Source organism: Streptomyces sp. NPDC046122, from assembly GCF_056429965.1.
The window spans coordinates 710,534-804,963 of sequence record NZ_JBWKLQ010000003.1 but is presented as its reverse complement, the minus strand read 5'-3'; the positions used below and the strand labels follow the sequence as shown (position 1 = coordinate 804,963).

The window sequence follows — 94,430 nt, the reverse complement described above, 5'->3', positions numbered from 1 at the left end:
TTCAGCCACTCCGTCATTCTGGCTGTCTGATGCCTCTCGACGCAGCAACGCAGCGATGCGTCATGAAGGGCGAACGTTGCCTGATGTGGCACTAGGGGGAGGGCCGCCAGGCGCGAAAAGACGGTCGGCATAAGGAACGGGCACGAAGTGGTTGCGGCGAAAGTAATCGATCTGGCCCTCGACGCCGCCCTTCTCATGGGCTCCCTCGGTGCCCGGGCGGCAGTAGAAGCTCTCCGACCAGCTGACCGCAGCAGACTGGCTCACCGCCGCCACCCTCACCGAGGCAACGGCCCCTGACCGGGACAACGCCGCGCCTTTAGAAGTCGTCTCAGTCGGATCGGGAGCCGTGGTCCCGGCAGCTTTCCGGCCCGGCTGCGCATCAGCGTCTGGTGGTGTGGTCCAGGATCGCGGCGACGAGCGGCGTGTGCACCTCACGTGGGAGTGCGTGCCCCATGCCGGGGATCTCGATGATGCGTGCGCCTTGAATCGCCTGGGCAAGGTGGTGGGGATGCGGCGGCGGGGAGACCGGTTCGGCGGGAGCAGAGGTGACGAGGGTGGGCACTGTGGTCTGAGCGAGTTGCTCGGTGCGATCCAGGTTGGACGCATCGGCGCGGGCATGCGCGGTGCTGGTGGCGTAGTGCCCGGTGTGCTCCATGACCTTTCGCTCCAGGGCGCGGGCGTATTCGGCGTCGAAGGGAAGCTGATTGCCACCCAGGATCCGCCAGTGCTCGACCCGCCGTTCCAACTCCGTTTCCAGGCCGAGGTCCGCCACGGGACGGGACCACATCTCAAGCAGGCGGGGTGCGACACCGGGGAGCTCCTCGGGCGGGAGCCGGGTTCCGTCCGGCTGGACGTACGGGACGGTGCTGAGCGCGCGGGTGCCGATCAGCGTCGCGCTGAGCAACCGGTCGGGATGGTCGGCGATGAGGAGTTGGGCGAGCATGCCGCCCAGTGACATGCCCACTATGTGGGCGCGTTCGACGTCGAGGCCGTCCAACACCGTGAGGGCGTCCTCCGCAAGTTGGTTGAGGGGATAGGGCCGCTGGTCGTACGCCCAAGTGGAGCGACCGGTGTCGCGGTGGTCGTAGCGGATCACGCGATGGCAGGAGGCGAGCATGTCCACCAGTTCGTCCGGCCAGCCCAGGCCGGGTGCTTGCGCTCCCATGATCAGCAGCAGCGGAGACGCGTCGGTGGCGCCCCGGTCCTCCGTCCAGAGGCGTACACCGGGTGCTGCGTCGATGAAGCGTTCCATGGTGCTCCTCCAGGGCGAGACTAAGATTAGACGAGACGTATCGTATCGCCTCTGAGGCGACACGGCTATCAGTGCGCGAAGCTAAGATCGCCCGCAAGTCAGGGGCGCGCATCGCGAGTTCTTGGGCAACGCCGTCGTTGTCCTCGGCGTGGGAATGATGGAAAACCTGATGCCGGACGGGTTATGGGAGTTGTTCACGACGGTGCCTCCACAGCCCCCGATCAGGCCGCAGGGCGGCGGTCGACGTCGGGCCGATGACCGTGCGGTTCTTGCCGCGATTATCTTCGTCGCCACTACTGGCTGCACTTGGCGCCAGCTTCCGCCGATCTTCGGCGCCTCGTGGCAGACGGTGCACCGCCGCTTCACTGACTGGACGGCAGCCCGAGTCTGGGCCAAACTCCACCGGGTCGCGCTTGACCGGCTCGGCTCTAACGGCGACCTGGACTGGTCGCGGTGTGCGATCGACTCCGTCAGCCTGCGTGCCCTAAAAGGGGGCCGTTGACGGGACCGAATCCGACCGATCGTGGCAAGAGCGGATCCAAGATCCACCTGGTCACGGATCACAACGGTCTGCCCCTGTCGGTTGGTATCTCCGCTGCGAATACTCACGACAGCCTGGGGCTGGTGCCCTTGGTGCGCGGGATCCCGCCGATCCGGTCCCGTCGCGGACCGAGGCGGCGCAGGCCCAGCAAGCTCCACGCGGACAAGGGTTACGACTACGACCACTTGCGACGATGGCTCCGCAGCCGACGTATCACGCCCCGCATCGCACGCAAGGGAATCGAATCCTCGGCACGCCTCGGCCGGCACCGCTGGGTGGTCGAACGCACGGTGGCATGGCTGAACGGCTTCCGCCGCCTGCATCGTCGCTACGAACAACGAGCCGACCACTTCCTCGGCTTCGTGCTCGTATAACGGTCTTCTACTGCGTGAACTGCAGCGCCGCACTTACCCCGGACGTGCGAGAGCTTCCGGGCGTTCCGGATGTCTCCGTTTACGACAGGGGCCGCCACGGCAAGACTTGGCTCGCACCGTCGACAGTCCCGCGAGGCAGCTGTGCCACCGATCCCCAACCCTGGGGCGCCTCCTTCGTGGTCGCTGGCACCCGGGACGTGACCATTCACGAGAATCGGGCTCTTCTCATGCCACCCGCCATGACCGGCATGGTGGCTGCCGGGCCCAGGAACTCCGTGATTGTGCATCCGGAGGACGTGCTGAGTCTGCAGCTGACCGGCTCCCCGGGCATCCACCACGGGTGCTGCGGACCGCTGGGAACTGGAGGCCGCAACATGGCGTGCGTGTGCGGCGCGCGCGTGGCCACTCTTGCCGCGGACTGCACGGGTCCGCACGAGTTGCGCCTCGATCCGCTTCGGACATACGCCTTCACGCCTGACACTTCAACGTAATCATGAATCAACCGGCGCCCACAGAGAGGTGTCCCTGGCGGACACCTTGACCCGTTAGCCGCATGAGGCGGCACTCTATGAGCACGCAGTGCGTGAAGGCGTGGTGCCCGGCTGAGGCGATGAGTGTGCACGTGTCCGCATCCCGGCCTCTCGCGCCCGTGAACGCGCGTGCTTGCCTATACCGGCGGCCGCGCCCGGCGCCGGGGGAAGTCGGTCAGGTGCTCGTGGTGAATTCTCTGGGTCAGGGGCGGCTCAGCCCCCACGTCTGCAAGGCATAAGGCCGCCCCTTCTCCTCCCCCGTGATCAGCGGCACGTCAAGCAGCCTGAAACCCGCCTTGGTGGCCACAGCGACACTGGCTGCATTCTCGGCCTCCAGCTCCAGGATCACCTGTTCCACGCCCAGCTGCTCGAAGGCGTACGCGACCATCACCCGCACCGCCCGCGCTGCCAGCCCCTGACCGCGGTGCGCCGGGCCGACCACGTACCCGAGCTCCGTGCCTTCGGGTGCACGCCGCAGCATTACCTCGCCGAGCGGTGCGCCGCCGTCGACGGTGATGGCGAGCAGGATGGTCGTGCCCTCCTCCCGCATCTGCCGGTCGCGGTCCAGCCGTGCACGGGCGGCGGCTTCGTCGAAGGGTGAGACGATCGGCGTCCAGTGCGCGATGTCGGGGTGGTCAAACAGCTTTGGCATTTCGGGCAGGTCCGCTTCCGTCCAGTCGCGGAGGACGAGCCCCTCCCCCGAAAGCTCAATCTGCTGGGGCAACGACGACGTCGTGCTACTCATGATGTGGACCTCCCTGGGCGGTTCAGAACGAGTCAGGATAACCAGGACCGGCGTAGGCCCACGGGTATCGTGCCGGGATTCATCGGACTCCGGCCGTGATGGTCTCCCCCCAGGGCGCGGCCGCCGGTTCGTTCGTTCAGCAACAGGCCGGCAGGTGAAGCGCTGTCAGCGCCCTTAGCTTCGGCAATAGGCGCCGTCCCAAGCCGCACCCGACCACGCAACAAGGCGTATCCGACGAGCAGCCCCGCCGCCCGTCGGTACTGCCCGGACTGTTCGCCGGCCAGCTTCCACAGAGCGGGCAGACCGCCCTTTCGGAGCCGCTCCGCCGTCTCCGTCTGGCAAGCCAGCTCGTAGTCGCCCAACCGTGTGAAGGAGCCGACGTGGACAGGGGTGGCTACGTCCCACTCCCCGAGCCGACCCGAGTCCGCGCCGTCCCGGACCGCTGTCATGTGCCACTGCTGTTCCCGCGCGGGCGGGGTGGACGGGCACCGTTGCAGGTCGTGATGGCCGATTCAGGGGGTGGTCGCGTTGCGCCACACCGTGAGATCCACACTGACGTACTGGCTCGGGGAGTCCGCGAAACCGTGCAGAGTGACCAGTCCGTAGTGGCCCGAGCCGGTTTTCACACAGATCCTGGCACCCTTGCCCAGCTTGTCCTTCGTGATGGACGTTGTGTACCGGGTGTTGGCGCGGCAGCCGGCCAGCGAGCCCGGCTCTCCGGGCCCTAGCAGCGCCATGGTGTTCTTCGTCTGGTTGGTGGCAAGCGCGTCGCCGTTGATCATGTCGCGGGCGTAGCCGAAATCCCCCTCGTAGAACACGTCCACGTCCTCCGGCTTCGGTGGCTCGTCGGCGAACATCACCGCGTAACCGATAGGGATGCTTAGGTTCTTGTACACGGCACCCTTCGGGGCCTGCGGAGCCTTGCTCTTTCCGCTGGTGTCGGGCGCGCCCGAAGTCGCGCCGCCGGACTGCGACGCGCTACTCCCCTTCCTGTCCTGGGCGTTTTTCGAGCCCTTGTCGGTCTCCTGTTGTCCCAGCAGGTAGGCACCGCCGCCGATCAGCGCGGCAACGGCCAGTCCTGCGGCGACCAGCCCAGCGCGATTGTGCTTGCGGGGCTGCCCGGGCGACGTCGCCCCCGACGAGGGTCCCATTGCGGCACCGGCAACTGTGTGGCCCGGGTAGCTGCCAGGAGACCCGGCCGTCGGCTGGACCGGGTGTCCGACGGTCGGGGAGTAGGCGGGATGGCCCGCCGCTGCAGAGCGAAGAGGCTGCGAAGGCGCGGCGTGCGGATGTACGGGCTGGGTGGGTGGATGAATCGGCGGCGTGTGCGGGGCCGACTGCGTCGCCAGGTACGCCGACGCTGAGCCGGGTGCCGCCTGCGTCGCCGGATGCGCCACTCCCGGCGGCGGAGTGGGCGCGGCTGCATGGGTGAGGTCAGCGGCATAGGAGGACGGCAACCAGCCGCCGGGACGGCGCAGCGCCGGGTCCTGGGACGCCCGGCCGCACATTTCGATGATCTGGGCGGTGGACGGCCGCAGCTCGGCATCCTTGTTGAGGCAGCCGGTGACGACTTCCCGTAGTTCGTCCGGCAGCCGTGACAGGTCCGGTTCCTCGTGGACGATCCGGTAGAGGACGCCGTGCGAGGCTCCGTCACCGAACGCGGCGGCGCCTGTCGAGGCGAACACCGCGATCTGGCCGAGAGCGAAGACGTCGGTTGCCTCCGTGCAGCTCGTCCCGGCCGCCTGTTCGGGCGACATGAACGAGGGGGTGCCGACGCTGACGCCGGTTCCAGTCAGTGCGGTGGTGTCGGCGGCACGCGCGATCCCGAAGTCGATCACGCGCGGTCCGTCCACCGCGAGGAGCACATTGGACGGCTTGAGGTCGCGGTGGACGATCCCCGCGTGGTGGATGACCTGCAGCGCTTCGGCGATCCCTGCCACGAGCAGCAGGACGGACGCCACCGGCATCGCCCCGTGCGCGGCAACTGCCGAGTGCAAGGACGGCCCTTGGACGTAAGCGGTGGCCAACCACGGTTGCGGGCCCTCGGTATCGCTGTCGATCACCGGCGCGGTGTAGATGCCCTGCACCCGCTGCGCGGCCCGCACCTCCTGCTGGAACCGGCGGCGGAACTCCGGATCCTCAGCGAACTCGGGGCGGATCACCTTGATTGCCACGGGTCGCCCACCAGGCGTGTACGAGAGGTAGACCTTGCCCATGCCACCGGCCCCGAGCCGGGCGCTGAGCAGGTATCCGCCCACCGTACGCGGGTCGTCGTCGGCCAGCGGCTGGAAGACTTCCGCATCCGTTCCCAAAGTGTTCGCTCCGCCGGCCGGCACCGGATCCTGCTGATGAGCCGTCATAATCGTCCCCCGAGTCTTCCCTTACGTACCGTTTACTGAGCCGAGACTACCGAAGCCCACAGTCCACGCGCCCCGTGCGGCAACAGCCGCGTCCGAGCCGCCGGGACCAGGAGAAGGGCACCCCGGACACCGCTCGTACAACGGTGCCCGGTCGTCGTCCACAGCGCTACGGCGCTCAGGACCAGATCGATCGCGCGAGCTGGTCCTCCAGCCCGGCTGGCCGCCTTGCCGGACACATCCAGGCGCAGACGCGGCCCTGGCCCTCGCCCTGTACGCAGCGGGTAACGCTGCTGGTGGGGTCCGCGAGCCGCGATCGTATCGAGTCATCTGAGTGAGGTTCGGAGACGATTCGTTCGCGGAAGTGCGGACAGAAACGATGTGCAAGAGCGCCATCAACCTGCCAACCTGCGGCCGCAGGCGCCCTTGTCCGGTAGGCACCGCGCCCGGGGAGGATCGGAGACACGACCAGTAGGTGCGACATCCCGTGGGTTCCAGTGGTTCCTGCCGGTGCCCTGAGCCCCTGGCCTGGTGCTCCGCACTCGTTCGCGTGATCGGCGGGTCAGTGACGTGGCTTCAAGGTTCGCGCAGCTTCGTCGTCCGGCCTGATCAGTCTGCAGTCCGGTCGAAGGCGAGGAGGCGCATGTTGTGCGCGCTGCGGTGGTGAGAACGGCACTTGAGTCTCCAGCCGCCGGAGGGTTCAGGATCCTACTCATGGACGACGAACACCCCGACGTGCTCACCATTGGCCGGCTCGCGCACCGCACCGGGCTTCCGGTGCGTACCCTGCGCTTCTGGTCGGACGAGGGCGCGGTGCCGCCTGTGGCCCGCTCCGCAGGCGGCTACCGGTTGTACGACGCCGACTCCGTGGCCCGCGTCGAACTGGTCCGCACCCTGCGGGAGCTGGGGCTCGGGCTCGACGAGGTGTGCCGCGTCCTGAGCGGGCGCACCACGGTAGCGGAGGCCGCCGACGCTCATGTGGCCGCGCTAGACGCGCAGATCCGCTCGCTCAAGGTGAGCCGGGCCGTCCTGTCCACCGTGGCGAAGCGGGGTTCGACCGTTGAGGAGACAGCACTGATGAACCGGTTGGCGCGGCTTTCCGCCGCCGAGCGCAAGCAGATCATCGACGAGTTCAAGGAGGAGGTGTTCGGCGGCCTCGACGACCCGCGCCTGCGCGACCGCATGCGCACCTACAGCATCGAATTGCCCGACGATCCCACACCTGAGCAGGTCGACGCCTGGATCGAACTGGCCGAATGGGTGCGGGACCCCGGTTTCCGCGCCCGGTTGCGCACATGGATGGAGCTCAACACGCCCGTACCGGGGCAGGGCCCTCCCCCCGGGGCGTCCATCTGGTGGGCCAGGCAGATCGTGCAGACCGTCGCGGAGGCCAGAAAGAGCGGGGTTGCTCCCGAAGGGCCGGCAGCGGCCGAGGTGTTGTCCGAGCTGTTCGGTGACTCTGATCGGGCCGCCGTGCTGCGCAGCCTGGAGGCTGGGATCAAGGCCGGAGCGGAGCACTACCGCAGGCTCCTCGCCCGTGTGCGCGGGCAGGATTCGTCACCCGACACAAGCGAGGAGCTGGAATGGCTGGCGAGGGCGCTGCGCGCCGCGGATCAGACCTGACGGTAGGCCTCGGCACGGGGCAGGGCGCCGACCTGGCGCTGCCGCTCGACCGGGGACGAGCCGATCGCCTACGGGGCCGCGGCGGTCCCACAACGGCGCCACCCGGCCGGGCACGGCGGCGTTGGTCCGGAGGCCGGTACCGGACCCGGCACGCGCCATCTCGACCCCGGACCCGTAGGCCGACACAACTGGCAGTTCGGCAGGCGGTCGTGATGGCCGAGGACATTCAAGGCGGCGTCACCGCCGAGACCCTTCGGATTCCGCAGCGTCCTCGTGTTCACCCGAACCCATGGATGCATCGGCCTGACGCACCCCGGTGGACCCGTGGGTTCGAACTGAAGGACCTCCGGTTGCCCCGAGATCTACGGGGAGGCAGCCTCGGTCTCCTGTCTCCGACCCACGGTGAAAGTAGTCAAGGCCCAGCACGCCTCTTGGCTTGCGGGCTGCCGGCAACGATCGACGTCCAGAGCCATCGCGTACCGGCGGCGGACGATCTACAGCCCCAACAGTGGCTGCTCGGTCCAGACGGTCTTCCCCTCGCGGCTGTAGCGTGTGCCCCAGCGCTCGGTCAGTTGGGCCACCAGGAGCAGGCCACGTCCCCCCTCGTCACTGGGGCGTGCCCGGCGCAGGTGCGGTGATGTGTGACTGGTGTCGGTGACCTCACAGATCAGAGATCGTTCACGGATGAGCCGCAGGGTCATGGGACCGCTGGCGTACCGATAGGCGTTGGTGACCAACTCGCTGGCGATGAGCTCGGTGGTGAAGGTGAGGTGATCCAAACCCCACTGCGTCAGCTGGGCAGTCGTCAGCGTCCTCGCCTGAGCCGCGGAGGTCGCGTCCAGCGGAAGTCGCCAGGAGGCGACGTTCTGCGGCGGGAGCACGCGAGTGCGGGCGACGAGGAGGGCGATGTCGTCGGCGGGGTGTGCGGGCACGAGGGAGTCGATCACCGCCTGACAGGTCTGTTCCAGGGGGTCAGCGGGGCGGCTGAGCTCCGCGAACAGCCGTGCCAGAGCCGTGTCGAGGTCGATGTGGCGTTCACTGATGAGTCCGTTGGTGTAGAGGGTGAGCAGGCTTCCCTCTGCCAGTTCGAACTCCTGGGCCTCAAACGGCAGGCCGCCCAGGCCGAGCGGTGGCCCAGCCGGCAGGTCGAGCAGGCTCACCTGTCCGTCGGGGGTGGTCACCGCCGGTGGCGGATGGCCGGCGCGGGCCGCGGAGCATAGCCGGGAGACCGGGTCGTAGAGGATGTACAGGCAGGTGGCGCCGATGACCTGCTCGCCCACAGGCCGTTCACCGACTGCTTCTTGTTCGGCGGACAGCAGGTCGACCAGGTCGTCCAGGCGGGAGAGAACCTCGTCCGGTTCCAGATCCAGGCTGGCAAGGGTGTGCACGGCAGTACGCAGCCGGCCCATGGTGGCTGCGGCGTGGAGGCCGTGACCGACCACGTCGCCGACGACGAGCGCGACCCTGGCCCCGGACAGGGGGATGACATCGAACCAGTCGCCGCCCAGCCCCGAGGCTGCTCTCGCGGGGAGGTAGCGGGGAGCCACTTCCACGGCCATTTGCTGGGGAACTGCCGTCGGTAGCAGGCTGCGTTGCAGGGTGAGCGCGGTCCGTTGCTGCTGCGTGTAGCGCCGGGCGTTGTCGATGCACACAGCGGCGCGCGAGGCGATTTCCCCGGCCAGTGTGAGGTCGTCTGCTTCGAACGGGTCGGGGCGCCGCGAGCGCCACAGGCTCACCGTGCCAAGCACCAGCCCCCGTGCTGCCAGCGGTACCACGATCAGAGAGTGGACACCCGGATCCGGAGCGTGCTCACCCTGGCGTGGTTCCCCGGAGAACCAGTCAGGCGGAAGAACCGATTCCAATACGGCCCGCCCATCGGCCAGGCACCTGGCTTGTGGGGTGCCTGATGCGAACTCGAAGGGCTCACCACCCGGCTGAAGCAGTTCGGGCTGCTGGGCCAGTACGCTGCTCACCGCCACCCGTACGACGGGCTCCCTCGAGCCCTGCGCCGGTTCCTCACCCCGCGTCACTGGTTGCGCCATGTCCACCGATACGTGGTCGGCAAGGTGAGGAACCATCACATCAGCGAGCTCCCAGGCCGTCTCTCCCAGGTCGAGTGTGGTTCCGATGCGGGTGCCGGCTTGGGCGATGAGCGCCAGCCGAAGCCGGGCTCGATGGCGTTCGGTGACATCCTCGACGGTCTCGGCCACTCCCAGGACCCGCCCCGCCGGGTCCTCCAACCGGAAGGCGGAGACGGACGCGGCCCGCTCTCGTGTCGGATGCCGCTCCAAGCGGGAGTACTGCTCGGTGTAGACCAGTGATTTCCCAGTCTGCATCACCTGGCGCACTCGGTCCACAGCCTTGCGCGCGTCCTCGGCGACCAGCAGCGCGCCGGTGGGCATTCCTGTGAACGACGCGGCCGGAACGCCGGTGAACCGTTCGATTGCCCGGTTGACCCGGAGGATCGTCATGTCGGGGCTGTGGACGACAAGGCCGATCGGGCACCGGTGGAACAGCCCGTCGAGAACCGCGCGGTCCCTCTGCCACTCGAGGATTTCCGCCGCCGGCGCCCCGAGGAGGAACCACTCGCGGATATCGTCTTCGCGTAGCAGCGCGCGTGCCCTGAACCCCATCTCCACGAGCCGTCCGCTGCGATGCCGCACCGCCAGTACGCCGAACCAGCCCCCGGCTCTTCTGCACGTCGCCGCGGCGTCCTTTGCGGCCGGCAGGCCGCGGGGATCGATCAGGACTTCGAGCGCCGGACGGCCGATCACCGCTGTCTCCGGGTAGCCGAGCACCTCCTGGGCCCGCTGGCTCCATCCGACCACGGCTCCTCGGTCGTCGAGCACCGCCGAGGCGGCCAGGTGCAGAGCAAACGGATCATCCCGGCTCTCGCTGAGCACCGTCAACCGCTGGTCCATCGCTGGACACCACCTCTACTCGGCTACTGATGTTCTCCACTGAATACGGGTGCGCGACCGGGACGGGCGCGGCTCAGCCCGGACCGGGCACTTCACCGCGCCACAAGGCTTCCGGTGCGAAAGACCAGGGTGATGCCATAGCGAGCCCATTGAACCCCGTCCGACCCACCAGCCTTCCGGTCACTGTGTCGCGGCGTGGTGGCCTTCACCCGCACGGTGGCACCGGGGCTCCGCCGTACCCCGCTGAGCATTCGAGTTGGCCAGCTGAGCGTTCGGGGTCAGGCCAGAGCACGCACGTCGCCCGAGTGCCTTGGGGGCCGTTTCGCCACCGCTTCGGGCTCATGTGATCCGTTTCCGTACCCCCCGGAAGGTCTGGGGCCGGTCACCGGGGCCACAGCAGCACGAGCCTTGACCCCGGACCCTGTACGACCGAGACACTTGACCTTGAGTCCAGTGAAACGGATGTCCCGCGGTCATGAAGCATTGTCCGCCGGAGTTCGAGGCGGACACGCTGGCGCTGTACGGGTCGCGGCCGTGAGCGCCGATCAACTCGGCAGCCAATGATCCGGGGATCACCCCAGAGGCGCTGAGGAACTGGGCCTGGCGGCCGGAGCGAGAAGGCCCGCGGGACGCCGGGCGGAGGGCGCCGAGCCCAGCTCCCACGCCGCTGAAGGCGGACGCCGCTCTACGCAAATGCCGCGAAGCGCAGAAGCGGCGGGCCACCGCACGGTTGATGCAACGGCCGCTCGACCTGCGCCTGCCGTCCGAGATCTCGGGCAGCCCCTTTTGTGCCCCGGACGCCTCGTCCTCGGCCGCAGGCCAGCAAATTGCAGGGCGGATGCTAGGGCATGGGCGGTCGGTTCCGACCAGATTCCCTATGCTCCCGTACCCCTGACGGCCAGTGGGTAGCGTCTGCGGTCACCCCTCGGCCGGGCGTGAATCCGGCCGGGGTCGTCGAGAACCAAGGAAGCGAGTAATTGATGCTGAGTGTGGAGACGTCTCTGAAGGAGGCGATGACCTCGATCGAGGGGAGCGTGGGGGCCGCACTGGTCGACTACACGAGTGGCATGGCCCTGGGCTCGCTGGGTGGGGGCGAGGGACTCGATCTGTCGGTGGCCGCGGCGGGGAACACCGATGTGATCCGGGCGAAGGTCCGCACCATGGAGATGCTGGGCCTCAAGGAGGAGATCGAGGATGTGCTGATCACCCTCGGCAGCCAGTACCACCTCATCCGGCTGATCACGGGCCGCGGGGGCAACGGCCTGTTCCTGTACATCGTCCTGGACAAGGGCCGGGCGAACCTGGCCATGGCCAGGCACCAGCTCAAGCGCATCGAAGCGGAACTGGAGCTGTAGCCCGCCTGTTTCCCGGCTCACGCATGCCCATGAGTTGAAAGAATCTTCAACTCGGCACATCTGAATATGGTCACCGAGGCGCAGGCCGGAGCCGGGAGACGGGAGGATGGCTGGTGCTGCACATCGAAGGTCCCGCAGGTCTGACCGGCGGGCCTTCGAACGGTCGAACCCGGTTGGGAGTGTTGTCGCATGCAGGTGCCGCTGTACCAGGTCAAGGCGGAGTTCTTCCGCATGCTCGGACATCCCGTCAGGATCCGCGTACTGGAACTGCTTCAGAACGGCCCCGTACCCGTGCGCGAACTCCTGAACGAGATCGAGATCGAACCGTCCAACCTCTCCCAGCAACTCGCCGTACTGCGCCGGTCCGGCATCGTTGTCTCCATCCGTGAAGGCTCCACCGTCAGCTACGCTCTGGCCGGCGGCGACGTTGCGGAACTCCTGCGTGCCGCACGGCGCATCCTCACCGAACTACTGGCCGGACAGAGCGAACTCCTCGCTGAGCTCCGGCACACCGACACCGCGGCGCAAGCCGGTCGGTCCACGATGTGACGGCCGGGCGGAGGCCGGGATCCGGTCGTCGCGCATGCGGCTCCGGCCCCGCCGGGATCCTGGTACTCCCCCGACGAACTGCCCACGGGAAGTGCCGGTGCGGCTGGCTGGCTGGCTACGGGAGCGACGCCTCACCCTGACCTCCCACGCCAGCCCCGAAATCGCCGTCGCCATCGCGAGTGTTACCGCCAAGCTGTACGCGACGATCCGGCGTGACCACCCGGCGGCTTACCGATGCGCAAGCTTGAGCGCACGCACGACCCGCGGGGCGTTTGAAAGAGAGAGACGTGGGGGCTCCGACCTCACCGGTTACCCCTGCTTCGGCAAGGTGAGGATTTCAGCTCCGTCGTCGGTGATAGCGATCGTGTGCTCACTGTGTGCTGTCCGGCAGCCTGTCGCACTTCGCAGCGTCCACCCGTCGGCATCAGTGACGAGTTGAGCGGTGTCCGCCATGACCCACGGCTCCAGTGCCAGCAGCAGCCCGGGTCGCAGTTTGTATCCACGGCCAGGCCGACCGGTGTTCGGAACGTGCGGGTCCTGGTGCATCGTTGATCCGATTCCGTGGCCTCCGAACTCGGTGTTGATCTGGTACCCCGCCTCGCTGAGGACTGTACCGATGGCATGGGAGATGTCACCGATGCGAACCCCGGGCCCGGCAGCGGCGATTCCTGCGGCCAGCGCGCGTTCGGTTGTGCTGATCATCGCGACGCTCTCCGGGGGCTTTGCGTCGCCCACGATGAAGCTGATGGCGGCGTCTGCAGCGACTCCGCCTTTGGAGATCGCGAGGTCGAGGGTCAGCAGATCGCCGTCAGCAAGCGTGTAGTCGTGTGGCCGTCCGTGAAGCACGGCGTCGTTGACTGCCGTGCAGATGTAGTGGCCGAACGGGCCGCGTCCGAAGGATGGCTCGTAGTCGACATAACAGGACGTTGCTCCAGCCTCGACGATCACGGCCTTGGTCCATCGATCGATGTCCAGAAGGTTCGTGCCGATCGCGCTGCGGCTCTTCAGCGCCTGCAGGATGCCAGCGACCAGGGCGCCTGTGCCTCTCGCTCGGTCCAGCAGGGTGGAGTTCAGGATCTCGATCATGTGCTGCCCTCATGACGTAGCCAATAATTATACCGGCCATACTGTACCGGTATTAGAATGGGAGCCATGGTCAGACTGCCGCTCACTCCCGCAGAGGTCGAACGCGGACAGCGCCTCGGCGCCCTGCTGCGACGGGCCAGAGGAGAGCGCTCGATGCTCGATACCGCGCTCGCCGCACGTGTCTCACCGGAAACCCTCCGGAAGATCGAGACGGGCCGCGTGGCCACCCCCGCCTTCCCCACCATCGCGGCGATCGCCGACGTCCTCGGCCTCTCCCTCGACGCGGTGTGGGCCGAGATCAGCCAGCCCGAGCGTGACATGGGACCGACCCACTCGTGTCACCGCACACAAGAGCAGTTGGCCTCGTGACTCCCAATCCCGCAGGGCGTCGCGGCCGCGGAGGGGGTACGCGAGCGGGGCGGCGTACCAGCGCGCTGCAGTCGTACCCGCGACCGTGTTGGGCACAGTCCGCATACGCCGAACTGGCCGTAAGCGTCCCCCACGAGTCACTGGCCGGCGCCTACGCGGAGGCGATGTACTTCTTCTGCGCAGCGGATCCGGCGGGGCGAGCACGACCGGTTCTGTGCGACTTCTCCAGAACACTTCGAAGACCCGCGGCACCGCCGAGAACAACGGCGTCTTCGGCTCCGCGGTCCGCATGGCCGACTTCAACCGCGACGGCAAGCGGATCTCGGTCTCCGCACCGCAAGAGAACTCCTACGACAACGAAGGCAGCGGAGCCATACGGCAGCTCCACGGCACCAGCAGCGGGCTCACCACCAGCGGCGCAAGGCACAGTGGCCCCATGAGTGAACGAGGGCTGGACCATGACGGGACGATCGCACGCGAAGGCGCACTGGACCGAGTGCCGTCAGCGTTCGTCCCCGTCGTCGATGCGGCCCGGGCACATATCGCCGCAACGTTCGGCAGAACGCGCCTGCACAGCGCCTACCTCTACGGCAGCGTCCCTCGCGGCACCGCCACTCCTGGAGTCTCCGACCTCGACCTCCAGCTCGCCCTCCACGACGAACCCACCGAAGCCGACCGCGCCGACGCCAAAGCGATCGAGGCCGTACTCGACCGCGCACACCCGCAGATCGACGGTGCCGGAATCCTGTTGACCAGCAAGAGGGTTCTGCTCAGCGATGTCGAACGTCACGACGGCGGATTCTTCATCGCCTGCCTCTGCACCCCGTTGCTGGGCCCTGACCTCGCAGAGGAACTGTCCCGTTACCGCCCCACAGCCCTACTCGCGCGGGAGACCAACGGTGACCTCGCCCGTGTGCTGCCACGCTGGCGTGCCAGGGCGGCCCAAGCCACAACGTACGCCGATCGCCAGGCCCTCAGCCGTTTCGTCGGCCGTCGCATCGTCCGCACAGGATTCACCCTGATCATGCCCCAATGGGGTGGCTGGACCAGCGACCTCGATCAGTCCGCCGAACTCTTCGGCCACTACTACCCCGAGCGTGTCAAGCAGATGCGTGACGCCGCGGCCGTTGGCCGTGCACCCTCAGCTGATCCGGCGGTGCTCAGCATGCTCATCAACGACCTCGGCCCTTGGCTCGCAGCCGAATACACAGCCGTCCACGGCGAGAAAGCCCCGCGCTCCTGACAGGGAGGGCCGGTGTGGCAGCGGATCGAACCGGCGACGGCCCCGGGCTCGGTTGCGTGGACCATGCCAGGGCGGTCGCCGTAGCGAGGGAGGCATCCGGGTCTTCCTGCGCGTCCGTATTCGCGGTGTCAGAGGCGGTAGGAGAGCGGATGCGGTCGGCCGCGTCGTACGCGTCCGTGCGAACAGCGGGGCCGGCGGTGACGATCGCGGCCCGGAGAGTGCGAGGCGTGCCTGGGTTCCCTGTGCTGGGACGCGACGGTGATACCCGCCGCTATGCGGGTTCGGACAGATTGAGTGTGCCGAGGAACGCCTGGACGGTCATCGCGATCATGCCGGCGAACAAGAACAACCCGCAGAAGGCGAGGAAAAGACCGAGACAGAGCTCCCCGCGCCGCACCAGCGGCGACCTCGGGAGGACCACGTTCCCCGGGTCGCGCGGGTCGTAGCTCACCTTGACGCCCACCCGGCCCGCCCAGGTGAACACGTTGCGGATCAGGCCCGCCGGGTCCGTGTACAGGTACATCCCGGGCTCGCTCGGGAACTCAGCGGCGAAGGTTGTGATGCCATGCCGCGTCAGGCGCCACTCGCGGTACCAACTGGACAGCGCTACGCCGCCCCCGACGAGGGACGCCGCCGCGATGCCGCCCATGGGCACGAAGAGGACCACTCCGACCGCCTCCCCGGCAACGGAGATGAGCGCACACAGGACCACGACCAGACCGAGGGCGGCGGCCGACCACAGCTTGACGAGCCGCACCTTCCTCTCCCGTCGGCTCCTCGGCCAGGTCCGCGCCTCGACGAGGGCGGACCCGTCGGCCGTCGTGTCCCGCCCGGCCGCCCCTGGCAGGGCTGCGTTCACGGCCGCGACGAACATGGCGGCCCCCGCCTCGCTCGCCCCGTCGATCCGGTGCGCCACCGGCTCCGTGCCGGCCGACGCCGTCAGGTCGATCACAACGGACCGCCCCTCGACACGAAGTCGCGCAACCGCCGCCAGCGGAATGCGCACCTCCTCGTGCGGGCGGTGCAGGAACAATGCATCGCCGTCGTACTGAAGGGAGGTCTTCTTGCGCCCCTGGACGACGGGTATGGACGGGGTGATCGACATGAGCGGGATCGTAGGGCCAAAGACCGTTCGCGTCACCCGTTCACGGCCGCGCCGAGCACCAGCGCCACTACGCCCGGCTTTCGTCGGCATCACGCAGCCCTCATCTGCCACCGCCGACTTGCACGTTGAGGCGCAGGTTGAATCGGTGATCGGGGTGACAACCTCGGACAGCGGCAGCCCATATCCGTGACGCTTGGAGATAGAACTGTCGCGCCCGCCAGGGCTACGCGCGGGCGTCGAGGCGGTGCTGCAGCGTGCCGTCCGGGCCAAAGACGTCCATCAGGTAGCCGCCTCCCAGCGACAGCCCTTCCTCGCGCTCCAGGTACCCCGTGATCGACCCCTTGAGGTTGTCGAAGATCTCAGCGTCTTCGTCGGGATTGCGCGTCCAAACGATCAGCAGGGGGACGCCCTCCGGACCGGAACTGCGCTGGATCCCGTACACGTCTTTCTCTCCGCCGGACTCACGGTAGCGCTCGGCCAACTGGACTGCCCCGTCCGGGGCGACGGTAGAAGTGGTCGTGGGACCAGGCGGCGCAGAGGAGCGAGCGCTGTCCGTGGTACACCCGGACAGGAGGGCGGCACATCCGACGCAGACCAGTACCGTCCAGCGGGCGATTGGATTCATCCCGCCATTATCACCGGTGCCTCAACGGCCGTTTGATTCCTCATGGGGTCCCGAAGCCGCCCGCCGGTCGAACGTCGGGCCACCAGTCCGTTCATAAACGGTCACCACCCCCAGCCCAAACAGGCATAGCGCACTGGCGCACCGACGACATTCCCCGGATGTGTGGAACGGATGAAGGCACGCCCCGAGCCTGCGCCCCGGTGCCGAAGCATCGTCCCGCGCCGACCACATTCCGCAGCCGGCGCGGGACACGAGCCCGCCCGCCCCCTCGTCCCTCGCTACGAACGCGCCTTGGGCAGCATGGGCTTGATCCGGAAGAGCTCGCCGCCGACCTGGCCGATGAGGCCGTGATCGTAGACCATCAGCTCCGGGGCGATCCCCGCCTCCACCTCACTCTTCGGCACCTGGACCTCGCCGCGCCAGCGCGTCGCGCCACTGTCCAGGTCGAGGCCCACCAGATGCCCGGACGGATCAAGGTAGTACGCCACCCGACTACCGAGATCCACCGCAGCGTCAGAGGGCAGTTCCCGCATCATGGGATCGCGCGAGTCCTTGCGGAGTTTCAGCCCGAGGTCGCGCGACCACAGCCGCTTGCCGTCGTCGGCCGAATACGCGACGGCGCTGCCGTTCCCGCCGGACGCCAGAATGATGCCGTCCGCGACCACGCCCATCGGCAGACTGTTGACGCGGTGCTGCGACACCTTGCCCGAGCTGACGTCGACGCGGATCAGGGTGGCGGGCCCGGGGTCACCCAAGAATTTCTGTCCGCCGGCCATGCCGCCCAGCAGCACCGCATCACCGTCCGTGCCGATGTAGGCCGTCGGGCCCTTGACGGTCGCGACCGTCCGCGGCGCGCCGGTCGCCGGGTCCAACCGGACGACGGTGCTGCGCTGCGGGGCCTTCTCGCTGTCCGGCGAGCACATCAGGTACGGGACGCCGCCGATCGCGGCCCGGTCGCAATCTGCCTGCTTCCACGAGTGCGTCCACAGCGTCCGGCCGGTCCTGTCGTCCAGCGCGGCCACGCTCTTGAAGGTCGGGGCGTTGGCGAGGATCCCTCCGTCGAACAGCACGGCAGAGGACCGTTGACGGCTGTCGTCCGCCAGCTCGTGCTTCCACAGCACCTTTCGGCTGCCGATGTCGAGGGCGACGAGGTCGGTGCCGGCCGCGGGCGCGCCCGGGGCGTGATCGGCGTAGGTATAGAGCACTCCGTCGCGGGCCCCGGGCAGCGATCCAGCCGGAGTCCTCCCGCTGTTGTCGTCCTTGGCCTTCTGTTGCCACGCAACCTTTCCGGTACGGGTGTCCAGGCCGATGGCGTCGTACTCCGCCCCTCGGCAGTAGACGGCACGAGGACCGGTGGTGCAGGCGTCCCAGGACTTGCCTGGCAGGGTGGTCTGCCACAGCAGGTTGCTCTGCTTGCTCACCCGCGAAGCGGGCTGTCGCGTCCCGTCGTCGCCACCCGCACCGGTGGCTAGCAGCGCACCGAAGGCGATACCCGTGAGGCCGAGAGCCGCGCCGGTGACGCGCATGCGGCTCCGCCGTCGGTGGCGGCGCACGATTCGGTCGGCGATGCCCCTGGGAGCGCTGGAGTTCTCGGGGGCCCATCCGTGCAGGACATCCCGGATCGCGCGGTCCAGCTGGTCGGCGTTCATGTGTGGGCCCCCTTCGGCACGTTGCTGTTCCGTACGGTGACTGCGGCTTGGGCCGGGGCGCCCAGCTCCGGCGCGACACTGCGCAACCGGGCCAGCGACCGATGGGTGGTGCTGCGCACCGTGCCCACAGAACATCCCAGGGCGCTCGCCACCTCCGTTTCGGACAGGTCTTCGAAATAACGCAGCACCAGCATCGTGCGCTGCCGCGGGGTCAGCCGGGCGAGCGCCTGACCCACCGTGATCCGCAGGTCGGCGGAGGCCGTGTCGTCAGCGACGCCGAGGTCCATCGGCAGCGTGGCGAACGTGGCCTCGCGGTGCGGGCGACGCAGCCGCCAGCGGCTGATCTGGTGCCGGTACATCACCTTGCGCACGTAACTCTCCGGGTCGTCGATGTGCCGCCAGCGGCCCAGCGCCTTCACCAGAGCGATCTGTACGAGATCCTCCGCCTCGTGCCGGTCGCCGCCGGTGAGCAAGTTCGCCAGGCGCAACAGGGCGCTCCACCGGACGTCGACGAAGTCCCGGAATCTTTCGTGATCCTGCGGGTCCATAGGCCCTCCCGTTCCTCAACACTCACAAGGACGCGCGGACCATACGCAACCTATGCCTGCCGATCCGAGTTGCTTCCACAGCACTTCGCTCGCAGGCTTCCCCCCGGCTTTAATCCCGCGGCGGCGACAAGCGACGGCAAGTCGGCAAAGCGGCCTGAGGCCTCGTGACACGGCGTGCAGACGGCGACGCTCGAAGCACGCCCTGAGGCAGCCACAACCCGACCAGCCGCCGTCGCGGCAATCGGCGGGGCCGCCCTTCCGGCGGCTGGACTATGTGGACCGACGGCCCCGAACAGCATGCGCCAACACAGCCCTCGAGTGCTTGACGGACGGTTTTCGCGGCAATGCTCCTGCGCTGAGCCCGACGGCGGCGGCTGCGCGGTGCGCGTCGTCAGTTTGCGGCACTCAAGGCGGACTGGAGCATCCCCCTGTCTCTCCGCCCAGAGCAACCCCACCATGAACCGCTGCCCACGCAGTCCTCCCCCGGCTCTCAGTCCGCCGTACCCGCGCACGCGGACCGGAAGCGCCGCCTCGCCCTGCGTGTGGGCACTGCCGCGCAGTGGCGAATCAGCGGGTTGTGGTGATGCCGTAGGAGGCCAGCTGTTCCGGCAGGGCGGTCAGCGCCGCCAGCTGTTCGAGGTGGTGCACGCCGGCCGGTAGGCCGTGTGTGAGGAGCGTGCGGACAACGTGGGCGGCCACCAGGCCCGTCGCGTGGCTCTGCCCCTTCCCCGTGAGCGTCAAGGTCGCGTGACGGTCGCCTCGGCGCGCGTCGGCCCGGACAGCGAAGCCGTCCGCACCGATGTGGACGCGGCTGAACGCGCCGGTGAGCAGCCTCTGCCGGCGTGCCCCGCCGGCGCCCCGCAGCAACCCGGCCCGGCGCAGTGCGAAGAGGGCCGCCGTCAGCGGACGGGAGTCCAGGCACAGCCGCGTGGTCACCTCTGGGACGCCGAGGGTACGCCGCAGGGTGTACTGATCGGAGAACGGGAACGCGTGGGCGGTCCGCACACCGAAGCCGGGCAGCGACAGCCGCCGCGCGGGGGCGGTGACGGGCTCGCTGACGCTGGCGACCGTCCACCGCACGGCGTCGGCGCCGTGCCGCTCTCCCGCGCCGAGCAGCACAGTCAGGTCGATCCGTTCGGCGCCGCCAACGGCGTCGTGGACACGTCGGGCGAGCAGGTTGGTCAGGCCGGGTGCGACGCCGACGCTGAGCACTGCCGCGGCCCCCGCCGTAGTCGCCGTCCCGTGCAGGGCCTCCACATCCTCAAGCATCCGGCGGGTCGCACCGACGTCCACGACGTGCAGGCCACGTTCGATACAAATCCGGGCGAGTCCCGCGTCCGGCGGCTCCACGCACAGCACCACGGCGCTCACATCACCCAGCTCGTCCAGCATCCGCCCAAAGCCGGCCGGGTCGCCGACGTCCACGCGCACTCCGCCGAGCCGACGAGCCTTCACCTCGTCGCGCCCCGCGGGGACGACGCGTCCGGGAAACCACTCAGCCAGCGTGCCGGTCACCACGGACCCCACGGCTCCGTAGCCGCCGACGACCAGGACCCGCCCCGCAGAACCCGACTTCACTGTAGTCATACTCCAGTGAAGTACACTGTAGTGCCACTACAGTCAAAGAGGAGGGGATGAATCCGCGTGACTGAGCCCATGACACGGGCGGAGAGGGCCCGGCAGACCCGACTGCGGATGATCGACGCGGCGGGGCGACTCTTCACGCAACGGGGCTGGGCAGGCACGACCATCGGCGAGATCGCCCGAACCGCCGAAGTCGGCGTCCAGACCGTGTACTTCACCTTCGGCAACAAGCGCGTCCTGCTCAAGGAAGTCCTGGACACCGCCGTCGCCGGTGACGCGGATCCCGTCGCCACCCTCGACCGCCCCTGGGCGCTCGAAGTCCTCGCCGAACCGGACCCGGTGACGCAGCTGCGCCTCCAGGCGGCCGGCGCCCGCCGCATCCTGGAGCGGGCCGCGCCGGTCCTGGAGGTCGTACGAGCGGCTGCCGCCTCCGAACCCGAGCTCGCCGACCTGTGGCAGGCCGGCCTCCGCCAGCGGCACACCGTGCAACTTCGCTTCGCTCACGCCCTGGAGGCCAAGTCCCCCGACGGCCTGCGGGAGGGCCACGACGCCGCGTCAGCCGCCGACATCGCCATGACGCTGCTCGGCCCCGAGACGTACACCTTGTTGGTGACCGAACGACACTGGACTGCGGAGCAATGGCAGCACTGGGCCGCGGAGTGCCTCGCCACCCAACTCCTGCCCTGAGACAAGCCGTGCGAATTCGGCCGCGGGTGCCCCTTGGCGACCTGCTTCCTGTTCTTGCCGCCATGCGCCTTCGGTCGTTGATGGGCTGACGGACTGGCCGGCGAAGGAACGCACGACGTGGCCGTCGCGGCCGCCGGCCAGGCAGGACCCGGGGCACCCGCGCAACGTGCCGGCCGATCAGCCCGTCTTGTGGATGACCACCTCCGGGTGCTCGGCGGACGGCCTGTCCAGCAGCTTGCGGTCCACGCCCTTCAGATGCAGGTCGAAGAACGCCGTCACGAACGCCCGCGTGATCTCCTGCGAGCGCTTGCCTGACAGGGGCTCCTCCGGTGACAGCAGGCCGAGTTGGTCCGCGAGAACCGGGGTGTCGGTGAAGGTGAAGTGTTCCGCGCCGGTGACGTTGATCCAGCGCTTCCAGCCGCCCAGGAGCGGCCAGTCGCGAACCCAGGAGCGGTCGTCGTCGCCGGTGCCGAGCATCATGAACGGGCGGCCGTCCAGGCCCTCCGCCGGTACCGGCTCCATGAACGAACCGTCCATGTTGGCTCCGGCGCGTACCCGGGCATCGCCCGCCATGGTCGTCGCGGCGGAGGCTCCGCCGATGGAGTGCCCGGCCATGCCGATCTTCGCGCGGTCGATCAGGCGGGCGTGCCGCCAAGCGGGGTGCTTGTCGGCAAGGAGCCGGTCGAGGAGGAAGGAGACGTCCTTGGCCCGGCCCTGGGGCACCACCCCGTACCCGCCCGGCTGGATCTTGTCGCAGGCGACGCAGTTCAGGAGACGCCCGCCGGGGAAGGCTGTGCCGACCGACTCGTAGGCGTGGTCGACAGCGGCGACGACGTACCCCTGGCTGGCCAGTTCCTCGGCGAGCAGGGTAAGCGTGGAGCGGTTCACGCTGAACCCGGGCGACAGCACCACGAGCGGGAACTTCCCGCGTACGGGCGCGGCGGCGGTACGAGCGTGGGTGCGGGTGCCGCTGAGCGTCTTGGCGGGCACCGCGTCGGTCAGTTCCCGGTCGTCGATGAAGGCCTGGGCCTCGCCCTTGGTCATGTAAGGGGCCGTCCGGCCGCCCCCAGGCCGTGCCGGGTAGTAGACCGACACCATCAGCTCACGCGCCCCGGTCTGCGGGACCCAGGGGTCGGGGCGGCTCTCGTCAACGAGGTGCAGGGTGTCCCGCCCGACCGCGAACGCGCCGGTAGGTGGCGGGAGTTCGAGACGTACGCGGGCGATCTCGGCGGACGGGGCCACCCGCGTGGCGGGAGCGGCGGAGGAGACGCCCGTGCCGAGTACGGCGAGGGACAGTCCGAGTAAAGCTGCGGCAGCACCGCGAGGCAGATGATTCATACCGGCGAGGCTAGGCAGCCCGGCCCGTCCCCGGCGTCACCCCACAGCCTGAGTGGGGTCCCCCGCCTGACGTACGACGATCTCCACCTGCCGACTGACCTGCCCCCTAGGACCTGTAGGGGAAAGTGCTGCCGGGACCCTGAGCTGTGTGCGAAGGCTGAGGGCGTCCGCAGGCACCAACGGAACGAGCATCGCCCGCCCATGGCTCTTCCATCAGATCTCCACGCAACACAGATCAAGATTGTCGCTTACCGAGATCCACTAGCGATGCACACCCCCTGGGGAGCTTGACCTCAATCGCGGTTGAGGTCCTACGGTCGACCCCATGACGACGACAACGACCACACCCACTCCCGTCAACCCCGCCAACCCCGCCGCCACCGACGCCGAACTCGCCTCACAGCCCATCGGCTACTGGAGCGGCGTCGTCCACAAGGCCGTTATCCAGCACATCCGCGACGCCATGGCCCGCGTGGACGTCACACAGCCCCAGTGGTGGACCCTCAACCGGGTTGACGTCGGCGACCACGTCACCCGGGATGTCGTCGTCACCGGGCTCGCCGACATCGCGGACACCCCGAACGACGCCTCCCGCGCCGTCGACCACCTGCTTCACCGGAGCTGGCTGCGAGTCGACGACAACGAGCGCCTGCACCTCACCGACGAGGGCCGCGCCGCCAAGGCCCGGATAAAGAAGCTCGTCACCGGCATCCGGGCGCAGATCCACGACGGCATCACCGACGACGAGTACGTCGCCGCACTGAAGGTGCTGCGCCGCATGGCCGACAACGTCGCCGCGCTCACGCCGGGTGACCAGGTCGCCACATAGACCGGCTCCATCTGATCCACATGGGTACAGGTCGGGTGCGGCACTCAACGGACAGGAAGGGTAGGCCCGTAGCGCTGCCTCAACACCGACCGCCCCTGGTACCCCCCCTGCCCCACCCGTGCTCGATCACTGACCGGCACAGACCAAGCCAGTGACCCGCCGAGTAGGCGATCCACGCAGGGGCTCCACGCGCGCAACGGCACCGCTAAGCCCGCCGAGAGATTGGCGCCGCTGGGAGGCCCGTCCATGAGCAGGTCACAGGGCTCCCACGGCGGCCAGTGTCCCCACCGGCAGGAGCAGCACCCATTGAGGCAGTCTCAGCCAGGGCCTGGACCAGTCGGCTGACAGTGATATCACCAGGAACGCCACTGCATACACCAGGAAGTGAGCGGCCAGCAGCCAGGCCACCAGGTCGCCGCCAGGCTGATGGTGCAGGGCCAGCCACACGAGGGCGATCGCGGCCAGGACCAGGTCGGCCGTGACCATGTGCCAGACGGCGTGCAGCACTCGGCGGGGCTCGTCCGGCAGGTTGCCGACCAGCAGCGGCCGGATCACGTCGCGGCCACCGGCAAGGACGTGGACCACCGCGACGCCGGCACTGGTGAGGCCGGCGGCGAGAAACCATCCGTTCATCGGACCTCGATCCCGCGGGTAATCAGGGTGGCAAGTCGCGTGGCGAGCTTCGGGGTGGCTGGTTCGGCCACCAGCCCCACGTGGAAGAAGACCGCTCCGGCAAGGGTGTCGAGCACCAGGTCGACCGGGACATCGGGGCCGGTCTCACCGCGTCGGGCGGCCCGCTCGAACACCACCACCAGCCCGGCCTTGGCCGGTGCCAGGAAGTCATCGCGGATACGACGTTGCAAGCCCGGACTGGCCGCGAAGTCTGCCAGCAGGCCGGGCAACGCCGCGGCGGCGGCCGGCGCGGTGAACTCCTGGAGCAGCGCTTCGACAAGGGCTGTGAGGTCGCCGCTCAGACTGCCGGTGTTCGGTATGGGAGCCGACTCGGCCTCGGTGAAGACCGCCTCGTACACCAACTCGGCTTTGCCGGACCACCGTCGGTAGACGGTGTCCTTGCCGGCACCGGCCCGAGCCGCCACCGCCCCGATCGAGGTTGCGGCGTAACCGACCTCGGTCAGCAGCTCGGTCGTGGCTGCCAGGATCGCCTGATGGGCGCGACTGTCTCTGGGACGCCCGCGAGGGGCGCTGGGAATCGTCACCCCATAACCATACGCGACGTCCCGTATGGAATAACCTGCGTCGCCGGTTCGGGTCCCGCATCAGCCCTTGCAGACGAGCGAGTCCGTTCTCGAGGTTGGGTTGATGCTGTCGCCGCCGAGCGGGAGGTTGCGTAGATTCGCCCGGTGGCCTACGACATCATGCTCGTGCGGGTGCAGCCGGGCCTGACGCTTCAGGAGGCGCTTGACCGCCTCAACGTCGGCTTTGATCCCGATGCCGACCTGCCGCTGCTCCGACGGACCGGCGCGCAGCCGGACGAGTGGGGCCGGATTCTGGGCCGTGTCTCACGGGACATCGGGTGCGTCGAGTCCGAGGAGTACCTGTACAGCCTCACCCTTGAGACGGTTGGTCCGCCGGGACGCGTGCAGCTCGACTACTGCGGGGACACAGCCCATATCGAGGTCGCCTACCGCCACTCGGGTCCGGCGGCGTTGGACGTGATGAAGGTGGCCTATCGCATCGCTCGCATCGTCGAGGACGAAAGCGGCCTGACCGGTCACGACTTCGAGGTGGGCCAGCCCACCCGGACCGGTGACCCTGTCAAAGCCGCTGTCCGGCTGAGCGGTGTCACCGACTGGGCACAACAGCACTTGAGCTAGAGAATCACAGGCGAGAGCAGAGGAAATGCCGGCGATGTGAAGACCGGCCAGACAGAGCTTGAAGGCCTCGCGGTTCAAAGCCTGGCGGCCTGCCACCCCGGCTGCCTCCTCGCCACCCGGTGGCCTCGCTGATCAGCCGCGACCGGCATCACCGCCCGCATGCCGCGCTTTCGCACGTGGTCGGGGATCGCGGCGCGGGATCCGGTCAGCGGGCGTCGCCTGTCGTCGACGACGTGATGATGTCCCCGTGCGCGAAGTCGCCCGGGGGGATGCCGGGGTGGTGGCTCTCGGGACGCGGATGCGGGGCAGTGGCGCCCAGGGCGAGCCGGGAGACGATGCGGTAGCGGTCGCCGCGGTAGACGGAGTGAACGTACTCGACGGGGTGGCCAGCGGTGTCGGTGGTCAGGCGCTCGATCAGCAGGGCGGGTGAGAGAACCGGAACGTCGAGCACGCCGGCTTCGGCTTCGTTGACGACGGTCGGCTCGATGGACTGCACCGCCTGGTCGACGTGGACCGAATGGTGCTCGCGCAGATGGTCGTACAGGTCTCCCGCCTCCAGTTCCTGCGGACTGAGGGAGGGGGCCAGATCTGCCGGGATGTGCAGGTGCTCTATGGCGATCGGCGTCCCGTCGACGAGCCGCAGCCGGGCGATGTAGACCACTTCGGCAGCCGGGGAGACGCGTAGTTTGCGGCCGATGCGTGCACCGGCGCGGATGGTGTCGAGTCGCAGCAGCCTGCTGGACCAGGTGCCCCCTGCCCGGGGCACGGCGAAGGCGGCGTCGTCGGAGACGAGTTCCTGGGTGATCTTGGCGGGTGCGACGAACATGCCGCGGCCGTGTTCACGTACGAGCTGCCCCGTGGCGACGAGTTCGTCGACGGCGGCACGCAGGGTGGGGCGGGAGACCCGCAGTTCGGCACTCAGCGTACGTTCCGAAGGGATGGCGTCGCCGGGTCGGCGTACCTCGATCAGGCCGAGGAGGAACTCCCGGACCCGCTCCCGCTTGAGTACGGCACCTGAGGAGCTGCTCTCCATGACTCTCCGACCTCTCCGACTCGCCACCTACAACTGGTTCGGTGGCAAAGGGAAGTTTAGGCGCTCCACGGTCCGCCGCCTACCGAAGAACCCTTATTTCCCGGGGGGTTGACGCCCACATTGGTCTATGCCACCTTCGAGCCACATCGTTGCCCAGTTGACCAACTGGTCAACTCTCTCTCGAGGTGAATCCAGTGAAGATCCGCTTCATCCCCACTGCCGCGGCGCTGACGGCCGCTTGTGCGCTCACCGCCTGCGGTACCTCGTCGTCCGGCTCCGAGCAGGCGGCCGGTCCCGGCACGCTCACCGTATGGATCATGAAGGACAGCGTCTCCGACGCCTACCTCCAGCGCTTCGAGAAGGACTTCGAGCGGCAGCACAAGGACACCGTCCTGGACATCCAGATACAGGAGTGGGACGGCATCGGCGAGAAGATCACCGCCGCGCTGGCGAGCAAGGACTCTCCCGACGTGATCGAGGTGGGGAACACCCAGGTCGCACAGTACGCACAGAGCGGCGGCGTCCTCGACCTGAGTGACAAGGTCGAGGAATTGCGGGGCGGTGACTGGCTTCCCGGCCTCGCCGAGCCCGGGAAGATCGACGGCAAGCAGTACGGCGTCCCCTGGTACGCGGCCAACCGCGTCGTGATCTACAACAAGGATCTCTTCGCGCAGGCCGGAGTCGCCTCCCCGCCCAAAACGCGTGACGAGTGGCTGCGGATCACCGGAAAGCTCAACCGGGGCAAGACGCAGGGCATCTACCTGCCCGGGCAGAACTGGTACACCCTCGCCGGCTTCATCTGGGAGGAGGGGGGAGAGCTCGCCGAGAAAAGCGGTGACCGGTGGAAGGGCGCGCTCGACAGCCCGGAAGCTCTCCGGGGCATGGACTTCTACCAGCGGCTGCAGGCGCTGGGCAAGGGCCCCAAGGACTCCGACGAAGCCAAGCCGCCGCAGGCGGACGTCTTCGCCAAGGGCGATGTCGCCCAGATCATCGCCGTTCCGGGGGGTGCCGAGATCGTGGAGCAGGCCAACCCGGCCCTCGCGGGAAAGCTCGGGTTCTTCCCGATCCCCGGCGACACGGCGGGCACACCGGGGGCGACCTTCACCGGCGGTTCGGATCTGATCATCCCCGCCGCCTCCGCCCACCAGGACGCGGCGTACCAAGTGGTCAAGTCGCTCGCCGGGGAGAAGTGGCAGAGGGATCTGGCCAAAACCATGAGCTACGTGCCCAACCGGACGGCACTGGCCGACGCACTGGAGGACAACGAGGGCACCGCCGCCATGGCCGCGGCGGCCGCGCGAGGACGTGCCACGCCCAATTCCCCGCAGTGGGCCGCTGTCGAGGCGACGAACCCGATCAAGGAGTACATGACCGCGGTGCTGACCGGAAGCGACCGGCAGAAGGCCGCGAAGGACGCCTCGGAGGCCATCAGCAAGACGCTCAACTCATGAGCGGGGCCCGGGCGGGGAAGAGAGCATGACGCGCCCCGCGGCCCGTACCGGCCCGGCGGCCGCCCCGGCCGCCCCGGCCGCCCCGGCCGCACGAGCAACGGCCTCCCTACCGGCCCCGGCACCGGCTTCCGCGTCGACCGGACGCCGCCGCGTCGTTCCCGGCGCCCTGTGGCCCTACCTGCTCATCACCCCCACTTTCGTCGGCATCGCCTTCCTCCTCGCCTACCCGCTCGCTCGCAGTGTGCTGATCTCCCTCCAGCACTACGGAATGGGCGAACTGATCCGGGGAGGCGCCGGTTTCGCCGGTCTTGAGAACTACCGCGAGATCCTGCGCGACGGCGAGTTCTGGCAGGTCGTCCGGCGCACGCTGTGGTGGACCGGGATCAACGTCGTACTCATCATGGCGATCGGCACAGGCATCGCGCTCATGCTCCAGCGGCTGCGCAAGCGGATGCGGACCCTGGTGCTGAGCGGACTGGTGCTCGCCTGGGCCAGTCCCGTCATCGCCACGACCACCGTCTTCCAGTGGCTCTTCTCCTCCCGTCTGGGAGTGGTCAACTGGCTGCTGGTGCGGCTGGGGTTCGACTCGTTCCAGGACTACTCCTGGCTGGCGCACGGGCCGGCGGCCTTCACCGTCCTGGTCCTGCTCGTCGTATGGCAGTCCGTGCCGTTCGTCGCCATTACCCTGCACTCCGCGCTGACCACCGTCCCCACCGAGCTCTTCGAATCCGCCCGCATCGACGGCGCCGGCAGCTGGCAGATCTTCCGCTCCATCACCCTGCCCGTCCTCAAACCCGTCTTCGGGCTGGTCCTGAGCCTCGAAGTCATCTGGGTCTTCCGGTGCTTCGCCCAGATCTGGGCGGTGACCCGGGGCGGGCCCGGCGGAGCGACCACCACCCTGCCGGTCTACTCCTACCAGGTGGCCCGGTCGCTCCACCGCTACGACCTCGGAGCCGCCGCGGCGACCCTCACCGTACTCATCCTGATCACCGTACTGATCGTCTACTTCCGTCAGATGTTCCGGCAGGAGGCCGAGCTGTGAGACCGCTGCCCGCATCGACGTCGGGCATGCTCCGGCGACTGCCCCTGAACGCGGGCGCGCTGGTCGTCCTCGTGCTCTGCGTCTTCCCCGTGTACTGGATGGTCCTCACGGCCTTCAAGCCCACCCCCGACATCCAGGCCGAGACACCCGTCTTCCTGCCCGCCTCGCTGACGCTGGAGCACTTCTCCGCGGCGATGAACGCCGACGGATTCTGGTCGTTCTGGCGCAACAGCCTCCTCGTCACAGCCGGCTGTGTGGTGCTGGCCCTGGCCGTCGCCCTCGGTTCGGCCTTCGCGGTGGCGCGACTGCGCTGGAAGGGCCGCCGCGGCTTCGTCCTGATGGTGTTCATCGCACAGGTCGCTCCCTGGGAGGCCCTGCTCATCCCCATGTACGTCATCGCACGCGACACCGACATGCTCGACCGGCTCGCCACCCTCACACTCGTGTACTTCATGATCACCCTGCCGTTCACCATCGTCACCCTGCGGAGCTTCCTCACCGCCATACCCAAGGAGCTGGAGGAGGCCGCCCAGGTCGACGGCTGCACCCGCGCCGCCGCGTTCCGCAGGGTCACCCTCCCGCTGCTCGCTCCCGGCCTGCTCGCCACCTCCCTCTTCGGCTTCATCACCGCCTGGAACGAGTTCGCCTTCGCCAACATGCTGATCATCAAGAACCAGGACGACCGCACCCTGCCGGTCTGGCTCTCCTCGTTCTCGAACGTCTTCGGAACCGACTGGGGCGCCACCATGGCCGCCTCCACGCTCTTCGCGCTGCCCGTCCTCGTCCTCTTCCTGGTGCTCCAGCGCCGGGTCGCCACCGGCCTGGCCGGCGGCGCGGTCAAGGGATAGGGGGCACCGTGTTCCCACCGTCCACGGACCCCGGGCTCGTACCGAGCCCCTCGAAACTCAGCCGGTCAACCGGCGCGTTCACCCTCGACGACACGACCGCGATCCGCGTCACCCCCGGGGCAGGGCCCGCCGCCGACCTGCTGCGTACTCTGCTGGCCCCGGCGACCGGTCTGCCGCTGCCCCTCGCCCCGGACGGCCGGATCGTCCTCATCCTCGACCCCGGCCTCGCCGGCCTCGGAGCGGAAGGCTACGGCCTGACCGTCAGCGGCGAAGCGGTACTGCTGCGCGCGGCGGGCGCCGCCGGGCTGCGCCACGGTGTCCAGACCCTTCGGCAGCTCCTGCCGGCCGCCTCCCTGGCGGCGGAGCCGGTACGCGGTGTGCGGTGGTCCGTCCCGGGCGTCGAGATCACGGACGTTCCCCGGTACGCCTGGCGCGGCGCGATGCTCGACGTGGCCCGCCACTTCCAGCCCGTCTCCTTCCTGCGGCGCTTCACCGACCTGCTGGCCCTGCACAAACTCAACGTCCTGCACCTGCACCTGACGGACGACCAGGGCTGGCGGATGCCCAGCGAGGCGTACCCCCGGCTCACGGAGGTCGCAGGGGTGCCGCACGGCGGCGCGTACAGCCGCGAGGAATTACGGGATCTGGTGGCGTACGCCGCCGAGCGCGGCGTCACCGTCGTACCGGAGATCGAGATGCCGGGCCATGCGCGTGCCGCCCTGGCCGCCTACCCGCGCCTCGGCAACTTCCCCGAGCGGCGGCTGGACGTATGGAAGAGCTGGGGCGTGTGCGACACCGTGCTCGGTGTCACCGACGAGGTCCTGGACTTCTGCCGCACCGTACTGGACGAGGTCATGGACCTGTTCCCTTCGCCCTACGTCCACGTGGGCGGCGACGAGTGCCCGACCGACGAGTGGCACCGCTCCCCCGCCGCCCTGCGGCGCGTGGCCGAGGAAGGACTGACCGGCCCCGAGGCGCTCCACGGCTGGTTCATGGAGCGCATCGGGAACTTCCTGACCGGGCGCGGGAGGCGGCCACTGGGGTGGACCGAGACCGGTCACGATCTGCCCGGTTCCTTCGCCGTCCTGGCCTGGCGCGACGAGGAGCACGGCCTGGCGGCGGCCTGCCGCGGTCAGCCCGTGATCATGGCGCCGCACCGCTCCACGTACCTCGACTACCCGCAGTCCACCCACCCCGACGAACCGCCCGGCCAGTCGGGCGACGCAGTCGACCTCCGGGCCGTGTACGCGACCGATCCCGCACCCGCCCACTGGGAGGCGGCGGCCGCCGCACGGGTGCTCGGCACCCAGGCCCAGCTGTGGACCGAGTACGTCCCCACCACCGCGCACGCCGAGTACCTCGTTTTCCCCCGGCTGTGCGCACTGGCCGACACCGCCTGGTCCGGCGGCCGCGACTGGCCCGGATTCCAGGCACGGCTGCACCACCACAGAACCCGGCTCGACGCTCTCGGAGTGCCGAGCCGCCCCTCCGCGATCCTTCATCCTGAAAGGACCACCAGGTGACCAGCATCAGCACGAGCAAGAGAGCCCGCACCACACGGATCCGCGCCGCCCTGGCCGCAGCCCTCGTGGCCGGCCTCGGCTGCGCCACCCTGACGGCGGCACCGGCTGTCGCCGCCGGCGAGTCACTGACGGTCCAGTACCGACAGAGCGCCTCCGGCAGCGACCAGGTCGAACCCTGGTTCAAGGCCGTCAACACCGGCAGCACCGCCGTCTCCCTCAGCCAGGTCAAGATCCGGTACTACTTCAAGGCCGACGCCGGCGCCTCGTACACCTTCGCCTGCTCCTGGGCCGTCAAGGGCTGCTCCAACATCACCGGCACTTTCGGCACCCTCACCCGGCCGACCGCCACCGCCGACCGCTACCTGGAGATCGGTTTCACCGGCGGCGCCGGCACTCTCGCACCCGGCGCGAACACCGGCGACATGCAGCTGCGCTTCCACCGCTCCAACTGGCAGCCGCTGAACCAGAACGACGACTACTCCTTCGGACCCGCCCAGACGGCGTACGGAAACTGGTCCAAGGTCACCGCCAGCGTCGGCGGTACGCCAGTGTGGGGCACGGCGCCCGAGGGCAACGACCCGGGGCCGGGTCCCGACCCGACCGATCCGCCGACCGGGGGCGCCACACTCTTCGACGACTTCAACTACACCTCGCACACCGATCCGGCGATCGGCGCCCACGGCTGGAGCGTACGCTCCAACGCGGGCGGGCCGGGGGTGCCCGGCGCGACGTGGGCGGCCCAGAACGTCACGTTCGCCAAGGAGGGGACCAACTCGATCATGAACCTCGAGACCTCGACCGCCGGCACACCGGAGTCCACGAAACACACCGAAGTCCTCACCAAGGCGACCAAGTTCAAGAACGGCACCTACGCGGCCCGCGTGCGGTTCTCCGACGCACCGAAGTCCGGCCCTGACGGCGACCGCGTCGTCCAGACGTTCTTCACCATCAACGATCTCAAGGCGCCGATGGCGGACGACTACGCGGAGTACGACTTCGAGTACCTGCCCAACGGCGGCTGGGGCGAGCCCGCCAACATCCTCTACACCACATCGTGGGAGACCTACCGGCCCGACCCGTGGGAGGCCGTGAACCAGCACTCGGAGTCCCGTACGAGCTACGCCGGCTGGCACGACCTCGTGGTCACCATCAACGACAGCAACATCACGTACTACGTCGACGGCCAGGAGTTCGGCCGTCATGACGCCCGCTACCTGCCGGAGCGGCCGATGTCCATCAACTTCAACCAGTGGCTGATCGACCTCGCGGGTCAGACCAGCACCACGCCGCGCGCCTACGACCAGAAAGTCGACTACGTGCTGCACGTCAAGGACCAGGTGCTGACTCCGGCCCAGGTCGCCACGAAGATCGCCGCCTACCGGGCCGCAGGCACGACCTTCGAGGACACGGTGCCCACCAGTCAGTGACCACCCGCGGCGGGCGGACGCCACCTGTGCGCCTGCCCGCCGACGCCGGGACGGCAGCCTGTGATCCCTGACCGAGCGGCCCGCCCGAGTCACAGGGCGACTGCCTGCCTCAGCGGAGTCACCTCACCCCCGGACCTCGAACCGGCTCGCTCAACGTGGAGGAGATCGCCTTCTGCGCACGCTCGGACCCCTGGCGTTCACAGGGGCCGAGCCCAGGCACTGACCCGGCTGCGCCAGCAGGCGGCTCGCCCCCTCCCGTATAAAGTCTCGGGATCATGACCGACCCGCTGCAGGACCCCCAGTTCTTCAAGGACCCGTACGCGACGTTCGCCCGTCTTCGCAGCGCAGCACCCGTGCACGAGGTTCCCACCGGCTCGCAGGGGCGCTCCAGCTACGTCGTCACCGGTTACGCCGCAGCACGGGAAGCGTTCGCCGACCCTCGGCTGTCAAAGGACACCGCGCGCTTTTTCGCCGGTCAGCCATCGCGTCGCAATCTCCACCCGGCGGTCGCTCAGAACATGCTGGCCACAGATCCTCCGCTGCACACACGGTTGCGCAGGGCCGCAGCGCCGGCCTTCACTTCCGGTCCCGTGGCACGTATGCGTCCGTACATCACCGAGGTGGTCGGCGCCCTTCTCGACACCTGGGCACCCGGCGAGCAGGTCGACATCGTGGCCGGCCTGGCCGTGCCGCTCCCCGTCACAGTGATCTGCCAGCTGCTGGGTGTTCCCGGAGACGACCGGACCATGGTGGCGCAATGGTCGAACGAACTCTTCGCGGCCGGCCAGTCCGAAGCGATCGATGCCGCTTCCCATGCCCTCGCCTGTTACATGGCCGACCTCGTCGAAGCGAAGCGAAGGGATCCGGACGACGGCCTCCTGCACAACCTTCTTGCACGGAGCGCTGCGGGGGAACTCACCGGCGACGAAGTAGTCTCGCTGGCTGTCCTGTTACTCGTAGCCGGCCACGAGACGACGACCAACTTCATCGGCAACGCGGTCCTGGCACTGGTGCAGCATCCTGACTCGCTCGCAAAACTGCGGGACGACCCCGGCCTCGTCCCCGCCGTCCTGGATGAACTTCTCCGCTTCGACCCGCCCATCGGCCTCGCCACCTTCCGCTACAGCACGGAAGCCCTGGTCATCGGAGGAACCGAGATCCCGGCGGGCGTCCCGGTCCTCATAGCGCCGGGAGCAGCCAACCGGGATCCAGCGCAGTTCCCTGTGCCCGACCAGCTCCATCTCACCCGGGACGCCAAGTCCCAGCTGGCCTTCGGGCACGGCATCCACCGGTGTCTGGGCGCCCCACTCGCCCGGGCGGAGGTCGAGATCGTGCTGACCGGACTTCTCACCCGATTCCCGGGAATCGAGCTCGCGGTCCCCAGTGAACATCTCGAGTGGCGTCACACTCGGCTGATGCGCGGTCTGAAGTCCCTTCCGGTGCTGCTGTAGCCGGATCTCGGTCGGAAGGCCTTTCTGCCAGGGGTGTGCCCTAACGTGCGGTGCCCCGCCCGACGGACGAGGATCAGAGGCCATACTCATCCTCCTCCCTTCCCCCGGACCGGCCATGACCTCCTCGCCCCGTCTCCCCTTCGACCTCTCCCTCGCCCTCGCCGGCGCAGACACCGACCCCTACTCGGCTCACTTCCACCTGTGGGTATACGAGGACGACCGACTCGCTCAGACCGCCGAGGGGCGGGTCAACTTTCGCAGCCCCGACCGGGGACGACTGGTGCTTCGCCCCGGCCCCCATGCGCGCGGACTTCTCCACCCCCATCAAGAGATCGTCGCAATCGGCGACTACCTGTACCGCCGTGACCTGTCCGAGGAAGGGGACGGCCCCTGGGAGAAGGAGAGGACCGAGCCCCAGGTACGCGACTACGCCTTCTACGCGGAACTGCTGCTGCGCCGAGGGCGAGCCGTGCAGCTCGCCGCAGACGGCCTCTGCGTACGCGTGAGTGGGACCCTCGACATTCCGGCCGTACGAGAGATCGATTCCGCCACGGTGGACATGCTGACATTCTTCGAGCTCGAGAATTTCGACTGCGCGATCACAGTGGACGCTAGCGGCCGCGTGTCCCGATTCGAGCAGACGCATCCGGCTGCCAGTCCCCTGCTGGCCGGCCGCAACATCGTGGAATTGAGTGCCTTCGGCCCGGCAGTGCCGGTCGTGGCGCCCATGCTTGGCGACGCCCCCGGCACCACCTGAGCACAAGGCGAACAGATATTCCGGGCCGATAACCGTCACAGGGACCCCACGTCGACAATCGCTGCGGCTTTCGTGCCGTTTGACTGCGTACCTGAGCCTGATCACCGCGATACAAGCACAAGCTGACCAGGCGGAGCCCCGGCCATCGAGCTGCTCGCCGACTGCGCGTGGCGAGCACAAAAGGCCGACTGCCGCCTCACGTCCAGTCATTGGAGTTCAGGTACTGCGCTGCGACGGGATTCGTCGGCGTCACTCGGGCGAGTGGCTGCCCAGCCAGGCGGACCACGTGACGCTGCCGCGGCGGCCGGTCGGGCAAGTGAGGTCGCGGGCCGCTTTTGCGGCCCGGGCGGGGAAGGGCAGCCGAACGACGCGGCGGTGGCGGCCGCGGGCCCCCTGCCATTGAGCGACGAGGTCGCCGAAGCTGAGGAGCTCGGGCCCCCCGAAGTCCTCGCACTGCCCGCCGTGGCCGCGGGCGACGCGCTCGGCCACGTAGGCGGCGAAGTCATGGGAATCCACCGGTTGGGTCTCGATGTCTGCGGGCATCGGCAGTACCGGCATCCGGGCGGCCTTGCCCAGCATGCGGTCGGTGAGCCAGTGAAACTGGGTGGCCCTCAGGACAGACCAGGGAACCTGCCCGCCGCGCACCATTTCCTCGGCGGCGTACTTGATCCGCAGATACGGCACGCGCGACCGGTCGGCCCCGACGAGGGACACGTAGGCGAAATGGCCGACTCCTGCCCTGGCGGCCTCGTCGAGCAGTCGGCGCGTGCCGTGGATGTCGACATCCCCCGGGCTGCGCCAGAAGTCGGTGGGCAGGACATAGCCACGTCGCGCGGCCGGCGACCAGGTCGCGGCGTGCACGACGGTACCGATCCCTGACATCGCCTCCGCGACGCCGGATCCGACGGCGAGGTCACCCCGTACCCGCTCCACGTCCGGATCCATGCCGCGGGAGCGGGCGAGCACCCGCACCCGGAAGGCGGGCTTCAGCAAGGCGACAAGGTCCCGGCCCAGATGACCGGTCCCGCCGGTAACCAGCACGGTGTCCATGAGCGGCCTCCGGTAAACGAGCGGGTCTGTGGTCCGACGGTCTCATCGAGCCGACGTCGCAGTACGCCCAAGTTGTCAGGATCTGCGTCCCGTGAATGCCCTTCTCCTTATTCCTGACCTCGAAGAAGACTGGTCCGTGCTGATCCCGCTCTCCTTCCAGCGCAGTGGGGACGGCCGGGAGTGCGCCGGGGCGGCTACCGCTCGATGGGTGAGCGCCGGGGCATGGCGACATGAGCGTCGCCGACGGGGTTAGTCATATATGTATGACAACGAACTCGTTGGACACGCAGGAAATGACGGTCGGAGTGCGCAGCTACGGCGATGCCGAAGAGGCGCACCGGCGCCTGGAGGCTGAGGCCGCCGGGCCCGCTCAGCAGACGCAGTACGCCCGCGGAGCGCTGGCGGGGTATCTGTGGGCGCTGGGCCGCGGTGAGCCGGCGCCGATCACCGCGCGGGCGACGGACGGTGCGCCGAGCCTTCAGGTGCTGACCGCAGAGGTGGACGCCGCGACGGTCCAGATGGAGGACTCGACCCAGCGCACCGTGCCCCGCGACTACATCCACGGGGTACGGGACACCCTGGCTTGGGTGTGCGGGCACCACGAAGACCGCCCCTGACCGACAGGTGCAGATGGGGTCGTCGCGGCGGAAGCTGCGGGTCCTCGGGTCACCTCGTAGGCATGTCGGCCCGGCCGGTCGAACTCGCGCGCGTACCGGGCCGGCCGGTCGAAGACGTTGGCCAAGAAGGTCATGCCGAGGGATGCCGGTCGGCCCAGCTCGTGGCGAGCCGCCACGGACCTCGGATCGCGCCTGTCCGTGAGGCGCGTGGAGGGGCCCTGGTGCCGTACCGGCACCAGGGCCCCGAAGGAACTGCTACACCATCTGTCGGCGCTCATGCTGCGCCGGCCTTCTTTTTCCGCGGGCCAGGCCTGAACGCTGCCGGGTGCGCGGGGATCGCGGATGCGTGACCGGAGACCACCTGCCTATCGATGTCCTGCGGTACCCGGACTCAGTCCTCGTCCGGGCGATCCTGATGGCGGTCAACTCCTCCGTTCTTCCCTCTGAACCAATTGCATACTGCTGGTACTTCCGCGACCTCTAACAGCGCCGCTCTTCGGCAGCCAGCCCCGTCGCCCGTCGTGCGTCTGCTCTGGCTTAGAACCCCACTGCCGAACTTCCCGGTACGCGCGCCCGCAGCGAGACGCCTTTACCGAGGAACTACTGAAACCACGCTGCTGGTACTGCTCACGGCGGCCCCTGATCACTGCGGGCCACCCGGTCCGGCCGTCAGCTCCGTCGCCATCCTGCAACCGCTCCGGCTTCGGAACTCCACCACCGCACCGCCCTGCGAACTGCGACTGAAGCGGTTACTACTGCCCGGCAGTTCATCTCTGCCGGGCCTTCTCGATCTTGGCTACGAGAGAAACCATAACCACAACACCACCCAATGTCTACTCCAGCCAACACAGATTTTCGCGTGTCTGGCAGCAAGGTAGTCATCTGGAAGCGGAGCCAGTACAGGGTCGCCCATGCAGGCCCAGCGCCGCGGGGCGGAGACGTCGCAACGGCGGGCTCCGGCCGGAACCGTACGCGACGGCGTGATCCCGCATTCCGACCTGGAGCTTCGCGGCCCTCTTGCAGGTAGCGCCCTCGATCCCTGCCTCGTCTGCTCCACCGTGGCGATGCCGGTCGCCTGTCCAGGTACTGGCCGACCTTCCGGTCCGCGCAGCCCGGTGGCAGGCGCAGCGCCGGGCCGACGTGCACGGTTACGGCGTACGGAAGGGAGCGCGAGCCCAGGCGGCGTGAGCGTGCGCGGCGTGGACCAGGCGGTCAGGGCGCCGGCGGCGAGGCGGGCCCGCTCATGGCGTGAGGCCCTCCGGTCGTTCCCGCGAGCGTCGCCACCTGGCATTCTGGTGAGCGTCCTGCCCGCCGACTCGAAAGGTTGCCCGTGGCGCAGCTTGTCCGGCGGCAGCAGGTCGACGCGTACGTGGGGCACTTCGGGTTCGGGTTGCAGGATTCCGACGATGCGGCCCTGCCGCTTCCGTTCCCCGACGACTTCCATCGCGGCGTTTTCGTCGGCACCCATGCGGGGCGTCTCGACATCACCAGTGGCGGCCACACCCACACCGCTACGGTGGACGTCGAGGTGTGGGACGCGGCTCCGCCGCCGCAGGACCCGGCCGACTGGGACGAACAGGCCGAGGCCGATTTCGAGTCGAGCAGTGGGCAGCTCGCGGTGTGGTCCATGCACACGGGCCGAGCGGACGACGTCATCAAGCTGGCGGAGTCCGGCGGCTCCTGGCGGGTCCGCGTCAGCTGCAGCGGCAGAGCCGAAGCAGCCGCCTTGTCGGAGGGCGAAGGCAGCGGCGTCGGGGTGGAGTGCTACCTCATGCAGTTCTGGCCAGCCGACACACAGGTGCCCGCGGGAGTCGGCGTATCGGAGGGCCGCCGCTTCCCTACAGCACAGGTCGAGGTTGAACTGGTGCAGCCACAGTCATTCCGAAGTGGTTGCGGTCACGTCGTACCAAGCCAGCGAGGCGATACGCCATCCTGACGGGGTCCGGAGGAACTGGGTGGTCTTGTGGCCGGCGCCCTCGAACCAATCCCCCTGGTGGATGCCGGACTTGCGGTACTCGCTGAACCGGTGCGCGATCGACCCGAAGATCTCGGTTCTTTCGGAGACCTCCCATTCGGAGAACTCCGTCAGCGTTCCGTCCGTGAGCATCTTCTGCCGGGGCTCGATGAACGCGTCGAGATCGTAGATCACGGGCTCGTCCCCGACGTTCGCGATGATCCTGCCCCGCGGGATGAACACATCGCGGATGACGTCGAGATCCGGCCGGTTGCCGCCGGTGTTGGTGAAGGCGCCGACGAACACGCTCATCAACCGATCGATCTCGGCCTTGGCGCAGGACCCGGATGATTCGAACGTCTCCCGGGAAGGCGGCCATTCCTCGGAAAGGACCGACCAGACTTCGCTGTCGTGGCGCACACCACGGTGTGGCGAACGCCGCCGCAGCACCCCTTCACGGGTCATGCCCAACCGGCGTGCGACATCGACGCTGCGGATGTTGCCGGCTGCGACCCACCACTCCACACGGCTCATCCCGCGGGTCCGGAAGGCCCAGTCGATCAGCACCCGGCACGCCCGGGTGACCAGGCCCCGCCCCTCCCCGGCCCGTTCCGTCCAGCATCCGATCTCGCACACCCCGGAGGCGCTGTCGAAGCGGGTGAACATGACCCCGCCGACCAGTGTGCCGTCCAGCCAGATGCCGTAGATCCGGCCGGTGTCCTGGGCCGTACGGTCGGCATAGCGCTGGAGGGTGGCAGCGGCCGAATCACGGTCGGTGCTGAATGACGCCCAGGGTATCCAGGGGTCCACGGTGTCGCGTGCGCGGTCGATGTGGGCGAGGAACTCCTCCGCGTGCCAGGGCTCAAGGGAGCGGAGTTGGGCTTGGTCGCCGAGCGGCACGGTGAACATGGGGGCCTCGCTCTCGGGATGCGTAACAAGCGTTCGGTACGTAAGCTAACAGCATGCCGCCCGCACCCGGAGACCGAGAAGCCCGTCGCAAGGACGTGTCTGAGGCGGTCTGGCGCATATTGGCCGAAAAGGGGTTCGGTGGCCTGACCCTGCGTGCGGTCGCCGCCGTCATGGACGTATCGACCGGGATGCTCATGCACTACTTCCCGACGAAACGGGCCCTGATCGATCACGCTCTGGACCTGCTGGAGCAGCGCACCGCCCAGAGGCCCCGCCGCACACGTCCCGCCCCGGGCCTGGCCACCGTGCGCGCCACACTTCTGGACATTCTGCCGCTGACCCCGGGCGACACCGCCCGCAACCGCATCTGGGTCAGCTCCTGGGACCTTTCCCTCGCCGACGACAAGCTGGCCGGCCAACAGGCCGACCGATACGCCCGGCTGCGCTCCGCCATCAGCCCTCACTTCGAGTCAGCGCGCGACCTCGGCCAGCTGCCCGCGGACGCCGACCCGGAACAACTGGCCGCCGCTGCCGTCGCCTTCACCCACGGCCTCGTCGTGCAGGCCCTCTTCGACTCCGGCCGATTCCCCGAGGACGTACAGATCACCATGCTCGACGACTTCCTCGCTTCGACCGCACTGCCACGTGTCGCCGACGACGGCAGCCGACCCGCGCCTATGCCTGCCAACGGCCCTGAGGAGCAGCCCCCTCCCCCGTAACGTGATCAAGCGAACGGAACCAATGCGGCTTGTGCTTGGCACGCCCCTGGTGAAGGTTCACGCGGGCAGGGGGCGTCAACCGGAGGTGTCAGCGTCCCAGAGCCGTACGGAGCGTGAATCCGTGGTCGCGCCGCAGCCGGTACAGCTCCCAACAGGACAGGGTCGTCACCGTGAGCGGGGCACCAAGGATGAAGACCGTTCGGACATCCGTCGGGACCTGGCCGTAGGCCCCGGTGATCACGTCCAGGAGCGCCATCTCCCACACCAGGACGCCGGCGAGGATCGGCGGCAGCACCTCGTGGATGTCGGCGGTGCGGAAGACGTGCACCAGCGACAGTCCGATGCCGTAGAGGGCGAAGCCGATCGACCACAAGCACAGCACGACGATGACGATCTTCCCGGGCAGTCCCACGGCGTCCCGCAGACCCGCCAGCTCCGGTGCCATGGCGAGGGCACCGGTACCCATGGACGCCATGATGGCCACCACGGAACCGAGCGGGCGCAGAGCCCGGCGCAGGTACAGCCGGCGCAGTCCGTTCCGCGCGGCTGCCACGAAGGCGCCGACCACCACGGGGAAGGTACAGACGAGTACCAGGACGCTGGACCAGCTCTGGTCGAGGCGTTCGCTGGCCACGCCCCGAACGCCGGCGGCGCTCGCGACGGCGTTGTAGGTGACCGTCAGGCCCACCCAGGCGACAAGTCCGAGCCCGGTCCGCCACAACTGGAGCTTACGAACCGCCCGGTCGTCGACGATCCCGGGGCGTGACGGGCGGAAGGTCCGCCGGGCGGCGTACAGGGGGTTGCAGAGGCCGCGCAGGATCTTCCGGGCCCGCGACGGTTCCGCGGGGGGCGGGACCGGCGGGTAAGGCGGCGCGTACGGGTGTCCCGGTGGCGGGCCGGGCTGGTAGTACGGGTATCCCTGCGGCGGGTGGGGCTGGTGGTACGGGTACCCCTGCGGGAAGACCGGTGGAGCAGAGGGGTGTCCCGGCGGCAGGTTCAAGGCGCCGCCGCCCGCCGGGGCACCGTACCCGCCGCCGCTGCCGTAACCGCTCATGCCACGCTCCCCCGATGTCCTGCACGGTCGCCCCCGGCATCCTAGGCCCGGTGTCCTGCCCACTGCGGGGCCGGTCCGGCCCGTGCGGAGCGGCGCGAGGGAGACCTCCTCGGCCGCTCCCGGTCCTCCTGGTCGAGTACGTCCATGCCGGCGGCGTCAGTTCGTGTTCGCCGGACACGATGTCCCTCTCGGTTCAAGAAGGACCCCGATGCACACGGAGAAGGCCAAGGTCGAAACAAGTGAGCTTTCTCCGCGCGCCGGTTGCACGCTCACCGGGTCAAGGCCGCCTGTAGGGGCGGCAGAGCAGGTCCTTGAGGTTGCCGTCGTCGAGACAGACGCGCACGAGCCCGGCCCCGCCGCGGACGTCTGCCGGAACGGTGAAAATGAAGGTCTCGGTCGTGCCGCACGCCGTATCGCCGGCTGCGGAGCCATTCGAGCCCAGCTTCACCGTGTCGGCGGCGTTGTAGGTGTACGCCCAGGTGCGCCGGCAGTATTCCGGGCCGGCCGCGCTCACCGACTTGTGCGTCCCCTGCACGACGACCGAACGGTTCTGCCAGGTCAACGTGCCCTTCGTCCATGTGTTCCCGACCGGGACGTAGAACTCGGTGACCGGGTAGGCAGCGGCCTGAGCGTGTGCGGCGGGAGCCCCCAGTAACGTGCCCGCGGTCAGCACGGTGGTACCGAGGGCAGCGGCGAGTCGAGTGCGCATGCGATCTCCAGAGGTGAGCCGGTTGTGGCTTCACATGCTGCGGGATCCGCGCACCCGCGGCCCAGCTGTTAAGTCACGGCTTAAAGGGGGGCCTTGGAGCCGTGCGCTCTCTCCTGCTGGTTGCCTGAGCCAGGACGGCCATTCGGGTGGGGATGTCCTCCTCACCGATGACCGCCACTGGCGGAAGTAGGCAGGGCCCGTTTCTCTCTCCGCAAATCCAGGCTGGAGTAGGTCTCCGCCGCGGCTCCGATGGTCGCGGCGACGCATGTCCGTGGGAGGTCTTCCGCCGGGAAGTGAATGCGTAGCACCGACTGGCTCCCCACCCTGCCACAGAGCGCCTCTGCGCACACCAAGCATGCGGACGGCGTAGGCAGCCCGCTCAGGCGAGTGGTCTCACCTGAGCGGGGGCCACGTCGGGACGACGCAGATCTGCTCTCCATGAACGTAGATGCAGACTGGGCGGGGCTCATGAGCCATGGACGTATCGTCCTGGCCGCCCGAAGACACGTAGATCTTCGCATCGATCTCGAGTCGGCCGCCGTCGCCTGCCGCCCTCTTCTCAGACGCGATCGTGAGGAGCCTTTCGATCAAGGTACGACCGAAGAAGTCCGGGGTCTGGATGTGGGCGAGACTCTCGCGCAGGGTCTGATCACGAGCCGCTCGGGTTTCCGTCATGGGAACAACCTCTCGATCGCGGCGCCCTTCCGCGGTTCACAACCCCGGTCGAGCGCAGAGGGGGATGCTGCAGGTGTGCTTCACGCACCCGGACGCGAGGACGTCACCAGCGGTGCCCGCGTCACGCTGCCCACTCTTGGGCACCTCCCAGCGCTCCGCCCCTCGAGTGCGCCGTTCGATGCACTGGCCGGCGGTGTCGCGATACACCCCCGGCGGTGGCTCGGCGCGACAAGTACCGCGCGAGGCGGAGATCCGCGCGACATGGCCGGGCTGTGAGAGTGCGCCGCGGCGCGGGCGGCTTCAGTTCGCCCGTGCCTCTTCCAGGTCCGGGCGCTCGAACTGGGTGCGGTGCAGTTCCTCGTAACGGCCTCCTGCCGCCAGCAGCTCGGTGTGCGTGCCGCGTTCGACGATCCGGCCGTCCTCGACGACCAGGATCAGGTCGGCCGCCCGTACGGTCGACAGGCGGTGGGCGATCACCACGGCGGTACGTCCCTCCAGCGCCTCGGCGAGGGCCTCCTGTACGGCCGCCTCCGACGTGGAGTCGAGGTGCGCGGTCGCCTCGTCGAGGACGACGACGCGCTGGCGTGCCAGCAGCAGGCGGGCGATGGTGAGCCGCTGCCGCTCGCCGCCGGAGAGCCGGTAGCCGCGTTCGCCCACGATCGTGTCCAGGCCGTCGGGCAGTGAGGCCACGAGACCGTCCAGGCGGGAGCGGCACAGGGCGTCCCGGATGTCGTCCTCTGTGGCGTCGGGCCGGGCGAGGAGCAGGTTGGCGCGTACGGACTCGTGGAAGAGGTGCCCGTCCTGGGTCACCATGCCGAGGGTCTGACGGATCGAGTCGGCGCTCAGGTCTCGTACGTCGACGCCGTTCAGCCGTACGGCCCCGGAGTCGGCGTCGTACAGTCGCGGCAGCAGCTGCGCGATCGTGGACTTGCCGGCGCCGGAGGAACCGACGAGGGCGACCATGTGGCCCGGTTCGGCGCGGAACGAGACGTCGTGCAGGACCTCGGTGCCGCCGCGCGAGTCGAGCGTCGCTACGTCCTCAAGGGAGGCGAGGGAGACCTTGTCCGCGGACGGGTAGCCGAAGGAGACCCGGTCGAACTCCACGGACACCGGCCCGTCCGGCACCGGCCGGGCGTCCGCCTTCTCGGCGATCAGCGGGCGCAGATCCAGGATTTCGAAGACGCGCTCGAAGCTCACCAGAGCGCTCATCACCTCGACCCGTGCGCCGGCGAGTGCGGTCAGCGGGGCGTAGAGCCGGGTGAGGAGCAAGGCGAGCGCGACAACGGCTCCGGGGTCGAGGCTGCCGCGCAGGGCGTAGAAGCCGCCGAGTCCGTAGACGAGGGCCAGCGCCAGCGCGGAGACCAGGGTGAGCGCGGTGATGAACGTGGACTGGGCCATGGCGGTACGGATGCCGATGTCGCGCACCCTGCGGGCGCGGGCGGCGAATTCGGCCGACTCGTCGGCCGGGCGGCCGAAGAGCTTGACGAGGGTCGCGCCGGGGGCCGAGAAGCGCTCGGTCATCTGGGTGCCCATGGCCGCGTTGTGGTGGGCGGCCTCGCGCTGGAGCGCCGCCATGCGCGTGCCCATCCGGCGGGCGGGCACGACGAACACCGGCAGCAGGACGAGGGCAAGCAGAGTGATCTGCCAGGAGATGCTGAGCATGACGGCGAGAGTCAGCAGCAGGGTGACGAGGTTGGAGACCACGCCGGAGAGGGTGTTGCTGAAGGCGCGCTGGGCGCCGATGACGTCGTTGTTGAGACGGCTGACGAGCGCACCGGTCCGAGTGCGGGTGAAGAAGGCGACCGGCATCCGCTGGACGTGATCGAAGACCGCCGTGCGGAGATCGAGAATCAGCCCCTCGCCAAGGGTGGCCGACAGCCGCCGGGTCAGCAGACCCAGCCCTGCCTCGGCGACGGCGATGACCGCGATGAGCAGCGCGAGCCGGGTGACCGTTTCCTCCTCTCGGCCCCGGACGATCGCGTCGACGACGCTTCCCGCGAGCACCGGCGTGGCGACCGCGAGGAGGGCGGTCACCACGCTGAGCAGCAGGAAGCGGTAAAGCTGCCGGTGATGCGGCCGGGCGAACCGGGCGATGCGGCGCAGGGTGGTCCGGGAGACGGGCCTGCGGTCCTGATTGGCGTTGATCGCGTTGTGCAGCGATGTCCAAGCGGTGACTTCCATGTCCATGGGCGTGACGCTAGGACGTCAAGCGGACTCGAGGTCAATCCCAATCCTCGTTCCTGACCGCATTTCCACAGCCAATTTTTGACACGCCGTCAGCTCAAATGTGCGCACGCGATGAGAACAACACGCGCCTCCTGCGTATCAAGAGGCGGACGCGTCCCCCGGGTGCCCACCGGCAACCGGCTCCATACCCCTACAGGAGGCGGCGAGTTGAGTCACAGGCGAATAACCAAGCGAAAGGCCGTGCTGGCGGGAGCGGGGGCGGTCGGCATTGCCGCGGCCGCCGTCCTGCTCCCGCAGGCCTACGCCGGGCAGGAAGGGGTCCGGTCCGACGCGTCGGCCCCCCGGCAGATGAGCGCGGCCGCCGCGGCGGAACTGCTCCAGCAGCTGGGCAAGCAGCTCGGAGAGTCGTACGGCGGCGCGTACTACGACGCCGGCAGGCAGCAGCTCGTCGTGAACGTCGTGGGCGACGACAACGAGATCGACGTGCAGGTCAAGAAGGCCGGCGCGGTACCGAGGAGCGTCGACAACAGCGCGAGCGAGCTGAACGCGGCCAAGAGCGCACTGGCTCGCAGGGCCACCGTCCCGGGCACCTCCTGGGCCATCGACCCGAGAAACAACCAGGTCCTCGTCACAGCCGACCGCACGGTCACCGGTGAGCGCTGGGACAAGCTCGAAGCGGCGGTGAAGAACCTCGGCCCGGGTATGGCCCGGATCCAGAAGTCCGGGGGCGAGTTCAGGACGTTCCTCGAAGGCGGCGACGCCATCTTCGGCGGCGGAGCGCGCTGCTCACTCGGCTTCAACGTGACCACGCAGGACGGCAGTCCCGGCTTCCTGACCGCCGGCCACTGCGGTGTGGCGGCCGAGCAGTGGTCGGAGGCAGCCGGCGGCGCGCCTATCGGCACCGTCCAGGAAGCGGTGTTCCCCGGCGCGGGCGACTTCGCGCTCGTGACGTACGACGACCCTGCCACCGTGGCCCCGAGCGAGGTCGACACAGGCGACGGCCAGAGGGTGGCGATCGCCCGGGCCGCCGACGCGGCGGTGGGCCAGAACGTCATACGGATGGGCAGTACGACCGGCCTCAGCGACGGCCAGGTCACCGGGCTCGACGCCACGGTGAACTACCCGGAGGGCACGGTGACGGGCCTCGTCCAGACCAACGTCTGCGCCGAGCCCGGCGACAGCGGAGGCGCGCTCTTCACGGCAGACGGCAGCGCGATCGGACTCACGTCGGGTGGCAGCGGAGACTGCACGGCGGGCGGCGAGACGTTCTTCCAGCCGGTCACCACGGCGCTCGAAGCGGTCGGCGCCCGGATCGGTGACGGCGCGGGCAACGGCGCCGGTGACGACAACGGTGCGGACGGGGCCCAGGAGAACGGCGGAGCCGGGGGCGACGCGGGTGCCGACGACGGCGCCGGTGCGGAGGACGGCGGCGGCGCGGACGACGGCGACGTACAGGCCAACACCGGTGCGGACGCCGGTGGGCAGGGCAACGGCGACGCGGAAGACGCCGGCGCCGGCGGCGAGGCCCCGCAAGGCGACGCGGTCGGCGACAACGACGGCGGCCTGCGCAACTGAGGCGATCCGCCTCCTCCACCGGGCAGCACGGCGCCGTCCGGTCGTGTCACGGTCCACCGTGCGCGGCGAGGACGGCGTCGGCCGAGGGTGGGGGCGATTGCCCGGTCGCGGGACGCGGACGTCCAGCCCGCGTCCGGGCGCGTTCCAGACCACCGACATCTGCGACCTGGCCCGCACGGCCGCCGGTCTCGGCTCGGGCGAGCTGCTGTCTCCGTCCTCGTACCAACAGCTGCTGAAATCGGGGACGGTCGGCCTGTCACGCCACCCGCAAGTGTCCGGCGACCGCCTGTCTCGCGAACACCGATACCACCCACTACGGCATGGGCGTGGTCGTGCTGGGTGACTGGATCTCCCAGCACCCTCTCTTCTTCGGCTACTCCGCCTCCATGGACTACCTCCCGTCCGAGCCCCTGGCCATCGCCGTCCCGACCGCGCAGGGCCCCACCGCCACGGACGGACACACCGCCCACGTGATCGCCCAGCGCATCGCGGCGGCCATGGACCCCGGGCACCCCATCCCCGACTTCGGCTGACCGCGACGCCGGCTGACCGACCACAACCACCGCGCGACGCAGCCCCACGCCCCCGGCACTCCGCGTGCCGGGCCCCTAGCCGAGTGTCCGAGCGGGTCCTCAGGCCGGGGTGCGCAGTCCCACCAAGAGGCGGTCGAGCGTCTGTTCTGCGGCTTGCGGGTCGCCGCCCCGCGCGATCCAGAGCGCGGCCTCGTTCATCGCCCCCGAGAGCAGCCGGGCCAGGGGCTCGACCGGCTGATCGGCGATGATCCCGCCTGCGGCGAGCGCCGTCAGGGCCTCTACGAGGTGCCGGCCCGAGGACTGCTCGTCCATGGTCCGCCACTCCTCCCAGCCCAGCACGGTCGGCGCGTCGACCAGCAGGATCTGGCGCACCGTCGGGTCGGTCCCCGCGGCAAGGAAGGCCCTGCAGCCGGCGCGGAGCTGCTCCCAGAGGTCCTCGTACCGGTCGGCCGCGGTCGCGACCCGCTCGCCCAGTTCCTGCTGGACCTCCGCGACGACGGCCCGGAAGAGCCCCGCTTTGCTGTCGAAATGGTGGTAGGCGGCCCCCTTGGTCACCCCGGCGGCCCGCGCCACATCGGCCAGCGCCACGTGGTGGTACCCGTCGGCGCCGAACCGACGCTCCCCTTCGACCAGCAGCGCCTGCCGCGTGGCCGCCCGCTGCTCCGCCCGGTTGACCGCCATCGCGCACACCACCCTTCCATTTCGCGTACCAGGGGTATGCTAACGCCACGGTTCACATACCCTGGGTATGTGAAATGGACCCGAAGGACACCCTCTGCCATGACGGACGACCGCACGCCCATGCCGACAACCGAACTCGGCGGCTTCTACCCGGTGCTCGCCACCCGGGACGTCGCGGCCTCCCGCGACTTCTACACCCGCCACCTCGGCTTCGAGGTGACCTTCGAAGCCGACTGGTACGTCAGCCTGCGCCGCCCCGATGCCCCGCAGTACGAGCTCGCCCTCCTGGACCACACTCACCCGACCGTCCCCGAGGGCCACCGGGGCGCGCTCGGGGGCGGCTTGCTGCTGAACTTCGAGGTGGACAACGTGGACTCCGAGCACCAGCGGCTTGTGGTTGAGGCCGGCCTGCCCGAAGTCCTGTCACTGCGTACCGAGGAATTCGGCCAGCGTCACTTCATCGTCGCCGCCCCCGACGGTGTGCTGATCGACGTCATCACCGTCGTCCCGCCCAGCGAGGAGTACGCGACCCAGTACACCGGCGCCTGATTCCCGGGGCGCGGACCTCAGGTGCGGCACCAGTAATTCGGTGCAGTAGATGCTGCGGTTGTTCCAGCGGCTCTTTCGGTCGCCGTTGTTCCGCCGGTGCGCGCGTGCGTATCACCCACACGGCCCGCGCCCTGAAGTCCTGTCACCCCGGGCTCAGGCAGCCCCTCACTCCCGCCGCCGTCCACGAATGCCGCAGCGGCCGGATGATCAGCGGGTGCGTGAGCGGGCGAACCGCAGGAACCTGAAAGCATGACTGACCCCCGCGTACACCCGAGAGCCCATCCGCCGAAGGCTCGAAGCTCGACTTCCCAGGCTGCAAGAACGCGCGGATGAACTCTCCTGGGGGCACCCAGGTTCTTTGGTGGGCTGACCGTAGCCGCGTTGTCATCCGCCTCACCTCTTTGTCCGTGTGAGCGCCGGGCGAAGTCACGTCGGAGCGCACAGCCCGAACCACGAAGGGAAACCCATGTCGAAGAAGGACGATCCGAGCAAGGGCGACAAGGTGTCGTGGAAGAGCCACGGCCAGAACGTTGCGGGCAAGGTCAAAAGGAAAATCACCGACCGGACCCGGGCAGCAGGCCGAACCGTCGACGCCTCGAAGGAAGACCCGCAGTACGAGGTGGAGAGCGGCAAGTCCGGCCGCTCCGCCGTGCACAAGCCCGGCGCCCTGCGCAAGAGGGGACGGCACTCCTGATGGCCCCGAACCAGAAGGACGACCGCGACGGGACCCTGCACGCGTTCAAGGAGGCGGTCAACATGACCGCCGGACAACTGGAGAAATGGCTGGCAACCGACGACTCGAAGAGCGTCGGACAGAACGATGGCGGCGAAAGCGTCGGTCACGCATCCGGCAGGCGCATCATCCAACTCCTCCACACCAAGAAGGACGACCTGAACGACGACGACCTTGCGCACATGCGCAAGGTCACCGGCTACGTCCACCGCCACATCAAGCAACGCCCCAGCGGCGACATCACCGACACCAGATGGCGCTACTCACTCATGAACTGGGGCCACGACCCGAAGAAATCCTGACCGCCTCAGACACGGCCGCCGGCGCTGCGCCGCAAGTCCCCGGCCTCTTCAGCAGGCACGCACCGTATTGCTCCAGGCGAGGCGGCAGCGCCCGCGCTCAGGTTCTCCGCGCCCGGGCTTCTCCCTTGGCCTGAACAACGCTGTCAGGAGACAGGCGGGCGGTGGCGGTAGGTCACTCCGGAGGCTGGCCGACGAGATCGAGCGGAGCGCCACCGAAACCGATGTCGTTTCCGTCCGGATCTTGGTACGTCACCTTGCGCACGCCATTCGAGTAGGTCTCGCGATTCGTGGGCTTCAGGCCCCGATCGGCGATGCCGGCGACTCGGATGTCGAGGTCGTCGACGAAGATGGTGTGCACGGCGTGGCCGGCTCGCCCCGGACGGAGCTCGATATACACATACCGGTGTTCCGCCAGTTCCCACACCGCCTCCGTCTCATTGGGGACGAACGTCGGCGGGGAACCGAGCAGCCGCTGATACCAGGCCAGCGCCGCTGCGTAGTCGTTCACGGGGATGCCTGCGAACAGGTCGACGGCCATGACGCCATCATAGGACCAGCTTTGCCCTCCATGGCGGCCCGACTCACGCGCCACGTGTCGGCTGCCTGCTGTCGAGTACGGGGGCGGTACGCGCGCGTCTGCGAGAGTCCCTGGCGCTGCTCGGCTCTGCCAGTCGGTCCGCCGTGAGGGGACCACTGTGGGGCGGACCCCCGGTCCGTTCAGGGGGTGAAGACCTGGTCCAGGGTGTCGATCTCCGCACCGGGGCCGATGTGGTAGCGGAACACGAGCCCCTGATCGGGGTGGGAGACGAGCCAGTCGATCAGGTTCTGGAGAGTGATCTTCTTGTTCTCGGTGCTCTCGACGATCGGGGTGACAGCCGTGATCTTCGCATCCTCCGCGATGGGGATGAATGTCTCCACACCGACTGTCTCGAAGGGTGCACCGTCGGTGTCGGGCGCGCCACAGCCCCAGTTGCCGTGCTTGACGATGAGGCTGTGGAAGCCGCCCTCGGGGGTGTAGCGGTTGACGGCGATCTCGTCCGGCGAGATGGGCATCTTGTGGTCGCAGGTGGTGCTCGGCGCGGGCGGCTTGGGCTTCTCCCCAGCCGGCATCGTTGCCGAGCCGCCGCCCAGGGTGGGCTTGACGGCCGTGGAGGGCTTCGCGGCCGGTGCGGTGCCCGTCGGGGCGGCGGCGCTCGCTCCCGGGGCGGGGGTGACAGGGCTGACCGAGGCGGAAGGCGTCCCGTCGGCGGCCCCCTTCGCGGTACCGTTCTCCGCCTTGCAGCCCGTCAGGGCCAACACCGCGCAGAGGGTCAGTGCAGCCAGCGACCGTCTTCGAGCCTCGGGGCTTCCGCCGCCTCCGCGCATGATCTTCTCTCCTTCTGACAAGGCACCGCTCACCGGACGCCGTTGAGGTCTGACGTCAACGTAGCGCGGGCCGGCACCGGAGGGCAGTGGCCGGATCTCGTTCGTCACCAGGCCGGGATCAGGCTGTTGCCTGATCCGGAAAAATGAGGCCACCGCCCCGTCCGCCGAGAGTTGGTGGCGGTCGATCGTGCGGACGGTCCACCGCGCACCAGTCGCACGCGCACGGCGATTCCCGTCAGGGCCGGCCCCTTGCGTTCGCTGGTGCTGAAGTGTGCCGTGGTGTCGAGGAGGAGAGAAAGGCGTCGCTGCCGTGTCACCCGACGCGCTGATCAGCTATTGACGTGGTCCCGTACCTGCCCGTACACCGTCTCGTCGGAGCCCAGGGCGTTGTGACCCAAGCAGGCGGTCCTCGTGTTCGTCGCGCCGCTGAGGGCGACACTGCTGTCCGGATTGATGACCGCGTCGCACGGCGACCACCACGTGGCGTACCGAGGACTGCCGGGTGTCTCGTCGCCCGAGTTGAGCTCCCCGAGAAAGGCCGACCCGATGCGCATCTCCACGCAGGAGGCGTCGTAACACCCGTTCGCCCAGTCGGTTCCGTGATTCGGGCCGCCCAGCGAGACCCATGCGTCGATCTTCTGACTGCCCCCGAGGTTCTTCGCGTAATAGCGGCTCGACAGCCCGCCCATGGAGTGCGTCACGACATCGACCTTGGACGCTCCCGTGGCGGCCAGCAGCCGGTCGACCTCCGTGACGATCTGCTGAGCGGTGGTGGCGTTGGACTGCCGGGTGTCGTAACTCCACTGCCGCAGGTGGGTGGACGGCCAGCCGTCCGCTCTGAAATCACCGGCCATGGCGTTCCAGTACGAGCCGGACGAGTTGTAACCGTGAACGAACAGAATCGGGTTGCTGGCGGGACCGAAGGTGGAGGTTCCGGCGACCGCGTGGGCCGGGGACACAGCAGCCGAGGTGAGCAGGAGGCTCACCAGGGCAGTGGGAAACACACTCTTCTTCATGGCATGCCTCGCGGGGAATCGGCGTCCGTGGGGGGCGGCGCACGAGGAGGCTACTGGCGAGTAGACCCAGTGAGTCAAGAGGTGTGCAGAGATTCCTCTTCGCCTGTGACCTGCAGCGTTACGCTCCATGCTGTAGCGATATTGGCCGGGAGGGCGTGCGGGCGCCGTGTCGGAGCCGGACCCTACTCAGTCCTCCTCCCGTTGAAGCAACATGCTGCGTCCGCTTGGCCGCGGGCCGCTCCCCCACCTCGAGGGCATACGGCTCGGCATGTCGGCGGCACGGCCCAGCTCCTGGCGGTCGAGCCGGTAGCCGGAGGCCACTGCTCACAGCCAGGTCGCCGACGCGGGTGAGTATCCGGAGGGCAGTACGTCCCCCCTTTCCGATCTTGCGTGAGTACGCCTACACGTCCTTCGTTCTGCGCACAGGTCGGCCGGACCTTCGGGCCTCCGGTCGCCCGCTGGTAAAGTCGGGGGACGCTTCAACCGCCGGGGACGGTACCAAGAGGTACCGTCCCCGGCGCGTTCCGGGCGCCTGACCGAGGAAGGTTCCCCCATGAACGCCATGACGCCCGCTCCTGGACAGCCTCGTGCCGACGAGCCCAAGCGGGCGACTGCGCCACGGGGAGACATCTCCACCCCGTCGTCGGTCACTCCGGGCCTGCCGCCGGCCGAGTCCTTCGACGCTCTCGGCCTGCCGCCCGAAGTGCTGAAGACAATGATCGGCCTCGGGGTGAAGGAGCCTTTCCCGATCCAGGCGGCCACGCTGCCCAACGCGCTGGCCGGCCGGGACGTCCTCGGCCGCGCGCAGACCGGCTCCGGCAAAACGCTCGCTTTCGGGCTCGCGCTGCTCGCCCGGACCGCAGGCCTGCGAGCGGATGCGAAGCGGCCGCTCGCCCTGATCCTGGTGCCGACCCGGGAACTCGCACAGCAGGTGAGCGACGCGCTGGCGCCCTACGCGCAGGCCTTGCACGTACGACTGGCGACGGTGGTCGGCGGGCTGTCGATCAACCGGCAGGTGGCGCTGCTGCGGTCCGGCGTGGACGTGGTCGTCGCGACGCCGGGCCGGCTGGCCGACCTGGTCTCGCGCCGTGACTGCCACCTGAATCAGGTGCGGATCACCGTGCTGGACGAGGCGGACCAGATGTGCGACCTGGGCTTCCTGCCGCAGGTCTCGGAGATCCTCGACCAGGTCCGCGCCGACGGGCAGCGGCTGCTGTTTTCGGCCACGCTCGACCGCAACGTGGACCAACTGGTGCAGGGCTACCTGCACAACCCGGTGCTCGCCTCGGTCGACCGGGTGGCGGCCTCGGTGACTACGATGGAACACCACGTTCTGCACATCCACGCCGCCGACAAGTACGCGATCGCTACCGAAATCGCCGCCCGCGACGGCCGCGTACTGATGTTTCTGGACACCAAGGCGGGCGTGGACCAGTTCACCCGACACCTGCGGGCCAGCGGCGTACCGGCTGCCGCACTGCACAGCGGGAAGTCGCAGCCGCAGCGCACGCACACGCTCGCCAAGTTCAAGGACGGCGAGATCACCGTGCTGGTGGCGACGAACGTCGCGGCGCGGGGCATCCACATCGACGCTCTCGACCTGGTCGTCAACGTCGACCCGCCGGCCGACGCCAAGGACTACCTGCACCGTGGCGGCCGCACGGCGCGCGCCGGGGAGTCCGGCAACGTGGTCACCCTCGTCGCCCCCAACCAGCGGCGCGATGTGAACCGGATGATGAGCGACGCCCGCATCCGGCCGACTGTCACACATGTCCGGTCCGGCGAGGAGAAGCTGACCACCATCACAGGGGCCAAGCGCCCGCCGATCGAGGCCAAGAACAGCGGCGGCAACGCCCCCTTCCGCGGCCTTGGTACCCGTCCGGGCCGCGCGGCGAAGGAGTCCCGTAAGGCCGCAGAGTCCCGTAAGACAGCGGAAGCCCGCGCGGCGGCCCGCATTCGCAAGGGACGCTGACTCTGGGACGGGCCTGCCGCGGCGAGACGCGTCGCGTGCCCCTTTGCGTGGCGGCACCGCGCGGGCCAGCCGTCGACTTGGCTTTGCAGGGCAGTCGCCGGGACAGTACGCGCGCCTGGGAACCGTCCCGCGGACCTGGGCGAGCGTCGGCTCTCCAGGCGACCGCACACCATCCACGCTCCATCAGTCAGCCGCGGCAGCGTGGTGACAGAAGTGGCTGCCCGGGATCGGTCAGCGCTGACGAGCCGTCTCCCGCTGCTGTCACCGAAGTTGAGGACCGAGGCCGGCGAGGCGCCGATGGCGTTTCAGCGAGCCCGCCGGTGCTGGCAGTACATCGTTCGGGAAGACGCTTGGGCCGGTTTGGGTGGCGACCGCCGGTGACCTGGGTGCCCGTGGTGGGCAAAGCGGCCGACACTGAGTTCGGCCCGCTCGCCGCGGACCGAGTAGCAGCTGTGTCCCTGCAGCCGTCGTTGACTACAGCAGCAGTCCGCGCGCCCGGCCGTGCGGCTGGGCGTCGGCTGGAACTCCGTGCTGGTACAGAACGGTACGGATACGGGCGGGCGCGCATCGCTGTCACCGACCGGTGAGGGGTCAGCCCTGCCCGGACGCCGTGACGGCCCCGCGCTCCGCGCAGTGTGGGCAGCGCTCGCGGCCGTCCCACACGGACCAGCCGAAGTCGGACGGGGCGAGGGCGTGGCCCTCCAGTTCCTCGCGGACGGCCTCGCGGTAGGCCCAGACGGCATCCAGGTAGGGGTGGTAGACGTCGTGGAACGCGGGGGCAGAGATGCCGGCGCCCGCGGCGACCGCCTTCCGGAGGGCGCGGAGGCGTTCGAACATGGTCTGCCCGGCGCCCGCGGTCCGGGCGCTGGCCTCGATGAACAGGCGCTCGCGCACCTCGTAGATGCGGGCGTCCGTCAGCGCTGCGCGACTCGCCTCCTCCAAGCCGGTCGCCCCGGCGCCGTTCTGCGCGAGGCGGCGCAGTTCGGTGTGCGCCGTGCCCGCCGCCGCGATGAACTCCGTGTAGACGTCCCGGCGGCGCGCTTGAACGCCGCGGCGGTGTTCCTGGCGGGTGCGCGGGCGGTCGGCCAGCACCGTACCCGCTATCGCGATCAAACCGCCGCCCAGCGTGGCGACCAGCGTTCCCCACTGCACCCCGCGCCCCCAGCCCGTGTCCCGGGTCAGGCGCGTCCTCCGCGCCACCCCGGCCCGTTTCTTCCTCAGATCATGCCCGACGGGCGAAGCCGAGCGCGCGCTCCCGGCGCATGCCACCAAAACCCCCCTGCGCAGGGGGCGGTATTCCGGAATCGGTGAGAGGGCCGCAAAACCGCGTGGGTCAACCATAGAGCCGCAGGTCACGAAGTTTGCTCTCCGCGCACGCGGGGACGGTCCGACGATTGGCCACCTGGCCCGCGTGGAGATGGATGGGGGACGCACCTGAAATCCGAGGTGCGGCAGCGGATCTTCCTGCCACGGACGGCCATCTGCTGGAGCTGCTGCGCCGCCCCCCCGGTGCCGTCTCGCGTACGACCACGTCACCGCGGTCAGCAAGGCCGGGACGGCGAACAGCGGGGCGAAGGCGAAGCCCCAGACAACCTGTGCCGTGTCGCTGGACATGTACGTCTGGCTCTCGACCGTGAAAGCGACCACGAGTTGCCACAGTGCCAGCAGGACAAGGACGGCCGAGACGGCCCAGCCCAGCGCGGTGAGAGTGCGGGGTCGCAGCGGCCGCCACCGGTCGCTGACGAGCAGCAGCGGGAACAGCGCGCCAAGTTCGGTCAGCACGGAGAGGCCGACGACGTACGCGACGCCCCATCCCGGGATGTCGAAGACGTCGCGCAGCACTCGGTCGCTGTAACCCACATACACACCGGACGCCATGGCGATGCGCCACAGGCCGGACGGGGCTGCGCACAGCGCGACGGCGTGAGCGGCGCGGCGGGCCCAGACGGGCGCGGGAACGGGGGCAGGCACAGGAGCGGTCGCTGATGTCATGACGTACATGCTGGTTGTGGTCAGGGCAGCCGCGCTTCGTCCGCCGAGGCGGACCGTCTCCGCCCTCCGGGGGATGCACCGCCCCACTGCCGGAGGAGGTCCTTGTACGAACGAACCGTCACATCGGCGGTGTGGAGCGGGTCGTCGCCGGCCGCAGCATCTGTCCGGCGGCCAGTTCGCGGTACACGGGGCTGCTGATGAGCAGTTCCTCGTGGCGTCCGACCGCGACGGTGCTGCCCTTGTCCAGCACGATGATCCGGTCGGCGTGCTGGACCGTGGACAGCCGATGGGCGATCACCAGCACCGCGCACTCCTGGGCCACGTCCCGCATCACACGGGTGAGCGCCGCTTCGTTCACGGCGTCGAGGTGGGACGTCGGCTCGTCGAGCAGCAGCAGCGACGGCCGGGCGAGCAGGGCTCGGGCCAAGGCCACCCTCTGCCGTTCGCCCCCGGAGAGTGTGCCGCCGCGTTCGCCGAGCAGCCCGGACAGTCCGCCGGGCAGCCGCTCGACGACGCCTGTGAGCTGGGCGAGTTCGACCACGCGCCGGACTTCGGCCTGCGAGGCGTCGGGGACACCGTACGTGATGTTGTCGCGCAGCGTGCCCTGGACCACGTGCGTGTTCTGGTCCACCACGGCGATGCGTGAGCGGCACTCCGCGCGGCTCAGCTCTTCGGCCGGCCGGCCGTCGAACAGCAGAGTGCCGGAGTCCGGTTCGTAGAATCTGCCGGCCCGAGGCAGCCGGAGGAGGTACGCCGCCCCGGAACCGCACGGAGCCGCCGGGGCGCACTGCGCCGTGGCAACCACGCATCCTTGCTCACCTAGGCCGCCTGCCTTGCTCGCCCCTGCGTTCCCTGCCCGAACGGCCGCATGTGGAAGCCGCCGCATGCGAGCGCCCCACTCGTCAGGCGTCGAAGCGGCGGCGGGAGGCGTCGATGCGTCCGAGGTACTGGTGAGTCCAGTCGCACATGACGTGGACGGTCGCTCGCAGGGCTCGGCCCGGTTCGGTAAGGGTGTGCTCGACCCGCGGCGGCACGGTGGGATTCGCAGTCCGCTCGACCAGTCCGTTGCGCTCCAGCATGCGCAGGTTCTGCGTAAGCATCTTGTGACTGAAGACTTCCACTTCTTTCCGCAACTCGCTGAAGCGAAGGGCGTCTTCTCCCAGGGCCTCGATGATCAGGAGCGCCCACTTGTTGGCGACGTCCAAGAAGATCTCCCGCGCGAGAGAGTAGGCACGCGTCATTGACCCCCGACAAGATCCCCCTGTTCATGGAGGGTGTCGCGAGGGCCTCCGCGAAGCCGGGGATCACCGCGGCCCCGCCGTTCACCGGGGTGGGCGTCGCGGCGCTGGCCGGGCCCGACCCCCTGGTCGAAGTCGAAGCCACCGCGGTCATTGATTGAACAGGCGCGCGTCCGCGACCGCGGTCGCTCGGCCACGCTTGGCCTCAACTGTCCAAGTCGTCGTCGGGGGCCCCAGGGCTGCCCCACCGGTTCCAGAGCGTCCGGTGCCATTCGTCGGCATTCGGGCCGGGCCGCTGCACCACTGGCAGCGGACCTGGGCCGGTCTCGATGAGGTGCAGCAGCGTCCAGGCGACGCCGTAGCAGTCATCAGGGCCGAAGCAGTCGGCCAAGCCATGCGCCTCCTCGGCCGTGACGGGCCTGGAGATGGCTGCGAGCTGCTTGACGCGCCGGTCGATCACTGCCTCATCGCCGTCCCAGTCGGGTAGCGGGCCATCGGCGACGAATGCGTGGACTTCGGGTCTCATCTGCGCATGATCTGCTGCCGCACAGGCCGGGGCAAGGCTGCCCCTGGCTTCGGGCGACGGTTCGCGTGCGACCGCGGCCAGCACGCGAGGCGGGATGGGGCCGACCGGATTCGAACCGGCGTCCTCCCACATGCGGTGAAGGCGCGACAACCACTGCGCTACGAGCCCCATCCCGTTCGCGATCATACGAGCCAACCGCACTTCGCCGCACTCGCATTGTTGAGGACGCCGTTGCAGCAGGGCTGAGCCACCCACAGCGCCTCGCCACGGCCCTGCCGTAGTCCCATGAGCGACACGCAGACGGGCAGCCAGGTGACCGGTCGGTAGGATCTGCCGGTGACGAATGAGCCCGTTGTCCAGCTTCCGGAAGCCGAGTACCGCGACGTGTGGGACCGCTTCTACGCACACTTCTCCTTTCGGCCCGGCATGAGCCCCCGCACGTGGCCGGCGATCAAGGAGCCAGTCCACTCCGTCACCTGGAGCTTGGCTTCGTTGGACGACGACCCCGAATGCGAGCGGCTCGACCGACTCGTTGAGACGGTAAGGCGGGGATTGAGAGCCTGCGTTGCTCCGCACGGCACACTGTTCGCGCTGGACTGGCAGCACGCCTCGTACCGTTTCGCGCCTCACCTTGTCGGAAGCTCGGGACAAGGGCGATGGCCCCTGAGCCCGTATCCCGACGGCGACTACTACGCGTACCTCTCCGAGGACTTCCTGACCGGCAGCTTCGGTCACCCCTGGGAACATTCACTGTGCCTGTTCGGTCAGGAGTTCCTCGGTGCCGTATCGGCAGAGATCGACGACGTCCTCGGTTCGCCGATCCGCAGGTCCGGAGTGCTTGCCCATCGTGCGTAGCGCGCCGATGCACACCGCGACGGTGTGTCTCACAGGAGCCCTGAGCGTCGGCCTCGCAGTGACATGAGCGCCCGCAGATCCGACTGCGCCGAACACAGGGGGGAACGTGCGACGACCCTGCTCACTGCCTCAGCTTCTGCGAACGCCCCTGCGCTACGGCACCGCTTCCGATCACCCGGGAGATCAGAGCTGTTCGCGCACCCACTGCGGATCGGGGTTGACGTGCGGCCGTCCCGCAACGACGACGGTCGGCACTGTCTCGTTGCCGTCATTGGCTGCCCTCACCACTGACGCTCCAGCCGGGTCGCGCCAGATGTCGACCCAGTGCGCCCTGCTGGCGCTGATGCCCAATCGGATGCGCAGTCGCAGGCAGTACGTGCACCCCGACCGCCAATACACGACCGGCCGGCCGTCGACCGCGCTGCGGCGTTGCGCCTCCAGCGCACCGATCGACCGCGGGAAGAGCAGAGGCGAGTTCACGCCTGCGAGCAGTACGAACAGCAGCAGGAGTCCTGCGGCTGCGCTGTGACTCCCCCTCATGACCGCCCCGACCGCAACGAACACGCCGCAGAGCAACAGCAGCATCGGCAAGATCCACGCACGCATCATGAGGACGAAGGCTATCGGTGAGCGGTGCCCACCCCGACCTGCTCACCGTCCGGCACCGGGCGAGCGGCGTGTCAGGGCGCGCTCCCCCGTTCGGCTGGGAGCCCGGTTCGGTGCCGGGCCCCCAACCGGATCGGGACCGGCTGGGAGGACTCGCTGTCGGACTGCGCGTCGCCCCTGGAGCCGTCGCCGGCTCGGCCGCCCCCTCAGGCGCGCTGAACCCAGTCCTCGTCCAGGCGGTCGGCCAGGCCGGCGGACGCGAAGGCGGCTTCCAATGCGTCGCGGCCTTCGGTGAAGTGGGCCCAGCTGTCGTGGTGGACCGGAACCACGCGACGGGCGCCGAGTATGCCCGTGGCCTCGACGGCCTGCGCACTGTCCAGGACGATCAGCGCGCCGCCGAAGAGACCGGGGAAGCGGGGGGCTCCGGCAAAGAGAATGGCGGTGTCGACCGGAGCGAAACGCTCGGCGATCTCCTTGACCGCTTCGAGCGAGGCGTTGTCGCCGCTGACGTAGACGGTGGGCAGCCCCTCGCCCGTCAGAACGAAGCCGACTACCTGGCCGCTGATCGGCTCCGTCTCCTCTCGCGTCCCAGGACCGTGCACGGCCGGTACGCCGGTCACTGTCACCGTTCCGCCGTCAGGACGGTCCAGCTCGACGGACTCCCAGTCCGCCAGGCCCTTGGCCTTCTCCCCTAGACGCTCACCGCCACTGGGGGTGGTGAGGGTGAGCGGGACGTCGGCGAGCAGGGCGCGGCCGGCGTTGTCGAGGTTGTCGGCGTGCTCGTCGTGCGAGAGCAGGACCACGTCGATGGGGCCGAGGTCCGCAGGCGCCGCGGTGGAGGGTGCGGTCTTCGTCAGGGTCGGTCCGGGCGTCACATAGTCGCCGGGACCGTCGAAGGTCGGGTCGGTCAGGAAGCGCAGGCCTCCGTACTCGAAGAGGGCGGTCGGGCCGCCGAAAACACGGACCGGGAACTGGTCGGTCGTTGGGGTGGAAGAAGACACGACGCACTACCTCACGGATAGATGTGATTGAACCGTGAGACGACTGTAACCAGTTCTCACGGACAGACACAAGCCGTACCATGAGGAATATGAAGGAGCCCGTGACGGAAGAACCCGCCCTGCCCCCCGCACAGGGCGAGGACGAGTACCTCTCCCTCGCCCTCGCCAACAGCGCGATCAGGCTGCCCGGAGGGCACACGGTCGATCTCCTGGGGACTCCCGCCCAGGCCAACCACTGGCTGACGGAGCGCGGTCTCGCCCCGGTGGACGCCGGCATGCTGGAGATGTGCACGACGCTACTGCGCTCGCTGCGCGAACAGATCAGATCTCTGCTCGCCTCCCGCGCTGCGGGGCTTCCCGCGCTGCCCGCCGCCGTCACGGCCATCAACGACGCGATGACCCGGGTCCCCACGGCTCCACTGCTTCAGTGGGACGAGAAGAACGGCCCCTACCGCGCCACCCAACATCCCACCAGCGAGATCGTGAACCACGCCCTGGCGACCCTCGCCGCCGACGCCGCCGACCTCCTCACCTCCCCCGACGCGGAACGCCTCACCGCCTGCGGCTCCACCCCCTGCACCCGCTACCTCCTGCGCCACGGCCGTCGGCACTGGTGCTCCACTCGCTGTGGCGACCGTGCCCGCGCCGCCCGCGCCTACGCCCGCCGCACCAAGCCCGCGACGGACTGACGAGTTCGCCCGTCGCGGGATTCCCGCGGACGGAGAGCTCGACGATCGATAGCCGTGACGACGGCCGTCCGGCCACCGCCTCACCTCTGGTTACGGGAATGCTCACGCTGGAAACTGAAGAGGACCCGTCGTACCGCCACAGCGACGATCTCGTACAGCCGCACGAGCAGGTCCGCCTCGGCGTCGAGCGCACGCCCGAACTCGCCGAGAACAGCGTTGGCGCACTGCGGGCGCGCACATGAACCACAGTGTTGATGTCACAGGTGCCTGAGAGAATCGCCTGTATGCCCCTGCCGCAGCCCGATGATCTGACCTCGCTGGTCCTGCGTACCGATTTCGGCGACGCATCATCCTGGGACGAAGTCCAAGCCGCGCTCGACGCCGCGGACAAACACCGCCACGCCACGTATGTCAGTGATCCGCGCTTCGCCCAGGTCGGCATCCGGACGCTGGTGGATGAGGAGGCCGCGGCGGATGAAGACGACCACGTCGTCCAGGTCTTCCTCGCGGACTCGACCACCATGGCGGACCCGTCGCGCCCGCTCCTTGCCGTAGACCTGGCGGATGAGCCGGGGCGGACGTTCCGGGTGCCTGCTCAATGGTTTCCCGACGTGTCGGCGAACCTCAGCATCGCGAACATGGACTTCGCCGATTTCGCCGACGCCGTTGACGACTCCGGAACGTTCCGCGGCTTCGGTGACGACTGACGGCGCATCGCAGGGGCTGCCCGTCGCACATCTCCGGTCCGCCGTCGTGGCCCCCTGTTGGGGAGGACCTGCGCGGCGGACCAACTGCTCGAAGTGACATGGCTCAGGACCGAGGAGCGGTGTGCAGGACGGCAAACAGGCCCCGGGCGCGCGTCCCGTCCGGCAGAAGCCATGCGCCGCCGACGTGGCCGGTCGCTCCCTGCGGCACAACGGACGGGCCGTCGGGAGCGGGACGCAGGGCCCTGTGCACGCGGAGGGCCACACCGTGCGGGACCCACAGCTCGGTGCCCTCGTGGTCGTCCGTGGAGGTGGTGAAGTCCGCGGGTGCGGAGCCGTCACCCGTGAAGGAGCGGGTGACCTCACGGTCCGGGGTGTCGCTGATGTTCTGGTCCTGGGCCTGGGCGCGCCCCTCGATCAGGGCGAGCAGCCGGGCGACCAACACCGGGTCGTGACAGCCGTCATAGACCCAGCGCCGCCCCAGCACTCCGTGCTCCATGGTGCCGACGAGAGCGTGGTCCGCGCCGTCGAGCGGGGCCCCGCGATAGGTGAGTGGCACCAGGTAGGCGGCCGGGTGGGCGCCCGAGGTGTCGGTGACCACGATGAACTCGATCCCGACTTCGCCCTGCGGATCGTCCAGCCGGAAACCGCCGGCCTTGGCCAGCTGCGGTTCGCCCGCGCCGCCGTGGAACCACGGCCGGGAGGGAAGCCACGAAGTGAGCAGGTCGAGCTTGGACGGCTTGAGGTCGGTCTGGTGGATGACGGCCATGTCGAAGATTCGCCTCCGGTGAGCAGATGTGAGCGTTCCTACCTTCCCATCTCTGCGCGCCGGCAGCCCCGTTCGCCGTGACCGGCTCTCGCCTGCGACAGCGCTGAAGGTCGGCGGCATCACCGGACGACAACTCCTCCCGTAGCCGAGCAGACTGGCCGAACCGTGCAGGGTCGCGCGTCCGCGGGCGTCAGAGGATGACGAGCCGATGCTTGACGCCTACTTCTACGAGGGTGACCCGTTGCTTGCCGCTGTGAACGTTCCGGCGTCGGCCTGGGCCCTGTTCCCGGACCTCGCGATACGGTTGCACACCGTGCTCATGGCCCTGCCGGAGGCCGCGGCGGCCAGCCTGCCCCGCGGCGCCGCCGAGGAACTCGCCCGCTTCGTCGCCCGGACTGAATCGCTTCGCTGACCGGATGACGGAACCAGCAGTGAGCCAACGATCCGAACCAGGGATTCGGTGGCAGTAAGCCGCGTCTTTGTCGAGGATCTCGTAGGCAGTCTTCGTCCAGGCGAACGGTCTGTGGTGCTCGTTCCAGTTTTTCAGCGAGCCAGGCCCGGATGTCGCGTTAGAGGACTTGGACGGAGCGGTGGACGCCACGCTTGAGCTTCTTCTGCCTATGCCCCGCCCCCATGCGACTCGCAAGCACGGGTTCAGCGCCAAGTCACTGTGCCCAGGTGGGCCCTATGGCGATGACCAGACCACCGGGATCGTGTCGATCACCTGCGGTGGGAGGACGCCCCCGGCCACAACAACACCGGCACCGGCACCAAATCAGCGGCTGATGTAGCAGCGGATCGCCGTGCCGTCGGGGCCGGTGTGGATGCGTACCAGGTCGGACAGGTAATGCACCAGGAGCAGGCCCCGGCCGCCCTGCTGGTCGCGGGTGGCCGGGCGGCGTCCGGCGAGCGGATCGCTCAGGTTTCCGTGGTCACGGACCTCGCAGACCACCTGGCCGTCGTCGGCCCACACCCGTATGGTGCCCGACCCACCGCCGTGCACGACGCTGTTGGTGGTCAACTCGGCCACGATCAGCGCCACGTCCTCGAGGCGGATCCCGGAGAGGCCGAATTCTTTGGCCCGCGAGACCGCGAAGTACCGGGCGCCGGGCAGGGCGTCGGCGTCGAAGGCGACCTCTTCGGTCGTCGCCGTGTGCGCCAGGGGCTGGTTGTAGTGCGCGACCACGTGCTCGGGAGCATAGGCCGTGCTGAGGTGCTCCTGGCCGCCGGAGATGACGACGGGGTGTGTCGCGTACGCGTCGGTGAGCACCTGCTCGTCAAGGCGTTCGGCGTCGTACGGACAGAGGATGGTGACGTCCCGGCCCTGGAACGCCGGGTTGATCAGTGCCTCGTGCTGCACGCACGCCGGGTACTCGACGCTGCTGCGGCCGGCCCAGATCGGCTCACCGATGATCCGCACCCGCGTCTCGCGATGTGCGTCCGCGAAGGCGCGCAGCACCCTGGGAATGATGCGTCCGGGGTTGCGCCCGACGTCGGTCATGTCGAGGAACCGTACGTCCGAGGCATCCGTGCCCAGGGCTTTCCTGAGGATCGCCAGGTTCGGCCCGGGCACGGCGACCGCCACCGGTTCCCCGGCCGTCAACCCGTCGCGGATGAAGGGCACCGTGCCGTGCAGGTACTCCTCCTCGCCCCGGTAGAACAAGGCGGGATGAACGAACGGTTCGGCTGTCTGGGCAGTCATCAGGACACCACCTCTACGGTGGGCAGGTCCGGCCAGAACATGTCCATCACGCGCCGCACTGCGGCAGGTGGCGCCTCGAGCACGATGCGTCGCCCCTCCGGAAGGCTCTGTGCTGCTACCGCCAGAGCAGAGACACCAGCGATGTCGACGAAGGTGATCGCGGATAGCTCCAAGTGGCACGCCTCTTCGTCGCTCAGGGCAAGCTGGTGCAGTGTCTGTTCCCAGGCGGAACGTGTGCTCAGGCTGATTTCGCCCACCGCTTGCCAGCCGGGGCGGTCTGTCAACGGATGCACGCTCAAAGCGCCCATGGACGGGGCCGACGACGCTTCCAGCGCACCCGCCTCCCCCGAACTGTCCACGCCCTCGCCCCTCGGTCACCTGCTGCCTGGGTCCAGTATCCCCCATGGGCGGAGAAGACCGGACGGAGGCCCGGCGGCACGACGATCGCAACCCTCACGTCCGCCCGCTCCGGCGGCGGATGCAGGAGGTTGTTGTAAGGGGGAAACGACCAGGTCAGACCCGGTGGAGCGCGGCGCCACAAGGTCTCGTGCCGCGCCGTCTCCGGGCTTTCGAAGTGCCGGATGCCAGATGCCGGTACGGAGCGAAAACGCAGGTGGACGCCCGTATGCGGGATTGACGCGGATCGGCGGGACGCCTCGCCCCCGACCACGCGCGACCGCCCCGGGCTATGTCGGCTCGGCGTCGGTGTCGTCCGGGCAATCGGCGAGCAGCAGGCGCGCCTGCTCGACGGTGGAGGCGATGGTGAAGATCTCCTGTGCCCCGACGAGCGTCAGCAGGTTGTCCAGGCGCTCAGGAACCGCGGCCAGCGCCAGGGCCCCGCCCGCCTCCTGGACGGCCTGCCGGGTCACCAGCAGCGCGCTGAACCCGCGTGAGTCACAGAACGAGATGTCCGCGCAGTCCAGCACCACGCGTCGGTAGCCCGCTTCGAGCATCTCGGCCACCGCTCCGGCGAGCAGCGCCTCGCAGCCCATGTCCAGCTCACCGGCCAGCGCCAGCACCGCATCCCGCTCCACCACCGCCGGCGTGATCACCAGCCTCTCCACCGGCACCTCACCACTCCTCTTCCTCAGCGACAACCGTGATCCCGGGAGCCCCGTACGAAACCGTTTCTCCCGGGCCTTCCCGGACAACGGGCCTATCTTGCCAGTACCGACGCAGTGATACGCCACGGCCGTACTTTTGACGCGCTGTGCGGCGCGTCTTGAGGCGGTCGCCCGATTGAGCGGTACGGTGCCTGGCTCGGTGCGAGCACGGTCTCGTCGCACGTCTTCCGGCGATCGGACACCCGTTGCCGCGTTCCTTCGCGTCCTCGGAGGTCAGGAACGGGTGGCGGTGTCGGCGTCGGGGTACAGCGGGAAGATCTGGTCGAGGCCGACGATGCGCAGGATGCGCAGCGTGCGGTCGGGGACGGCGGCGAGTGCGATGTCGGCTTGGGTCGCGTGGGCGTGGTTGCGGGCGGCGATCAGGGCCGTGATGCCGCTGGAGTCGCAGAACTTCATGCCGGCCAGGTCGAGAACGAGGCGCTGCCCGGGCTGGACGGTGAGCGTGGTGAGCAGTTCACGCAGTGTGGTGGCGTTGGTGAAGTCGAACTCGCCGGTGATCGCCAGCACGGGGCCGGTCGCGGTGTCGCGTGTGGTGATTTCCAGGGGACTCATCGCTGGTTCTTCGTCCTAGGGCCGGCGGCGGGGACGCCGAGGGCGAGCAGGGCGGTGTCGTCGTCGAGGCCGTCGCCGAAGTCGTCCAGCAGGCAGGTCAGTGCCTCGATGACGGCTTGCGGGGACTTGCCGGCGTGGCCGGCGGCGAAGTCGCGCAGGGCCTCGTCGCCGTACAGGGTGGCGCGGTCCTCGCCCGTGCGGGCCTCGGTGAGGCCGTCGGTGTAGAGCAGGAGGGTGTCCCCGGGGGCGAGGGTGGTGGTGGCGGTGGCGAAGTGCGCTGCGGGCAGCACGCCGACGAGGAGGCCGCCGGGAGTGGGCAGGAAGTCGGCTGTGCCGTCGGCACGCAGGACGAGAGCCGGAGGGTGGCCGCCCGAAGCGATGCGAACGGCGACCTTCCCGGTCACGGGGTCGGGTTCGAGGACACCGAATATCGCGGTGCAGTAGCGCGGGTCGCCGCCGCTGTAGCGCTCCTGGAGCACCTGGTTGAGGGTGTTCAGGGCGGAGACGGGGTCCGGGTCGTGCAGGGCGGCGGCGCGCAGGGTGTAGCGGGTCAGCGAGGTGACAGCGGCCGCCTGCGGGCCTTTGCCGCACACGTCGCCGAGGAAGAAGGCGAAGCGCTTGCCGTCGACGGAGAACACGTCGTAGAAGTCGCCGCCGAGCCGGTCGGGGGACGCGGTGTGGTAGTGGGCGGCCGTCTGCACTCCTGGTACCGGCGGCAGGCTGGCGGGCAGCAGCGACTGCTGCAGTACGGCGAGGGCGTCCTGCAGCCGCGCACGGTCCGCCTCGGCCTGTTCGCGCGCCTCTTCCGCCGCTTTCCGGCTGCGCAGAAGTTCTTCCTCGTAGGCGCGGCGGTCCTGGGCGTCGAAGACGGTGGTGCGGATGAGCAGCGGTTCTCCCGTGCTGCCGTTCTTGACCACGGATGAGGCCAGCACCGGCAGCCGGTCGCCTCCGGCTTGTTTGATCTCCAGAGCCACGCCGCTGATCTCGCCCTGCATGCGCAGCAGCGGCGCGAAGTGCGTCTCGTGGTACAGCTTGCCGCCCACGGTCAGCAGATCGGCGAAACGCATCCGGCCCACCACCGCCTCGCGCTCCAGGCCGAGCCAGCCCAGCAGCGTGGCGTTGATCTTCGCGATGGTGCCGTCCATCAGTGTGGACAGATACCCGCACGGCGCGTTCTCGTAGAGTTCCTCGGCACTGTCCTCGAGCAATGCGGCGAACGCCGCATCCGGCGCCGTCCCGTCGCTCGCTTCGTAGGGGTCGCAGGGGTCGGATCCCTGCCCTGTGCGGCACATCACCGCAGGCCCGCCAGGAACCCGGTGATCGCGCTGTTGGTGGCCTCGGGGGCCGAAAGGTGCGGGCAGTGACCCGTCGCGTCGAGCGTGACCAGCGTGGATCCGGAGATCGCCCCGTGGACGAAGGCGCCGACCTCCCGGGGGGAGATCATGTCCTGGGTGCACTCCAGTACCAGCGTCGGAACCTTCACACTCTGGAGATCGTCCCTCGAGTCGGACAGGAACGTGGTGCGGGCGAAGACGCGCGCCATGTCCGGATCGGTGGCACAGAAGCTGTTCTTCAGCTCCTCCCCCAGCTCGGGGCGGCCCTCGTTCCCCATGATCATCGGCGCCATCGCCGCCGACCAGCCCAGGTAGTTGGACTCCAGCGACGCCAGCAGCTCTTCGATGTCCTGCGCGCTGAACCCGCCCCGGTATCCGTCGTCGTCGATGTACCGCGGAGAGGGAGCGACCATCACCAGCGATCCGATACGTTCAGGAGCCCGGTCGGCGGCCAGCACGCCGACCATCGCACTCACCGAGTGCCCCACGAACGCCGCGCCGCGCAGGTCCAGCGCCTCGCACACCTCCACCACGTCCCGGGCGTAGCCGTCGAGGGAGGCGTAGCGGTCCACCGAGAACGCCGACAGGTCCGAGCGTCCGGACCCCACGTAGTCGAACAGCACCACACGGTAGTTCTCCACCAACGCGGGCACGGTCAGCCGCCACATGTTCTGATCACAGCCGAACCCGTGGGCGAGCACCACCGCCGGCCCTTCGGGGTTGCCCAAGACGGTGACGTTGTTCCGCTGGTAGATGTCCATGCCCGCTATTCTCCCAGGCCCCGCTCACCACTCTGTCTCGACCACCGGCACGGACCGGCCCTGCGTCCCACCGGGGCGGACCGAGCGGCGGGTATCGCTCCGTCGCCCTCCGGTCCGCGCCGGGTCGGCCCCCAGGGGCGCGGGCACGCACCCGATGACCCACCCTCGGCCTTACGGCCGGATTCAGTCACGCACCTGTTGTGTGGCTGAATCCAGTGCAATGCTGTGACGGCGGTGATCCTCCAGCCGGCGGAGGTCTCTGGGCCCTACGCGTGCCGTCACGCGGGAAGGCCATGTCGGCCCTCCCGGCCTCCCCTCGGGAGGGCCGACGACTCGTGCGTCCGGGACCGGGGGCGACCGGAGGTCGGCCAAGTCGACGTCCTTGAAGGGTAGTAGCCGCGAAACGGCCCGGCTACGAACGGCATCCGGCACCCTCGCCCCTCGCCCTCCGGCGGTCGCACCCGGGCAGCGGCGCGACGGCCCGCCCCCGCCCGCCTTGTGCACGGGTTACGCGCCCTCCAGCCCTCTCCGCAGCCGCACCCAAGGGCCCTGCCCCTCGTCCCGATTCCGTGACAAAGTCCCGCCTGCGCCAACCTCCGACGGGGCGTGGCCGTTGTCAGGCAATGAAACGAAACGATGACACCAGCCCCGTCGAGCCCGTCAACAACTGGCACGGCCATGTCGACCGACCGGAGGGGCCGGTGAACGAAGCGCCGCCCAGAGTCACGCGCGCGCTGAAGGTGTTGCGCCTCCTGTTGCTGGTCCTCGCCGTCCTGGCCGCCGTACTGAGCTTCGCCGCGGCACTGGCCAATCTCGCCCGCCCCTGACAACGGGGCCCGTGGCACCGCACCGAAGCGGCCACCGCCCTGCGTGGGTGGCGGGAAGGCGCACTCCACCTCGATCACTCTACGTGACAGACTGATCGCTATGAAGAGTGAGAAGGGAACACCTGCCGGCGGGCGGCCTTCGACGGACAGCGCGGACGGTCAAGGGCTGCCGGCCCGGGCGCCGGCGGTCACGGTGGGGGTGGAGGAGGAGTACCTGCTGGTGGACCCGGTATCGCGGCAACTGAGCCCGCGCTCGGACCAAGTGGCGGCGCAGGCCGCCGGGGAGCTCGGCGACCGGGTCACCACCGAATTCACCCGCTACCAGGTCGAGGTCCGCACCGACCCGCACACCAGCCTCACCGGTCTGGGAGAGCAGCTGCGCGCCACCCGCGACGCCGTCGCACGCGCCGCGGCGCGGCTGGGGCTGTGCATCATCTCCAGCGGCACCCCCGTACTCGGGCAGCACAACCCCCCGCCGATCTCCCCCGGGCCCCGTTACGCGGAGAGCCTGGCCAGGTTCGGCGCTCTGGACTACGAGCAGAGCGTCTGCGCCTGCCACGTTCACGTCGGCGTGCCCGACCTTGCCACGGCCCTCGAGCTGAGCAACCGTCTGCGTCCCTGGCTGCCGGCTCTCCTCGCCATGACCGCCAACTCGCCCTACTGGGCGGCGCAGGACACCGGTTACGCCAGTTGGCGCACCCTGACGTGGGGTCGCTGGCCGGCGGCCGGGCCACCCCCCTACTTCGAGTCCCCCACCCACTTCGAAGATCTGCTCGACCGCCTCGTCACCAGCGAAACGCTCCTGGACCGCGGCGGTCTCTACTGGGACATCCGCCCCTCCCACCATGTGCCCACCCTGGAGGTCCGCATCGCCGACGCCACCCCCACCGTGGACGACACGGTGCTGCTCGCTGGGGCCGTGAAGGGCCTCGCCCTCACCGCCATGGCTGCCCTGCGCGCCGGCGAGCCCGCGCCGCGACCACAGCCGGAGATGCTGCGCGCCGCATGCTGGCGCGCCGCTCGCGACGGGCTGAGCGGAGAGAGCATCGACCTGGACACCGGACGGCTCGAACCAGCCGCCGTACACCTGGACCGCCTGTGGGACACGGCGCTGCCCGCCGTGGCGGACGCCGACGACCGTACGCTCCTGCACGCCGCACACAAACGCCTCGCCACCGAGGGGAACGGCGCCGACCGCCAACGAGCGGCCTACCGCCGGCGGAACAGTCACACCGACGTCGTCGACCACCTGATCCAGACCAGCGCCGCCGCTCAGGCCCCTCATCTCGCCGCCGGAGCCGGCCTCCACGCCCGCGAATGACTCCCGGCGAGCAGCCGCCGAGGCAAAGCGGCGTGTAAAGCCGGGCTGCCCGGCTTGTACGCCGCGAAGCGGGCGCCCCGACGTACTCCGCCGAATCCTCAGCGGCTTGATGCGTGGGGACAGCATGATGTGCGAGCAGGGAAAGGATGGCCGTGAGGCTGCCCCTGTGGTGGTATGTCCTCTTATGGAAGGGAACGGAGCCGCTCACCCCACCTCCCCCGCGACGCCAGGGGTGGAGCACAGCAGGCACGCAGGGTGGTTGGAGCTGTTCTTCGACCTGGTGTTCGTGGCTCTGGCCGCCCAGCTCGCGCACTCGCTGCACGGCGACCCGGGACCGGCCGACTTCGCGATCTTCCTGGCGCTGTACTTCCCGCCCTGGTGGACGTGGATCAACCTCACCGTGGCGGCGAACCTCTTCGAGGAGGACTCCACACGCCGGCGACTCCTCATGCTCACCGCCATGCTGTGCCTGGCGGTGATGACCGTCGCCGTGACCGGAGCCACGGATGAACGCTCAGCCGCGTACGCCCTCGGGTACGCGGGTTCCCGCATCGTTCTGCTCGGCCTCTGGTGGCCCTCCACCCACCGCGCGCTCGTCCCCGGCGGATCCCTCGTGCCGAGGTGGCGGCCCCTGACGTACTGCCTGGCCTCGGCGGTCGGGTGGGGCGCCTCGGTGCTGGTGCCGCCCCCGGGGCGGTTCGTGATGTGGGCCGTACTGCTCTCGGCCGAGATCGGAGTGCTGCTCACGGCACGGCCCGGAGGAATGCCCCGCAGGCTGCACGTGGGACATCTGGTGGAGCGGGTGGGACTCTTCGTGATCATCGTGTTCGGTGAGTCGGTCATCGGACTGATCACGTCACTGGACGCCGAGTGGACAGCAGCCGCGGGTTGGGTCGCTCTCATCGGTTTCGTCATGCTGGCCGCTCTGTGGTGGTCGTACTTCGACTTCGGATCGGCGGCGGCGGAGCACGTGCTCGGTGCGGCGACGGAGCGGACGGCGTTCCCGCTGGCCAGGGACGTCACGGGGTTCCTCCACTTCTTCGTCACGGCTGCCGTGGTCGCCATGGCGGGCGGTCTGGCCACCGCGGTGGAGGAGGCGGGGCAAGGGCATACCCACCTCGCCCACGGCGCGGTGGTCGCCCTGGCCGGCGGTCTGGCGCTCTACCACGCGGCGCACGCGGCCATCTCCCTGCGCTTCGGACGCCGCCTGCTGATCGTGGCAACCTGGGCCGGCCCGGGCATCGGCGTCCCGCTCGCGGTCATCGCGTTCGCCGGGCACCTCGCACCCTGGCAAGTGGTGGGACTGCTGACGGCGGAGGTCGTGGCCCATCTGCTGTACGCACGGTGGGCGGCCGCACGCGTGCTCGGCCGGCAAGCGGCGTGACGGCGCTGCGGCCGCCGGGGGGACACCGCGTTGCGGCTCCGCCGCGTGCCCGGGAAGCCGGGCTGCTGTCCGCTTTGGGCGGCGGCTCCGGCGGCGAGGGGGAACAGCCGCAGGAGCCCGCCGTGAGGTGCGTGTGCCCCCGAAGCCCGCGCACCATGCGCCGGACCGGCTTCGTCGTCCTCGTCAGGCCATGAGCGCCACCGGTCACCCACCCACGCCCCCGCGCCGATCGGCAGGGGCTCGACCAGCCAGGTCGGACGCGTGGGGCACGATGGCGCCATGGCACAGCGGATCTCTTCCCCGGCGGAGTCCTGGCGTCGGATCGACGCCTGGCTGGCGACCCACGTGGCATCCGATGCCACCCTTCTCAATCCGCCCGCCACCGCGGACGAGATACGTGAGGCGGAACGCATGCTCGGCATCCCGCTGCCCGGTGATCTCGCTGAGTCTCTGCGCTGCCACAACGGCGTGAGCGAGTGGACGACCCTGCTGCCGGAACAGTCCCCGCTCTCGGTCAGCGGCATCATGGAGCACTGGCGGACCCGCATGGACGCAGCAGCGGAGAATGACGGCCTGGTCTGCCACCCCTGGGACGACGAGCCCTGGTGGCACCCGCTCTGGGTTCCCTGGGCCGAAGGCGCCGACGGCACGGCGCAGGTGATCGACCGGCGTCCAGGTCCCGACGCGGGGCGCCTGGGCTGGGCAGGCCACAGCGGCGGCGGCGACTTCACCGACTCCTGGCCCGATCTGGCCGGCCTGCTCCACGCGGTCGCGCAGGCGCTCCACGAAGGCGGAGGCGTCCGCGAACTGCACCCCTGCATCACGTCGGACGGTGGCATGTGGTGGGACGAGGAAGGCTGCGAGGAGCTCAACGGCCGCCCGCTGCGGGCAGCCCCCATCGGGCTGCCCTGACCACCGGCCCGCCGCGCTTCCTCCCTGCCGACCGCACCACGAGGGCGAGGAACAGCGTCCCCGAGGTCAGGAATTGACCCATCTTTTCTGCGTCGAAGTGCACCTGCCGGCGGGTCTCTCGGCTGCCTAGAGTCGTAGTCACGGCAGCCCGGGAATCGCCCGCCGCCGCAGCTCACACAGGGAGTACGACGATGAACGCCGCCGCACTGAAGCCGGTTCTGACCCGCGCAGCCTCCGCTGAGACCACCAGCGACCCGAGCAGCCTCATGACACTGCTGGCCGACTGCGGCACGGACGGCAGCCCGCTCACCAGTTACCGCTCGCAGTTCGCCCGTGGCGCGGCCGGCGCCCCTGCGCACTTCCACACCCGCGCGTCCGAACTCTTCTTCGTCATCGGCGGCTCCCTGCGGGTACTCGTCGACCAGGAGGTCAAGATCCTCGACGCCGGCGACCTGCTCATCGTGCCGCCGCACACACCGCACGCTTTCGCGGCGGCCCCCGGCGCCGAAGCAGACGTTCTGTTCGTCTTCACGCCGGGGATGCCGCGCTTCGACTACCTGCGGCTCCTCGGGCGGGTGATGCGCGGAGAGGCAAGCCCGCAGGAGATCAAGGAGTCCTCCGAGCACTTCGACAACCACTACGTGGACAGCCCGGCATGGCGAGCCGCTCTCGAAACCGCCTAGGCAGTGCCCGACCATGCCGTCCGGCGTCCCCAGGTGCACCGAGCAAGTCGGGCGCGTGGGCGCTGCCTTCCGGGTCGGGCGCGGAAACGGCGGGCTCCTCATCCGCACGCTCCGTGCCGCGCGGCGGTGCGGGCGCCGCGTGGGCCGTCCCGACGACGGGGCGGCGGCTCAGTCGCCCGCGCGGTCCAGCTCCTCGTCCAGGGCCAGCGCCGCCATGATGAGCGCCACATGCGTGAACGCCTGCGGGAAGTTGCCCAGTTGCTCGCCGGTCGGCCCGATCTCCTCGGCGAAGAGGCCGACGTGGTTCGCGTAGGTGAGCATCTTGTCGAACGCGTACCTCGCCGTACCCGGCCGGCCCGCGCGGGCGAGGGCCCCTGCGTACAGGAAGCTGCACAGCGAGAAGGTGCCCTCGTCGCCACGCAGCCCGTCGGGTGAGGCGAGCGGGTCGTAGCGGTGGACGAGGCTGTCGGAGACCAGCTCGAGCTCCATGGCGTCCAGGGTCGACAGCCAGCGCCGGTCCTTCGGGGAGAGGAAGCCCACCACCGGCATGAGCAGGAGTGACGCGTCCAGGACCTCGCCGTCGTAGTGCTGTACGAACGCTTCGCGCCGGGTGCTCCAGCCCCTCTCCATGACCTGTTCGAAGATGGCGTCCCGGGCCGTGGTCCAGCCGGCGACGTCGGCGGGCCTGGCGAGCTCGGTGGCCAGGCGGATGCCGCGGTCGAAGGCCGTCCAGCACATCAGGCGGCTGAACGTGAAGTGGCGGCGGCCGCCCCGGGTCTCCCAGATGCCCTCGTCGGGGCGGTCCCAGCTGCGGGCCAGCCAGTCGAGCAGGTCACTGAACCTGCGCCAGCCGTCGTAGCCGGCGAGCTGGGCCGCGTCGTGGGCGTGGCTCAGCGCGTACGCCGCCTCGCCGTAGATGTCGAGCTGGAGCTGACCGGCGGCGTCGTTGCCGACCCGTACGGGAGCGGAGCCGCGGTAGCCCTCCAGGTGACCGAGGACCTCCTCACCCAGGTGCGGGTCGCCGTCCACCCGGTACATGATCTGCAGCGGCTCGCCCGTGACCGTCCCGCCCGTCGCGATGCGGGCGCCCAGCCAGCGCCGGAAGGCGTCCGCCTCCTCCTCGTACCCGAGATCCAGCAGCGCCTTCACGGACAGGGAAGCGTCCCGCACCCAGGTGTAGCGGTAGTCCCAGTTGCGTTCGCCGCCGAGGCGTTCCGGGAGCCCGGTGGTGACCGCAGCCACGGGCGCGCCGGTCGGGGCGTACGTCATCAGCTTGAGGGTGATCGCGGAACGGTTGACCTCCTGCTGCCACCGGCCCCGGTAGCGGCTGCGGCGTACCCAGCGGTGCCAGAAGCCGTACGTCGATCCGAAGGCGTCCAGGACGGCGGCCTCGGTAGGCGCCGGCGGGGTCTCGGCGTCCGGTCCGCACACGGTCAGTACCGCTGCCGCCCGCTGCCCCTGGCTGAGCGTCAGGCCGGCCCGTACGTCCCGTCCCTCGCGCATCAGTTCCACGGGCTCCGCAGTGTCACGGCCGATGTGCAGGAACACCGTCGTGTCCGAACCGGTGAAACGGGCCGCGCCCCCGCTCATGTCGAGCTCGTGCGCCCCGCGGCCGTAGTCGAACCGGGGGCGGCAGGAGAGCCGGAAGCGGACCGTGCCGCGGGTGACGCGCAGAATCCTGAAGACGCGCTGGGGACCGGCGGGAGCTTCGGCGTCACCGGGCGGCATGAAGTCGACGACCTCGCCGACGCCTTCCTCCGTCATGAACCGCGTCACGAGGATGGCGGTGTCGGCGAGGTAGAGCTGACGCGTCGTCGCGCCGTCCGCCTCGGGTGTGACGGCGAAGTGGCCGCCCCGGTCGTGGTCGAGCAGGGCAGCGAAGACGCTGGGCGAGTCGAAACGGGGCGCGCAGAACCAGTCGAGAACTCCGTCCGAGGAGATCAGCGCGGCCGTCCGGAGGTCGCCGATGAGCCCGTGGTCGGCGATCGGTGGGTAACGGCGCATGACGTTCCCTTCACTGACCCGACCGTCACCTCACGCTACGGCCGGGGACGCCGCCCTGCATGCGCTGCGGCCGTCGGCCTTCGGGTGGGCGAGTTCCTCCCCGAGACCGCACCGTCGACGGCCGAGGGCGAGGCCAGCGCCCACGACGGAGCGGGCCCGGCCTCCGATCGCGTCACGACGAGCCGGCACACCGGCGCTCGGGAGCGGACGCGCCGAGACCGGCCCGTACTACGAGGTCCATGGCGGCCTCCAGCCTCTGCGGAGGTACGCCGTCCGGAAGCACCGCGGTCAGGAGCGCCGCCACGGCCGCTTCGTCGACAGCGCGATCCTCCGCCCGGTCACGGAAGCGGGTGACTGCCTCGTGCAGCTCCTGCGTCCGCGCCAGGCCGTCGGCACGCGCCAGGGCGGCCGTGAGGACGCAGAACTCCTCCTCCGAGCCCACCCACGGCGCCGCGCCTTCGAGCCCGTCCTCCGGCAACTGCTCCGGGTAGAGGATGCGGTGCCAGGCGCCGCCCTCCCACCAGTAGACGAAGCCGAAGAGGTTGCCCTCGGCGTCGTCGCGCAGCTGTTCCCAGGGCAGCCAGTCCGGGCCGCCCGCAAGGAAGTCGATCTGCTCGCCGTCGATGTGGGTGTGGCTGCCGTCCGGGTCCTGGCCGACGAAGACGGCACGGCCCTCCTCGACGAGGGTCAGCCGCCACCACCCGCACCCGCCGGTCGCGTGGCACCACAACCCGTGCTCGTCGAGTACGTGCTCGGGCCGGCCGTCGCCGCATGCCTCCTCCACCAGTGCGAAGGTGACGGCCCGCGCCCACAGGCGGGCGGGGCTGTCGAGGTCTCGAGGAAGGCTCGGCGTGTGCATGGCGGCGGTGATTCCCCTTCGAACGGTCCGGGGAGTCACCCTCACACAGACGGGTGGACGTGAGGACGGTGGGGGGCGCCTGTCGTGGGCGGCCGGCGGTGACACCCGCGACGGCTGAAGGCGGCCGTCGCTTGGGCGCTTCGCGCTCGGCGGAGCTCCCTCGTGTCCGAGGCCCGGTGCGGGCGATCCGTCAGCCCTGGGGCTCCACATCCTTGGACAGGGGTACCTGTCCGGTGTTCTGCACGTGCCGCGCGGCGACCCAGAAGGGCTGGTCCCGCAGCAGGTACCAGATGCCGTTGCCGTCGATGACCTGGGCGCGGACCTTGCTCCTCAGGCCGATCTCGGCGCCGTGATCGAGTGTTCCGGTGACCGCCGAGTCAGTGCTGGGGTACTTGCGCAGGTTCACGCCGATGCTGCTGACGACAGTGCCGAACGGCTGGTGCGGGCTGGCCATCTCTTCCTCCAGGTCGGTGTCGGTCGGTGCCGCTGGGATCACCCCGCCCGTCAGGGGCGTGGTGACCGCAGAGTAGATCGCCGGAACGCGGAAACGCCGGAGGCTGTCATATGCCAGCGGCGGGTCGCACACGTGGCTTGCGTGTAATCATTCCCGTCGTCCCGCTTCCGGTTGCACGCAGCGCCGGCCGGCCGTGGCCGACGTCTCCGGCAGGGCGTCTTCGCGGGACGCTGCAACAGAGGCTTCTGGCAGGGTCCCGCGACCGATCACAGGGCCACGGCGGGACGGGACGCATCGGGCCGTAGGGTGTCCATGGGCGCGGCACGAGCACGAGGAGATCGAACGAGTGTCTGCGCCCAGTCTTGAGCACGCCAGTGTCCCCGCCGACAGCGACGAGGTGACTCTGCTGATAGCCCGGCAGGTGGAGCCGGGTCACGAGGCGGATTTCGAGCGGTGGGCGAGGGGCATCCTCGACAGCGCGTCACGCTTCCCCGGGCACCTGGGCCACGGGTTGTTCCGATCGTCCGGGGACGGTGCCCCCTGGTTCCTCGTACACCGCTTCCGCGACGCGGAGGCTTGCCGGTCCTGGCAGGAGTCCCCGGAACGGGCGGCATGGTTCGCCCGGTGCGAAGGTCACCATCACATGGAGATAGCCCGGCGAACGCTGACCGGCATGGAGACCTGGTTCGCGAAGCCCGGGTCGACCCGCCCCGCGCCTCCCCGTTGGAAGATGGCGATCAGCGCCACCCTGGCGATCTATCCGATCACGCTGCTCGGCGGCTACCTCCTGGTTCCCCGCCTGGCCGTATTTCCGGTGGCCGTGGCCGGCGCCGTCCTCGCTTGCGTTTACAACGTCCTGATGACGTACGTGGCCATGCCGACGGTGAGCCGACTGCTCCGGGGGTGGCTCAGTGGGTGACGTGTGCTCGCCCCGTCGCCGGCCGAGCCGCGCACCGGCCCGGCACCTCGGAGTCCCGTCACCGTCGGGGTTGCCTATCGGCCCTCCCGGGGCTGCTGCGCCCGGCGCGCGGGAGCGTGTCGCGGATCCGGCTCGCCGCTGTCCGGCCGCCGGCCCGCGGCGGTGAGGCGGGCGACGGCCAGGCGCGCGGGTGGCGGCGAGGATCCGTTCGCGCCGCTGGGGGCCGGTCTGTCCAGTATGCGTGGGGGTGAGGAGTTGTACGTTCGGGCCGACCTGGCCGTCCTCACCAATGACGATCCGCGCGACGTCCAGCGCGGTCAGGTTGTAGTGGACGAAGGTGCATGCCCCGATGGTGATGTTGCTGCCGGAGTCGACGCGCAGGGGCGGCCGTACGTCGACGTCTTCCCCGACACCGTCCTGCAGCTCGGCAAGGAGCGGCCGGGCCTTCGCCGCGTCTTCCACATAGGCGGCCTCTTTCTTGTCGTTGACAAGATCTTGCTGGACGGAGTTAACTTGACACCGTCAAGATGGCCGCCATGATCGCACCCGCATGCTGCCGGAGGACCCGTGGAACCCCTCATCGCTCTCGTCGTCGGCTTCGCCGGCGCCCGCATCGCAGGCGTGCTGGGCGTGGAAGCACTCGACGGCTGGCACCCCGCCCTGCTCGTCGGACTCTCGCTGATGTTCCTGCTCACCGCGTTCGCCCACTTCTTCCCCAGGCTCCGGGCCGAGCTCATAGCGATGGTTCCGCCGGGCCTGCCCAAACCGGCTCTGCTGGTGACGCTCACCGGCCTGCTCGAACTGGCGGGGGCGATAGGCGTTCTCGTTCCGGCGACGTCCCCGTGGGCTGTCGGCGGCCTCCTCCTACTCATGCTCGCGATGTTCCCGGCCAACGTTTCCGCCGCCCGGCGCCGGCTGCCCGGAGCCACCCGGCTCGGCCCCCGTACGGCCTTGCAGGGGCTGTTCGTTGCAGCGGCCCCTCTGGCGCTCGTCGGCTGAGCGGTTCCCGCTCCGACGCCGAGGCGTACAGGCGCGCCAGCCGCGGCGAACGGCGTGACAGCCCGCCGTCGGGCTGCTCCGCACCTCGGCGCGTTCTCCCTCCGCACACGGCCCTGACGATCTACGCCGTGTCTCCACGGCCTGGAGTACGAGCCCTCAAGGACTCGAGCGCGGCCGCGGCGCACAGTTGCCCAGTCGGGCGGGCGCGGCGATGAGTTTTCCCGTCCCGGAAAGTCTCACCACCATGGCCGACACCACGGGACCATCGTCGACACCACAGGAGGAACACACATGACCCAGCTACTGCGAGTGCAGAACTTCAACATCTCGAGCGACGGAATCGGCGCCGGTGAGGATCAGAGCCTTGAGCGCCCGTTCGGCCATGTCGACCCCGGAACATTGTTCGCCTGGGCCGGTGCCACGGCGAGCTGGCCGATGCGCACCGCCCCCGGAGGCAGCCGGGGTCTCGACGACTACGTGACGCGGGACTACACACGCAATATCGGCGCCGAGATCATGGGCCGCAACAAGTTCGGTCCGCAGCGCGGGCCCTGGACCGACCACGAGTGGCGCGGCTGGTGGGGTGAGGAGCCCCCGTTCCACACTCCGGTGTTCGTCATGACGCACCACAAGCGCCCGTCGTTCACGCTCTCCGACACCACGTTCCACTTCGTCGGCGGCGACCCGGCCACCGTCCTCGACCAGGCGCGGGAGGCGGCGCGGGGCAAGGACGTCCGACTCGGCGGCGGGGTCACCACCATCCGGCAGTTCCTCGACGCCGACCTCGTCGACACCATGCACGTGGCGGTCTCGCCCGTGAAGCTGGGGTCCGGACTGCGTCTGTGGGAGTCGCCCGACGAGCTGCTCGACCGGTTCCATCTCGACGTCGTTCCCAGTCCGAGCGGCGTGACCCACCACCTGTTCTGGCGAAGGTGACACGACGGCCCGCGCCGGAACGGAACCCCCTCCGGTGCGGCCGCAGCGGCGTATTCCCGAGTGGCTTCGGGCGAGTACGGACAGGGGCCGCCGGCCCGTTCCCACCGTCGCACGACGGGTCCAGCCGGACGCCGTTCGGGTGAAGGGCGGAACCCGGTCGAAGCCGGGCAACGCCCGGTACCCGCGTCCGCGATGCCTGCCGGTAAGGCTGTACGTGACGAGCCCCGAGGAGCCGATCCGGCAGATCGTCGCAGCCCTCACCGCACGGCCGAGCGGATCCAGCACGCTGGTGGCCCTCGACGGGCGTGCGGGCGCCGGAAAGACGACGCCGGCCGCCGCGCTGTCGGAGCATCTGGGCGGTGGAGGGCATGCGACGGTCGTCCACGGTGACGACTACTTCCGCCCGATGCCCGCCACCGCGCGCCTGTCCATGGACACGGTGAAGGGGTACCAGGAGTTACTTCGACTGGCGCCGGCTACGACGCCAGATCCTCGCCCCACTCGTGGCGGGGGCCCCGGCCCGTTACGAGCCCTTCCTGGCCGGGGCGGACACCGCCGCGGTCCCCGGCGCACCACGTGAGATGCCGTGCCGAGGCACGACCATCGTCGAAGGCGTCCTCACCGCCCGTCCGGAGCTCGCCGGTTTCTACGACCTGACCGTTCTCGTCGACACGCCGGGGACGTGTGCCTTCAGCGGCTACGGGCCCGCGGGAGCAGTCCCTGCCGCAACGCATGGATCGCCCGCTGGCGCACGGTCGAAAACCACTACTCCACCTCCACCGGCCTGCGCGAACGGGTCGGCCTCACCGTCCGGCCGGTACAGACGCCCGAGGGCTCCGACGGCCTACCGCCCGAGCACCGCGCGCGGCGGCCGGCGGTTTCGGCTCGGCGTGAGGGTGTCCAACTCGGCGGCCTCTGCGGTACGTCGTACCTCGTACGTCTCGTGTCGTCCGTGTAGAACGCGGGGTTTACGAAGCCGCGCGCGCAACAAGCCTCGTCAGCTGAGGCCGGATGCGGCGCAGGACCGCGCCGTGACCGCGCCAGTCGGGGGCCTGCCAGGTGCGAACCAGCAGGCCAGGGCCCAGCTCCCCATCCGGCACCTGCAACTGCGCGGAGCTCTTCCAAGCCGCCCCAGTAGCAGTCGCATTGGTTGTCGTCGGACCGGGCGGTCATGCCGCGAAAGGTGGCAGACACACTGTCCAGCGCACGATCGAGTCGGCGTCGCGCGGGCCGGTGTCGAAATGCATCTTCGTGAACACGACCTGCAGGTCCCACGGGTGGATCGCCCAGCCGAAGATCGCCTCCTTGCAGGTTCCAACAACGCGGCCGCGCGCAGGCCGGCGAAACGCAGCGTGTACAGAACCTTGCCAGTTCAACAGAGGCCGCCCTATCCTCGCGGACAGAAAGCGCTTTCTCCGCTCCGAGCCCTCTCGCTTTTCGAAGCGACCGGCGCGGCGCCTGCTGCAGCTTTGCGCATGACCGACCACCGATCCGGCGCGTCGACGGCAGCACCGGCATCGACACGCCACGGAACGAAGGACGTACGCAACGACCAAGACGCATACCACTCCCCCACAGCCGCGCATCAGCGACGGCCGCCGGCGGTAAGTGGTCGCCGGTCACACCGCTCGGTCCCGACGACCGCCCACGCATGTGCGTCCTCCCTCAACGCCACCTGTACTTGAGGCTGTTGCAGCAGTGCGCAACAGGTGAGGTCTGCCGATCTCGCGATTGACGAAGGCGACCTGGGAGACCAGGGCCGCAGCGACCACGGACGGCCCACGACCACCCCCCGATGCGATCCGCATTCAGTCGGAGCACCACATCCGGCCCACCCAACGACAGGTCGGCCACTTCGACGTACCGGCCTGCCAGAACGATGTACAGACCTGCCAGAACGACCACGGCAGGCAGCAGCAACACCCGTCATTCAACGAGGAAGACGAAAGGTGAGACGAGCATGAGACGACCAGTCACACTGCAACTCTGCGCGGCACTGGCCACGATGGCCCTTGCGGCCGCCACCGGCATGGCGCTGTCGGCGCCCGAGGCATCGGCGGCTACCACCAGCGCCACCGGTTACGCGACCCAGAACGGCGGGACCACGGGTGGCGCCGGCGGGCAGACCGTGCGCGCCACTAGCGGGACCGCGATCCATGCGGCCCTGTGCGGCAGGGCCAGCAGCAGCACCCCGATCACCATTCAGGTGGAGGGGACCATCAACCACGGCAACACCAGCAAGGTGTCGGGCGCCAGTTGCAGCACCGCCGACGGCGTCATCGAACTCAAGCAGATCAGCAACGTCACGATCGTCGGGGTCGGCGGCGGGGCCGTCTTCGACCAGTTGGGCATCCACATTCGTGATGCCAGCAACATCATCATTCAGAACGTGACCGTCCGGAACGTCAAGAAGTCGGGCTCGCCCATATCCAACGGTGGCGACGCCATCGGCATGGAGAGCAACGTCCGCAACGTCTGGGTCGATCACACGACCCTGGAGGCGTCCGGTGGCGAGTCGGAGGGGTTCGACGGCCTCTTCGACATGAAGGACAACACCCAGTACGTGACCCTGTCCTACAGCATCCTGCGCAACTCCGGCCGCGGTGGCCTCGTCGGATCCAGTGAGAGCGACCTCTCGAACGGCTTCATCACGTACCACCACAACCTGTACGACAACATCGACTCCCGCGCACCCCTGCTGCGTGGCGGCACAGCGCACATCTACAACAACTCGTACGTGAACCTCAATGAGTCCGGCATCAACTCCCGCGCCGGAGCTCGCGCCAAGGTGGACAACAACTACTTCAAGGACTCCAAGGACGTCCTGGGCACCTTCTACACCGACGCGGCCGGATACTGGCAGGTCAGCGGCAACATCTTCGACAACGTGACGTGGTCCGCCCGCGGTAGCGAGAACAACCCGGCCGGCCCCGATCCGAAGTCCAACACCACGGTCAGCATCCCTTACGCGTACGCCCTCGACGCGGCCAGTTGCGTGCCGAGCGTCGTGAGTGAGACAGCAGGCGCCAACAAGGGGCTGAAGGTGTCGAACGGCAGCTGCTCACCCCAGACGCCGACACCGACGCCGACACCGACCAACCCCACTCCGGGGCCCACCACCCCCACACCGACACCGACACCGACTCAGCCCGGCGGGAACAACCTCAGCATCGGGGCAGGTTCCGACGGCTCCAGCAAGGCCGACGGGACCAGCTACGGCAATGTGCGCGACGGTGACATGCGCACCTACTGGTCGCCGGCGGGCTCGACCGGCGCCGTCTCGATCAAGTGGAGCTCCCCCACCACGGTGTCCAAGATCAACGTCAGGGAGGCATCAACCGCCGCAGGCAGGATCGGCTCCTGGAGGGTCGTCAACGGTGACACCGGCGCCGTCCTGACCTCCGGCAGCGGGGCGGGCGTCATCACCTTCCCCCGGACCGCACTGAACAAGATCACCTTCGAGATCACCGGCTCGAACGGCACGCCGCAGGTCGCCGAGTACGAGACGTACGCGGGCTAGCAGCTCGGCTTATGCCGCCCGGCGGGTCCGACGTCCCTCGGCCCCGCCGGGCGGCGGCAAGCGCGGGCACCTACGCCGTGACCCTTTCCGCGCCACTGCGGATCAGAGGTTCGACGGCATCTCCGCAGTCCGCGACGCATCCGTCGCGGAGCGGGCGAGAAGTGCCTCCTCGACCGTGGCACACGTAGGAGTGACGGTACTCATCCCCGTGATCTCCAGGAGTCGACGGACCGCGGGGGCGGGAGCGACGAGGTAGAGGTGGTCGTTGGCGAGCCGCGTCTCGCGGTTGGCCTTGACCAGGACGTTCAACCCCGACGAGTCGATGAAGTCGAGACCGGAGAGATCCAGCACCAGGTGACGCCGTCCATGGGCGATCTGATTGGCCAGGTGATGGTTGAGCAGCGTCGACGTGTCGAAGTCGAGATCGCCGCCGACCGTCATGATCGCGGTTTCGGGGTCGGGGATCTCGACTTCTACGTTGAGGTTGCGAATCTCAGCGGTCACGGGCTCTCACCTTCGTAAAATCTGACTACTGCTGGGCCAGGCGTGTACGTCTGGGTACGCGCCTTCCCCCTCGCGCGGTTGTCAATCCGAGCAAAAGGCGGACCTTGACCGCCTGCCCCGCGACCGGCCGCCGGCCCACTGGATAGGTAAGCCGTCACTTGCCTATGGTGGGGTCATGGCGGAGGACGTCTTCAAGGCACTGGCCGACCCCACCCGTCGGCGCATATTGGACGAGCTGGTGGAACGGGACGGCCAGACCCTGTTCGAGATCTGCACACGGCTGGTGACCAAGCACGGCCTGGGGCTGTCCCGCCAGGCGATCAGCCAGCACCTGACCGTGCTGGAATCCGCGGGTCTGGTTCTTTCGCGGCGCGAGGGCCGCTACAAATTCCACGACCTGAACACCGAACCCCTTGAGCGCATCGCCACACGGTGGCTCAGGCCCACTGCACCGGAGGGCACTCCATGAGGATCCATCTGTCCAGCGTCTTCGTCGACGACCAGGAGAAGGCCCTGCGGTTCTACACCGACGTGCTGGGCTTCGTGAAGAAGGCCGACGTCCCGCTGGGGAAGGACCGGTGGCTGACCGTGGCCTCGCCCGAAGATCCCGACGGGACCGAACTGCTGCTGGAGCCGGACGGCCACCCCGCAGTGAAGCCGTACACGGAGGCGCTGGTAGCGGACGGCATTCCGGCCACGTCCTTCGCCGTGGACGACGTGCATGCGGAGTTCAGCCGGCTGCGCGAGCTCGGGGTGCGGTTCACCCAGAACCCGCTGGAGACGGGCCCGGTCACCACTGCGGTTCTGGACGACACCTGCGGCAACCTGATCCAGATCGTGCACAGCGAATAGGAACCGTCGCACAGCGGTTGGCCGTGCGTCTGCTTCAGTCGTCCGGCAAGAGGAGCCAGACCTCGGAGAAGGCCAGGCGGTGGTCTCGCGTCACCACCCCGCACGGGCAGCCCAGCGTGATCACACGCCAGTCGCAGGCCACGGTCCACGGGCCGGCCGTGCCCCCGCACCCCGGGCAGCCGACGGTCTCGGCCGTCCACACCCCCGGGGCGGGTCTCGCGTAGCGACGGAAACCACCTGCGTACGTGGCCTGCCACGGGACGGCCCGGGGCGTGCGCGGGGCGGCCCCGGGCGGGCACCCCACCGCCAGGGCGGTGAACAGCGCGACCAGCTCGGGTAGCAGGGCCTCGCCCGCACCGGTCGGCGGCACCACCACGCCGTCCGCTCTCCTCGGCGCGGCCCCGTATGCGGGGGCTGCCGCCGCGGCCGGTGGGTTCGGGTGGGCGTGCCAGGGCAGGAGGGCGCGCGCGACGGCGGCCAGGAGAGCGGCGGCGGGCGCACTGACGGCGCCGGCGTCGAGATGATGCAGCGTGGTGCGCAGGACGCGTTGCAGCCGCCGGTCCCGGTCCATGGCCGAAGTGCGTCCTGTCGCGGCCCGCCGGGTCGGGAGCGGGGCGGTGAGCCGGACGAGGACGGCCCGCGCCGCTTCGGCGTCCGCCGAGGCGGGACGCCACTCCCCGGTGGCCAGGAGCTGCCGGGTCCGACCCGACTCCCGTCCGAGGGCGCCTGTCGGCAGCGATCGAGTACCGGGGGCCGTGACGCGTGCCTCGTGTCCACCCGCCACCGGTCCACCGTCTCCCTGTCCCGCACCGTTTCGCCCTGCCCAGCCCGGGCGTCCGTGGCGTCGTGTCGCACACCGGGCGCGTCGGTGGAGATTCCATCACAAGGCGATTCGGCTCGCAGAGCCTCGACTTCACGGTGGACGACCTGGACGAAGCCGAGGCCCGGCTGCTGTAACTCGGCGCGGGCAAACCGGATCACCAGCCCCACGCGGACAAGTGGCGGGGCCTCACCGATCCGGCCGGCCATCCGTTCTGTGTGATCAAGGGCTGAGGGCGACGGCGCGGCGCCGTCGCTCTCGCGTCGTCAGCCGCCTCGTACGAGGTGGGTGTCCGGTCGTCAGGAGAAGACCACGCACGCCGCGGCCGGAACCTCCACCGCGCCGGCGGAGGTCAGTCGGCCGCTCTCCGCGTGCACGTCGAACCAGGTGACGTCCCCCGACCACTCGTTGGCCACGTACAGCCGCCGCTCCGAGGGGTCGGCGACCAGGTCGCGCGGCCACACCCCGCCGCAGCCCACACTGCTCGTGAGCCGTGGCTTCTCGGCGCCGTCGGCGAGGGAGTACGTCAGGATCGTGTTGGCGCCGCGCACCGCGGCCCGTACGAAACGCCCGTCGGACGGGACGCAGACCACCGAGGGGTGCACCCGTTCCCCTTCGGGGGCGCCCTCCGGGTCGATCGCCACCTCCGCCGACGGCTCCAGCTCCCCTGAGACGGGATCGAAACGGCACACGGTCATCTGCGGTTCCAGCTCGTGGAGTACGTACACCACGTCGCCGTCCGGATGAAAGGCGAGGTGACGCGGTCCGGACCCGGCACGGAGGGCCGTTTCCGCCCGCACCCGGAGTTCACCCGACACCTCGTCGAGCTCGCACACCCGGACCGAGTCGGTGCCCAGGTCCACGGTGAGCACCCACCGGCCGCTGGGGTCGGGCAGCACGTGGTGGGCGTGCGGTCCCCGTTGCCGTTCACCGTCGGGGCCCGAACCGTGGTGCGCCAGCACGGCGGGTGCGCCCGAAACGCTTCCGTCGGGCTTGGTCCCGAAGCTGCTGACGCTGCCGGAGCCGTAGTTGGCGGTGAACAGCCGTCGGCCCACGACGCTGAGGTGGGTGGGACCCCGACCGCCCGAATCCACCGCCGGGCCGAGGGCGGTGAGACTGCCGTCCGCCCCGGTGCGGAAGGCCGCGACCGCGCCCGGCTCCGTATCGCTCACCGCGTAGAGCACTCCGCTCGCCGCGTCGAGGGCGAGACAGGAGGGGTTGACGACGGTGTCGACGGAGGTGCGCGGGGTCAGCGCCCCGGTCGCCGCGTCGACGGACGCGACCGTGATCCCGCGGCCGCCACCGGAGGTGAACGAACCGATGTATGCCCAGCGCACAGGGTGTCCTCTCTCCCATTACGGACGGTGGCTGGGCACTGTAGGCACGGCCCGGCGGTGTGAGCGGCGCCACACGCCGACCTCGTGAGCGAGTAGCCCCCATTGCCCTATGCGCGGCCCGCGCGGCGAGGAACCGGGCGTTGCCGCTCCCAGTCGGCGCGTGTGCGGGGCGTGCGAAGCGGGAGTGGCGTCACATGAGGCCATCCCGTCGCACTGACCTCGGGAGTCAGGCTCCACGACGGTTTCAAGGGTGATGTCGGAATTATCACTCTCCCGACCTGTACGTTTCGCCAGGCCCGGTGCGTAGCCTTTCGCTAGCCAGCGCGGCCCAAGCATCTGGAGCTCCTGTAGTGGAAGGCGTCACCCGCGACCCGCTTGTCCCCGGACAAGCCGTCCCCGAGTCACTCACCGACAGTGAGAGCTCCCTGACCGCGCCGCAGGCGCTCAGGGCACGCGTTCCCGCGCAGGCGGGGCCGGTCTCCACAGCCGCTCCCGCCGCTCCCGGTACCGCCCGCCGGGATGTGCTGCGGCGCGCGGCCGCTCAGGTCCTCTCGGACAACTGGACCGGCGCCTCGACGGTCCCCTCCCCCAGCCTCTACCCCCACCAGTGGAGCTGGGACTCCGCCTTCATCGCGATCGGGCTGCGTCATGTGTCGCCGGAGCGCGCCCAACAGGAGCTGGAGACGCTCCTCGGCGCCCAGTGGGCCGACGGCCGTATCCCCCACATCGTCTTCAATCCCGCCGTACCGCTCCAGGCGTACTTCCCGAGTCCCGACTTCTGGCGGTCCTCCGCCGCGGGCCGGGCGGCGGGCGCGCCCGTCGCCCGGGAGACGTCCGGCATCGTGCAGCCGCCCGTTCACGCGCTGGCCGCCCTGCTGGTCCACCGCAGTGATCCGGAGGCGTCGCGCCGCAGGCGGTTCCTTGAGCGACTCCGTCCGGCTCTGATCGCATGGCACGACTATCTGATCGACTGCCGCGACTTCGGCGGCCACGGGCTCGCCGCCGTACTCCACCCGTGGGAGTCCGGCATGGACAACAGTCCCTGCTGGGACGGTCCGCTCGGCGCGGTCGAACCCGCCCCCGCCGGATCCTTCCGCAGGGCCGACCTGAGTCACGGCGCGGCCTCGGACCGGCCCACCGACCTGGACTACGGCCGCTACGTCAGTCTGGCCGCGCACTACCGGGACGGCGGCTACCGCGACCAGGGCGCTGAGCACGCGTTCATGGTCGAGGATCCCGGTTTCAACGCCTTGCTCATCCTGTCCGAGTACGCCCTGGCCGATATCGCCCTGGAACTCGGAGAGGACACGGAACGCCATCGTTCCCGGGCTCGCCGTCTGACGGCGGCGCTGACGCGGCGGCTGTGGAGCGAGGACGCCGGCCTCTTCCTCTGCCGGGACGTACGGACGGATTCCGCGCTTCCGGAGAAGAGCGTCACCGGCCTGTTGCCGCTCGTCGTCCCCGGACTCCCCGAGCCCGTGGCCCACACTCTGGTGCGGACCATGACGGGGCGGCACTTCGGCCTCGGCTCCACGGCCCGGCTGGTACCCAGCTACGACGTGCAGGACCCGGCGTTCGACACGTCCCGATACTGGCGTGGACCGGCCTGGTTCAACGTCAACTGGCTCCTGGAGCGGGGACTGCGGAAGCACGGCACGACCGGTCTGGCCGACGCCGTGCGCCAGGCCGTACTCGACACGGCCGGCGCGTCCGGCTTCGCCGAGTACGTCGACCCCCGGACCGGCCAGGCCTGCGGCACGAGGCACTTCAGCTGGACCGCCGCTGTCGTCCTGGACCTCCTCGCCGGGGCCCCCGCCCGCCCACAAGTCGCGTGCGACGGGGCCTTCGGTCGTGATACTCCGACCGCATGGACGATCTCGTAACAGCACGGCTCACACTTCATCCACTGAGCCCCAGTGAGGCGGAACACGTAGTGGCGGGCGAAAGCGACAACCATGCCCAGTGGGCGCCGGAACCTTCCGGCGACGCCATCGCGGCCCGGCGGTACCTGCGTACCTGCCGGAGCACCGGTGACCCGCGGCCCTTCGGGCCCTACGAGATCCGGCTCCGCGACGACGGGCGCGCGATCGGCGGGCTCGGCTTCCACGGCCCTCCGGACCAGAACGGCAGCGTCACCATCGGGTACGGCCTGATCCCGGCAGCACGAGGCCGGGGGTACGCCACCGAGGCCCTGCGTGCCCTCATGGCGTTCGCCCGCGCCCGGGGTGTCACTTGCGTGCAGGGCGACACCGATCGCGACAACGCCGCGTCCCAGCACGTCATGACCGCTGTCGGCATGCGACTGGCCGGGGAGGACGAACGGTTGAAGTACTACAGGATCGACTGGACCGACGTGACGTCCGGCCACGACCCAGGCTCAAGTTCTCCGTGATACCGCGGCGGGGTCGGTGTCTTCGGGCCTCGCCCTTGATCCGCCGGGCCCCTCCCCCGCTGCGCCGGGCGAAGCCCTGTTGTCAGAGCCGTGTGGAACACTCGCCGCCCGTTCGGTCAATGGGACGAACCAACCCTGCTGTCCGCGCCTTCGGAAGGCGACCGGAAACGGCTTGACCGCGCGAGGGGTTCAGCGGGATTCCGCGCCGGACGTCGACCGGCACGCGCGACAGAGGCGGCGGCGAGGTCGCATCACGCGACGGCGGTCCCCTCGAGTTCGACCAGCTGGCCGGGGATCGCCAGCCGTGTCACCCCGAGCATCGTGGTGGCCGGCGCCACCCCGGCGGCGCCCAGCCGCGACGCCAGCACGCCGTAGTGCGGGAACAGCAGATCGACGTCGGTGGTGTAGACGTTGAGCCGGACGAGGTTCGCGAGGGACATGCCGGCCTCGCCCAGCACGGCTTCCAGGTTGTCGAGGCTCAGCGCCAACTGTGCGGCCATGTCACCCTCGTGCCGGGGCCTGCCGTCACCGCTCATCGCGGTCTGTCCGGAGCAGTAAAGGGTTCGGGTGTGCCCGGAGACCAACTCGCCCTGGTTGAAGCCCATCTCGACCGACCACGTCACCGGATTGACTGCCGTTCGTTCCACTGCCACATCAGCTCCATCGGATTTCTTGGGCGTACATACGTCCATCGGTGCGGTAGCGGCCACCGTCGACGTCGGTGCACACGAGCCTTCCAACGAATCACGACACCGTTGGTCATGTATTCGATAGGGTTCCGCGCATGCGCGCCGATCGGCTGGTCTCGCTGGTGCTGCTGCTGCGTCAGCGCGGTCGGCTGACTGCGGACACGCTGGCCCGCGAGCTCGAGGTGTCCACCCGTACCGTGCTGCGCGACATCGAGGCGCTGTCGGCGGCCGGCGTGCCGGTGTACGCCGAACGCGGCCGGCACGGCGGGTTCGCGCTGTTGCCCGGCTTCCGGACCGAGCTCACCGGACTGAACCACGACGAAGCCCTTGCCTTGCTGACCGCCGGATCCGGGCGCGGCGAACAGGTGCTGGGCCTCGGCTCGGCGCTCGCTTCAGCCCTGCGCAAGGTGGTGGACGCGCTGCCCGAAAACCATCGGGCCATCGCGAGCGACGCGGCCCAGCGCTTTCTCGTCGAGCCGGACACCGACCTGCTCCCACGCCGGCCGGCCGCCGCGGAAGTGCCCGGCTCGACCATGACCGAGATCCGGCGCGCGGTGCTCGCCGGACACAAGCTGCGCATCCACTACGCGGCCACGGACCAGGCACCGCAGTGGCGCACCGTGGACCCGATCGGCCTGGTCACCGTACGCGACCGGGGCTACCTGCTGGCCACGAGATCCGGCGCGGACCGCACCTACCGGCTGTCGCGGATGCTGGCAGCCGAGGAACTTCCCGAACCGGCGCAGCGACCGAACCGGGTCGATCTCGACCGGGCCTGGCGGGAACGCTGCGCGCAGTTTCTGTCCCGTGATCACATCACTGTGCCGGCGCGGGTGAACCCGGAGCGGCGGGAGGACCTGCTGAGAACCGCCATAGCCGTGCGCGCCACGGAACCGGAAGCAGACGGGTGGCTGCGGCTGGAGGTGACGTACCAGGACCTGCGACACGCGGAGTGGGCGCTGTGGGAGCTCGGCACGGACGCGGAAGCCTTGGCCCCGGAGTCGTTGCGCACCTCCCTGCGCAACCGCGCCGCCGCCATTGCCGCCCGCTACGCAGACTCGTCCTGAGGCGGGCTCCTCCTCCCGGAATCCGTCAACCACCAGGCGTAGTCCGCATGCCGCTGAGCCCGGGGTCCCACACCGCACCACCATGGCGTGGCGCAGATCACAGGTACAGGCGTACCTACTGGTCGGTATGGTCATGGGGTCGATGGACGATCAGGGAGGCTTCATGTCTGCGACCAACCGCCAGATTCGTCTGGCAGCCCGCCCCGTGGGCGACGTCAAGACCAGCGACTGGGAACACGTCACCGTGCCCGCCGAGGCTCCCGGCCCCGGCCGGTTCACGGGCAGGACCCGCGTCATATCACTGGACCCGGCGATGCGCGGCTGGCTGGACGACCGGCCGTCCTATCTCCCGCCCGTCGGGATCGGCGAAGTGATGCGTGCGGGATCGGTCGTCGAGGTGACCGCCTCCGAACACCCCGACTTCAAGCCCGGCGACCACGTCGTCGGCACGTTCGGCGTTCAGGAGCACGTCGTCTCCGACGGTAAGGGCGCGCTGAGGATCGACACCTCTCTCGCACCGCCTTCGACGTACCTCGGCGCCCTCGGAATGCCCGGCATGACGGCGTACTTCGGCCTGCTGGACGTCGGCGCGCTCAAGGAGGGGGAGACCGTCGTCGTCTCCGGCGCGGCGGGCGCGGTCGGCACCATGGCCGGACAGATCGCCAAGGTGAAGGGATGCCGTGTCGTCGGCATCGCCGGAGGGCCCGAGAAGTGCGCGCTGCTCACCGGCGAGCTGGGCTTCGACGCGGCGATCGACTACCGCGCCGGCGACGTCAAGCGTGCGCTGCGCGACCAGACCCCGGACGGCATCGACGTCTACTTCGACAACGTCGGCGGGGAGATCCTCGACGCCGCGCTGACCCGGCTGGCCATGCACGCGCGTGTGGTGGTCTGCGGCGCGATCAGCCAGTACAACAACGCGACGCCGGTCAAGGGCCCGTCGAACTACTTGTCCCTGCTCGTACGCCGTGCCCGCATGGAGGGCTTCGTGGTCTTCGACTACGCGAAGCGCTACACGCAGGCCGCGGAGGAGATCGCCGGGTGGATCGGCGACGGGCGGCTCAAGGTCAAGGAACACGTGGTGAAGGGGACGGTGGACGACTTCCCCCAGACGCTGCAGATGCTCTTCCGCGGCGAGAACGTCGGCAAGCTGGTGCTGGAACTGGCCTGAGCGCCGGGGCGGCAGGCCGGGGAAAGGCCCCGCCGCACGACCGGTGCGACTGCCGGGGCCCGCGACGACGACGGGCCCCGGCACGCCCACCGAACCACCTGCTCCACCGGGGAATTATCGAAGCGCTTCGATTCGAGCTCTGGACAGTCTCCAGTTGGTCGCATTAGTGTAAATGCCCAGCCGAGAGACCGCTGCACAGTGCGCTGTCGAAGCGCTTCATCACCTGGAGATCAGATGGTCACCCTTGCCGACGTGGCGCAGCACGCCGGAGTCTCCGCCAGTACGGTGAGCTACGTCCTCAGCGGCAAGAGGACCATCTCCGCGGTCACCAGGCAACGGGTCGAGCACAGCATCAAGGAACTCGGCTACCACCCGAACGCCGGGGCGCGGGCCCTGGCGAGCAGCAGGTCCAACATCATCGCGCTGATGACGCCGCTGCGCACGGACATGTACGTACCGGTCATGATGGAGATCGCCATCGCGGTCGCCACCCAAGCCCGTGAGCACGGGTTCGACGTGCTGATGCTCACCGGCGAGGAGGGGCCTGCCGCTGTGCGCCGCGTGGTGGGCAGCGGTCTCGCCGACGCCGTCATCCTGATGGACGTGGAACTGGACGACGCCAGGCTCCCGTTGCTGCGGGACAGCGGCCGGCCCGCGGTGCTCATCGGGTTGCCGGCCGAGACCACCGGCCTGACCTGTGTGGATCTCGATTTCACCCGGGCCGGCGCCCTGTGTGCGGAACATCTCGCGGGGCTGGGACACCGCGAGATCGCTGTGATCGGGGAAGCGCCGGCGGTGTACGAGCGCAGGACCGGCTTCGCGGAGCGGACGATCGACGGGCTGCGGGCCCGTGCGCGGCAGCTCGGCCTTCGCGTGCTGCACCGCCCGTGCGAGGGTACGTACACGGCGGTGGTCGGCGCCCTCGGACAGATCTTCACCGAACGCCCGAACATTACGGGCTTCGTGGTGCAGAACGAGCAGGCCGTGGAACCCCTGCTCAGCTTGTTGCGCCAGGACAGGCGCGCCGTGCCGGAGGACATCTCGGTGGTCGCCATCTGCCCGGAGCAGGTGGCGCTGCAGGGCTCGGTCCGTCTGACCTCCGTGACCATCCCCGCGCGGGAGATGGCGCGGCAGGCCGTCGATCAGCTGGTGGCCAAGATCCACGGACGGGGCGACGACGATGTCGTCCTCCTGGAGCCGGAACTCGTCGTGCGTTCAAGCAGCGGCCCGGCGCCCGTTTCCACCTGACGTTCAGTCGCCGGCTCGGGCCGCGGAATGCCTCGGGCCGGGGAATGCCTTTCCGGCTGGGAATCACTCACGCTGAGGAATCCCCGCAGACCGGGGGCTCGCCCGAGGCAGGCCACTCGGCACCGCCCGGAGCGCCCCCTCCGCCCCCTCCCTCCGTCCCCCTCTGCGCTCCTGCCCTCTCCCCCGCCCCCACCGCTCTTCCATAGCGCTCTTCGTGTGCCCTCTCAGCCCTCAGGAGTCTCGCCCGTGGACCAGTCACCCGGCCTCGCCCAGTCGTCGCCCACCGCAGGAACCGTCCGGGAGCGTGACTGCGGTCTGGAATGGAGCGGACGTCAGGAGACCGTGCGCATCGAACCGTGGGGTCCCGACGCCGTCCGGGTCCGCGCCCGGGTGGGCGGACCGCTGTTCGAAGCGCTTCCGGGGGCGCTCACCGACGCGCCCCCGGCGTCCGCGTCGGCCGTCAAGACGGACACCCGCTCCGGCACGCTGGTGAACGGCGCGATCACCGCCGAGATCGACGCCGAGGGCATGCTGCGGTTCACCGCCACCGACGACGGGCGGGAACTCCTCGCGGAGGAGCGCGCGCACTTCTGGTGGCCCGGCCCCCGCGTCTACACCCCCAACGGCAACGGGTACCACCGCCTGGAGCAGCGCTTCGCCGCCTACGAGGGCGAGCGGCTCTACGGTCTCGGCCAGCACCAGCACGGCTTGTTCGACCAGAAGGGGGCGGTCGTCGACCTGATCCAGCGCAACGCCGAGGTCACCGTCCCCGTCCTCACCTCCAGCCGCGGTTACACCCTGCTGTGGAACAACCCCGCCATCGGGCGGGTGGAGTTGGCGCGCACCGGGACGCGCTGGGTCGCCGACAGCGCGCGCCAGATCGACTACTGGATCACCGCGGGCGACCCGGCGGAGGCCCAGCGACGCTATTCGGCCGTGACCGGCCGCGCCCCGATGCTGCCGGAATGGGCGGCCGGATTCTGGCAGTGCAAGCTGCGCTACCGCACGCAGGAGGAACTGCTGTCGGTGGCCCGCGAGTACAAGCGGCGCGGACTGCCGATCGATGTCATCGTCTGCGACTTCTTCCACTGGACCCACCTGGGCGAGTGGAAGTTCGACCCGGCCGAGTGGCCCGACCCGGCGGCCATGACGCGCGAGCTGGACGAACTCGGCATCAGGCTCGTCGTCTCGGTGTGGCCGTCGGTGTCACCGCTGAGCGAGAACCACGTGCCGATGGAACAGCGGGGCTACTTCATCGGCACGGAGTACGGCCCGATGGCACACGCCGACTGGCCGGACAAGGAGGTCGCCGAGCCCGTACAGGTGGCCTTCTACGACGCCACGAACCCGGCGGCGCGCGCGTTCGTCTGGTCCAGGGTGCGGGAGAACTACCTCGAACCGTACGGGATCCGCTCGTTCTGGCTGGACGCCTGCGAGCCGGAGCTCAAGCCGGGCTTCTCCGCCAATCTCCGCTACCACGCGGGCCCGGGCCCGGAGGTCGGCAACCTCTATCCGCGGGAGAACGCCCGCACCTTCTACGAGGGCATGCTGGCGGCCGGCGAGAGCGAGATCATCACGCTCAACCGTTCGGCGTGGGCGGGCAGTCAGCGCTACGGGGCGGCCCTGTGGTCCGGTGACATCGGCACCGACTTCGCCACCCTGCGGCGGCAGATCGCGGCCGGCCTGAACACCTCCCTGTCCGGCATCCCGTGGTGGAACACCGACATCGGCGGCTTTCACGGCGGCGACCCGGACGACGAGGCGTACCGCGAGGTGATGGTCCGCTGGTTCCAGTTCGGCGCGCTGTCCCCCCTGATGCGGCTCCACGGCTTCCGCGACCCCGGGATGCCGCTCGGCCCCGCGATGACGGGCGGGCCGAACGAGGTCTGGTCGTACGGCGAGCGGGCGGAGGAGATCCTCTCCTGGTACCTGCGGCTGCGTGAGCGCCTGAAGCCGTACGTACTGGAGCAGATGCGTGCGGCCCACGAGGAGGGGCTGCCGCCGATGCGCCCGCTGTTCATGGAGTTTCCGCGGGACGAGCGGGCGTGGGGCGTCGCGGACGCGTATCTCCTCGGGCCCGACCTGCTGGTGGCCCCGGTGCTGGAGGCGGGAGCGGCCAGCCGTACGGCGTACCTGCCGGCCGGGGCGCGGTGGACGGACGCGTGGACGGGCGAGACGTACGCGGGTGGCCGCAGAGTGACGGTCGACGCGCCGCTGGACCGGATTCCGCTCTTCCTGCGTGACGGGGCCCGGCTGCCGGTCACCGGGTGACGGACGACCGCGGGGGGGACACACGGAGAGACAGTCGCACCGCGGTCGCAAGGTTCCCCCCCGATGGAACCAAAACCATGTGTTTCCCAAACCAAGCCTCCCCGTGAAGAAGGGGGTCGTCCTACACAACC

The 94,430-nt window shown here is 69.4% G+C and carries 91 protein-coding genes, 1 tRNA gene and 4 pseudogenes; 49 read left to right on the top strand and 47 right to left on the bottom strand.

The features are described 5' to 3' along the window. Nucleotides 1-379: 379 nt before the first annotated feature. A complete protein-coding gene (locus AC07FK_RS13015; RefSeq protein WP_479104935.1) occupies nt 380-1,252 on the bottom strand; it encodes an alpha/beta fold hydrolase in 873 nt (290 codons plus the stop codon). 154 nt (nt 1,253-1,406) lie between these two features. On the opposite strand from AC07FK_RS13015, the gene AC07FK_RS13010 reads away from it, so the two are divergent. Beyond that, nucleotides 1,407-2,167 (top strand): IS5 family transposase gene (locus tag AC07FK_RS13010; protein WP_479104975.1). Its coding sequence is split into 2 segments (ribosomal slippage): nt 1,407-1,752 and nt 1,752-2,167, totalling 762 coding nucleotides; the frame shifts between segments, so codons are not numbered across the junction. Nucleotides 2,168-2,899: 732 nt separating this feature from the next. Here the strand turns inward: AC07FK_RS13010 and AC07FK_RS13005 are convergent. Next, nucleotides 2,900-3,442, bottom strand: coding sequence for a GNAT family N-acetyltransferase (locus AC07FK_RS13005; protein WP_479104934.1), 543 nt, complete (start codon nt 3,440-3,442; stop codon nt 2,900-2,902). A gap of 512 nt (nt 3,443-3,954) precedes the next feature. Then, complete coding sequence (locus AC07FK_RS13000) at nt 3,955-5,802, bottom strand: serine/threonine protein kinase (protein ID WP_479104933.1); 1,848 nt, start codon at nt 5,800-5,802, stop codon at nt 3,955-3,957. A gap of 711 nt (nt 5,803-6,513) precedes the next feature. On the opposite strand from AC07FK_RS13000, the gene AC07FK_RS12995 reads away from it, so the two are divergent. After that, nucleotides 6,514-7,422, top strand: coding sequence for a helix-turn-helix domain-containing protein (locus AC07FK_RS12995; RefSeq protein WP_479104932.1), 909 nt, complete (start codon nt 6,514-6,516; stop codon nt 7,420-7,422). Between the two features lie 494 nt (nt 7,423-7,916). Here the strand turns inward: AC07FK_RS12995 and AC07FK_RS12990 are convergent, their stop codons facing one another. Then, nucleotides 7,917-10,343: a SpoIIE family protein phosphatase gene (locus AC07FK_RS12990; protein WP_479104931.1), complete on the bottom strand. Its 2,427-nt coding sequence runs from the start codon at nt 10,341-10,343 to the stop codon at nt 7,917-7,919. A gap of 980 nt (nt 10,344-11,323) precedes the next feature. Between AC07FK_RS12990 and AC07FK_RS12985 the strand changes: the two genes are divergently transcribed. Together AC07FK_RS12985 and AC07FK_RS12980 are read left to right on the top strand one after the other, a co-directional pair. After that, the gene (locus AC07FK_RS12985) at nt 11,324-11,698 is read left to right on the top strand and encodes a hypothetical protein (protein ID WP_479104930.1); all 375 of its coding nucleotides are present in this window, start codon (nt 11,324-11,326) and stop codon (nt 11,696-11,698) included. 189 nt (nt 11,699-11,887) lie between these two features. Continuing rightward, nucleotides 11,888-12,247 carry an ArsR/SmtB family transcription factor gene (locus tag AC07FK_RS12980; RefSeq protein ID WP_479104929.1) on the top strand — a complete coding sequence of 120 codons (360 nt, stop codon included), beginning with the start codon at nt 11,888-11,890 and terminating at the stop codon, nt 12,245-12,247. Between the two features lie 309 nt (nt 12,248-12,556). Here the strand turns inward: AC07FK_RS12980 and map are convergent, their stop codons facing one another. Beyond that, nucleotides 12,557-13,333, bottom strand: a complete 777-nt coding sequence (map, locus tag AC07FK_RS12975; RefSeq protein WP_479104928.1) for a type I methionyl aminopeptidase — start codon at nt 13,331-13,333, stop codon at nt 12,557-12,559. Between the two features lie 66 nt (nt 13,334-13,399). Here map and AC07FK_RS12970 point away from each other — a divergent pair, with 66 nt between their 5' ends. Then, the gene (locus tag AC07FK_RS12970; protein ID WP_479104927.1) at nt 13,400-13,702 is read left to right on the top strand and encodes a helix-turn-helix domain-containing protein; all 303 of its coding nucleotides are present in this window, start codon (nt 13,400-13,402) and stop codon (nt 13,700-13,702) included. 436 nt (nt 13,703-14,138) lie between these two features. Next, nucleotides 14,139-14,945 (top strand): nucleotidyltransferase domain-containing protein, encoded by an 807-nt coding sequence (locus AC07FK_RS12965; protein ID WP_479104974.1) that lies wholly within the window; start codon nt 14,139-14,141, stop codon nt 14,943-14,945. 271 nt (nt 14,946-15,216) lie between these two features. Here the strand turns inward: AC07FK_RS12965 and AC07FK_RS12960 are convergent, their stop codons facing one another. From AC07FK_RS12960 to AC07FK_RS12940, 5 genes are all read right to left on the bottom strand, one after another. Further along, complete coding sequence (locus AC07FK_RS12960) at nt 15,217-16,050, bottom strand: hypothetical protein (RefSeq protein ID WP_479104926.1); 834 nt, start codon at nt 16,048-16,050, stop codon at nt 15,217-15,219. A gap of 223 nt (nt 16,051-16,273) precedes the next feature. Beyond that, complete coding sequence (locus AC07FK_RS12955) at nt 16,274-16,531, bottom strand: hypothetical protein (RefSeq protein ID WP_479104925.1); 258 nt, start codon at nt 16,529-16,531, stop codon at nt 16,274-16,276. Nucleotides 16,532-16,953: 422 nt separating this feature from the next. Beyond that, the gene (locus AC07FK_RS12950) at nt 16,954-18,324 is read right to left on the bottom strand and encodes an outer membrane protein assembly factor BamB family protein (RefSeq protein WP_479104924.1); all 1,371 of its coding nucleotides are present in this window, start codon (nt 18,322-18,324) and stop codon (nt 16,954-16,956) included. Beyond that, on the bottom strand, nt 18,321-18,872 hold the full coding sequence (locus AC07FK_RS12945; protein ID WP_479104923.1) for a SigE family RNA polymerase sigma factor: 552 nt from the start codon (nt 18,870-18,872) through the stop codon (nt 18,321-18,323). The genes AC07FK_RS12950 and AC07FK_RS12945 overlap by 4 nt, the downstream gene beginning before the upstream one ends. Nucleotides 18,873-19,439: 567 nt before the next feature. Then, entirely contained in the window at nt 19,440-20,450 is a 1,011-nt protein-coding gene (locus tag AC07FK_RS12940) for a saccharopine dehydrogenase NADP-binding domain-containing protein (protein ID WP_479104922.1), read from the bottom strand. Between the two features lie 66 nt (nt 20,451-20,516). On the opposite strand from AC07FK_RS12940, the gene AC07FK_RS12935 reads away from it, so the two are divergent. Further along, nucleotides 20,517-21,143: a TetR/AcrR family transcriptional regulator gene (locus AC07FK_RS12935; protein ID WP_479104921.1), complete on the top strand. Its 627-nt coding sequence runs from the start codon at nt 20,517-20,519 to the stop codon at nt 21,141-21,143. A gap of 177 nt (nt 21,144-21,320) precedes the next feature. Here the strand turns inward: AC07FK_RS12935 and AC07FK_RS12930 are convergent, their stop codons facing one another. Continuing rightward, complete coding sequence (locus AC07FK_RS12930; protein ID WP_479104920.1) at nt 21,321-22,481, bottom strand: alpha/beta hydrolase family protein; 1,161 nt, start codon at nt 22,479-22,481, stop codon at nt 21,321-21,323. Nucleotides 22,482-22,806: 325 nt separating this feature from the next. On the opposite strand from AC07FK_RS12930, the gene AC07FK_RS12925 reads away from it, so the two are divergent. Continuing rightward, complete coding sequence (locus AC07FK_RS12925; RefSeq protein ID WP_479104919.1) at nt 22,807-23,310, top strand: MarR family winged helix-turn-helix transcriptional regulator; 504 nt, start codon at nt 22,807-22,809, stop codon at nt 23,308-23,310. A 255-nt stretch (nt 23,311-23,565) separates the two neighbouring features. Here the strand turns inward: AC07FK_RS12925 and AC07FK_RS12920 are convergent, their stop codons facing one another. Further along, nucleotides 23,566-23,943, bottom strand: a complete 378-nt coding sequence (locus AC07FK_RS12920) for a hypothetical protein (protein ID WP_479104918.1) — start codon at nt 23,941-23,943, stop codon at nt 23,566-23,568. Then, nucleotides 23,940-24,527 (bottom strand): TetR/AcrR family transcriptional regulator, encoded by a 588-nt coding sequence (locus tag AC07FK_RS12915; RefSeq protein WP_479104917.1) that lies wholly within the window; start codon nt 24,525-24,527, stop codon nt 23,940-23,942. Before AC07FK_RS12915 ends, AC07FK_RS12920 begins: the two co-directional genes overlap by 4 nt. 144 nt (nt 24,528-24,671) lie before the next feature. Here AC07FK_RS12915 and AC07FK_RS12910 point away from each other — a divergent pair, with 144 nt between their 5' ends. Then, entirely contained in the window at nt 24,672-25,145 is a 474-nt protein-coding gene (locus AC07FK_RS12910; protein ID WP_479104916.1) for a hypothetical protein, read from the top strand. A 205-nt stretch (nt 25,146-25,350) separates the two neighbouring features. Here AC07FK_RS12910 and AC07FK_RS12905 read toward each other — a convergent pair whose 3' ends face one another. After that, nucleotides 25,351-26,178, bottom strand: coding sequence for a GntR family transcriptional regulator (locus tag AC07FK_RS12905; RefSeq protein WP_479104915.1), 828 nt, complete (start codon nt 26,176-26,178; stop codon nt 25,351-25,353). A 194-nt stretch (nt 26,179-26,372) separates the two neighbouring features. Between AC07FK_RS12905 and AC07FK_RS12900 the strand changes: the two genes are divergently transcribed. The 7 genes from AC07FK_RS12900 (at nt 26,373) to AC07FK_RS12870 (ending at nt 34,677) form a co-directional block, all read left to right on the top strand. Beyond that, nucleotides 26,373-27,629 carry an extracellular solute-binding protein gene (locus tag AC07FK_RS12900; RefSeq protein ID WP_479104914.1) on the top strand — a complete coding sequence of 419 codons (1,257 nt, stop codon included), beginning with the start codon at nt 26,373-26,375 and terminating at the stop codon, nt 27,627-27,629. A 25-nt stretch (nt 27,630-27,654) separates the two neighbouring features. Next, complete coding sequence (locus tag AC07FK_RS12895) at nt 27,655-28,671, top strand: carbohydrate ABC transporter permease (RefSeq protein WP_479104913.1); 1,017 nt, start codon at nt 27,655-27,657, stop codon at nt 28,669-28,671. Nucleotides 28,672-28,697: 26 nt separating this feature from the next. Further along, entirely contained in the window at nt 28,698-29,519 is an 822-nt protein-coding gene (locus tag AC07FK_RS12890) for a carbohydrate ABC transporter permease (RefSeq protein WP_479104973.1), read from the top strand. An 8-nt stretch (nt 29,520-29,527) separates the two neighbouring features. After that, entirely contained in the window at nt 29,528-31,042 is a 1,515-nt protein-coding gene (locus AC07FK_RS12885; RefSeq protein ID WP_479104912.1) for a beta-N-acetylhexosaminidase, read from the top strand. Next, nucleotides 31,039-32,469, top strand: coding sequence for a cellulose binding domain-containing protein (locus tag AC07FK_RS12880; protein ID WP_479104911.1), 1,431 nt, complete (start codon nt 31,039-31,041; stop codon nt 32,467-32,469). Before AC07FK_RS12885 ends, AC07FK_RS12880 begins: the two co-directional genes overlap by 4 nt. A 275-nt stretch (nt 32,470-32,744) precedes the next feature. Next, nucleotides 32,745-33,920: a cytochrome P450 family protein gene (locus AC07FK_RS12875; protein WP_479104910.1), complete on the top strand. Its 1,176-nt coding sequence runs from the start codon at nt 32,745-32,747 to the stop codon at nt 33,918-33,920. A gap of 115 nt (nt 33,921-34,035) precedes the next feature. Continuing rightward, on the top strand, nt 34,036-34,677 hold the full coding sequence (locus AC07FK_RS12870; protein ID WP_479104909.1) for a hypothetical protein: 642 nt from the start codon (nt 34,036-34,038) through the stop codon (nt 34,675-34,677). A 249-nt stretch (nt 34,678-34,926) separates the two neighbouring features. On the opposite strand, the gene AC07FK_RS12865 is transcribed toward AC07FK_RS12870, so the two are convergent. Then, nucleotides 34,927-35,727, bottom strand: coding sequence for an SDR family oxidoreductase (locus tag AC07FK_RS12865; protein ID WP_479104908.1), 801 nt, complete (start codon nt 35,725-35,727; stop codon nt 34,927-34,929). Between the two features lie 278 nt (nt 35,728-36,005). On the opposite strand from AC07FK_RS12865, the gene AC07FK_RS12860 reads away from it, so the two are divergent. Continuing rightward, on the top strand, nt 36,006-36,344 hold the full coding sequence (locus AC07FK_RS12860; RefSeq protein ID WP_479104907.1) for a hypothetical protein: 339 nt from the start codon (nt 36,006-36,008) through the stop codon (nt 36,342-36,344). 1,330 nt (nt 36,345-37,674) lie between these two features. Next, nucleotides 37,675-38,280, top strand: coding sequence for a hypothetical protein (locus AC07FK_RS12855; protein ID WP_479104906.1), 606 nt, complete (start codon nt 37,675-37,677; stop codon nt 38,278-38,280). On the opposite strand, the gene AC07FK_RS12850 is transcribed toward AC07FK_RS12855, so the two are convergent. Further along, complete coding sequence (locus AC07FK_RS12850; protein WP_479104905.1) at nt 38,221-39,207, bottom strand: GNAT family N-acetyltransferase; 987 nt, start codon at nt 39,205-39,207, stop codon at nt 38,221-38,223. The genes AC07FK_RS12855 and AC07FK_RS12850 overlap by 60 nt on opposite strands. Before the next feature lie 53 nt (nt 39,208-39,260). Here AC07FK_RS12850 and AC07FK_RS12845 point away from each other — a divergent pair, with 53 nt between their 5' ends. Beyond that, nucleotides 39,261-39,926, top strand: a complete 666-nt coding sequence (locus AC07FK_RS12845; protein WP_479104904.1) for a TetR/AcrR family transcriptional regulator — start codon at nt 39,261-39,263, stop codon at nt 39,924-39,926. 88 nt (nt 39,927-40,014) lie between these two features. Here the strand turns inward: AC07FK_RS12845 and AC07FK_RS12840 are convergent, their stop codons facing one another. The 4 genes from AC07FK_RS12840 to AC07FK_RS12825 all read right to left on the bottom strand — a co-directional run bounded on the left by AC07FK_RS12840 (nt 40,015) and on the right by AC07FK_RS12825 (nt 44,551). Further along, nucleotides 40,015-40,980, bottom strand: a complete 966-nt coding sequence (locus AC07FK_RS12840; RefSeq protein ID WP_479104903.1) for a hypothetical protein — start codon at nt 40,978-40,980, stop codon at nt 40,015-40,017. A gap of 277 nt (nt 40,981-41,257) precedes the next feature. Further along, complete coding sequence (locus AC07FK_RS12835) at nt 41,258-41,689, bottom strand: hypothetical protein (RefSeq protein WP_479104902.1); 432 nt, start codon at nt 41,687-41,689, stop codon at nt 41,258-41,260. A gap of 393 nt (nt 41,690-42,082) precedes the next feature. Next, the gene (locus AC07FK_RS12830) at nt 42,083-42,364 is read right to left on the bottom strand and encodes a hypothetical protein (protein ID WP_479104901.1); all 282 of its coding nucleotides are present in this window, start codon (nt 42,362-42,364) and stop codon (nt 42,083-42,085) included. Nucleotides 42,365-42,664: 300 nt separating this feature from the next. After that, nucleotides 42,665-44,551 carry an ABC transporter ATP-binding protein gene (locus AC07FK_RS12825; RefSeq protein WP_479104900.1) on the bottom strand — a complete coding sequence of 629 codons (1,887 nt, stop codon included), beginning with the start codon at nt 44,549-44,551 and terminating at the stop codon, nt 42,665-42,667. Nucleotides 44,552-44,758: 207 nt separating this feature from the next. Here AC07FK_RS12825 and AC07FK_RS12820 point away from each other — a divergent pair, with 207 nt between their 5' ends. Continuing rightward, a complete protein-coding gene (locus AC07FK_RS12820; protein WP_479104899.1) occupies nt 44,759-46,126 on the top strand; it encodes a S1 family peptidase in 1,368 nt (455 codons plus the stop codon). Between the two features lie 320 nt (nt 46,127-46,446). Beyond that, the gene (locus AC07FK_RS12815) at nt 46,447-46,659 is read left to right on the top strand and encodes a hypothetical protein (RefSeq protein ID WP_479104898.1); all 213 of its coding nucleotides are present in this window, start codon (nt 46,447-46,449) and stop codon (nt 46,657-46,659) included. Nucleotides 46,660-46,758: 99 nt separating this feature from the next. On the opposite strand, the gene AC07FK_RS12810 is transcribed toward AC07FK_RS12815, so the two are convergent. Further along, nucleotides 46,759-47,340 (bottom strand): TetR/AcrR family transcriptional regulator, encoded by a 582-nt coding sequence (locus AC07FK_RS12810; RefSeq protein ID WP_479104897.1) that lies wholly within the window; start codon nt 47,338-47,340, stop codon nt 46,759-46,761. A 99-nt stretch (nt 47,341-47,439) separates the two neighbouring features. Here AC07FK_RS12810 and AC07FK_RS12805 point away from each other — a divergent pair, with 99 nt between their 5' ends. The 3 genes from AC07FK_RS12805 to AC07FK_RS12795 all read left to right on the top strand — a co-directional run bounded on the left by AC07FK_RS12805 (nt 47,440) and on the right by AC07FK_RS12795 (nt 48,924). After that, nucleotides 47,440-47,889: a VOC family protein gene (locus AC07FK_RS12805; RefSeq protein WP_479104896.1), complete on the top strand. Its 450-nt coding sequence runs from the start codon at nt 47,440-47,442 to the stop codon at nt 47,887-47,889. A 466-nt stretch (nt 47,890-48,355) separates the two neighbouring features. Further along, nucleotides 48,356-48,583, top strand: coding sequence for a hypervirulence associated TUDOR domain-containing protein (locus AC07FK_RS12800; RefSeq protein WP_479104895.1), 228 nt, complete (start codon nt 48,356-48,358; stop codon nt 48,581-48,583). Beyond that, nucleotides 48,583-48,924 carry a DUF3140 domain-containing protein gene (locus AC07FK_RS12795; protein WP_479104894.1) on the top strand — a complete coding sequence of 114 codons (342 nt, stop codon included), beginning with the start codon at nt 48,583-48,585 and terminating at the stop codon, nt 48,922-48,924. The genes AC07FK_RS12800 and AC07FK_RS12795 overlap by 1 nt, the downstream gene beginning before the upstream one ends. A 172-nt stretch (nt 48,925-49,096) precedes the next feature. On the opposite strand, the gene AC07FK_RS12790 is transcribed toward AC07FK_RS12795, so the two are convergent. The 3 genes from AC07FK_RS12790 to AC07FK_RS12780 all read right to left on the bottom strand — a co-directional run bounded on the left by AC07FK_RS12790 (nt 49,097) and on the right by AC07FK_RS12780 (nt 51,305). Next, nucleotides 49,097-49,462 carry a VOC family protein gene (locus tag AC07FK_RS12790; protein ID WP_479104893.1) on the bottom strand — a complete coding sequence of 122 codons (366 nt, stop codon included), beginning with the start codon at nt 49,460-49,462 and terminating at the stop codon, nt 49,097-49,099. A gap of 179 nt (nt 49,463-49,641) precedes the next feature. Further along, nucleotides 49,642-50,223 carry a hypothetical protein gene (locus tag AC07FK_RS12785; RefSeq protein ID WP_479104892.1) on the bottom strand — a complete coding sequence of 194 codons (582 nt, stop codon included), beginning with the start codon at nt 50,221-50,223 and terminating at the stop codon, nt 49,642-49,644. Nucleotides 50,224-50,618: 395 nt separating this feature from the next. Next, the gene (locus AC07FK_RS12780; RefSeq protein ID WP_479104891.1) at nt 50,619-51,305 is read right to left on the bottom strand and encodes an esterase/lipase family protein; all 687 of its coding nucleotides are present in this window, start codon (nt 51,303-51,305) and stop codon (nt 50,619-50,621) included. Between the two features lie 553 nt (nt 51,306-51,858). Here AC07FK_RS12780 and AC07FK_RS12775 point away from each other — a divergent pair. Beyond that, the gene (locus tag AC07FK_RS12775) at nt 51,859-53,277 is read left to right on the top strand and encodes a DEAD/DEAH box helicase (protein WP_479104890.1); all 1,419 of its coding nucleotides are present in this window, start codon (nt 51,859-51,861) and stop codon (nt 53,275-53,277) included. Between the two features lie 591 nt (nt 53,278-53,868). Here the strand turns inward: AC07FK_RS12775 and AC07FK_RS12770 are convergent. The 3 genes and pseudogenes from AC07FK_RS12770 to AC07FK_RS12760 all read right to left on the bottom strand — a co-directional run bounded on the left by AC07FK_RS12770 (nt 53,869) and on the right by AC07FK_RS12760 (nt 56,510). Next, nucleotides 53,869-55,269, bottom strand: a complete 1,401-nt coding sequence (locus AC07FK_RS12770; RefSeq protein ID WP_479104889.1) for a hypothetical protein — start codon at nt 55,267-55,269, stop codon at nt 53,869-53,871. A gap of 118 nt (nt 55,270-55,387) precedes the next feature. Then, nucleotides 55,388-55,999: pseudogene (locus tag AC07FK_RS12765) on the bottom strand (ATP-binding cassette domain-containing protein); the annotation flags it as partial. Between the two features lie 172 nt (nt 56,000-56,171). Next, nucleotides 56,172-56,510, bottom strand: a complete 339-nt coding sequence (locus tag AC07FK_RS12760; protein ID WP_479104888.1) for a winged helix-turn-helix transcriptional regulator — start codon at nt 56,508-56,510, stop codon at nt 56,172-56,174. A 2-nt stretch (nt 56,511-56,512) separates the two neighbouring features. Between AC07FK_RS12760 and AC07FK_RS12755 the strand changes: the two are divergent. Further along, a pseudogene (locus AC07FK_RS12755) lies at nt 56,513-56,668 on the top strand (RidA family protein); the annotation flags it as partial. A gap of 44 nt (nt 56,669-56,712) precedes the next feature. On the opposite strand, the gene AC07FK_RS12750 reads toward AC07FK_RS12755, so the two are convergent. Both AC07FK_RS12750 and AC07FK_RS12745 read right to left on the bottom strand, forming a co-directional pair. Next, on the bottom strand, nt 56,713-57,033 hold the full coding sequence (locus AC07FK_RS12750; RefSeq protein WP_479104887.1) for a hypothetical protein: 321 nt from the start codon (nt 57,031-57,033) through the stop codon (nt 56,713-56,715). A gap of 95 nt (nt 57,034-57,128) precedes the next feature. After that, nucleotides 57,129-57,202, bottom strand: a tRNA-Ala gene (locus tag AC07FK_RS12745). A 167-nt stretch (nt 57,203-57,369) separates the two neighbouring features. Here AC07FK_RS12745 and AC07FK_RS12740 point away from each other — a divergent pair. Continuing rightward, the gene (locus AC07FK_RS12740) at nt 57,370-57,888 is read left to right on the top strand and encodes a DUF2716 domain-containing protein (protein ID WP_479104886.1); all 519 of its coding nucleotides are present in this window, start codon (nt 57,370-57,372) and stop codon (nt 57,886-57,888) included. 183 nt (nt 57,889-58,071) lie between these two features. On the opposite strand, the gene AC07FK_RS12735 is transcribed toward AC07FK_RS12740, so the two are convergent. Together AC07FK_RS12735 and AC07FK_RS12730 are read right to left on the bottom strand one after the other, a co-directional pair. Further along, nucleotides 58,072-58,497: a glutaredoxin domain-containing protein gene (locus AC07FK_RS12735; protein ID WP_479104885.1), complete on the bottom strand. Its 426-nt coding sequence runs from the start codon at nt 58,495-58,497 to the stop codon at nt 58,072-58,074. A gap of 203 nt (nt 58,498-58,700) precedes the next feature. Next, on the bottom strand, nt 58,701-59,495 hold the full coding sequence (locus tag AC07FK_RS12730; protein WP_479104884.1) for an MBL fold metallo-hydrolase: 795 nt from the start codon (nt 59,493-59,495) through the stop codon (nt 58,701-58,703). 89 nt (nt 59,496-59,584) lie between these two features. Between AC07FK_RS12730 and AC07FK_RS12725 the strand changes: the two genes are divergently transcribed. The 3 genes from AC07FK_RS12725 to AC07FK_RS12715 all read left to right on the top strand — a co-directional run bounded on the left by AC07FK_RS12725 (nt 59,585) and on the right by AC07FK_RS12715 (nt 60,891). Beyond that, nucleotides 59,585-60,184 (top strand): ABATE domain-containing protein, encoded by a 600-nt coding sequence (locus AC07FK_RS12725; RefSeq protein ID WP_479104883.1) that lies wholly within the window; start codon nt 59,585-59,587, stop codon nt 60,182-60,184. A gap of 98 nt (nt 60,185-60,282) precedes the next feature. Further along, nucleotides 60,283-60,426, top strand: coding sequence for a hypothetical protein (locus AC07FK_RS12720; protein WP_479104882.1), 144 nt, complete (start codon nt 60,283-60,285; stop codon nt 60,424-60,426). Nucleotides 60,427-60,468: 42 nt separating this feature from the next. Next, nucleotides 60,469-60,891 (top strand): DUF6924 domain-containing protein, encoded by a 423-nt coding sequence (locus tag AC07FK_RS12715; RefSeq protein WP_479104881.1) that lies wholly within the window; start codon nt 60,469-60,471, stop codon nt 60,889-60,891. A gap of 103 nt (nt 60,892-60,994) precedes the next feature. On the opposite strand, the gene AC07FK_RS12710 is transcribed toward AC07FK_RS12715, so the two are convergent. Further along, nucleotides 60,995-61,657: a maltokinase N-terminal cap-like domain-containing protein gene (locus tag AC07FK_RS12710; protein WP_479104880.1), complete on the bottom strand. Its 663-nt coding sequence runs from the start codon at nt 61,655-61,657 to the stop codon at nt 60,995-60,997. 208 nt (nt 61,658-61,865) lie between these two features. Here AC07FK_RS12710 and AC07FK_RS12705 point away from each other — a divergent pair, with 208 nt between their 5' ends. Next, nucleotides 61,866-62,069: a hypothetical protein gene (locus AC07FK_RS12705; RefSeq protein ID WP_479104879.1), complete on the top strand. Its 204-nt coding sequence runs from the start codon at nt 61,866-61,868 to the stop codon at nt 62,067-62,069. A 363-nt stretch (nt 62,070-62,432) separates the two neighbouring features. On the opposite strand, the gene AC07FK_RS12700 is transcribed toward AC07FK_RS12705, so the two are convergent. From AC07FK_RS12700 to AC07FK_RS12675, 6 genes are all read right to left on the bottom strand, one after another. Continuing rightward, nucleotides 62,433-63,359, bottom strand: a complete 927-nt coding sequence (locus tag AC07FK_RS12700; RefSeq protein WP_479104878.1) for an anti-sigma factor RsbA family regulatory protein — start codon at nt 63,357-63,359, stop codon at nt 62,433-62,435. Continuing rightward, nucleotides 63,359-63,718, bottom strand: a complete 360-nt coding sequence (locus AC07FK_RS12695) for an STAS domain-containing protein (RefSeq protein WP_479104877.1) — start codon at nt 63,716-63,718, stop codon at nt 63,359-63,361. The genes AC07FK_RS12700 and AC07FK_RS12695 overlap by 1 nt, the downstream gene beginning before the upstream one ends. Nucleotides 63,719-64,045: 327 nt before the next feature. Then, a complete protein-coding gene (locus AC07FK_RS12690) occupies nt 64,046-64,429 on the bottom strand; it encodes an STAS domain-containing protein (RefSeq protein WP_479104876.1) in 384 nt (127 codons plus the stop codon). Nucleotides 64,430-64,696: 267 nt separating this feature from the next. Then, on the bottom strand, nt 64,697-65,035 hold the full coding sequence (locus AC07FK_RS12685; protein WP_479104875.1) for an STAS domain-containing protein: 339 nt from the start codon (nt 65,033-65,035) through the stop codon (nt 64,697-64,699). After that, nucleotides 65,032-66,327 carry a PP2C family protein-serine/threonine phosphatase gene (locus AC07FK_RS12680; protein ID WP_479104874.1) on the bottom strand — a complete coding sequence of 432 codons (1,296 nt, stop codon included), beginning with the start codon at nt 66,325-66,327 and terminating at the stop codon, nt 65,032-65,034. The genes AC07FK_RS12685 and AC07FK_RS12680 overlap by 4 nt, the downstream gene beginning before the upstream one ends. After that, nucleotides 66,327-67,130 carry an alpha/beta fold hydrolase gene (locus AC07FK_RS12675; RefSeq protein ID WP_479104873.1) on the bottom strand — a complete coding sequence of 268 codons (804 nt, stop codon included), beginning with the start codon at nt 67,128-67,130 and terminating at the stop codon, nt 66,327-66,329. The genes AC07FK_RS12680 and AC07FK_RS12675 overlap by 1 nt, the downstream gene beginning before the upstream one ends. Nucleotides 67,131-67,753: 623 nt before the next feature. Between AC07FK_RS12675 and AC07FK_RS12670 the strand changes: the two genes are divergently transcribed. The 5 genes from AC07FK_RS12670 to AC07FK_RS12650 all read left to right on the top strand — a co-directional run bounded on the left by AC07FK_RS12670 (nt 67,754) and on the right by AC07FK_RS12650 (nt 72,257). Next, nucleotides 67,754-67,957 carry a hypothetical protein gene (locus AC07FK_RS12670; RefSeq protein ID WP_479104872.1) on the top strand — a complete coding sequence of 68 codons (204 nt, stop codon included), beginning with the start codon at nt 67,754-67,756 and terminating at the stop codon, nt 67,955-67,957. Between the two features lie 100 nt (nt 67,958-68,057). Further along, nucleotides 68,058-69,278 (top strand): carboxylate-amine ligase, encoded by a 1,221-nt coding sequence (locus AC07FK_RS12665; RefSeq protein ID WP_479104871.1) that lies wholly within the window; start codon nt 68,058-68,060, stop codon nt 69,276-69,278. A 259-nt stretch (nt 69,279-69,537) separates the two neighbouring features. Further along, nucleotides 69,538-70,662, top strand: coding sequence for a low temperature requirement protein A (locus tag AC07FK_RS12660; RefSeq protein ID WP_479104870.1), 1,125 nt, complete (start codon nt 69,538-69,540; stop codon nt 70,660-70,662). A gap of 279 nt (nt 70,663-70,941) precedes the next feature. Further along, nucleotides 70,942-71,574 (top strand): SMI1/KNR4 family protein, encoded by a 633-nt coding sequence (locus AC07FK_RS12655; RefSeq protein WP_479104869.1) that lies wholly within the window; start codon nt 70,942-70,944, stop codon nt 71,572-71,574. Nucleotides 71,575-71,765: 191 nt separating this feature from the next. After that, nucleotides 71,766-72,257 (top strand): cupin domain-containing protein, encoded by a 492-nt coding sequence (locus tag AC07FK_RS12650; RefSeq protein ID WP_479104868.1) that lies wholly within the window; start codon nt 71,766-71,768, stop codon nt 72,255-72,257. Nucleotides 72,258-72,425: 168 nt separating this feature from the next. On the opposite strand, the gene AC07FK_RS12645 is transcribed toward AC07FK_RS12650, so the two are convergent. The 3 genes from AC07FK_RS12645 to AC07FK_RS12635 all read right to left on the bottom strand — a co-directional run bounded on the left by AC07FK_RS12645 (nt 72,426) and on the right by AC07FK_RS12635 (nt 75,706). Next, the gene (locus AC07FK_RS12645; protein WP_479104867.1) at nt 72,426-74,261 is read right to left on the bottom strand and encodes a glycoside hydrolase family 15 protein; all 1,836 of its coding nucleotides are present in this window, start codon (nt 74,259-74,261) and stop codon (nt 72,426-72,428) included. Between the two features lie 172 nt (nt 74,262-74,433). Beyond that, nucleotides 74,434-75,120, bottom strand: coding sequence for a hypothetical protein (locus AC07FK_RS12640; RefSeq protein WP_479104866.1), 687 nt, complete (start codon nt 75,118-75,120; stop codon nt 74,434-74,436). 190 nt (nt 75,121-75,310) lie between these two features. Then, entirely contained in the window at nt 75,311-75,706 is a 396-nt protein-coding gene (locus tag AC07FK_RS12635; protein WP_479104865.1) for an SH3 domain-containing protein, read from the bottom strand. A 214-nt stretch (nt 75,707-75,920) separates the two neighbouring features. Here AC07FK_RS12635 and AC07FK_RS12630 point away from each other — a divergent pair, with 214 nt between their 5' ends. Beyond that, complete coding sequence (locus AC07FK_RS12630) at nt 75,921-76,493, top strand: antibiotic biosynthesis monooxygenase (protein ID WP_479104864.1); 573 nt, start codon at nt 75,921-75,923, stop codon at nt 76,491-76,493. Between the two features lie 192 nt (nt 76,494-76,685). Here AC07FK_RS12630 and AC07FK_RS12625 read toward each other — a convergent pair. Beyond that, nucleotides 76,686-76,967: pseudogene (locus AC07FK_RS12625) on the bottom strand (LbetaH domain-containing protein); the annotation flags it as partial. A gap of 93 nt (nt 76,968-77,060) precedes the next feature. On the opposite strand from AC07FK_RS12625, the gene AC07FK_RS12620 reads away from it, so the two are divergent. Together AC07FK_RS12620 and AC07FK_RS12615 are read left to right on the top strand one after the other, a co-directional pair. After that, entirely contained in the window at nt 77,061-77,492 is a 432-nt protein-coding gene (locus AC07FK_RS12620) for a DoxX family protein (RefSeq protein ID WP_479104863.1), read from the top strand. Between the two features lie 291 nt (nt 77,493-77,783). Beyond that, nucleotides 77,784-78,428 carry a dihydrofolate reductase family protein gene (locus AC07FK_RS12615; protein WP_479104862.1) on the top strand — a complete coding sequence of 215 codons (645 nt, stop codon included), beginning with the start codon at nt 77,784-77,786 and terminating at the stop codon, nt 78,426-78,428. A gap of 1,169 nt (nt 78,429-79,597) precedes the next feature. On the opposite strand, the gene AC07FK_RS12610 is transcribed toward AC07FK_RS12615, so the two are convergent. Continuing rightward, nucleotides 79,598-79,804, bottom strand: coding sequence for a hypothetical protein (locus AC07FK_RS12610; RefSeq protein ID WP_479104861.1), 207 nt, complete (start codon nt 79,802-79,804; stop codon nt 79,598-79,600). A gap of 584 nt (nt 79,805-80,388) precedes the next feature. Between AC07FK_RS12610 and AC07FK_RS12605 the strand changes: the two genes are divergently transcribed. After that, entirely contained in the window at nt 80,389-81,948 is a 1,560-nt protein-coding gene (locus AC07FK_RS12605; RefSeq protein ID WP_479104860.1) for a pectate lyase family protein, read from the top strand. Nucleotides 81,949-82,050: 102 nt separating this feature from the next. Here the strand turns inward: AC07FK_RS12605 and AC07FK_RS12600 are convergent, their stop codons facing one another. Beyond that, the gene (locus AC07FK_RS12600; protein ID WP_479104859.1) at nt 82,051-82,452 is read right to left on the bottom strand and encodes an STAS domain-containing protein; all 402 of its coding nucleotides are present in this window, start codon (nt 82,450-82,452) and stop codon (nt 82,051-82,053) included. Nucleotides 82,453-82,627: 175 nt separating this feature from the next. On the opposite strand from AC07FK_RS12600, the gene AC07FK_RS12595 reads away from it, so the two are divergent. Together AC07FK_RS12595 and AC07FK_RS12590 are read left to right on the top strand one after the other, a co-directional pair. Further along, entirely contained in the window at nt 82,628-82,921 is a 294-nt protein-coding gene (locus AC07FK_RS12595) for an ArsR/SmtB family transcription factor (RefSeq protein ID WP_479104858.1), read from the top strand. Beyond that, nucleotides 82,918-83,304, top strand: coding sequence for a VOC family protein (locus AC07FK_RS12590; protein WP_479104857.1), 387 nt, complete (start codon nt 82,918-82,920; stop codon nt 83,302-83,304). Before AC07FK_RS12595 ends, AC07FK_RS12590 begins: the two co-directional genes overlap by 4 nt. Before the next feature lie 34 nt (nt 83,305-83,338). Here the strand turns inward: AC07FK_RS12590 and AC07FK_RS12585 are convergent, their stop codons facing one another. Continuing rightward, the gene (locus AC07FK_RS12585) at nt 83,339-84,088 is read right to left on the bottom strand and encodes a hypothetical protein (RefSeq protein WP_479104856.1); all 750 of its coding nucleotides are present in this window, start codon (nt 84,086-84,088) and stop codon (nt 83,339-83,341) included. A gap of 128 nt (nt 84,089-84,216) precedes the next feature. Here AC07FK_RS12585 and AC07FK_RS12580 point away from each other — a divergent pair. Then, nucleotides 84,217-84,357 (top strand): annotated as a pseudogene (locus tag AC07FK_RS12580) (VOC family protein); the annotation flags it as partial. 66 nt (nt 84,358-84,423) lie between these two features. Here AC07FK_RS12580 and AC07FK_RS12575 read toward each other — a convergent pair. Continuing rightward, entirely contained in the window at nt 84,424-85,461 is a 1,038-nt protein-coding gene (locus tag AC07FK_RS12575; RefSeq protein WP_479104855.1) for a lactonase family protein, read from the bottom strand. 425 nt (nt 85,462-85,886) lie between these two features. Here AC07FK_RS12575 and AC07FK_RS12570 point away from each other — a divergent pair, with 425 nt between their 5' ends. Both AC07FK_RS12570 and AC07FK_RS12565 read left to right on the top strand, forming a co-directional pair. Next, nucleotides 85,887-87,344 (top strand): MGH1-like glycoside hydrolase domain-containing protein, encoded by a 1,458-nt coding sequence (locus AC07FK_RS12570; RefSeq protein WP_479104972.1) that lies wholly within the window; start codon nt 85,887-85,889, stop codon nt 87,342-87,344. Nucleotides 87,345-87,394: 50 nt separating this feature from the next. Next, on the top strand, nt 87,395-87,853 hold the full coding sequence (locus AC07FK_RS12565; protein ID WP_479104854.1) for a GNAT family N-acetyltransferase: 459 nt from the start codon (nt 87,395-87,397) through the stop codon (nt 87,851-87,853). A gap of 251 nt (nt 87,854-88,104) precedes the next feature. Here the strand turns inward: AC07FK_RS12565 and AC07FK_RS12560 are convergent, their stop codons facing one another. Next, entirely contained in the window at nt 88,105-88,500 is a 396-nt protein-coding gene (locus AC07FK_RS12560; protein WP_479104853.1) for a RidA family protein, read from the bottom strand. Nucleotides 88,501-88,637: 137 nt separating this feature from the next. Here AC07FK_RS12560 and AC07FK_RS12555 point away from each other — a divergent pair, with 137 nt between their 5' ends. From AC07FK_RS12555 to AC07FK_RS12540, 4 genes are all read left to right on the top strand, one after another. Further along, on the top strand, nt 88,638-89,609 hold the full coding sequence (locus tag AC07FK_RS12555) for a helix-turn-helix transcriptional regulator (RefSeq protein ID WP_479104852.1): 972 nt from the start codon (nt 88,638-88,640) through the stop codon (nt 89,607-89,609). Nucleotides 89,610-89,772: 163 nt separating this feature from the next. After that, a complete protein-coding gene (locus AC07FK_RS12550) occupies nt 89,773-90,780 on the top strand; it encodes an NADP-dependent oxidoreductase (RefSeq protein ID WP_479104851.1) in 1,008 nt (335 codons plus the stop codon). 234 nt (nt 90,781-91,014) lie between these two features. After that, entirely contained in the window at nt 91,015-92,028 is a 1,014-nt protein-coding gene (locus AC07FK_RS12545; RefSeq protein WP_479104850.1) for a LacI family DNA-binding transcriptional regulator, read from the top strand. A gap of 246 nt (nt 92,029-92,274) precedes the next feature. Beyond that, nucleotides 92,275-94,299, top strand: a complete 2,025-nt coding sequence (locus AC07FK_RS12540) for a glycoside hydrolase family 31 protein (RefSeq protein ID WP_479104849.1) — start codon at nt 92,275-92,277, stop codon at nt 94,297-94,299. The last annotated feature ends 131 nt before the right edge of the window (nt 94,300-94,430 follow it).

Bases quoted from the DNA above. Each gene is read 5' to 3' on its own strand.
- AC07FK_RS13015 (WP_479104935.1), bottom strand. From the start codon at position 1,252: ATGGAACGCTTCATCGACGCAGCACCCGGTGTACGCCTCTGGACGGAG.
- AC07FK_RS13005 (WP_479104934.1), bottom strand. From the start codon at position 3,442: ATGAGTAGCACGACGTCGTCGTTGCCCCAGCAGATTGAGCTTTCGGGG.
- AC07FK_RS13000 (WP_479104933.1), bottom strand. From the start codon at position 5,802: ATGACGGCTCATCAGCAGGATCCGGTGCCGGCCGGCGGAGCGAACACT.
- AC07FK_RS12995 (WP_479104932.1), top strand. From the start codon at position 6,514: ATGGACGACGAACACCCCGACGTGCTCACCATTGGCCGGCTCGCGCAC.
- AC07FK_RS12990 (WP_479104931.1), bottom strand. From the start codon at position 10,343: ATGGACCAGCGGTTGACGGTGCTCAGCGAGAGCCGGGATGATCCGTTT.
- AC07FK_RS12985 (WP_479104930.1), top strand. From the start codon at position 11,324: ATGCTGAGTGTGGAGACGTCTCTGAAGGAGGCGATGACCTCGATCGAG.
- AC07FK_RS12980 (WP_479104929.1), top strand. From the start codon at position 11,888: ATGCAGGTGCCGCTGTACCAGGTCAAGGCGGAGTTCTTCCGCATGCTC.
- map (WP_479104928.1), bottom strand. From the start codon at position 13,333: ATGATCGAGATCCTGAACTCCACCCTGCTGGACCGAGCGAGAGGCACA.
- AC07FK_RS12970 (WP_479104927.1), top strand. From the start codon at position 13,400: ATGGTCAGACTGCCGCTCACTCCCGCAGAGGTCGAACGCGGACAGCGC.
- AC07FK_RS12965 (WP_479104974.1), top strand. From the start codon at position 14,139: ATGAGTGAACGAGGGCTGGACCATGACGGGACGATCGCACGCGAAGGC.
- AC07FK_RS12960 (WP_479104926.1), bottom strand. From the start codon at position 16,050: ATGTCGATCACCCCGTCCATACCCGTCGTCCAGGGGCGCAAGAAGACC.
- AC07FK_RS12950 (WP_479104924.1), bottom strand. From the start codon at position 18,324: ATGAACGCCGACCAGCTGGACCGCGCGATCCGGGATGTCCTGCACGGA.
- AC07FK_RS12945 (WP_479104923.1), bottom strand. From the start codon at position 18,872: ATGGACCCGCAGGATCACGAAAGATTCCGGGACTTCGTCGACGTCCGG.
- AC07FK_RS12930 (WP_479104920.1), bottom strand. From the start codon at position 22,481: ATGAATCATCTGCCTCGCGGTGCTGCCGCAGCTTTACTCGGACTGTCC.
- AC07FK_RS12925 (WP_479104919.1), top strand. From the start codon at position 22,807: ATGACGACGACAACGACCACACCCACTCCCGTCAACCCCGCCAACCCC.
- AC07FK_RS12920 (WP_479104918.1), bottom strand. From the start codon at position 23,943: ATGAACGGATGGTTTCTCGCCGCCGGCCTCACCAGTGCCGGCGTCGCG.
- AC07FK_RS12905 (WP_479104915.1), bottom strand. From the start codon at position 26,178: ATGGAGAGCAGCTCCTCAGGTGCCGTACTCAAGCGGGAGCGGGTCCGG.
- AC07FK_RS12895 (WP_479104913.1), top strand. From the start codon at position 27,655: ATGACGCGCCCCGCGGCCCGTACCGGCCCGGCGGCCGCCCCGGCCGCC.
- AC07FK_RS12890 (WP_479104973.1), top strand. From the start codon at position 28,698: ATGCTCCGGCGACTGCCCCTGAACGCGGGCGCGCTGGTCGTCCTCGTG.
- AC07FK_RS12875 (WP_479104910.1), top strand. From the start codon at position 32,745: ATGACCGACCCGCTGCAGGACCCCCAGTTCTTCAAGGACCCGTACGCG.
- AC07FK_RS12870 (WP_479104909.1), top strand. From the start codon at position 34,036: ATGACCTCCTCGCCCCGTCTCCCCTTCGACCTCTCCCTCGCCCTCGCC.
- AC07FK_RS12865 (WP_479104908.1), bottom strand. From the start codon at position 35,727: ATGGACACCGTGCTGGTTACCGGCGGGACCGGTCATCTGGGCCGGGAC.
- AC07FK_RS12850 (WP_479104905.1), bottom strand. From the start codon at position 39,207: ATGTTCACCGTGCCGCTCGGCGACCAAGCCCAACTCCGCTCCCTTGAG.
- AC07FK_RS12845 (WP_479104904.1), top strand. From the start codon at position 39,261: ATGCCGCCCGCACCCGGAGACCGAGAAGCCCGTCGCAAGGACGTGTCT.
- AC07FK_RS12840 (WP_479104903.1), bottom strand. From the start codon at position 40,980: ATGAGCGGTTACGGCAGCGGCGGCGGGTACGGTGCCCCGGCGGGCGGC.
- AC07FK_RS12835 (WP_479104902.1), bottom strand. From the start codon at position 41,689: ATGCGCACTCGACTCGCCGCTGCCCTCGGTACCACCGTGCTGACCGCG.
- AC07FK_RS12830 (WP_479104901.1), bottom strand. From the start codon at position 42,364: ATGACGGAAACCCGAGCGGCTCGTGATCAGACCCTGCGCGAGAGTCTC.
- AC07FK_RS12825 (WP_479104900.1), bottom strand. From the start codon at position 44,551: ATGGACATGGAAGTCACCGCTTGGACATCGCTGCACAACGCGATCAAC.
- AC07FK_RS12815 (WP_479104898.1), top strand. From the start codon at position 46,447: ATGGGCGTGGTCGTGCTGGGTGACTGGATCTCCCAGCACCCTCTCTTC.
- AC07FK_RS12810 (WP_479104897.1), bottom strand. From the start codon at position 47,340: ATGGCGGTCAACCGGGCGGAGCAGCGGGCGGCCACGCGGCAGGCGCTG.
- AC07FK_RS12805 (WP_479104896.1), top strand. From the start codon at position 47,440: ATGACGGACGACCGCACGCCCATGCCGACAACCGAACTCGGCGGCTTC.
- AC07FK_RS12800 (WP_479104895.1), top strand. From the start codon at position 48,356: ATGTCGAAGAAGGACGATCCGAGCAAGGGCGACAAGGTGTCGTGGAAG.
- AC07FK_RS12795 (WP_479104894.1), top strand. From the start codon at position 48,583: ATGGCCCCGAACCAGAAGGACGACCGCGACGGGACCCTGCACGCGTTC.
- AC07FK_RS12790 (WP_479104893.1), bottom strand. From the start codon at position 49,462: ATGGCCGTCGACCTGTTCGCAGGCATCCCCGTGAACGACTACGCAGCG.
- AC07FK_RS12780 (WP_479104891.1), bottom strand. From the start codon at position 51,305: ATGAAGAAGAGTGTGTTTCCCACTGCCCTGGTGAGCCTCCTGCTCACC.
- AC07FK_RS12775 (WP_479104890.1), top strand. From the start codon at position 51,859: ATGAACGCCATGACGCCCGCTCCTGGACAGCCTCGTGCCGACGAGCCC.
- AC07FK_RS12770 (WP_479104889.1), bottom strand. From the start codon at position 55,269: ATGACATCAGCGACCGCTCCTGTGCCTGCCCCCGTTCCCGCGCCCGTC.
- AC07FK_RS12760 (WP_479104888.1), bottom strand. From the start codon at position 56,510: ATGACGCGTGCCTACTCTCTCGCGCGGGAGATCTTCTTGGACGTCGCC.
- AC07FK_RS12750 (WP_479104887.1), bottom strand. From the start codon at position 57,033: ATGAGACCCGAAGTCCACGCATTCGTCGCCGATGGCCCGCTACCCGAC.
- AC07FK_RS12735 (WP_479104885.1), bottom strand. From the start codon at position 58,497: ATGATGCGTGCGTGGATCTTGCCGATGCTGCTGTTGCTCTGCGGCGTG.
- AC07FK_RS12725 (WP_479104883.1), top strand. From the start codon at position 59,585: ATGAAGGAGCCCGTGACGGAAGAACCCGCCCTGCCCCCCGCACAGGGC.
- AC07FK_RS12720 (WP_479104882.1), top strand. From the start codon at position 60,283: ATGCTCACGCTGGAAACTGAAGAGGACCCGTCGTACCGCCACAGCGAC.
- AC07FK_RS12715 (WP_479104881.1), top strand. From the start codon at position 60,469: ATGCCCCTGCCGCAGCCCGATGATCTGACCTCGCTGGTCCTGCGTACC.
- AC07FK_RS12710 (WP_479104880.1), bottom strand. From the start codon at position 61,657: ATGGCCGTCATCCACCAGACCGACCTCAAGCCGTCCAAGCTCGACCTG.
- AC07FK_RS12705 (WP_479104879.1), top strand. From the start codon at position 61,866: ATGCTTGACGCCTACTTCTACGAGGGTGACCCGTTGCTTGCCGCTGTG.
- AC07FK_RS12700 (WP_479104878.1), bottom strand. From the start codon at position 63,359: ATGACTGCCCAGACAGCCGAACCGTTCGTTCATCCCGCCTTGTTCTAC.
- AC07FK_RS12685 (WP_479104875.1), bottom strand. From the start codon at position 65,035: ATGAGTCCCCTGGAAATCACCACACGCGACACCGCGACCGGCCCCGTG.
- AC07FK_RS12680 (WP_479104874.1), bottom strand. From the start codon at position 66,327: ATGTGCCGCACAGGGCAGGGATCCGACCCCTGCGACCCCTACGAAGCG.
- AC07FK_RS12675 (WP_479104873.1), bottom strand. From the start codon at position 67,130: ATGGACATCTACCAGCGGAACAACGTCACCGTCTTGGGCAACCCCGAA.
- AC07FK_RS12670 (WP_479104872.1), top strand. From the start codon at position 67,754: ATGAAACGAAACGATGACACCAGCCCCGTCGAGCCCGTCAACAACTGG.
- AC07FK_RS12665 (WP_479104871.1), top strand. From the start codon at position 68,058: ATGAAGAGTGAGAAGGGAACACCTGCCGGCGGGCGGCCTTCGACGGAC.
- AC07FK_RS12655 (WP_479104869.1), top strand. From the start codon at position 70,942: ATGGCACAGCGGATCTCTTCCCCGGCGGAGTCCTGGCGTCGGATCGAC.
- AC07FK_RS12650 (WP_479104868.1), top strand. From the start codon at position 71,766: ATGAACGCCGCCGCACTGAAGCCGGTTCTGACCCGCGCAGCCTCCGCT.
- AC07FK_RS12645 (WP_479104867.1), bottom strand. From the start codon at position 74,261: ATGCGCCGTTACCCACCGATCGCCGACCACGGGCTCATCGGCGACCTC.
- AC07FK_RS12640 (WP_479104866.1), bottom strand. From the start codon at position 75,120: ATGCACACGCCGAGCCTTCCTCGAGACCTCGACAGCCCCGCCCGCCTG.
- AC07FK_RS12615 (WP_479104862.1), top strand. From the start codon at position 77,784: ATGACCCAGCTACTGCGAGTGCAGAACTTCAACATCTCGAGCGACGGA.
- AC07FK_RS12605 (WP_479104860.1), top strand. From the start codon at position 80,389: ATGAGACGACCAGTCACACTGCAACTCTGCGCGGCACTGGCCACGATG.
- AC07FK_RS12595 (WP_479104858.1), top strand. From the start codon at position 82,628: ATGGCGGAGGACGTCTTCAAGGCACTGGCCGACCCCACCCGTCGGCGC.
- AC07FK_RS12590 (WP_479104857.1), top strand. From the start codon at position 82,918: ATGAGGATCCATCTGTCCAGCGTCTTCGTCGACGACCAGGAGAAGGCC.
- AC07FK_RS12555 (WP_479104852.1), top strand. From the start codon at position 88,638: ATGCGCGCCGATCGGCTGGTCTCGCTGGTGCTGCTGCTGCGTCAGCGC.
- AC07FK_RS12550 (WP_479104851.1), top strand. From the start codon at position 89,773: ATGTCTGCGACCAACCGCCAGATTCGTCTGGCAGCCCGCCCCGTGGGC.
- AC07FK_RS12545 (WP_479104850.1), top strand. From the start codon at position 91,015: ATGGTCACCCTTGCCGACGTGGCGCAGCACGCCGGAGTCTCCGCCAGT.